A 115,343-nucleotide genomic window follows, 5' to 3' on the forward strand; every position below is an offset into this window, starting at 1 on the left:
TGCGAGCACCGCAGCTTGTTCGTCCGCGGCGCACAGCACTTCGCGGATGGAGGCGATGATGCGCAGTTGCGGGTGTTCGTCGAGCAGGGCAAGGGTGTAAAGGCCGTCTTGTGGGCGTAGGGCGTCGCGCACCGTTGGGCTGTGTAGCGAGACGGCGCAGATGGCCCAGGTGGGGTCATGGGCGAGCAGATCGTCGATGTAGACGGCCTGGTGGGCGCGGTGGAAGGCGCCTGCGCCTAGGTGGACGATGCCGATGGTGGTTGCAGCTGTGCCATAAGCGGGCGTTAAAACTACTGGCGGCAGGGTGGCAAGGGTGTCGAGCGAAAGACGTGGGGCGTGCATCGTGGTGTCTGCGCATTAGGGATGTTTGGGGAATCGCCTGCGCCGTACCCTCACCCCAACCCCTCTCCCGAGGGGAGAGGGGCTTAGGGCAATCGCGGCCGGAGGGTTTCTTTGCCCACGTCCGCAGGGCGAGGCGCTTTGAAAGGCGCTAGTCGTCGGTGACGTTGAGGCGTTGTTTGCTGCGGATGTCAGCGCTTGAGGCGCCGATCTGGACCTCGTAGGCGCCAGGGTCCACTGCGTAGGTTTTGCGTTGGTCGTCGTAGATGCGTAGGGCGTCTTGCGGCTTGATAGTGAAGCGCAGTTGCCGCTGTTCGCCTGGTTGCAGGGTGATGCGTTGGAAGCCGTGGAGTTCCTTGATGGCGCGTTCGCGTTGCGGCTTCAGCGGATGCAGATACAGCTGCACCACTTCATCGCCTGCGCGTTGGCCGGTGTTCTTCAGCATGACCGTGGCGGTAAGCGTGCCATCGGCAGCGACAGTGCTGCGATCCAGGCGCAGGTCCGAATAGGCGAATTGCGTGTACGACAGGCCGTGCCCGAACGGGTACAGCGGCTTGCCCTGGAAATAGCGATAGGTGCGGCCGCGCATGGCGTAGTCGTCGAAGGCGGGCAGGCGCTCGGCTTCCTTGTAGAAGGTGACCGGCAGGCGGCCGCCGGGACTGGCCTGGCCGAACAGCACATCGCCCACTGCGCTGCCGCCGCGTTGGCCGGGGTACCAGGCCAGCAGGATGGCGGGCACATGTTGTTGCGCCCAGTCGATCGCCAGCGCCGAGCCGGTGGTCAGCACCGCAACCACCGGCGTGCCGGTGGCCTGCAGTGCCTGCAGCAGCTCGCGCTGCGGTTTGGGCAGGCGGGTGTCGGTGCGGTCGCCGCCGGCAAAGCCGGGATAGTTGACGTCCATCTCCTCGCCTTCGACATCGCCGGTGAGGCCGCCGACGAACACCACCACCTCGGCATTGCGTGCGGCGTCCACCGCTTCCTGCAGCGGTGGTTTGGCGCCGGGCATGCGCCAGGCCAGCCGCACGCCGGCATCGCGGGTGGCCTCGAAGTATTCCACGCGCAAGTCGTAGGCCTTGCCGCCCTCCAGCGCGACGCTGGCGTTGCCGCCGCGCATGCGCGGAGCCTCGCTCCATTGATCGATGAGCAGCTTGCCGTCCAGAGACAGGCGCACGCCATCGTCGGCGGCGATCTGCAACTCGTAGGTGCCCGAGACCGGCGGCAGCAGCTGGCCATGCCAGCGCACGCTGAAGTCGTCCTTGTCGAGTGCGCGGTCGGCATGCAATTCGCCACGGCCCACCGCATCGTCGGTGGGGGCGTTGCGATCCCAACGGAAGGCGATACGCGGGTCGATGCGGGTCAGTACCGGCGTGCCGGCCAATGCGCGGCCTTTGAAGTATTCACCGGTCAACCCGTTCTGCGTTGCGCCAGCGGCCGGACGCAGATAGCGCGTGTCGATCGGTGCGGCGGCGTTGGGGTCTTCGCGTCCCTCCACCAGATCGCTGCCGCGCGCGTAGATCACTTGCGCCTGCGGTGCGGCGTCGCGGATGCCTTGCAGGATGGTGACCGGCGCGGCCGGCGTGCCGTAGTAGTTGCCCAGCAGCGACATCGGGTCGTCGGCGGTGGGGCCGACCACGGCGATGCGCTTGAGTGTGGGCTTGAGCGGCAACACGCCGTCGTTCTTCAGCAGCACCAGCGATTCGCGCGCAGTGCGGCGCGCCAGTGCATCGTGCTGCGGCGATTGATTGGCCGAGGCGGGAATCTGCGCCCACGGCACCTTGGCGGGCGGGTCGAACATGCCCAGCCGCATGCGTGTGGTCATCAGGCGCTTGAGCGCGGTATCGATGGTGGCTTCGTCGATCAAACCGGCACGCACTGCGGCCGGCAACGCGGCATAGGTGTCGCCGCAATCCAGATCGGTGCCGTGTTTGACGCCGAGTGCGGCAGCAGCTTCGGGCGTGGGCACGATCTTGTGGTTCTGCCAGATATCGCGGATGGCGGCGCAGTCGCTGACGATGTAGCCATCGAAGCCCCACTCGCGGCGCAGGATGCCTTCCAGCCGCGTGCTGGCCGAGGCGGACTCGCCATTGACGCGATTGTAGGCGCCCATGACCGCGGCGACCTTGCCTTCCTGCACCAGGGCTTGAAATGCAGGCAGATAGGTTTCGTGCAGATCGCGCTCGCTGGGATGCACATCGAAGTGATGACGGTCGGCCTCCGGCCCGCTGTGCACGGCGAAGTGTTTGGCGGTTGCATCGAGCTTGCGATACGGGCCCTGCTGCGCCTGCAGACCTTGTACGAAGGTCACGCCCATGCGCGCGGTGAGGAACGGATCTTCGCCATAGGTTTCCTGCCCGCGGCCCCAGCGCGGGTCGCGGAAGATGTTGATGTTGGGCGACCAGAAGGTGAGGCCCTGGTAACGCTTGTGCTCGCCGCGCGCCAGGAACGCGTGGTGCTTGGCGCGCGCTTCGTCGCCGATGGCGGTGGCCACCTCGGCCATCAACGGCGTGTCGAAGGTGGCCGCCAGGCCAATCGCCTGCGGAAATACAGTCGCGCCGCCGGCACGTGCCACGCCGTGCAGCGCTTCGTTCCACCAATCGTATTCGGGCACCTGCAGGCGCGGGATCGCCGGGGCGGCGTTCTGCATCTGCGCGGCTTTTTCTTCCAGCGTCATGCGCGACACCAGATCGGCAGCGCGCGCGTCGAAGGGGCGTTGCGTGTCCAGATACGGCGGTGGTGTTGCGGCCTGCGCAGTGGTTGCGGCAACTGCAATCGCCAGCAGCATGGGGTGTGCGCGTGCACGGGGTGTGCGAGCAACCGATGGAGCGAAGTGCGAATGCATGGTCAGTCCTCCTTGGTGGGGTCCGGTTCCAGCTGGGCAAAAGGCCCGATCATGCTGCCGACGAAGCCGCCGGCCTGTGCGGTGCTGAGCATGCCCGCATCATCGTTGCGGCGCAGCGATTGCCAGCCGCGACCATCGGCATCGAAGGCGAAGCTGTATGCGCCGCCGTCGCCGCTGATCTGCAGGCGCAACTGTGTGATTGCCGGTATGCGGGTGTGTGCGAGCGTAGTAGTTGTCGTGCCATCGCGCTTGTCCAAAAATACTTCCAGCACATCTCCGTTGCGTCGTACGCCCAGCGCATACCACGCGTTGGAATTTTGAAAGGCGGCAAGCCCGGCAATGACGCCGGCCTGCGTAGGCACCGCCAACGCGGTGCTCGCGGTGAAGCGTGTGTGTTGCTGGCGCCGCGCGAGGAAGGCCGGTGTGGCGGTGCTGTCCAGGCCGTGTGCACCGGCATGCAGCGTCAACCAACCGGGGCGTGCGCTTAGATCGGCCACATCATGTTTGGGCACACGTAGATAGAGCCAGTCGCGCTGTAGCGAGGTGGTGGCAAAGTCATCGCGCCACGTGAAGTTGCCCGACAACGGCGCTTGATCGGCGAGTGTCTTCCCGCCGCGCGGGCTCTTTGCGTGATACGGAAGCGGCTCGCCGGCCGGCAGGATCGACGGCCAGCCATCGCGCCATTGCACCGGCAGCAAAAAGGTTTCGCGCCCGGTGTTGTAGCGCTCGCCCGCATACGGCCGGCTGGCCAGGAACACCGCCCACCATTGCCCATCCGGCGTGTCCACAAGATCCACATGCCCGGCGTTGCTGATCGGGTGCGCGCGCTCGGCCGGCAGGTCGCGTTGGGTCAGGATGGGGTTATGTGGCGAGGCGATATACGGACCCCACACGTTGCGGCTGCGCAGCACCACCTGCGAATGCTGCGGCCCGGTGCCGCCTTCGGCACACGAGAGGTAATACCAGCCGTCGCGTTGATACAGATGCGGGCCTTCGATCCAGATCGGCTTGCTGGCCAGATCCACGCCGCCGTTGAGCAGCACCTTGCGCGGGCCGATCGGTTGATTGCTGGCGAGGTCGAAACGCTGCATCCAGATCGCGCGATGGCCTTCGTACAACGGCGCGCCTTCCGGTGGGCCGTTGTTGAGCAGGTACGCGCTGCCATCGCTGCTGAAAAACAGCGATGGGTCGATACCATCGATGCCCGGCAACCACGTCAATGACGACCATGGGCCTGCGGGATTGCTGGCACTGGCGATGAAGTTGCCGCCACTATCGACCGAGGTGCCCACCACATAAAAGCGCCCGTCGTGATGGCGAATGCTGGCGGCGAACATGCCGCGCGACACGCCCAGGCCATCGTAGTTCAACTGCTCGCGGCGCTCGACCACGTTGCCGATCTGCGTCCAGTGCACCAGATCGGTGCTCTCTAAAACCGGGATTGCCGGGAAATACGCAAAGGTGGAATTGACCAGGTAGTAGCGCTCGCCCACGCGCGTCACGCTGGGGTCCGGGTAGAACCCGGCCAGCACCGGGTTGCGGTAATGGCCGGCCGGCAACGGCGTGGCGAACACCGCATCGTCGCCGCGATACTCGAGCCAATCAAAGGCAACATCGGCCTCGGCTTGCGCCTGCACAGTCGCAGGTGCGAAGACTGCGATGACAGCGCCCAACACCACGTGGCGAGCCAGCATCAGAGCAGCGCAGGCGGCGCGCAGAAGCTGCAATGTCGGCCTGGCAGATGCGGGTCTCGCACAACGGCCAAGCCCGCCTGGCGGCTGTACAGCATCTGCATGTGATGCGTTTGCTCGCGTCGCGCAGGCGCCCGTGACGAACCGCATCACCAATCCCACATCGCGCCGTCTTCCAGGCGCGCAACCGGCAACTGCTTGGGCACGTAGGGATACTTCGCCGCCAGGGCCTCGTCGATCTCCACGCCATGCCCGGGTGTCTCGCCGCAGTGCAGGCGTCCATCGCGGAACACATAGTCGTGCGGGAACACCGCGTTCGCTTCGTCGGAATGGAACATGTATTCCTGGATGCCGAAGTTGGGTACCCAGGTGTCGAAGTGCAATGCCGCGCCCATGCATACCGGCGACAGATCGGTGGCGCCGTGGAAGCCGGTACGCACCTGATGCAGCGCGGCGAAGTCGGCCAGCCGGCGCACATGGGTGATGCCACCGGCGTGGACAATGGTGGTGCGGATGTAGTCGATCAGCTGCTGCTCGATCAGATGCTTGCAATCCCAGAGCGAATTGAACACCTCGCCCACCGCCAGCGGTGTGACCGTGTGCTTGCGAATGATCTCGAACGCGCGCTGGTTCTCGGCAGGCGTGGCGTCTTCCAGCCAGAACAGCCGGTACGGCTCCAGGTCGCGGCCCAGGCGGGCAGCTTCGATCGGGGTGAGCCGGTGGTGCGCGTCGTGCAGCAGTTCGATTTCATCGCCATGATCGTTGCGCAATTGCTCGAACAATTTCGGCACCACGCCGAGATAACGTGGCGTGGACCACACCGTTTCGGTCGGCAGTTCGCTTTCGGCCGGCTCATACGGTTTGCCGCCACTGGAAATGCCGTAGGTCTTCTTGATGCCAGGCACGCCGCATTGCGCGCGAATGGCGATGAAGCCGAGCTCGCGGAAGCGGCCGACTTCCTCGCTGGTTTCGGCGATGTCGCGGCCATTGGCATGGCCGTACACCAGCGCACCCTCGCGCGAGCGCCCGCCGAGCAGCTGATACAGCGGCATGCCGGCCATCTTGCCCAGGATGTCCCACAGCGCCACATCCACCGCGGCGATCGCGCTCATCGTCACCGGGCCGCGGCGCCAGTAAGCACCGCGGTAGAAGAACTGCCAGATGTCTTCGATACGGCCCGCATCGCGACCGATCAGGTTCGGTACCAGGTGTTCCTGCAGGTACGCCGCCACCGCCAGTTCGCGGCCATTGAGCGTGGCATCGCCCAGCCCGGTGATGCCCGAGCGGGTGCGGATCTTCAAGGTGACGAAGTTGCGGCCGGGGCAGGTGACGATGACCCGCGCCTCGACGATCTCGCGATCGCGGGCCGAGCCTTGCAGCGGAGCAGGGGAGTCGGGGGTCTGTGACATCGTGGTCTCGCTCAGGGAGAAGTGGCGGCAGTGATGGGGAGTTCGAACGGGCCGGCCGGCAGGCCGCTGCGGTCGTACAGGGTGCAGGCCGGGCTGTCGGCCCAGCAGTAGCGCACGCGTGTGGCATCCAGGCCGGCAGGGATGCGCAGGCCGATGGCGCGCTCACGCAAGGTGGCGGCGGCATAGCGGCAACTACCGGGCGCAGCACCACACACTTCGAAGCCGATCGGTGCATCGGCGCTGTAGCTCAGCAATGCGGTGTCGACGTCATCGAAGTCGATGCGCAGTGCGTCGCCGTCACGCCGCACGTTGCGCGGCACCGGGCCGGAAGGCGTAATCGCCTCGCCATACACCACACGCCGCGCTGCCCGTACCAGACGCCGGCCCAGTTCCTGCTTGTTGGCTGGATGGATGTCGTAGCGGTCGCCGATATCGATCGCCACTGCCAGACCTGCATGCGCATCGTTGGCCACGAACCGGCGCTGCGCCTCACGTAGTTGCGCCCAACCACTTTCGACCGGCTGGGTGGGCGGCGCGCCGTAGTTGGCCAGTTGCACGATCAGCAGCGGCAACTGCGCACCGAAGCGCTGCCGCCAATCGCGTTGCCAGGCCGTGAGAAGCGCCGGGTAATGCACCGCATCGCCAGCATTGGATTCGCCCTGGTACCACAGCACGCCACGCAGGCCGAGCTGACCGAGCGGAGCGATCATGCCGTTGTACAAGGTGGTCAGCCCGGCCGCCGACGACCATGGCGCGCGCGGCGGCGAGCCCAGCTGCGGCGGCACGATGCGGTACTGCCAGGGCGCGGCCAGCAGCAGCGTGCTGCCATCGGCGAATTGCAGCGCACGCGATTGCGCATCGCCCAGCAAGCCACCACGCCGATAGGTGTTGAGCACATTGAGCACGATGCTGTTGCGCCCGGCATGCAGGCGCCCGCGCGGCACGCTGTAGCGACGCGATTGATCGGCGCCGTAACTGCTGCCCACGCCGCGCCCGTTGACCCAGGTCTGGTCCAGCTCGTCCACCGGCCCCAGCAGCAAGGTAGCGTCTTGCGCGGCCTGCGCCTCGGTCAACTCGATGCTGGTGCGATACCAGACCATGCCGTTGAAACCGACCAGCTGCGGCACGTCCCAGTCGTCCCACGCGCCCAATGCCGCCGGTGCGGTTTGCCAGGCGCCGGGCGCATCCGGTTGCCAGGGCTCGCCTTCGCCATGCGCATGCCACCAGGCCTCCCACAGCGCAGCCCAATGCGGCGCAGCATCCACCGGATCGACGGCGTAACGCTCCAGCACATCCAGCGCCGGGCCATCGTCGCCGGCAGCACGCAATGCCTTCTCGCCGATCCAGGCCTGCAGTTGCGAGCCGCCCCACGAGGCATTGATCAAGCCCATCGGTACATCGACGGTCTTCTGTAACTCACGCGCGAAGTAGTAACAGGCGGCAGAGAACTCCTTCACCGTCTCCGGCGTGGTGAGCTGCCACGCCGCATCGCTACCGAAGCCGCGCTGCGGCGTCGGGCTGGACTGCGCCGGCACCTTGAACATGCGGATGCGCGGGTTGTCGGCGTCTGCGATCTCGCTGCGCGAATCCAATGTGCGATGCACCTGCAATTCCATATTGGATTGGCCCGAGCACAGCCACACATCGCCGATCAGCACGTCGTTGACCTGCTGTGCCACGCCCTTATTCGTGCGTGCGCTCAAGGTATAGGGGCCGCCAGCGGCATGCGCAGGCAGGCGCGCCTCCCAATGACCTTGCCGGTCTGCGCGTGCCTGCACCTGTTGCGAATCCAGTTGCACGCTCACGCGCGCGCCAGGGGGTGCGTCTCCCCACACGCGGATCGGCGCATCGCGCTGCAGTACCACATGCTCCTGAAACAGCGCATGCAGCAGCGGTGCATCGGCTGCATGCGCGATGCGTGGGAGCAGCGAGGCCGATAGCGTGGCGATGACCACAGCCAAACCACGCGCGCTCATTTCGGATTCCCCGGCGCATACGGAAATTTCAATGCCTGGTAATACCTCAACGGATGCGCCGGTGGCGCCGTGCCGGCAGGCAACGGTCGCCCGGAGACGCTCTGGAAGTAGGCGATGCTGGCATCGCGCCACCACTGCGCTTCGTCCTGCTGGATCGCCAGAAAATTCGCCACCTGCCGGTAACGCGGCGCATCGATCTTGCCCGCAAGGCTCTGCCAGGTGGTTCGTATTGCACGCACCTCGTCCACGCCATGGTCGTAATGCCACAGCAACTCGTCCCACAACGGCCGCCCGGAGGCCATGCGGTGGTCCCAGGCCACATGGTGGAACCACAGCAGATCGCGTTCCGGCACGCGTTGCACATCGCCGAACACCTGTGCCACCGGCTTGGCGTATTGCACCACCGCATTGCTGCCGCTGACACTGCGGTCGAAGCCAATCCCGTTGCGGTCGGCGCGGTGGTAATACACCGGGTCCCAATCCGGGCGCTCGCTGCCCGCATCCCACGGCGCCGGGCCGTAGTGATGGCCGCGTCCCATCAGATGATGCAGGCCGAGCGGGGTCATGTAGTCCACCACCGCTTCGCGCGAGCGCAGCAGCATGTCGACCACGGGCGTGACCACGGCAGCATCGTTGGAAAACGTCATGCGTACCCATTCCTGCGCGATCGTCTGCGGCGACAGTTCCGGGTTCCAGGCCAGCCGCCCGTACGCATACCAGTTGGCCTGATCGAAGATCGAGCCGCTCCAGTTGCGGTCCGCACCGATGTTGGCCACGCCAGCAATACCGGTCAACCGCGCGCGTTGCGTGTCGTTGAAGAGCGAACCATCCACGGTCTTGGCAACGGTCGAGCCCTTGCCGCGCGCATAGGTATCGGCCTGCAGGGTTTCGGCAAACAGCGTGCCCAGGTAGGCCAGATGCGTCGAAAAGCCCAGGTACTCCTTGGTGATCTGAAACTCCGGCATCAACGGCGTCTTGCGCATCGCCCCGAACAGCGGATGGAACGGCTCGCGCGGCTGGAAGTCGATCGCGCCGTTCTTGACCTGCACGATCACGTTGTCGCGAAATTTCCCATCCAGCGGCACGAACTCGCTATACGCCTGCTTGGCGCGATCGTCCGCTTGCTCATGCGAATAGACGAACGCGCGCCACATCACCACACCGCCATGCGGCGCCAGCGCGTCGGCCAACAGGTTGGCGCCATCGGCATGGCTGCGCCCGTAATCCTGCGGGCCGGGCTGGCCTTCGGAATTGGCCTTGACCAAAAAGCCGCCAAAATCCGGAATGCGTGCATAGATCTCATTGGCCTTGTCGCGCCACCACCGCTGCACCTGCGGATCCAGCGGGTCGGCGGTCTTCAGGCCGCCGATCTCGATCGGCGCACTGAAGCGCGCGCTGAGAAACACACGAATGCCGTAGGGACGAAATACATTTGCGAGTGCTGCTGCCTTGTCCAGATACTGCGGTGTCAGGCTCCATGCCTTGGCATTGACGTTGTTGAGCACAGTGCCATTGATGCCCAGCGATGCATTGGCGCGTGCGTAGTCGGTGTAACGCGGGTCCAGATAGCCGGGCAGGGTCTGCCAGTTCCATAACGAGGCACCGGCATAGCCCCGCTCGACCACGCCATCCAGATTGTCCCAGTGATTGAGCAGGCGCAGCTGCAGCCGTGGCGACTCGCGCACATCCAGTGCGGCGAGCGATTGGCCGGTCTGCAGCAGGCGCAGGATGTGAAACGCCCCGTACAACGCGCCGATGTCGCTACCGCCGACGATGGCGGTGATGCGATGCCCGCCCGCGCTGACGCTGCGAATCAGATACCCCTCGCGGCCCAGGCGCGCGGTGTCCAGCTTCAATGCAGCGATCTGCGGCGCCGTGGCGGTACCCAATACAATCGCACCATCGCGGGTCACGGCATCGGCCAGATGCGGCGCGCTGCCAAGCAGGCCCGACAGCCCACGCTGCAACTCGTCCCGCGCTGCGTGCAGGCTCGGCGAGTCGCCAGCGACAATCAATTCGCTCGCGCTATCACGCAGCTGCGCCGCATTGGCCAACGGCTGGTAGCGCAACCATAGATCATAGCCATCTTCGGCTTGCGCACTGGTGCTTGCCAACAGCAGTGTCATCACCAGCAGCCACTGCAGCAACAACGCACGGCAATCCGCGACACGGCAACCAGTCAAACATCTGCTCATGCGACATGCTCCATCGGCGCGAACGCATCCAGCCGTGTATCGCCGCTGTGCCTGCTTCCCGGTACCATGCCTCGCATCGTCACGCATGCATGCGGCGCTTGCGTTCTCACTGCAGCATGTGTGCATCGTGCAGATTCGTCACCCACTTGAAGAGGCCACGCTTGGAGAAGGTCAGGAAATCGGTCCGCCGCACCAGCCGCGCGATCACCATCAATGAGGTGGCGGCGCTGGCGAAGGTCTCGCCGATGACGGTCTCGCGCGTGGTCAACAACAACGGCAGCGTGCGCGATGCCACCCGTGTGCGCGTGCTGCGCGCCGTGGACAAGCTCGGCTACACGCCCAACCTGGCCGCCAGCGCACTCGCCGCCGCGCAAAGCCTGCGTATCGCATTGATCTATAGCGACCCCAGTGGCGCATATTTGCGCGAGTTGCTGCTGGGCGTGTTGCGGGTGGCCTCGCGCACCTCGATCCAGTTGGTGATCGACTGCTGGGATGACCTGGATGCCGACGCCGAACGCAAGGCCGCACGCAAGCTCGCCAAGGGCGTGGCCGGGGTGATCCTGCCGCCGCCGCTGTGCGAGTCCAAGGCCGCGGTACTGGAGCTGGTACGCGCCAAGGTGCCGGTGGTGGCGATCGCCTCCAACCATTTCAGCCCCGACGTTGCCTGCGTGCGCATCGACGAATTCGCCGCCGCCAAGGAGATCACCGAGCATTTGATCGCGCAGGGGCATACCCGCATCGGCTACATCGCCGGGCATCCCAATCTGTCCGCCAGCGCACGCCGTTTCGAAGGCTTTCAAGCGGCGCTGTCCGAAGCCGGCTTGCGGCTGGATCGGCATCTGGTGCAGCCGGGCGACTACACCTACAAATCCGGCCTGGTCGCCGCCGAAAAGCTGCTGGCGCGCAAGCGTCGCCCCAGCGCCATCTTCGCCAGCAACGACGATATGGCCGCCGCTGCAATCTCGGTCGCGCATCGGCGCGGGCTGGATGTGCCGCGTGATCTGTCGGTGGTCGGCTTCGACGACACCTCCGCCGCCACCGCGGTCTGGCCCGAACTCACCACCGTGCAGCAGCCCATCGCCGCCATGGCCGACGCCGCGCTGGACATCCTGTTGAAGACGATACGCGCCAAGGAGCGCACGGCGAAGATGGTCGATCATGTAGTCGCGCACCTGCTGGTCAAGCGGGATTCGGTGGCTGCACCGGCAGCGCCGGATGCAGCAGAACAACCGTAACGCTGCACGCTTTTAAACGCGCAGGCAGTAGGTGATCGCCTGCGTGTGCAGACGATCACCTGCACAGCATCAACGCGTCAGATACTGATTGATCAGGTTCTCGTAGGCTTCCTGGCGGCCGCTGAGTTGCTTTGGCACATTGCCGGCCGCATGTTGGGCTACGTCCACCAATGTGCTGCTGCCATCGGCAAATGCCGCACCGGCGCCGCTGTCGAAGCTGGCGTAACGCTCGGCGCGCCACTGCTCCAACGGCGAAGACGTCAGCAACGCATTGGCCACTTCCAGACCGCGTGCGAACGCGTCCATGCCGCCGATGTGCGCCATGAACAGATCCTGCGGATCGGACGATTCACGCCGCACCTTGGCATCGAAATTCAGACCGCCCGGTGCCAGCCCGCCCTGCCGCAGCACCACCAGCATCGCGCCAACGGTGTCGTACAGGTCGGTCGGAAACTGGTCGGTATCCCAGCCGTTCTGCGGATTGCCGCGGTTGGCATCGATGCTGCCGAGCAGGCCGGCATCGGCTGCCACCTGCAGGTCGTGCTCGAAGCTGTGGCCCGACAGCGTGGCGTGGTTGGCTTCGATGTTGAGCTTGAAGTCCTGGTCCAGGCCGTGCTGGCGCAGGAAGCCGATCACCGTGGCGCTGTCGAAGTCGTACTGGTGCTTCATCGGCTCCATCGGCTTGGGCTCGATCAGGAAATTGCCCTTGAACCCGATCGCGCGGCCGTAGTCGCGTGCCAGGGTCAAAAAGCGCGCCATGTTGTCCTGCTCGCGCTTCATCTGCGTGTTGTGCAGGCAGGCGTAGCCTTCGCGGCCGCCCCAGAACACATAGTTCTCGCCGCCCAACTCGACGGTGGCATCGATCGCGGCCTTGACCTGCACTGCCGCACGCGCCACCACATTGAAGTCCGGATTGGTCGACGCGCCGTTCATGTAACGCGGGTGCGAGAACAGGTTGGCCGTGCCCCACAACAGCTTGACGCCGGTGTCGGCCTGACGCTGCTTGGCAATGGCCACCATGTGCTTCAGGTTGCTCTCGTACTCGCCGATGTCGTCGGCATCCGGCGACAGGTCCACGTCGTGGAAGCAGTAATACGGCACGCCGAGCTTGGTGAAGAACTCGAACGCGGCATCGGCCTTGGCTTCGGCGCGATTGAGCGCGGTGTTGCCCACATCCCACGGATACGCACGCGTGCCCGGACCGAACGGATCGGCGCCGTTGCCGCAGAAGCTGTGCCAGTAGGCCACGGCAAAGCGCAGATGCTCGGCCATGGTCTTGTCGCCGATCTGCTTGTTGGCGTCGTAGACCTTGAACGCCAGCGGGTTGTCGGAGTCGCGGCCTTCGAAGCCGATCTTGCCGATGCCGGGGAAATATTCTTTGGCGCCGATGTAGACGGTGTTGCTCATACGGTCGAACTCCTGCAAATGTTAGCGCTACCAAAATCGCGACTGAAAAAAGCCGCGCCATGCAGCGAAGCCGAAGATGCCATGCCGATCCCGAGTGAAGCGGTCTGCCGGACTTTACCCAGCCCGGCGCAGAAAGGCTTGCTGCGCTGCGAGATGTCCGCCGTGCAACCGGCCTCGCGGCGCACCGCGCAGCCGTGACGGGCTCGCTCGCCATGCGGCACGGCGAACGACCGCAGCACGCCCCACCCACAAGCGACTGACCGCTCATTCAGCCGCACGCGCCGCGCCCCGGCCCGCCGCGCTCGGGGCAGCTACAATGGTCGGCTTATGACCGCTGTCCTGCCGCTGCCGCAACCCCTGGCCGACCCTGCGCCGCGCGACCCGCGCCAGCGGCTGCAGCGTGAGCAGCTGCGCCTGGGCAAGCGGCTTCAGCGGCAGGTGGGCCAGGCGATCGCCGATTTCGGCATGATCGCCGCCGGCGACAAGGTCATGGTGTGTCTGTCCGGCGGCAAGGACAGCTACACCTTGCTGGACATGCTGCTGCACCTGCAGCGCAAGGCGCCGGTGCCGTTCACCCTGGTGGCGGTCAATCTTGACCAGAAGCAGCCGGACTTCCCTGCCCACGTGTTGCCGAGCTATCTGCGCGACCTCGGCGTGCCGTTCGACATCGTCGAGCAGGACACCTACTCGGTGGTCAGCCGGGTGATTCCGGCCGGCAAGACCATGTGTTCGTTGTGCTCGCGGCTGCGGCGCGGCGCGCTGTATGCCTACGCGCAGGCGCACGGCGTGACCAAGATCGCGCTCGGCCATCATTGCGACGACATCGTGGCCACGTTTTTCATGAACCTGTTTCACCATGCCCGGCTCGCGGCAATGGCGCCCAAGCTGCGCAGCGACGACGGCCAGCACGTGGTGATCCGCCCGCTGGCCTATGTGCGTGAAGCCGATATCGCCGCCTACGCGCAGGCGCGCCAGTTCCCCATCATTCCGTGCAACCTGTGCGGCAGCCAGGAAAATTTGCAGCGCCAGCAGGTCGGCCGCATGTTGCAGCAGTGGGATCGCGAGCAGCCCGGGCGGGTCGAACAGATCGCCCGCGCGCTGGGCAATGTGCGGCCCGAGCAACTGGCCGACCGCACGCTGTTCGATTTCCTGTCGCTGGGCCGCCGCAATGACGCAGCATCGCCCGATCCCGATCCCGATTCCAACGCCTGGCTTGCCGCAAGCGATATCACACACGACAGCGACTGACGCGGCCCGTCCGGCCGCCGTCCGTCTTCCACCCTCCACGTTTCCTCCTCTTCGGTCTTACGCATGTTCTTTCGCAATCTCACCTTGTTTCGCTTTCCGACCACGCTGGATTTTTCCGAAATCGACACGCTGCTGCCGCAAGTGCAGCTCAAGCCGGTCGGCCCGCTGGAAATGAGCTCGCGCGGTTTCATTTCCCCGTTCGGCCGCGACGAGCAGGAAGTGCTCTCGCATCGTCTGGAAGATTTCCTCTGGCTCACCGTCGGTGGCGAGGACAAGATCCTGCCCGGCGCGGTGGTCAACGACCTGCTCGAGCGCAAGGTCGCCGAGATCGAAGAGAAGGAAGGCCGTCGCCCCGGCGGCAAGGCGCGCAAGCGCCTGAAGGACGACCTGATCCATGAGCTGTTGCCGCGCGCCTTCGTCAAGAGCTCGCGTACCGATGCCATCCTGGATCTGCAGCACGGCTACATCGCCGTCAACAGTTCCAGCCGCAAGAGCGGCGAGAACGTGATGAGCGAGATCCGCGGCGCGCTCGGCAGCTTCCCGGCGCTGCCGTTGAATGCCGAAGTCGCACCGCGCGCCATCCTCACCGGCTGGATCGCCGGCGAGTCCTTGCCCGAAGGCCTGAGCCTGGGCGAAGAATGCGAGATGAAGGATCCCATCGAAGGCGGCGCGGTGGTCAAGTGCCAGCACCAGGAACTGCGCGGCGAGGAGATCGACAAGCACCTGGAATCCGGCAAGCAGGTGACCAAGCTGGCGCTGGTGCTGGACGACAATCTGTCGTTCGTGCTCGGCGACGATCTGGTCATCCGCAAGCTCAAGTTCCTCGACGGCGCACTGGACCAGCTCGAACACAGCGAAGACGACGGCGCACGCGCCGAACTCGACGCCCGCTTCGCGCTGATGAGCGCCGAAGTGCGCCGCCTGTTCCTGTTGCTGGAAACCGCATTGAAGCTGAGCAAGGCCGAGTAACCAGGCCTTCGGACAGTGGCGTCGTTGAGGCGCAATCCGGGGCGTAAGTCAAAAGCTCTCGGTGAGTCGAGGGCGCGGTGCCCTCACCACTTGCGGGACACGCCGTGAATCCGTCCGTGGAGGCTCAGTGGCGGCATCCATGCCGCCACATGGTCCCGCAAGCGGTGAGGACACCGCACCAGACAGTCAGTCGGTTGTTTTATTAAGAGCTTGTCCGTTGCTCGGCTTGTTTTGGGAAGCTGAGCGGACGCGCCGTTATCCAAACAACGCAGGTCGTGCTTTGCTTGCACTCTGCACACCGACCATCTCGACTGGTCCTTGCCCGCCCACTGTCGCGGGACCTTACGCGGCATGGATGCCGCGTAAGAGCCTACAAGGACGTACTTGCGGCGTGTCCCGCGATGGTGGGCGGGCAAGGGCCCTGCAGCCAAGCCGCAGATCATCCGCTCCAAAACCGACGCATCCACACCGTTCAATCACCTCTCAAGGTGACGAGAGCTACATGGACGTACTTGCGGCGTGTCCCGCGATGGTTGGCGGGCAAGGGCCCTGCAGCCAAGCCGCAGATCATCCGCTCCAAAACCGACGCATTCACACCGTTCAATCACCTCTCAAGGTGACGAGAGCTACATGGACGTACTTGCGGCGTGTCCCGCGATGGTGGGCGGGCAAGGACCCTCCAGCCAAGCCGCAGATCAGCCGCCCAACAACCGACGCATCCACACCTTTCAATCACCTCTCAAGGTGACCGAGAGCTACAGGACGTACTTGCGACGTGTCCCGCGACGGTGGGTGGGCAAGGGCCCTGCAGCCAAGCCGCCGATCAGCCGCTCCACAACCGACCCATCCGCACCGTTTAACCACCTCTCAAGACAACCGAGAGCTTGAGCGTCAGCGTTGTTTGGATGTTCCCAAGCCGAGCGGTTGAGGGCGCGTTGAGCTGAGTGTTGAGCTGCGCGTTGCGCGTTGCGCGTTGCGCATTGCGCTGCGCGTTGCGCATTGCGCCAGGGATGGCGTGATGGATGCAGTGCCACCGCAGATCACGCGCGCGCCGTCATCGAATGCGTCAATCATTCCATCTCACTACCTGACACATCGCAGCGCTATCCTGTGCCCATGTTCAAGCCCGTCCGCCGTCTCATCGCGCCCACACCGCAGCTTGTCGAACGCGACTGCGTGCGTCTTGAACTGGAAGGGCGCCAGATCGAGGTGCTGCGCGTGCGCGACCCGCGCGCGCGGCGCATCAAGCTCAGCGTGGACGAACGCGGCGCCCGGCTGACGCTGCCGATCCGCGCCAGCCTGGTGTCCGGCGAACGGTTTTTGCTGGCGCACCTGGAGTGGCTGAGCACGCAGCTGTCGCGCTATCAGCAGGTGGATGCCTTTCCCGCGCTGGAGCGTGGCGTGCCGGGGCTGCTGCCGTTACGCGGCGTCTTGTTGCCGCTTAGCTGGCACGACGGGCGCTACGCACGCATCGACATCACTGATGACGGCGCACAGTTCCACGCGCCCACGCGACTAGGCGATGCAGGCCTGCGCCGCACGTTGAAGGAATTTTACGAAGCGCAGGCACGTGCCGATGTCGGCCGTTGGCTGCCGAGCTATCTGCCAGGTTTGCCGCGCGCACCGGCACGGGTGCGGCTGAAGGTGATGTCCTCGCAGTGGGGCTCGCTCGCACCCGATGGCTCGATGGCGCTGGATCTGGCGCTGGTACTCGGCCGCCCGTCCGCGTTCGAATACGTGCTGGTGCACGAGCTCTGCCATCTGGTACAGGCCAATCACTCGCCCGCGTTCTGGGCCGAAGTGGAACAGCGCTTTCCGGCCTGGCGCGACGAGCGCAGCTATTTCCACGAACACGGCCGCCAGCTCAAGGCGCAGTTGCGGCGGTTGCTGCAGGCCGAGTGACGGGCGGTGTGCCGCACCGCCCGTCACAAACCTGATGACACCCATGCTGCGATGGCAATGCGTGTTCGCACGCAGGCACAACACGCATCGACCATCATTCGCGCGGCGGCAACTCGGCCAAAAACCCATTGATCACCGCCGCCACCGCTTCCGGCGTTTCCATATGCACGTGGTGCGTACCCGGCAGAAGATGCAGGCGCGCATCGCGCATCAGCGCCACGCGGTGATCGCGTAACGCATCCGGGAAATATACCTGCGCGGGCGTGGCGAAGATGGCCTGGGTCGGGCAGGCGATGGAGGCCAGCAATACGTCGATCTGCGCTTCGGTCATGCGGATCGCAGTGGGCAAGGTCAGACGCGGGTCGCTGCACCAGCTATAGCCGCCCTCGACCGCGCGCACGCCGCGCTCCACCAGCAGGCGTGCGGCCGGTTCGGTGAGCTGGTTGGCCATCATGCGCGCGCGTACCGGCATCTCCATCGATGGAAACACCCGCAGCGGCCGCTGCGCCAGCGTGCGTGCCGAGGCCACCGCATCGCGCAGGCGGGTGGCGGTACTTTCCACCGGCTCGGCCAGCGCGCCCAATGCTTCGATCGCGATCAAGGCTTCCACGCGTTCCGGCGCCGCGGCCGCGAGCAGGCTGGCAACGCCGCCGCCCAGCGAGTGGCCGAGCACGCTGAAGCGCTCCCAGCCCAGCGCATCGGCCACCTGCAGCAGAATCCCGATCGCGCTGCTGAGCGTGTATTCGGCACCGGTCGGCAACCACGCGCTATGGCCGTGACCGGGTAGATCGAGCAGCACCAGATCCAGATCCTGCGCATGCAAATGCGCGCTCAGCGGCAGGAAGCTGGCCGCGTTGTCGAGCCAGCCATGCAGGGCCAACATCCGGCGCGGGCCGCGCGCGTGATTGCGTAACCCTGTGATCCGACCAATCGCCAGTTCGCACGCAAACGGCTCCAACCTCACGCGCGCCGTGCCAACGCGGCCAGTGCCTGCGCATGCGCCGGGCTGGCGTTGAGGCACGGGATATAGCTCAACGTGGCGTTACGCTCGGCCAGCGTTTCGGCAAAGCCCAAGGCCACTTCTTCCAGCGTTTCCAGGCAGTCGGTGGCAAAGCCCGGGCAGACCAGATCGAAGCTGCGCACGCCACCTTCGGCCAGTTTCCACAGCGTCGGCTCGGCGTAGGGCTGCAGCCAGCGCTCCGCGCCGAAGCGCGACTGGTAGCCCATCTGCCATTCGTCCGCGCCCAGGCCCAGCGCGGCCACGATCGCCTGCGCGCTGCGCTCGCATTGCTGCGGATACGGGTCGCCGGCATTGGCCACGCGTTGCGGCAGGCCGTGGAAGGAGAACATCAGCTTCTCGCTGCGCCCGTGCGCCTGCCAATGCGCGCGGATGGAATCGGCGATCGCCGCGACCCAGCCGGCGTCTTCGCAATAGTCCTGGATCACCTCCACCGCGATCTCCGGCGCGCTCGGGCGCCAGGCATCGATCACGTCCTGGATCGAGGCGGTGGTGGTGGTCGAATACTGCGGATACAGCGGCAGTACCACGATGCGCTTGATGCCACGCGCACGCAGGCCGTCCAGCGTCTTGCGCAGCGCGGGCTGGCCGTAACGCATGGCCCATTCCACATGCCAGTCCGGCATCACCTCTTTCAGACCCTCGGCCAGGCGACGCGTGTACACCGCCAGCGGCGAGCCGTCCGGCAGCCACACCTTGGCGTATTTCTCGGCCGACTTGGGCCCGCGGATCGGCAGGATCACGCCGTACAGCAGCGGCTTCCAGAACAGCGGCGGGATCGCGACCACGCGGCGGTCGCTGAGGAACTCGGCCAGGTAGCGGCGCACGGCCGGGGCGGTGGGCGACTCGGGGGTGCCGAGATTGACGACCAGCAGGGCGGTATCGGAGGTGGTATTCATGCCGGGCATTCTGGCAGAGCGCAGCAGCGCTGCCGAGGACAGCGCACCGATCGACCTGATTGACGGCCTCTTGATCGTCCGGTTGCGCTCACCACCGATTCATTGCGCCACCACTAACGTCGCGCCATTGCTATCTTTGACGGATCGTCCTTTGGAGCTTGTCATGCCCCGTTTGTCGCGCCTGGCCCTGTTGTTGTCGTTGACCTTCGCCGCCGGCCATGCCGTTGCCGGCCCGGAAGAGGACCAGCGCGCGCGTAACGCGGTTCGCGTGCTCAACGAGATCATGAAGATCCCCGAGCAGGCCATCCCCGACAAGCTGCTCGACGAAGCGCGCGCCATCGTGGTCATCCCCGATACGCTCAAGGCCGGGTTGGTGATCGGCGGCCGTCGCGGCCACGGCCTGATGTCGATGAAGAACGCCGACGGCAGCTGGTCGCAGCCGGTGTTCGTCAAGCTCACCGGCGGCAGCATCGGCTTCCAGGCCGGCGTGCAGTCCTCCGATGTGGTGCTGGTGTTCCGCAACGACCGCAGCCTGGACAACATCGTCAACGGCAAGTTCACCCTCGGTGCCGATGCTGGCGTGGCCGCCGGCCCGGTCGGCCGCAATGCCGCCGCTGCCACCGATGGCCAGCTCAAGGCCGAAATCTGGTCGTGGTCGCGTGCCCGTGGCCTGTTCGCCGGCGTGGCGCTGGACGGTGCGGTGCTGCAGATCGACGATGCCGCCGACCTCAACGCCTACGGTGGCGGCGCCACGCCGCGCATGATCTTCGAAGGGCGTACCAACGAGCGTGCCTCCACCGACGTGATCGCCTTCCGCGATCGCCTGGAAGAGGCCACTTACACCGCGCGCGCCAACCGCGGCACCGACGGCGCCGTCGAGGGCACCGCACCTGCACCGCGTCCGCAGACCCCGCCACCGGCACAGGCCGCGAGCACACCGCTGCCGCCGGCCAACGAGGCCAGCACCGTGCCGATGCAGCCCAGCGCCACGCCGCCGCCGCAACAGGGATTCCAGCCGGTCTCGGATGGCGAAATTCGCACCGAATCGCTGGACGGCAACCGCTAAACCGCTGTCATCCCCCTGCGCGGTGCGCTGGGGTATCCTGCGTCTTCCTTCTTTTCAGCAAGCGAGCAGATCATGGGCGGTTTCAGCATTTGGCACTGGCTGATCGTGCTGGTGATCGTGTTGCTGGTGTTCGGTACCAAGCGGCTCACCAGCGGTGCCAAGGATCTCGGCAGCGCGGTCAAGGAATTCAAGAAAGGCATGCACGACGACGACAAGCCGGCCGCAAAGCTCGGAGACGACGCACGCACGGCCGAGCAGGCGCGTGAGGCGCAGGCCGAGCGCGACCGCGACGCACGTTGATCCGGAGCGGCGTGCGTGTTTGACATAGGTGTTGGCGAACTGACGCTGATCGCGATCGTCGCCCTGGTGGTGCTCGGTCCCGAGCGTTTGCCCAAGGCGGCCCGGTTTGCCGGATTGTGGGTGCGCCGCGCGCGCATGCAGTGGGATTCGGTCAAGCAGGAACTGGAGCGCGAGCTGGAGGCCGAAGAGCTCAAGCGCAGCCTGCAGGACGTGCAGACCTCGCTGCGCGAGGCCGAAGACCAGTTGCGCAACAAGCAGCAGCACCTGGAGCAGGGCGCCCGCGCGCTGCATGACGAGGTGGGTCGCGATATCGATATCCGCAGTGGTGCGACACCGGTGGCGACGCCGCTGGAGCTGGCGCATGCGGATCTGTCGGCTGAGGCTAATGCCGAGTCGATCGTAGGTACGTCGGCGGCAGGAACGCCGGCAGTGGCCGCCGTCGCTGCACCAGCGGCTGCGGCACCGGTGATTGCACAGGCACAGCCAATCGCTCCGGCGCCCCATCAAACGTTGGTACCGGCCCCACATGACCCCGTGGTGCCAGCGCCGCATGCCGCACATCTCACCAGCGCGCATGCGCCGGTGACTGCCGCACCCATCGATGCGAGCACGCCGTTCGAGCCGAGCACCGCGACAGAGACAGAGACAGAGCCGACCGAGTCGACCAAGATCCAGGAGAAACAGCCGTGAGCCTGTTCGACGACGCACAGGCCGAAAGCAGTCTGATCGAGCATCTGGTCGAGTTGCGCGCACGCCTGGTGCGCGCGCTGATCGGCCTGGGCGTGGTGCTGTTGGCGCTGCTGCCGTTTTCGCGCGCGATCTATTCCTGGCTGGCCGCGCCGCTGATTTCGCAGCTGCCGTTGGGGCAGACGATGATCGCGATGAATCCGGCCGGCGCGTTCTTCGCCCCGCTCAAGCTGACCTTCTTCGTGGCGGTGTTCTTCAGCGTGCCGTGGTTGCTGTATCAGGCCTGGGCGTTCGTGGCGCCGGGCCTGTATCAGCGCGAAAAGAAGCTGGCGTTTCCGCTGCTGGCCTCAGCGGTGGCGTTGTTCTATATCGGCTGTGCCTTCGCATATTTCCTGGTGCTGCCGGCGGTGTTCCACTTCCTGACCACGTTCAAGCCGGACGTGATCGCCATTACCCCGGATGCCAATTCCTATCTGGATTTCGTGCTGGCGATCTTCTTCGCCTTCGGTGCGAGCTTCGAGTTGCCGGTGGCGCTGGTGATCCTGGTGCTGCTGGGCTGGGTCAGCCCAAAGCAACTGAGCGAAGGCCGCGGCTACGCCATCGTCGGCATCTTCATCCTGGCCGCGGTCCTCACCCCGCCGGACGTGGTCTCGCAGCTGATGCTCGCGATCCCGATGTGCCTGCTCTACGAGCTCGGCATCGTCGCCTCGCGGGCGGTCGGACCTAAGGCCGCCTAGCGCGCCCCGCGTCAGGCACCGACAGTGCCAGGCCTCTTCATTGTAGGAGCGCACTTGTGCGCGATGAAGCTTTCCCGGGAAAGCTCCATCGCGCGCAAGCGTGCTCCTACGATCCCGAGTGATCCGGTCGCACGCACATAGTCGCTTGATAGCCAAAGCGCCGTGCTTTGACGTGCCAGGACGACGGCTGGATATACAAAATGGACGCCTGTTTGCACAAGGAGCCAGGCCAACGCAGGTAGCTCGCACCGAAGGTGGGGCTCATCGTAGGAGCGCACCCGGGCGCGATAGAGGCTTTCCCGGGAAAGCTTCTTCGCGCATGAGTGCGCTCCTACATTTCAGGCGGCAAACACGTCCGGGCGCGAAGGCGGGGCCGGCTGCGCAACGGCGCCTTCGTGCGTGAACATCTGCTTCCAGGCCGCGTAGACCGAGCCGGCGAACACCGGCATCAGCACGGCCATCAGCAGCAGCTGGGCCAGCCACATCGCCACGGTCTGCCCGGCGACCAGGCCGACGATCAGCGCCACGATCATCACTGCGAAATAGATCGCGAAGATGGCGATGAAGGCCAGCACGAAGAACACCAGCATGGCCGGCAGGTTGTGCAGGCTTGCGCGCAGGCTCTCGCGCAGCGCGTGGCCGCCGGTGCTGCGGTCGAACATCACCTGCGGCGGCATCACGAACAGCGCCAGCGTCATCGCCGCGAAGGTGGCGATGGTCAGCAGCAGCCACAGCAGGATGCGGCCGGCCGGCAGGCTGGCGGCGAGCTGCTCGATCTGCACCGGGTCCGGCTGCGCGCCGGACTGGCTGATCTGGTTGATCTTGACCATCACCTCGGACAATTGCTGCAGCCCGTTGGCGCCGATCATCACCAGCAGCAGCACGCCCAGCAGCAGGCCGGCAATCAGCTGCGGCAGCAGCGACACCAGCAGATGCGGCGCGCGGCCGTCCTGCAGGCCGTGCAGCAGGTGCGAGGGTTTAGCGATGCGGCCTTCGTCCACCTCGCGGATCGCCCACAGCATGCCGCCCATGAACAACGGGCCGGCCAGTACCAGCAGGAACTGCAACGCCGGGCCAAGCAGCGGCACCAGCACCGACAGCGACACCACCAGGGTGGCGGTCACGCTCCAAATTACCCCCAGCGAGCCAAGCGCCAGTGGCGCCCGCTTCAGCAGCGAGAAACCGGTCAACAGCCATTCTGCGCCGGCAGATGCCGGCACCTTGCGGATTTCGCTCATTCCCATTCCGGATCGACACGCACCGGACCATCCGGCGTGCAGCGATTATCGCTGCTTTTAGGTGTGCGCGGCGGGATGAGCGATCACTGTTTGCAGGCCGCGTGCGTGATGCACGAAGCGGCGCAGCAGCTTGCGGGCGATCGGCGCGGCGCTGACCTCGCGGGCGACCGTGCGGGCGCAGTGGCCGTGGCGGGCGATGCACTCGGCGCGGGCCTGCACATAGCCGCGCATGTGGTGGGTGGCGAACTCCGGATGGAACTGCACGCCCCAGGTGGCCTGGCCCCAGCGGAACGCATGGCAGCGGTCCTGGCGCGAATGCGCCAGCACGATGGCGCCATCGGGTGCGCGCACCACGGTTTGCATGTGCGTGGCGTGCGCCGGGAAATGCGCCGGCAGGCCGGCAAACAAGGGGTCTTGCTCGGCCGGCGGGTGCAGTTCCAGCGCGATGGTGCCGGACTCGCGCCCGGCCGGGTTGTAATCGACCTCGCCGCCCAGCGCATGCGCCAGCAACTGGTGCCCGTAGCAGATGCCCAGCAGCGGCATGCCCTGGTGGGCAGCCTCGCGCAGCCAGTCGGCGCTGCGTTCGCTCCACTCGGCGCGGTCGGTGACATAGGCGGCCGAGCCGCTGACGATGGTGCCGGCAAAGCCGTCGCGGTTGGGCAGGCGGTCGCCGTTGGCGACGTCGATGACCACGGTCTCGCGCTCGGCCAGCCCGGCCGCCACGCGAATCCAGTGCGGAAAACGGCCGTATCGCTTCATCTCCGGCACGGGGTGCCCGGTTTCGATGATCAGGAACGGCAAGGCGGACATGCGGTCGAAACATCCAGCGGCGACTGATGTGCCCGATTGTATGCAGCTCCAGTCGGTTTTTTTCAACTGGCGAGCCAACGCATGCAGCTAAGGTTATGCCGGATGGCTATGTGTTGATGATTTGCTGGCTGGGCGGGGAGCTGGCCATGCGCACTGTGTGGGTAAGAGCAGTGATGGCAGAGATGGTTTGGGTCACGTTGGTCCCCGGCTTGGTTGCCGCGGCAATCGCCGCGCCACTGATCCGGCCGTCCTCGGCCGTGCCGTGTAGCTGGTCAATGGTGAGGCCGAATTCTCTGCCGATTGCGGCATGTGCGTGCTGACGTACCCTCATCCGCCCTTCGGGCACCTTCTCCCGCAGGGAGAAGGGAGCAGCGGCGAAAGATAGGGAGCAGGCCCCTCTCTCTGCCGGGCGAGAGGGCACGGCTTGCGCGCCACTGGCGCGCGTGCCTTCGAGCGCCTGTGGCGCAAGCGCAGGCCGGGACGCGAGCGAGGCCCCTCTCCCGCCGGGAGAGGGGTTGGGGTGAGGGCTGCCTGCGCCGATAACGGTGCAAACCCCCGCAATCCGCTACTCCCGAGGCGGCAACACCGACAACACTTCTTCCACCGTGGTCAGCCCGGCGGCGACCTTCTCCAGGCCCGTCCGCCGCAACGTGCGCAATCCCTCGCCGCGGGCGGCATGGCTGAAGCTGGCCAGGTCGGTGTCGGCGCGGATCAGGCTGCGCAGGCGCGGGGTCACCGGCAGCAATTCGTACAAGCCCACACGCCCCAGATAGCCGGTGCGGCGGCATTCCAGGCAACCGACCGGCGCGTGCACATTGAGCACCTCCGGCAGCGCTTCGCCCGGTTCGCGGATCGCCGACCAGTCGTCGTCGCTGAGCGTGTGCGGGCGCTTGCAGTGCACGCACAGGGTGCGCACCAGCCGCTGCGCCAGCACGCCGTTTAGCGTGGAAGCGACCAGATAATGCGGCACGCCCAGATCCAGCAAACGGGTGATCGCCGAGGCGGCGTCGTTGGTGTGCAGCGTCGACAGCACCAGATGCCCGGTGAGCGAGGCCTGCACCGCCATTTGCGCGGTTTCCAGGTCGCGGATTTCGCCGATCATGATGATGTCCGGGTCCTGGCGCAGCAGCGTGCGCACACCGCTGGCGAAATCCAGGTCGATGTTCTGCTGGACCTGCATCTGGTTGAATTCCGGTGCGATCATTTCGATCGGGTCTTCCACGCTGCACACGTTCACATCCGGCGTGGCCAGGCGCTTGAGCGTGGAATACAGCGTGGTGGTCTTGCCCGAGCCGGTGGGGCCGGTGACCAGCACGATGCCGTGCGGGCGCTCGACCAGCGCGCTCCAGCCGGCGGCTTCCTCGGGGCTGAAGCCGAGTTGCTCGATGCTCTTGAACGCCGAATCCGGGTCGAAGATGCGCATCACGCATTTTTCGCCGAATGCGGTGGGCATCGTGGACAGGCGCATTTCCACCTCGCGCCCGCCCGGCGAACGGGTCTTGATCCGGCCGTCCTGCGGGCGGCGGCGTTCGGCCAGGTCCATGCGGCCGAGTACCTTGATGCGGCTGACCACCGCGGTCATCACCGACGGCGGTACTTCCAGCACCTTGTGCAGCACGCCATCGATGCGAAAGCGCATGCGCCCGGCCTCGCGGCGCGGCTCCAGGTGGATGTCGCTTGCGCGTTGTTCGTAGGCGTATTGCAGCAGCCAGTCGACGATATGCACGATGTGGTGGTCGTCGGCATTGACGTCGCCGGCGCGGCCCAACTCCACCAATTGCTCGAAGCTGGGCAGGCCCGCGCCCGGCTCGGCGCTGCGCACATCGCCGCGCGCGCCGCGCACCGACTGGGTCACGCCGAAGAACTCCATCGTGTAGCGATGCAGGTCCAGCGGGTTGATCAGCGCCAGCTCGATCCGACGCCGGCTCAGATGCTGCACGTCGGCCAGCCATTCCAGCGCCAGCGGCTCGCTGGTGGCGATCAGCACGCGCTCGGCATCCAGCGCCAGCGGCAGGATGCGGTGGCGGCGTGCGTAGGCATGCGACACCACGCCGGTGACCGCGGCCACATCGATGCGGGTGGGATCGATGCGCAGATAGCGCAGGCCGGTGCGGGTGGCCAGCCATTCGGTCAGCCGTTCCAGGCCGAGTTCGCCGGCCGGCGGCTGCGCGGCATGCAGTTTGAGGTTGGCCAGCAGCACCAGCGGATGCACTTCGCTGGCGTTGCGTACGCCGGCGGCTGAGAACTGCACGCGTTCGTGTTCGTGCGGCACCACCATGCCATCGGCAAGCAACGCGGCAGCGATCGGGTCGAACATCAGCCGGCCGCGCGGTAGCAGTGCCACTGCGCCTTCAGGATCGGCCGTACGCCGCTGTTCCATGCTCGATGTTCCCCTGCCGCAGTGCTCCGCGGCAAAGCGCTGCGGGTCGGCCGGTATACTAGCGCACCCCTTCCGCACGGCCCTTGCTGCATGTCCGATTCCCGGCGCGTTCCAATCACTTTCCAGGGCCTGATCCAGACCCTCAACCAGTACTGGGCCGAGCAAGGCTGCGTGCTGATCCAGCCGCTGGACCTGGAAGTGGGCGCAGGCACGTTCCATCCGGCCACCTTCCTGCGCGCGCTGGGGCCGGAGCCGTGGAATGCGGCTTACGTGCAGCCCTCGCGCCGCCCCACCGACGGCCGCTACGGCGAAAACCCCAACCGCCTGCAGCGCTATTACCAGTACCAGGTGGCGATGAAGCCCAACCCGGACAACATCCAGGATTTGTATCTGGGCTCGTTGCAGGCGCTGGGCATCGACCCGCTGGTGCACGACCTGCGCTTTGTCGAAGACAACTGGGAATCGCCGACCCTCGGCGCCTGGGGCCTGGGCTGGGAAGTGTGGCTCAACGGCATGGAGGTGACCCAGTTCACCTACTTCCAGCAGGCTGGCGGGCTGGAGTGCAAACCGGTGTTGGGCGAGATCACCTATGGGTTGGAACGGCTGTGCATGTACCTGCAGAGCTGCGACAACGTCTACGACCTGGTGTGGACCTACGGCCCGGACGGCACCCCGGTGAGCTACGGCGATGTGTACCACCAGAACGAAGTGGAGCAGAGCGCCTACAACTTCGAGCATGCCAATGTGGCCGAGCTGTTCCATCGGTTCGACGCCTGCGAGGCCGAGGCTAAGCAGTTGATCGAGGTCGGCTTGCCGCTGCCGGCGTATGAGCAGGTGACCAAGGCCAGCCACGCGTTCAATCTGCTGGACGCACGCCGCGCGATCAGCGTGACCGAGCGCCAGCGCTACATCCTGCGCGTGCGCACGTTGTCGCAAGGCGTGGCGCAGGCGTATTACGCACAACGCGAGAAGCTGGGCTTTCCCGGGGTAAAGAAGTAACTCAACGCCCCTCTCCCCCCGGGAGAGGGGTTGGGGTGAGGGTACGGAGGCGCAGCCCTCCTGCACCCAAACTCCAAAGAGCTTCGCCCGTACCCTCATCCGCCCCTTTCGGGGCACCTTCTCCCGACGGGAGAAGGGACCAGCAAGCCCCTCTCCCCTCGGGAGAGGGGTTGGGGTGAGGGTACGAGGCGCAGCCCTCTTGCACCCAAACTCCATAGGCTTTGCCCGTCCCCTCATCCGCCCCTTCGGGGCACCTTCTCCCGACGGGAGAAGGGAACACGTCAAGGTCCACGTCTTATGAGCGAACAACTTCCCCTGCTGATCGAACTAGGCACCGAAGAGCTGCCGGTCAAGGCACTGCCGGGTCTGGCGCAGGCCTTCTTCGATGGCGTGCTGCACGGTCTGGAAAAGCGCGGCGTCGCCGTCACCCGTGGCGAGGCCAAGCCGCTGTCCACGCCGCGCCGTCTGGCGGTGCTGCTGCCGGGCGTGGCCACCGAGCAACCCGAACAGCGTTCCGAAGTGCTGGGCCCGTATCTCAACATCGCGCTGGATGCCGAGGGCAAGCCGACCAAGGCGCTGGCCGGTTTCGCCGCCAAGGCCGGCATCGACTGGACCGCGCTGGAGCGCACCAGCGACGCCAAGGGCGAGCGCTTCGTGCACCGCGCGGTGACGCCGGGCGCGCGCACCGCCGACTTGCTGCCCGACGTCCTGCGCGAAGCCATCGCTGCGATGCCGATCCCCAAGCCGATGCGCTGGGGCGCGCACGAGTACGCCTTCGCGCGGCCGGTGCAGTGGCTGGTGCTGCTGTTCGGCGATGCGGTGATTCCGGCCGAGTTGCTGGGCGTGCGTGGCGATCGCCTCACCCGCGGGCACCGCTTCATGCATCAGGGCGAGATAGCGCTGGCAGCACCGGGCGATTACGTGGATGCGTTGCGCGCCGCGTACGTGCTGGTGGATGCGGACGCACGCCGTGCGCGCATCGTCGAAGAAGTCGAAGCCGCTGCCAAACAGGCCGATGGCAGCGCGCGCATCAGCGACGACAATCTGCAACAGGTGGTCAACCTGGTCGAGTGGCCGTCGGCGGTGCTGTGCAGTTTCGAGCGCGATTTCCTGGCGGTACCGCAGGAAGCGCTGATCGAAACCATGGAAATCAACCAGAAGTTCTTCCCGGTGCTGGATGCCGGCGGCAAGTTGACCGAGCAGTTCATCGGCATCGCCAATATCGCCTCCAAGGACGTGGCCGAAGTGGCCAAGGGCTACGAGCGGGTGATCCGTCCGCGGTTTGCCGATGCCAAGTTCTTCTTCGACGAAGACCTCAAGCAGGGGCTGGAGGCGATGGGCGCGGGCCTGGCCAGCGTGACCTATCAGGCCAAGCTGGGCACGGTGGCCGACAAGGTGGCGCGCGTGGCGGCGCTGGCCGAAATTATTGCTCCGCAGGTTGGTGCCGATCCGGTGCAGGCGCGTCGCGCCGCGGAATTGGCCAAGAACGACCTGCAGTCGCGCATGGTCAACGAATTTCCGGAACTGCAGGGCATTGCCGGCCGGCATTACGCCAAGGCTGCTGGCGAGCCTGGCGAGCTTTCGCTGGCGATCGATGAAGCGTACCAACCCCGTTTTGCCGGCGACGACATCGCATTGTCGCCGTTGGGCAAGGTGCTGGCGATTGCCGAGCGTTTGGATACGTTGGCCGGTGGCTTTGCGGCCGGGCTGAAGCCGACCGGCAACAAGGATCCGTTTGCGCTGCGGCGTAATGCGCTGGGGTTGGCGCGGACGGTGATTGAGAGTGGGTTTGATCTGGATTTGAAGGCGACGCTACTGACTGCGACCAAGTTGATGCCGTGGGATCGCCTTGTGAGAAAAGCTACGCTAAAGAACGAAGAAACGATTTCTGATATCGACTCCACGCAATACGCACAGCTCGCTTCTGAAATCTTTGAATTCATTCTCGACCGCCTGCGCGGTTACTACACAGACAAAGGCGTACCTGCCACGCACTTTAACGCGGTCGCTGCCTTGTTCTCGGTCGCGCCCGAGGGCGCTCCTACACCGGCTAGCGTAGGAGTGCACCTGGGCGCGACCCACGGCTCCCTCTACGACTTCGACCGCCGCATCGATGCGATCGGCATCTTCGCCACGCTTCCCGAGGCCGAAGCGCTGGCTGCGGCCAACAAGCGCATCCGCAATATCCTGCGCAAGGTCGAGGGCGAGATTCCTGGCGATATCGACACCAGCCTGTTGCGCGAGCCGGCCGAAGAAGCACTGGCCGAAGCGGTGGAAGCGGCCATCGGCGACACGGGCGATGCGTTGCACCGCCACGACTACGTCGCGGTGCTCGCGCGCCTGGCGCGCCTGCGCCCGCAGGTCGATGCGTTTTTCGATGGAGTAATGGTCAATGCCGAGGACGCGCAGCTGCGCGCCAATCGGCTCGCGTTGCTGAAGAAGCTCGGCGACCGCCTCGGCAGCGTCGCCGCCATCGAGCATCTGTCCAGCTGATGGCAGCGTCCGCCGGCGCGGTGCACTGGCAGACGGCCCAGGCCGCGTTGGCACGTCGCGACCTGGGTGTGGCGGCGTCTGCATTGCAGGCGCTGCTGGCAGTGGATCCCACCCACGTGTCCGCACGCGTGCTGCTGGCCGGCACCGTGTTGGCCAACGGCAAGATGCGCGAGGCGGTTGCGCAGTTACGGCTTGCCGCCAGAAACCTTGGCGACGACGTGGCAATGCGTTGCCGTGTGGCGCAAGCCTTGTTGCGCGTTGGCGAGCATCGCGCACTCCATGCATTGCTGCGGCACGCATCGGTGATGCAGTGCAATGACGGCGCCACGCTGGCGCTGCTGGCGCATGTGCATCAATCGCTCGGCGAACATGTCGAAGCACTGGCGATGATGCAGCGCGCGCAGGCCTGCGGATTCGATGGTGCTGACTTCCGCTTTTTCCTCGCGGTGCAACTGCAATTCAATAATCGCCTCGATGATGCAGCGCAGGCGTTGGATCGCGCATTGGCGCTGTCGCCAGGCTATGGCCGCGCCGCGCTGACGCGTGCGCGGCTACGCCGTCAGACTGCAAGCAGCAATCATCTCGATCAGTTACGTCAGCAGCTGCAGCTCGCCAAGCCCGACAGTGAAGATCGCGCCGGGCTGGCGTTCGCGCTGTACAAGGAGCTGGAAGATCTCGGCCAGACCGATGCAGCCTGGGCCGCGCTGCAGCACGGCAATGCGGTGATGCACGCGCGCTTGCGCCATGATGCCGACGCAGAAACAGCGCTGTACGCGCAGTTGGGTGCATTGGTCGAACAAGGCGTGTTCGCCGCGCAGGAATCTACCAATGCACAAGGCCCGCAACCGATCTTCGTGCTGGGTTTGCCGCGCTCGGGCACCACGGTGTTGGAGCGGATGCTGGGCAATCATGCGCAGATCGTGTCGGCCGGCGAATTGAACGACTTCGGCCATCAGTTGCGCTGGGGCGCCGACCAGGCTGGCCGCAGCCTGCTGGATGCGCGCCTGCTGCAGGCGCTGCCAACGCTGGATTATGCGCAGATTGGCGCGCGCTATCTGGAGCAGACGCAGTGGCGTGCCGGATCGGCGCGCTGGTACATCGATAAGTTGCCGACCAATGCGGTGGCGATCGGCGCGATCGCGCGTGCCTTGCCAGGTGCGTTGATCGTGCATCTGGTGCGCGAGCCGATGGCGGTGTGTTTTTCCAATTACCGCGCGCTGTTCGGCGATTCCTACGCCTACAGCTACGACCTGCACACGCTGGCGCGTCACTATCAGGCGTATCACGCGTTGATGGCGCAATGGCGCGCGGCGTTGCCGGGCCGGGTGATCGATGTGGACTACGCGCAGATGGTGCGTGAGCCATCCATGGTGCTGGAGCAGTTGATGCTGCGTTGTGGGTTGGAGATCGAACCTGGGCAGATCGATATCACCCGCTATGCGGCCGCGTCGGCAACGCTCAGCAGCGTGCAGGTACGCGAAGGCGTGCATGGGCGCAACGTGGAAGAGTGGCGACGTTATGCCACGCAGCTGGAGCCGCTGCGGCAGGCGTTGTTGCAGGCAGGCCTGATCGACGTGGGCTTGCGTTAGCGGGGCCGGACCGATCTGAGGCGCCACGCCTGAAGACCTGCGCGTGCCTTCAATCTGTTTGCACGTCCGACGCACTCTGCCCAGGTGTGTAGCAGGCAATCCGGCTGCGACGACGCGTGCGTCGCCTTGGCGCTTTGCCTTGGGAGCGGATAGACAACTGACCGATGCGTGTTGCTTGCCCTGAACGTGCCTGGGCCAAAAACGCTAGCGGCAGCCGTGGTGGCTGCCGCTGGACGAATGCAACGCGGTGACTCAATGCGCGCCGAAGCGCCAGTTCAATTCCAGCATGTAGGAACGGCCGTAACCGGTGTAGTTGAAGATGTTGTAGTACGGGTAGCTGGTGTAGGTGCGGTCGCGCGGCGGCCGGGTGTCGGCCAGGTTGTTGACCGTCGCCGTCAGCGAGATGTCGTCGTTGACCGCGTAATCCAGCGTTGCATTGAGCGTGGTCCACGCGCCGACCTTGCGTGCGCCTTCCACCGCATAGCCATCGGTGCTTTGTTGCGCGACGAAGTTGGGCGTGCGGCCATTGCGCTGGCCGAACAGCGTGGTGGTCCATGCATCTTTCTGCCACGTCACCGAGGCATTGACGATGCTGCGGAACTCGGAGGAGAAGAACGGTTCGCTGAGCAGATCGCGTACCGGATCTTGCGGGAACTGCTGGCTTTCGTGCTTGAGCGTCAAGTTGTACTGCGCATCGAAGACAAACAGGCCCCAGGATTCGGTGGCCAGGTTGTACGTCGCCTTGCTGAGCACGCCGGAGATTTCCTCGTTGGAGATATTGACCGGGTTGATGCGGATATTGCTCAAGCGGTTCGGGACCGGGGCATCGGCTGCGGTGCGATCGATGCGCGACAACGCATCCACGCAGGTGGGCGAGCCGATATCCAGGCTTCCCAGACGGCAGGCCGATTCGGTCTGCAACAGATTGTCGGTGCTCAGGTCGCTGACTTTCTGGTCGATCTTGATGTTGTAGTAGTCGGCATTGACGCTGAAGCGCGCGCTGGGCGACCACACCACGCCATAGCCGAAGGACTTGGCGGTGATCGATTGCAGCTCCGGATTGCCGGCACGGCGCCCCTGGATGCTGGTGTCGGCGTAGGTGCAGTCGGCGATCGGCACGCCGGGTTCTTCGAGCGCGCAGCGGTAGTAGTCGTTGACGCCCTGGAAGAAGCCGCTATCGCCGGCAAAGGTGAACGCCATGTCCGGTGCCTTGAACGCGGTGGCGTAGTTGCCGCGGAACAACAGCGCATCGGTCGGGCGGAACTCCAGCGCGGCCTTGTAGGTGAACTTGGAATCGCTACCACCGCCCTGGTTCTTGTAGTCGTCGAAGCGGCCAGACAGGTTGGCGGTGAGCGTGCTCAGGATCGGCACGCGCGTTTCGAACGCTGCTGCCCAATTCTCGCGCTTGCCGCTGCCCTGGGTGCCGGTCAGCTGATAGAAATCGCCAGCGATGACGCGTTGATCGGTCGGGTTTTCCCAGTATTGGTTGCCGGCCTGCAGCACGACGGCCACACCCACCGCACCGGCCGGCAAACTGAACAACTCGGTGTTGGTGAGTTGCAGGTTGACGTTCTGGGTCCAGGTCCTGGACTTGGTGCGGATCTCGTCGTTGAAGCTGCGGTACTGCGCCGGCGTCAACGCGCGATAGAAGTTGGCATCGTTGGGCGAATAGATCGGATAGCCGGAGAAGTCGCCCTGCGGCGCGCCCAGGAACTGTTCGCGGAAGAAATCTTCGATGCGATCGGCCAACGGCCATTGCTGGCGGCTGTCGATGCGGTACTCGGCGCGCGCGTAGTAAGCATCGTAGGTCCAGTTGCTGGCGCCCAGCCCGCCCTTGATGCCAGCGGCGATGTTGTAGGAATCGGCAGTCTGGCGGTCGTTGTTGAAGGTCGGGCTACCGGCTTCTTCGGGCGCGAAGATGCGCTGGTAGCTCTCCAGTTGCTGGCTATCCTGATTGTAGAAAAAGCCGCCGGTGTCGGACGAGGTCTGCCAGAAGCGCGAGCCGCCGTTGACCTCCACCTTGGTGCGATTGAGCAGCAGCGTTGCGTAGCCTTCGGTGTTGTCGTTGAAGGCGTAGGTCAGGTTGGCATAGCCGCTGGCGCTGCGTTCCTTGTTGAGGATGCTGGCGTAGCCGGGCTCGGTGCGGCTGCTGCAGAAGTTGCCGCGATTGGCGCGGTTGTCGTATTGCACCGAGCCGTTAAACAGCGGGCCCAGTGCATCGCAGTTTGCGGCGCCCGGGTCAAAGTAAGTGGTTGGCGTGTTGTGCAGTGCGATGCGCGAGCCATAGCGCAGGGTCGGGTCCGGATTGTCGGAGGTGGAATCCAAATCGCGCCGCTGGTAGCCGTAGATCGGGTCCTGATTGTTGAGCTGCAGGCCCCAGACGATATCGGCCTTGCCCAGGGTGCTGCCGCCGGTGAGCTGGAAGCGCTGGTTGTTGCCGCCACCACCGTCGTAGGTGCCCATGCGGTAATTCATCTGCACGCCGTCGACGTGCTTCTTCAGGATGATGTTCACCACACCGGCAATGGCGCTGGAGCCGTAGATCGAGGACTGGTTGCCGGGCGCCACATCGATGCGTTCGACCATGCCCACCGGCACGCTGGCCAGATCGACGAAGTTGCTCTGGCCGTTGTAGAGCAGCGGGTAGTCGGCCATCGGCCGGCCGTCGATCAGGATCAGGGTGAAGCCGGGGTCCAGCCCGAGCAGGCTCAGCGATTTGGCGCCGGCAGTGAAGCCGTTACTGAACTGGCCGTCCTGCACCGAGCCGGTGGCCATCGGCTGCGAACGCAGCACGTCATAGACATCCTTGAAGCCGCGGCGCTGGATGTCCTGGGCGGTGATGGAGAACACCGGGCTGGCCGTTTCGACCTGCGACCGCGGAATCAACGAGCCTGTCACGGTGACCTTGTTCAATTCGGTCACGTCGTTCTTGTTCTGTGCGATCGCAAGCGACGGCAGGGCAAGCGACGGGAATGCAAGGGCGGCGCAGACGGCATTGACCAATAGATGACGCTTCATGAAAACCTCTCTCTCCAAAGGTGTGGAACTACGGCGCGCGGCAATCCGGGGGAGGGCCGCTTGGCATGCTGTCAACGAAACGTTAACAACACCCCGACTCTAACCAGCGCATGCGCGTCCGTATAGTCGAGATTGCTTAGGTTTTTTGTCCCTTCACGCCCAGGCTCGGTATCCTTTGCCGATGCTTAAAGTCGTGTTTGCTCTCTCCCTGATGTGCACCCTGCTCGTTCCGCTGCAAGCGGCTGCCCGCGGAACCATCGACAAGATCGAAATCAAAGGCTTGGACGGCGACGACGACGCCGAGATGATCGAGAACATCGAGGTATCCCTGTCTCTTTATGAGGCTGTCGGCAAGGAGCAGGGCGAGTCGCGCATCGAGTATTTGCTGGCGCAGGCCGAGCGGCAGACGCGTGAGGCGTTGGAGCCGTTCGGCTACTACTCGCCGACCATCGAACTGGCTGCACCGCGCGAAGGCGACAAGGTCACGGTGGTGATCACGGTAGAGCGTGGCGAGCCGGTGCGGGTGCGGCAGTCGCATATCTCCATCACCGGCTGGGCCGAGCAGGACCGCTACCTGGGCCAGGACCTCAAGCAGTTCGAGCCGCACGAGGGTCAGGTCTTCAGCCACCCGCAGTACGAAGCCAGCAAGGTGCGCATCACCCGTCGTCTGGCCGAGCGTGGCTATTTCGATGCCGACTTCACTCAACGCCGCGTTGCCGTCACCCGTGCCGAGCATGCCGCCGATATCGATTTGAACTGGGACAGCGGCCGCCGCTACGACATGGGCAAGGTGCACTTCGATTACGACTACTTCCGCGAAGGCCTGTTCGACCCGTTGGTGTACTGGGACGAAGGCAGCTACTACCACGAAGGCAAGCTGGATCGCCTGCGCGAGTCGCTGACCAAACTCGATTACTTCAGCACCATCGACATCCAGCCCAAGCCCGAAGACGCCGACGACCAGGGCCGGGTGCCGGTGGAGGTCAAGCTCACTCGCGCCAAGCGCACCGTCTACACCTCCGGCTTGAGCTACGGCAGCGAGAGCGGCGCCGGTGTGCGCGGCGGCGTGGAGCGGCGCTACGTGAATTCGCGCGGCCACAAGATGGACACGCAGCTGGACTACGCGCAGAACCGCAAGAGCCTGACCACCAGCTACCGCGTGCCGGCCTTCCGCTGGCTGGATGGCTGGTACACCGCCTCGGCGCGGCTATACGACGAACAGACCGAATACATCGACCTGCGCAACGTCAAACTCACCGGCAGCCGCAGCGGCCAGATCAACGAGCGCTGGAGCGCGATCGCCTCGATCAACGCCTTGCGCGAGCGCTGGCGTTTCAGCAGTGGCGACGATTTCGAAGGTGCGGTGTACGAGACGTCCACGCTTGTCTATCCGCAGTTGCAGGTGAACTACGTCAACGTCGACGACCGCCTGTTCCCGCGCAGTGGCGTGTCCGGGCAGGCGTTCATCCGCGGCGGTGCCGAAGGCGCCGGCTCGGACACCAACTTCGGCCAGGTCTACGGCCAGCTACGCTGGTTTCTGGGTGCCGGCGACAACGGCCGGGTGATCCTGCGCGGCGAAGGCGGTACCACCTGGACCAGCGATCTGGTGGCGATGCCGCCGAGCCTGCGCTTCTTTGCCGGTGGCGCCAACAGCATCCGCGGCTATGCATTTCGCGAAGTCGGCCCGCGCACGCCCAGGCCGGACGAATTCGCGCTCGGTGCCAAGAACGTGGTTACCGCCAGCGCCGAGTACGAGCATTACCTCAAGGGCGGCCCGTGGGGCGGTGCGGTATTTGTCGATAGCGGCAGCGCCTTCGACGACACGCCGGACTGGCACACCGGTATCGGCTTCGGTCTGCGTTGGCGCTCGCCGGTTGGGCCGGTGCGCGTGGACATCGCGCATGGCCTGAACGACCCCGACTCGCAGTTCCAGCTCTATATCGATATCGGGGCCAACCTGTGAGCACGCCTACGCCTACGCCGACCCCCGCACCGCGCCGCGCGCGTTTCTATCGCCGGCGCCGGTTCTGGGTGGGCTCCGGGCTGACCGTGCTGGGCCTGATACTGCTGGCCTTGATCGCGGTGTACTGGTTGCTGCAGACCGTGGCCGGGCGCGATGTGTTGCTGGCGCAGGTGGTGGCGCGCTTGCCGGTAGGCGCCACGTTTACCTACGGCAAGGTCGAAGGCCCGGTCGCCGGCCCGCTGACCTTGCGCGATGTCGATTTCCGGTATCAGGACATCCACTTCACCGCCGAGCGCGTGTACCTGGAACCGGATCTGCGCCCGCTGCTCGGGCGCAAGCTGCAGCTGGATGCGGTGCAGGTCAGCAATGCCACGTTGAACCTGGGCAAGAGCGACGAACCGTTCACGCTGCCGAGCTGGCCCGAATCGTTGCCGCAGATCAACGTGCCGCTGGCGATCCAGGCCGACAAGATCGCGGTGGACAACCTGCGCATCACCCAGCTGCAGCAGCCGATGATCGTCTTGCACAAAGTGCAGGGCGGGCTGGAAGTGGCGACCGGCGAGTTGCGCACGCGCAATCTGGTGGTCGACACCGATATGGGCGACTTCCGCCTGCACGGCGACTATGTGCCCAACGACGATTACCGCGCCGACCTCACCGCCACCGCCGTGTTGCCGGCCGCACGCGGGCGCACGCCGGCCAGCCTGGGGCTGGTCGCACGCGGCGATCTGGACAAGATGGAAGTGGCCATCGCCGGCCGTGCGCCGGCCCCGCTGCAGGCCAGCCTGGTGTTTACCGGGCGCGACGCGCCGACCTGGGCGTTCAAGGCCGTCACCGACGCGCTGGATACCTCGCTGCTGATGCCGGCCAGCAACGGGCAGTACGCCGCCCCGGCCACGCCGATCGCACTGAACCTGCAAGCCTCCGGCAAGGGCGGCAGCGCCGATCTGCAAGGCAGCGTCAAGCAGGGCGAGCTGAGCGCCACGCTGCAGCCCTCGCATATCAGCCTGCTGGACCAGGTCATCACGGTCGAGCCGCTGGTGATCGACACGTTCGAAGGCCGCACCCAGTTGCGTGGTACTGCGGATTTCCGCGACACCCAGAATCCGAGCTTCCGTTTCGCGGTCAATGCCAGCGGCTTGCGCTTCACCCCGACGCCGGACCCGGCCACCCCCGATGCGCCCGCTGTGCCGGTGGAACTGGTCGATGCGCGTCTGGGCGTGGCCGGCACCTTGAAGGCGTGGGCGGCGATCGGTCGCGCCACGCTGGAACGCGACGGGCAACAGGCCGCGCTGGTGTTCGACAGCCGCGGCAACGATCAACGCGCGCAGCTCAAGCAGGTGCAGGCCAAAACCCCGGGCGGCTCGCTGGATCTCACCGGCGAAGTAGGCTGGACGCCGGAGCTGCAATGGGATGTCACCGCGCAGTTGGCCAAGTTCGATCCGGGCTATTTCGCGCCGGGTTGGAACGGCAATTTGTCCGGCAAAGTCGCCTCCAAGGGTCGCCAGTTGCCGGCACCGGCCGGCGGCGTATCGCCGGGTTTCGAGGCCACTGCGGATATTCCGACCCTGACCGGCCAGCTGCGGCAACGCGCGCTGTCGGCCAACGGCAAGTTCGCCCTGCGTGGCGAACAGGGCGAGGGCGAATTGCAGCTGTCGTTGGGCAATAGCCGCATCAACGCCAAGGGCAAGGTCGGCGACCAGCTCGACATCGCCGCGCAACTGCAGCCGCTGCAGCTGGACGATGTGCTGCCCGGCGCCACTGGTACGGTGCGCGGGCAATTGCAGGTCAGCGGCCGTCGCGATGCGCCCGACATCACTGCCGACATCGTCGGCAATGGCTTGCGTTGGAACGACTACAGCGCGCAGAGCATCAGCTTGCGTGGACGGTTGCCGTGGCGCGGCAGCGATGGACAACTGGCATTGCAGGGCACCGCGATCGAAGCCGGTGTGGTGCTGGACAGCGTGCGCGTGCAGGCACGTGGCGCGGTGGAAGCCTTGCGCCTGGACGCCGACATCGCCAACAGCATGGCCAGCGTCGCCTTGCAGGGCGATGTGCGTCGCAATGGCGAGCGTTGGCAGGGGCAGGTCGGTACCTTGCGGATCGCACCGGCCAAGGGCGCGGCGTGGGCGCTGCGCCAGTCGGCGCAGTTCAGCACCGACGGCGCGGCATTTACCTTGTCCGACACCTGCCTGGGCGCTGCCACCGGTGGCGCGCTGTGCGCCAGTGCCAACTGGCCGCGCGAAGGCATGGTGGTGCACGGCGATGCATTGCCGTTGTCGCTGGTGCAGCCGTGGTTGCCCAAGCAGCAAGGCCGGCAGATCTATCTGCGTGGCGAGCTCGCGCTCGATGGCAGCTTCAAGCCGCGCGGCAACGCGTGGGAAGGTTCGTTCCGGATCGCCTCGCCCGAGGGCGGCATTCGCCTGGGCGAAACCCGCTATGCGGCGGTGGCCGGCAATCCCAATCGTGGCGAGTTGCTGCGCTACGACCAATTCAGCATGCAGGCCGATTTCAACCCGCAGCAGATCCAGGGCAAGCTCGGTATCGGTTTCCAGGGCGCCGGCTTTGTCGATGCCAAATTCAACACCGGCTGGGATGCGTATGCGCCGCTCAACGGCGAGCTGTATCTCAACATGTCGCGCCTGTACTGGCTGGAGCTGGTGGTGGCCGATGTGGTGCAGCCCAAGGGCCTGGTCGAAGGCCATGTGAGCCTGCGCGGCACCCGCGACAAACCGCTGCTGGGCGGCGACGCCACCTTGAGCAACTTCACTGCCGAATATCCCTCGATGGGTTTGACCCTGAGCGAGGGCAAGGGCCGCTTCGACGCTCTGCCGGATGGCTCGGCCAAGATCACCGCATCGGCCAAGTCGGGCGAGGGCACGCTCAACATCGACGGCGGGCTGTCGTGGTTCGGCACCAGCACGCCGCTGCTGCTGAATATCCGCGGCGACAACGTGCTGGCCTACAACACCAGCGAGTTGCGCATCATCGCCAACCCGGACATGCAGTTCGGCATCACCGACAACACCATGCAGCTGCGCGGCAAGGTCACCGTGCCGGAAGCCGATATCGACCTGGAACGCCTGGATCGCGGCACCTCGGTATCCGAGGACGTGGTGGTGCTGGACCCGGTGGATCCGGAAGAAGCGCCGGCTTCGCCGCTGGATATGGACCTGGCCATCGTGCTCGGTGACAAGGTCAACATGAGCGGTTTCGGCCTGAAGGGCGGGCTGAGCGGGCAGATGCAGATCCGCGCGCGCCCGGGCCGCGAAATGACCGCCAACGGTGGGCTGGATGTGCGAGGTCGCTACAAGGCCTATGGGCAGGATCTGACCATCAGCCGCGGCCAGCTGACCTGGAACAACAACATCGTCTCCGACCCGCGCGTGAGCCTGCGCGCCGAACGCAAGATCGGCGATGTCACCGCCGGCATCGACGTCAGCGGCCGCGCCGAATCGCCACGCGCCGATGTGTGGTCCGAGCCGGCGATGTCGCAATCCGAAGCACTCTCGTATCTGGTGCTCGGCCGTGGCCTGTCCACCGCCAGCAGCGACGAAACCCAGCAGGTCAGCGCCGCCTCGGCCGCGTTATCGGCCGGCAGCAGCCTGATTGCCTCGCAGATCGGCGCCAAGCTCGGCCTGGACGAAGCAGGGGTCAGCGAATCCAGCACCGTTGGCTCAGTTGTGGGCTTCGGCAAGTACCTCTCGCCAAAACTTTATGTGGGCTACGGCGTCTCGATGGTCGGCAGCGGCTCGGTGCTGACGTTGAAGTACCTGCTCAGCCGCGGCTTCGATGTGGAAGCCGAATCGAGCACGGTGGAGACCAAGGGCTCGGTGAACTGGCGGCGGGAGAAGTAGCAGCCAATCGCGCACCAGTGCATCACATGGTGTGCGTGGTGCCACTGCATTGCGCCAGGTCCAGACCTGACGCAATGCAGATATCCAGGGATGTTTGGCCATGCGTGTGGCATCGTCAGGTCGAGCACTGCGGTTATCTACAACCTGTTCCGCCGCGTTGCCGGGCGGGGCACACCGGCATCGTGCAGGCATTACGCACTTTTTATGCCGGCGCACCAGGGCGCAAATAGCCCCTTTACGCCGCGCAGGCCTACCTTGGCACTCCCGCACTGTGGTGCGTTGAGTCGAACACGATGTGTATCCTGATTTTGCAAGGTCCTCAGGCTGATCCGGCACCGTTGGTGCCGATGCAGTTGCCTGAGTGTGCTGGCCGTGCGTTGCGTACGTTGGCGTGTGCCGATGTGGATAGCTTGATCGCCGAGTTGCATGCGGCTGGCGGCGATGCGGAGGTGGAGTTGGTATTGCTGGATTCGGGCGATCTGCCGTTGTCTGAGCGCAGTTGTGCGAGGGCCTTGCGCGTTGCCGTGGATGCACTGCCTACGCCGTATATCGAGCTTCATACCGATGCCGACCAGGAACTGGAGCCGTGGCTGCATCCGCAGCATGCGCCGTTGGCGGTGGTGATCACGCCGCACGATGCGCCGCGTGCGTATGCGATGTCGCTGGGGATTGCCGCGCGTTGCTTGCCAACCTTGCACGCGCCGTTGCGCGCTGCTGCCTGAGGACACCGACATGTCGATCATGATCGTGCGTGGGCCCGAGGCATCGTTGCCGCTGGTGCGTGGTCCGCAGCCGTTGCCGCGTGCCGTGATCCGGCAATTGGTGGCGTGCGCGGGGGATGCGGGCAAGACGGTGGCGCTGCGTGCTTGCGGGTCCGAGCAGGAGTTGCTGGATGCATTGCGTGTGGCCGGTCAGGCGCGGATGGAAATCGCGTTGATCGATCCGGGCAGTTGCGTGGACAGCGTGCGCTTGCATCGCGTGCTCAGCGCGTTGCCGTATCCGTTCGTGGAGGCCCATGACGATAGCGTGGACCGGCCGGAACGTTGCCTGCCGGAGGGTTTCGGGCAGCGCATTGCGACGGTGCGCGGTTACTGCGCGCAGAGCTATCTGCTGGGGCTGGAGATCGCGTTGGAACATCTGGGCTGCACGGAGATCCAGGGCGATGTCCACGTCGGTACCTGAGCTGCGCCAGCTGCATTATTTCGCCGACTACGAGGGCTATTGCGACGGTCGGCCGGTGCTGTGGGGGCAACTCGCCCACAGCGTGGAGGTGCCTGCCGATGGCGTGCTGGATGCCGCCGGGCTGGTGTGTGCGTTGCGCCGCCGTGCGGCCGAGGCGCATGGGCTGGAAGCGGGGCAGATCCGCTTATGCCAGGTCACGCGGCTGTAGCGCGTGTTCCCGCCACATACAACGACGCCACCGGAAGGTGGCGCCGTTGTTCTGCCGTGACTAGCCGTCATTCAACGCAATTCACGTGTGTTGACGCTTACTTGGCCGCGCTGCTGTCCGGTACGAACTTGATCAGCTGGTTGCTGGTCGCAGCAGTGCCGAAGTTGAAGCGGCCGTAGCCGGCGCCCCAGTAAAGCGCGCCGTTCGCAATCGCGGGCGAGCTGATCACCGAGCCGGCAGCGTCGTAGTTCCACAGCGTGGCGCCGGTGTCGGTGTCGAGCGCGACCATGTTGCCAGCCATCGACCCGGCATAGAGCAGGTTCGGCGACACGGTCAGCGAGCCCTGGCCGCCGGCCGGCACGGTCGGATTCACGCGGTTGATGCCGGGCACCTTGACCTGCCATTTGATCTTGCCGGTCGCTGCATCCAGCGCAGCCCACGAACCGCCATTGTGACGTTCGGTATTGGCCGGCCCCAGCGTGTAGCTGGCGTTGGAGCTGTTGTTGATGGCCACATAGACCTGCGACTTGTACGGGTCGAACGCGGTGCCCCATTCGACGCCGCCGGTGGTGCCGCCGGGGCCGACCTGGGTGGACCACACCTTGGCGCCGGTCTTGGCGTCGAAGGCCCAATAGATGCCGCTCTTCTGCCCGGCGCCGACCAACTGCTGCGGCTTGCCGTCGCGCCACACGGTGAACAGCTGCACGCCGGCGCCGCCGAAGTCGTAGTCGGGCCCGGTCAGGTTGGTTGCCTGCGTGTTCGGGCACAGGCCATTGGTGGGCGCGACGATGCAGGACAGATTCCATGCGTCGTAGCCTTGTGCACGGTCGGCCCAGACCAGCTTGCCGGTGTCCAGGTTCAGCGAGACCACCGAGTCGACGTAGTTGTCTGGCGCCATGCAATCGAGCTCGTCCTGCACGGTGAGTTCGCTGCCGCGATAGGAGCGCGCGTTGGACACGCAGTTACCCACGCTGGCGGGAATGTTGTAATTGTTGCCGGTGCCGAAATACAGACGGCGGTTGATCGGGTCGATCGCCACCTGGCCCCATACCGATGCGCCGGTATAGCCCTCGGGCACGTTGTAGAACTGCCACAGCTTCTTGCCGGTGTTCAGATCCAGAGCCACCACGCTGCCGCGGAAGCTGAAGGTGTGGTTCGGGGCAAGATTGCCCCAGTCGCCGGACGACACCGGCACGTAAATGCGGTTGCCGTAGATGACCGGCGAAGAGGTGATGCGCGCCTGCGGGTTGGCCTCGACGGTGCTCGACCACAGCAGCTTGCCGGTCTTCTTGTCGATCGCCAGTACGGTGCCGGCAGCCTGGTCGCCGACGATGATGCTCTTGGCGCTGATGGCCGGCGTATTGCGCGTCACCGAGTTGGCGTTGCCGGTGTAGTCGGACAGCTTGGCCTGCCAGTTCGGCTTGCCGGTCTGGGTGTCGACGCTATACAGCGTGCCGCCCCAGTCGGGCACGTAGAGCGTTCCTCCCTCCACGCTCGGCGTGGCCGAGATGTCGCCGCTGGTGGTCAGGGACCACGCCGGGATGAGGCCCTTGACGGTGGTGCGATTGATCTTCCACTCGCCCGGTGCGAAGCGTGCGTTGAAGTAGCCGCCACCAGCGGTGGGCCAGCTGTTGGGGCTTGCGAACGGAAGGTCGTTGCCGAAGCTGCGCCAGACCTGGCCGGAGCGCGCGAACGCCTGGGCATCCAGGGACGACACCGGCTGTTGTGCGGTTGCGGGGCTGGGCTGGGCGAAAGCCACTGCGCTGGCAAGCAGGCAGGGAACGAGCGTCAAACTGCGAAACCGCAAGCGGCGATTAGAGTTGGTCATCACGGCATGTCCATTGATGGAAGGAAGCGCTGGATCCCCCCGGATCTGCCGACTGAAGATGGCCGATTGCGGTGACCGTGCAAGACAGGCGTGCCGCCGCATTCACGCAACGGTCGGGTCTGTTTGCATCTGGTGTCACCAGCTCGAAAAAATTGCGTTCACCATGTTCGGTATTCGCACAAATGGTGATGATTCATCACTATTTGTGCGTGCTGCGATAGGGAAAATGATTCGTCGAAGCGATTGGTATTTCCATAAAGAACAGTGGTCTGCAAAAAGTAACCAGGAAATTTTGCGCCACCTTGTGAGGTGGATCACTGGACGAACTAAAGCCCCTCTCCCCTCGGGGCGAGAACGCACGGTTTGCGCGCCACTGGCGCGCGTGCCTTGGAGCGCCCGCGTCGCAAACGCGGGCCGGGGGCGCGGATCGGGGGTTGGGGTGAGGGTACGGTGGCGAAGGCACACGGGAGTTTGGAGTGCGTGGCTTCGCACGCACCCTCATCCGCCCCTTCGGGGCACCTTCTCCCGGTGGGAGAAGGGAATACGCGTCATGCGCTTTGAGTTGAGTGTGCGGCTGTCTGCACTGCCGTAGGAGCGATCAGCGCCAGCTGCGCGATCGCATCCTGCACCACCTCCGGCACCGTGGCGTCCACATCCACCGACACCACGTCCGCTTCATCCAGCGGCAGTTCCAAGGTCTGCAATTGACTCTCCAGCAGGCTGGGCGGCATGAAGTGGCCGGCGCGTGCGCTCAGGCGCGCAGCGATGACGTGCGGGGCCGCATGCAGGAACACAAAACGCATCGGCACGCCGCTGCGGCGCAGCAATTGACGGTGGGTACCGCGCAAACCCGAGAATGCCAACACCACCGATTCGCCGGCATGCACACAGTCGCGCAAGGTGGCCGACAGCAACTCCACCCACGGCAAACGCATCGCATCGGTGAGCGGTTGGCCGGTGGCCATCTGCGCGCGTGCGGCTACGCTGTGATAGTCGTCGGCATCCAGAAAACGGTAGCCGTAATGCGTTGCCAGGGCCTGCGCAATGGTGGTCTTGCCGCTGCCCGAAACGCCCATGACGACGATGGCCAGTGGCGAAGCGGACGCGGGTGTTGGGGTTGCGGCGGTGTCCATCACGTCAGGTTATATCTCCGGATCGATTCGGCATGTTGCCGGATTTCACGTTGGCGGCAGCCGATGCGTGGTGTAGCGTCGGCGCTCCTCGCCAGGTGAGCGGGCCGCCCAGCGTAACGGCGCGCTCGGCCGGGTTCAACGCACTCCAAGGCCAGCCGATGACGTCATCACCTGCAACGTCTCCTGCATCGGCGCGCCTGCGCTGGCGCGAAAAACTGGGCTACGGCGGCGGCGATCTGGGCCTGAATCTTTACTGGGCCAACATCTCCGCGTTCTTGCTGATTTTCTACACCGATACCATGCATCTGCCGGCGGCGGCAGTGGGCACCATGATTTTGCTGACCAAGATTGCCGATGCGATCGCCGATCCGGCGATGGGCGCATTGGCCGACCGCACGCGCAGCCGCTGGGGCAAATTCCGCCCGTATTTGTTGTGGGGCGCAGTGCCGATGGCGGTGACCGGCGTGCTCGCCTACACCACGCCTGCGCTGGATCAGAATGGGCGCATGTGGTGGGCCACGATCAGCTTTCTGGTGATGATGCTGGCCTATACGGTGGTGAGCATTCCGTACTCGGCGTTGTCGGGCGTGATCACCGCCGACAGCAGCCAGCGCACCAGTTTGATCAGCCTGCGCTTCATTGCGGCGTTTGCCGGCACCACCTTGGTCAACTACTGCACATTGGATCTGGTTGCCTGGTTCGGTGCCGGCAACGATGCGCTGGGATGGCAGCGCACGATGCTGCTGTACGGGGCAGTGGCCGTCGCACTGTTCGTCACCGTGGCCTTGACCACGCGCGAGCGCGTGCAACCGCCGCCGCAACAACGCACGCCGGTGCGCCAGGACATCGCCGATCTGCTGCACAACAAGCCGTGGTGCGTGCTGTTCGTGCTGTCGCTGATCATCATGATCACCATTGTCATGCGCGGTGGCGCCGGCGTGTATTACCTCAAGTACTACGTGCAGCGGCCGGAGTTGACCGGGCTGTTTCTGGGCGGGTATTCGGTGGCGCTGGCAGTGGGCGCGGGCATCACCCCGTTGCTGACCCGGCACTGGGACAAACGCCGGCTGATGACCACGCTGATGGCGGTCGTTGGCGTGTTGAGTTGCCTGATGTTTTTCATTCCCGCCGATGCGGTGTGGGCGATCTTCGCGCTGAACATGTTGATCGGTCTGGCATTGGGACCGAAGTCGCCGCTGGCATTCTCGATGTATGCCGACAGTGCCGATTACACCGAGTGGCGCACCGGCCGCCGCGCCACCGCGATGACATTCGCGGCAGCTACGTTTTCGCAGAAGCTGGGCGGTGCACTGGCCTCGGCCGGCATCGCCTGGGTGCTGGCCGGCATGGGCTATGTGGCCAACAGCGCGCAGTCTGCCGGCTCGCTGACCGGCATCGTGCTGCTGCTGACAGTGATCCCCGGCGCGGTCGCGTTGCTGGCGGCCTGGACCATGCGTTTCTATCCGCTCGATGACGGCTTGCTACGCCGCATCCAACACGAACTGGCCGCGCGCAAGCGCGACGAACAGGAGCATCGCTGACCGTGTCTGCAACGTCCATTGCCGATTCCGAAACAACCTCCAACGCCGATCTTTCCACGTTGATGGCGCCCAGCGCCGACGGCGCGCGTTATGCGCTCTACAGCCCCACCGCGATGCCGAACGCGGGCGGATTTTTGTGGAACCGCCGCATGATGTTGCAGCTGACCTGCCGCGGCTACGCCACCGGGCAGTTCATGCAGCCGGAACCGGCCAAGTACGCGCATGCGCCGCTGCTGGAAGCGCGCAATTTCATGATGCCCGAGCAGCCTTACTACGCGCATCATCCCGGGCGTTTCTTCTACCTCAAGGACGAAGACACCGGTGCGCTGTATTCGGTGCCGCACGAACCGGTGCGTGCGTCGCCGGAGCAGTTCGAATTTTCTGTCGGCAAGCACGATGTGCGTTGGCGGGTGCGCCACGATGGCATCGTGGTGGAGCTATGCGTGGCATTGCCCACCGACGATGCGGTGGAGTTGTGGGAATGCCGCGTGCATAACCTGTCCGGGCGCACGCGCAGGCTGAGCCTGTATCCGTATTTCCCCATCGGTTACATGTCGTGGATGCATCAGGGCGGCGCTTACGAGCCGGCGCTGGGTGGCATCGTCTGCCGTAGCGTGGCGCCGTATCAGAAGGTCGACGACTATTTTCGCCAACGCGATTTCAAGGACTGCACCTTCCTGCTGCACGAGCAGCCGCCGGTGGCCTGGGACGCGCAGCAGATGGCATTCGAAGGCGAGGGTGGCCTGCATGCGCCCTCGGCCATCCAGGCTGAGCAGCTGGGCAACAGCGAGGCGCACTACGAAAATCCGGCAGCCGCGTTGCAGTACCGGCTGACGTTGGATGCCGATGTGGCCAGCGTGTATCGCTTTGCGTTCGGCCCGGCAAAGGACGATGCGGAAATCGCCGCGCTGCGTGCGCGTTATCTGTCCGAAGCCGGCTTTGCTGCAGCCGCGCGCGACTACGCGCGGTATCTGCAGGGCGGGCAGGGCTGCGTGCAGATCGCCACGCCCGATCCGGCGTTGGACAACCTGGTCAATCATTGGCTGCCGCGGCAGGTGTTCTATCACGGCGACGTCAATCGCCTGACCACCGATCCGCAGACGCGCAACTATCTGCAGGATCACATGGGCATGGCCTACCTGCAGCCGGCCACCGCACGCGCGGCGTTGCTGCATGCGCTCTCGCAGCAGGAACCCAGCGGCGCGATGCCGGACGGCATCTTGCTGGTGGAAGGCGCCGAGCTCAAATACATCAACCAGGTGCCGCATACCGATCACTGCGTGTGGTTGCCGATCTTCCTGAGCGCCTATCTGGCCGAAACCGGCGATGCCAGCGTGCTCGATGCGGTGGTCCGCACGCACGACGGGCAGGCGCTGAGCGTGGCCGAGCGCCTGGATGCAGCCATGCAATGGTTGCTGGACGCCCGCGATGCACGTGGCCTGAGCTTCATCGCCCAGGGTGACTGGAACGACCCGATGAACATGGTCGGCTGGCGCGGCAAGGGCGTGTCCGGCTGGCTCACCGTGGCCACCGCGTACGCGCTGCGGCTGTGGTCGGGCATCTGCGCTGCACAAGGCCGCACTGCGCAGGCAGAGACATTTTCGCAGGCAGTGCAGACGGTGAACGCCGACGCCAATCGCGAGTTGTGGGATGGCAACTGGTATGCACGCGGTATCACCGACGATGGTGTGCGCTTCGGTATCGCTGAGGATGTGGAGGGGCGCATCTATCTCAATCCGCAGAGCTTTGCGCTACTGGCCGGCACTGCCGATACCGCGCAGCGCGAGGCGTTGCTGGAGGCTGTGCGCGAACAGCTGCACACGCCGTACGGGCCGGTGATGCTGGCGCCGGCCTACACGCACATGCGCGATGACGTGGGCCGGTTGACGCAGAAGTGGCCGGGCGCGGCGGAGAACGGCGCGGTCTACAACCACGCGGTGGCGTTCTACCTCTACAGCCTGTACCAGATCGGCGAAGCCGACCGCGCCTGGAAGATCCTGCGCGCGATGCTGCCCGGCCCCACCCGCGAGGACGTGCTGCAGCGCGGCCATCTGCCGGTGTCGTTGCCCAATTACTATCGCGGCGCCTGGCATCAATATCCGCGCACGGCCGGGCGTTCCAGCCAGCTGTTCAACACCGGCACGGTGGCCTGGGTGTATCGCTGCGTGCTCGAAGGTCTGTTCGGCCTGGTCGGCGAGGGCGACGCACTGGCGATCCGCCCACAGCTGCCTTCGCACTGGCCGCACGCGCAGGTGACGCGCCAGTTCCGCGGCGCGCAGTTCGAGGTGACGCTGACGCGTGAGCCGGGGCGTCACGACATTGAGGTACTGGTGGACGGCAAAGCCTGCCCGGATCAGCGCGTTTACAACATCGTGGCTGGTCGCACGTATCAGGTGCAGGTGCGCCTGCCCGGTTAGGAGCGGTCAACAAAACGTAGCGAGCGCCCGTTTGGGGGCGAGCGCAGTGGTTTTATTCGCCGCATCTTGTTGGATACAGTCAAATGCCTGGGTGGTCGAGGCGCGGTGTCCTCACCGCTTGCGGGACACGCCGCAAGTACGTCCATGTAGGCTCGGTGGCGGCATTCATGCCGCCCCACGGTCCCGCAAGCGGCGAGGACACCGCACCAGAAAGTTTGCAGGTTGCTTCTTTGAAGCCGCTTGTTGATCGCGCTGCGCTCCAAAGCTGATCGGACGCACCTCAATCCAAACAACGCACGTCACGCACTGCTTGCAACTATGCACACCGACCATCTCGACTGGTCCTTGCCCGCCCACCGTCGCGGGACCTTACGCGGCATGGATGCCGCGTAAGAGCCTACATGGACGTACTTGCGGCGTGTCCCGCGATGGTGGGCGGGCAAGGGCCCTGCAGCCAAGCCCCAGCCGCTCTACAGCCAAGTCTCAGATCATCCACTCTGCAATAGACCGGCCCGAAGTCGTTTTGTCAGTCGCTCCAAGAGCGACACACAAGACGGGCGCGCCCCGAGGCGGGCGCAGTAGTTGTTCGGCGCGTCATCTACCAAACGCTCTACGCCAACGACGCAAAAGCACCCATACGCTCCTCGGTGCACTTTTTTCGATTCGAACTGCACCACGGGTCAAGACGCGTTCCGCTGTCCCGATCCCCGATCCCCGATCCCCGATCCCCGATCCCCGATCCCCGATCCCCAATCCCCAATCCCCAATCCCCAATCCCCAATCCCCAATCCCCACTGCGTAAACTCCCAGGCTCGCACCGCACCGCCTAGGACACCCATTGGTCTCGAGCTGGATCCTGCTGCTGGTCTCCGTCGGCTATGCCGCGCTGCTGTTCGGCGTGGCGTGGTGGGGCGACCGCCGTCCGCTGTACCCGGAGCGGCCGTGGCTGCGGCCAGCGGTCTACAGCCTGGCGCTGGCGGTGTACTGCTCGTCGTGGACCTTCTATGGCGCGGTCGGCTCGGCGGTGCGCAACGGCATCGGCTATCTGCCGATCTACCTGGGCCCGCTGCTGTTGCTGCTGTTCGGCTGGCGCATCATCGAGCGGCTGGCGCTGATCGCACGCGCCGAAAACACCGTTTCCATCGCCGATTTCATTTCATCGCGCTACGGCCGCTCGCGGCGGCTGGCCGCGTTGGTGGCGGTGATCGCGCTGGTCGGCATCGTTCCGTATCTGGCGCTGCAGTACAAAGCGGTGGCGATGAGCCTGGAAGTGCTGACCGGGCATAGCAGCGCCGGGCGCGGCATCTTCGCCGACCCGGCCTTGTACGTGGCGCTGTTGATGGCGCTGTTTGCGACCTTGTTCGGTACCCGCCAGGTCGATGCCACCGAGCACCATCGCGGCATGATGCTGGCGATCGCGCTGGAGTCGGTGATCAAGTTGATCGCCATCGTCGCGGTGGGGTTGTTCGCCTGGGTGTGGCTGAGCGACCACCAGGTGCCCATCGCCGAGTCGGCGCGCACCTTGTTCGAACACACGCCGTCGGTGGGGTTCATTTCGCAGACGCTGCTCAGCTTTCTGGCGGTGATCTGCCTGCCGCGCCAGTTCCATGTGGCGGTGGTCGAATGCAGCGATGTGGGCGACATCCGTCGCGCACGCTGGTTGTTCGGCGCCTATCTGGTGATCATCTCGGCGATGGTTGTGCCGATCGCATCGGCCGGCGTGGCCTTGTTCGGCAAGGGCAGCGCGGTGGCCGACGATGCGATGGTGTTGGCGCTGCCGCTGAGCCAGGGCAACACCGTGCTGGCGCTGGTGGCCTATGTGGGCGGGTTCTCGGCGGCTACCGGCATGGTGATCGTGGCCAGTATCGCGTTGGCCACCATGGTCAGCAACGACCTGGTGATGCCTGTGCTGCTGCGCCGCCGTGGCAGCGCCGATGCGCGCGCGGCAGTGGCCTCGCGGGTGCTGTGGATCCGTCGCGTCGCCATTTTGCTGTTGGCGCTGGTTGCCTATGGCTACCACCGCAGCGTGGCCAACGACACTACGTTGGCGGCGTACGGCCTGATGGCATTCGCGGCGGTGGCGCAGTTCGCGCCGGGCGTGATCGGCGGGCTGTACTGGCGCGGCGCCAGCCGCAAGGGCGTGGAGACCGGCATGGTGCTGGGCTTTGCGACCTGGATCTACACGCTGCTGCTGCCGGCCGCCACGCGTGCGGGCTGGTTGCAGCGGGAGTGGCTGGTGGATGGGCCGTTCGGCATCGCCTGGCTGCAGCCGCAGCAACTGTTCGGCATGCGTGGCTGGGACCCGCTGGCGCATGGCACGTTCTGGTCGCTGCTGATCAACGTCGGCGCGATGATGCTGGTGTCGGCGCGCTGGCGTCCGGGTGTGGACGAACGCCTGCGCGCGGCGCCGTTCCTGGACCCGTACGCGCAGCGCCCGGCGGTGGCCGGCGACTGGCCCGGGCATGTGCGCGTGGCCGATCTGCAGGCCCTGGCCGAGCGCGTGGTGGGCGAGCGGCATGCGCACCGCGCCTTCGTCGACCAGGCGGTGCTGCTGGAGCGCGAGCTGCAACCCACCGTGGTGGCCGATCGCGCCTGGGTGCAGTTCACCGAGCGCCTGCTGGCCGCCTCGATCGGCGCAGCCTCCGCCCGGCTGGTGCTGACCAGCCTGTTGCGCGGCTCGGGCATGGACCTGGGCGAGGTGGTGGCGGTGCTGGACGAGGCCGGCCAGGAGCTGCGCTTCAACCGCGAGATCCTGTCCACCACGCTGGAAAACATCAGCGCCGCGGTCAGCGTGGTCGACCCGGAGATGCGCCTGACCGCGTGGAATCGCCGCTACCAGCAACTGTTCGGCTATCCGGACGGCATGCTGTATGTCGGCCGCCCGGTGGCCGACCTGATCCGCTACAACGCCGAGCGCGGCGAGCTGGGCGAGGGCGATATCGAAGACCAGATCGATCGCCGTATCCGCCACATGCGCGCCGGCTCGCCGCATGTGTTCGAGCGCACCCGCAGCGACGGCAAGGTGATCGAGATGCGTGGCCAGGCGCTGCCCGGCGGTGGCTATGTCACCAGCTACAACGACATCACCGACTACAAACGCGCCGAACGCGCGCTGCTGGACGCCAACGAGAACCTGGAACAGCGCGTGGCCGACCGCTCGCGCGAGGCCGAGCTGGCCCAGCAATCCAAGACGCGCTTTCTGGCCGCCATCAGCCACGACGTGTTGCAGCCGCTCAATGCGGCGCGCCTGTTCGCCTCGGCCTTGCGCGAGAGCCATCAGAACAACGAAGAACAACGCCATCTGGCCGAGCGTGTGGATGCCTCGCTGCGTGCGGCCGAGGAACTGCTCGATGGCCTGCTCGACGTTTCGCGCCTGGATGCCGGCGGATTAAGGCCCACGGTCGAGGACTTCGATGCCAGCGCGCTGATGCACGAACTGGCTGCGCAGTACGCACCGGTGGCGTCCAGCCGTGGCTTGCAGCTGCAGGTGCATAGCCGCGCGTTATGGGTGCGCAGCGACCGCCGCCTGCTGCGCCGGGTGATGCAGAACTTTCTCGCCAATGCGCTGCGTTACACACGCCAGGGCCGCATCGTGCTGGGCATGCGCGGGCGCGGCGAGCAGGTGGAATTGCAGGTGTGGGATACCGGCCCGGGTATTCCCGAGCACCATATGCGGCAGATCTTCGAAGAGTTCCGCCGCTACCAGCAGCCGTTCGACTGGGGCGAGCAGGGCTTGGGGCTGGGTCTGTCGATTTGCCAACGCATCTCGCGTTTGCTCGATCACGATTTGAGTGCGCGCAGCCAGGTCGGCCGCGGCAGCATGTTTTCGATCCTGTTGCCGCGCGTGGCCGCGGTGCCGCTGCCACCCGTGGTGCCGGCGATTGCGGTGCGGCCGTTGCCTAGCGGCGATTCGTTGGCTGGCCTGCGCGTGCTGTGCGTGGACAACGACCGCGAAATTCTCGACGGCATGTGCGCACTGCTCGGCCGCTGGCAAGTGGAAGTGATCACTGCCAGCACCGTGGACCAGGCGCTGGAGCGCGCGCGCGAACAACCGGACCTGATGCTGGTGGATTACCACCTGCACGACCGGCTCGATGGTCTGGACACGCTGGACGCGGTGCAGGCCGCCGCAACTGCGCCGATCGCCGGCGCACTGCTCACTGCCGACGGCCGCGACGAACTCAAGCAACTCGCGCGTGCGCGTGGCTATCGGTTGCTGACCAAGCCGGTGAAGCCGGCATCGTTGCGTGCGTTCCTGAGCGCGCATCACGATGCGAAAAAGCGCTGAGCCAGCGCATCGCGTGCAGCGCCGCGATATGCAGAGATACACGCGGCATTGTAAAAATGCGGCATGCCTCTCGGGCGGATGGCAAGGCCATGCAGCGTAGGAGCGCGCTGGCGCGCGATGGGGCGTTATCGATGATGCCTCATCGCGCGCCAGCGCGCTCCTACGAACAGCTGCCATGCGCTTACGCGGCACCGCTCAGGTGTTCGTACAGGATGACGCTGCCAACGATCACCAGAATCAAACCACCGAGAATCTCGGCGCGTTTGCCGATCAGATTGCCGAGCACGCGGCCCAGCATCACGCCAGCGGTGACCATGCTGAAGGTGCACAAGCCGACCACCACCGCCACCACGCCGATATGCACGTCGAGAAACGCCAGGCTCACGCCGACCGCCATCGCATCGATGCTGGTGGCAAAACCGGTGGTGGCCAAGGCCAGCAATCCATGCCGTTTCGGCGTATCGGAAGACGCCTCGTCCACATCATCGTCCGGTTCCTGGCGCAGCCCGGCCACGATCATGTGCGTGCCCAATGCGCCAAGCAGTACAAAGGCGATCCAGTGATCGTAGGCAGACACATAGCTGGAGGCGGCGCGCCCCAGCAGCCAGCCGATCACCGGGGTGATCGCCTCGATGCAACCGAAGATCAACCCGGCGCGTAGCGCATCGCGCCACTGCGGCTTGCGCATTGCTGCGCCCTTGCCGATCGCTGCGGCAAACGCATCGGTCGACATTGCGAAACCGATCAACACAATGGAAAAAGGGGACATCGACATTCTCGGGTTGGGCACGATCGCAACGACATGCGCCCGCGCCAACCGTTGTTGTGCACGCATGCCGCTGGTCTCGCCAAACCGAAATTGGTTGCCTGCACCACGGCGCGAGGGCCGAGTATGTTGATGCAGGCGCTTCCGACGACGCAGAAGCAGGCTACTCCCCAAGGGGCGCGCAGTGTACCAACGCATGGCCGCGTTCGGTGCGCCTGCACTGCACGCGAAGGTCGGTCTGATCTTTATAGCCGTGGCTATGCGAGAGCTCTGCGGTGTACCTGCGCCTGCGCTCAAGGCGTGCGCAGCAAGCTGCTGATGGCTTCCATTTCGACATCCCTGCCGTGTTGCAGATCTTCCGCGGTGATGGTTACCGGCACGTCGGGCAACACGCCGCTATCGGGTTCTGCGCTGGTTGGAAACTGTCCGACCAGCGGTAGGTCCACTTCGATTTGCGAGTTGGGCAAGTGCAGGAAAAAGAACGCGCTGCCATTGGTGCCGCGCAGATTGCCACCGGTGGGCTGGCCGACCAGCGTGGCCAACCCGCTGCGCTGCACCCGCTGTGCGAACGCGAAGGTGGCCGAGCTGTTTTCCGGGCCGATCAGCACGAACACCTTGCCGTCGAAGGGCGGCGCATGCGGTGTCGTGCGGGCTTGCGCATCTGCATCGGATGCAGGGTTGAGCGTGTAAAAACGCGCGTCGTAGGCAACCGCACGCGTGCCCCAGTCGCGAAAGGATGCGTCCCAGGTGGTGACGTATGCCGCCAGCGCGTCGGGCAAGCGCCGGTAGCGCACCAGCGTGCGTATCTGCGGCGCCGCTCTCTCACGTGCGGACAGATACCCAAGCAAGGCGCTGCCCACATCCAGCCCGCCCTCGTTGCCGCGCAGATCGATTACCAGCGCGGGAATCTCGCGCTCGGCCAGCGTGGTGAAACTGCGCGCCAGAAATGCCTGCCAGTCCCAGTCACTGTCGTACACCGCCCAGGTCGGCATCTGCAGCACCGCCACACCGGGTGTTGCCAGGTCCAGACGCCATGGCGGTGCTGCACTGTCGTCGCTGCGCGTGGGAATCATCGCGCGGCGTTGCGCCGCACTGAGGCCGTGGACGCGCACTTCGCGTTCCTTCGCCACCCCTGGCCCGCGTACGCGCAGCAACGGGTTGGCCGAAAGTTGCGGAAACAGCAGCGGCAGGTAAACATCGAAGGCTTCGATGCGTGCGAATCCCTGTACCTCCATCTGCGCGATGCGCTTGCCATCGTTGCTGCCGTCGGCGCGCGCCACGTTCATCAAGGCGGCCAGGATCTGCGCCGAGGCAACGCCATCGATCGCCAGTACCTCGGTGCCGGGCACCAGGCTGGGTTGGTCGGAGCCGTTCCGACTGATGACCATCCGGCCCTGCAGCCAGCGAAAGTGGAAGGGCAACCGCCGCTCGTTGTCGAACAAGGCGCGCTGCACCGGTTCGGGTTGATTGAGGAAATTGGGAAAGCTGTGGCCGCAGCGCACTCTGGCGGTCAGGCGAGAAATGGCCAGATAGGTCTGGGCGAGCGTTGCGCCATCTCCGAGTTCGGCACGCAAGGCATCGAAGCGCTGCGCGATGTCCTGTTCGGTGGAGTAGCGATACAGACCCGGATGCAGCGCGACATAGGCGCTTTGCAAGACATCGATATCGGCGAGCAGCGCCGGGCCTGCGAGCGGGCTGTCGCTGCGCAGCGTTGGCGGCCGCGCTGCAGCCCCGCCGGTGCAGGGCAGCCAGACCGACAGCAACATCAGCGACGCAGCGAGATGGCGCAGGCGCGGTGACATGGCGATTCCTTGTGCGAGAAGCCGCCAGCATGGTCGGGGGTGCCTCGGCGGACGACCCAAACACGCAATCGCCGAGCGATTTTCAAGCGATGCGACGTTGCGCGCGCCGATAGTCGCTGGGCGTGCAGCCGGCGCAGGCGCGAAACACCCGGTTGAAGCTGGCCTTGGAGCCGAAGCCGACTGCCAGTGCGATGTCGAGGATGTCCTGATCGCCGCGCAGCAGGCGCTGCGCTTCGGCGATGCGCAGCGTGTTGAGGAACGTGCTGAAGGTCTGTCCCAGCCCCTCGTTGAGCGCGCGCGACAGATAATTGCTGTTGGTGCCCATGCGCCGCGCCAGCTCGGGCAGGCTGAGCTCCGGCTCGCGCCACCAGCCGTGCGTGGCGACTTGCGCTGCGACCTGTTGCCCAAGCGCATGCCAGTCCTTGTGCTGGACGGAAGCAGGCGCTGGTTCGCCTGCCCGGTCTGCTGGCGCAGCGCGCGGCAACACCGCGTCGCGCGGCGGATAGTGGACCCTGGCGTGGCGCCAGCCTTCCAGACCCAGGTAGTAGATCAGTGCGGCGGTGGCCAGATAGCGCGGAAATTCATCGACGTAGGACAGCCGATGCCACAGCCGGTCGCTGGCGGTGAAGCCCAGCCGCAACAGCACCAGCAACGCGGCGGCCAGCAGAAAGCCACGCAGCCACGGTAGCCGCAGTTCCTCGCGCGCGCCGCTGTGATGTTCCAGCCAGCGTTGATAGGCCAGGTATTCGCGCCAGGCCGGCAGCAGATAGAACGCCAGCGAGGCCAGCACCAGCGCGTCCTGCAGCGGCGCGATCCAGGGCACGTGGACGGCGGCGTTCCAGGCCCATTTGCGTTGCAGCGGCCAGGTGAACAGCCACGTGTAGTAACCGCCCTGCAGCAGCGCCGGCAGCAGATGCATCGCCCAGCGACGCGGCAGCCGTTGGCGGGCCAGTTGGCGGACGTAGAGCCACAGCAGCGGCCCGATCGCCAGCTCCCAGAACAACGGTGCGTAGGTCAGGCCCGGGTACGCATCGTAGGCGCCGGCATAGCCGAGCGTGTACGGCGTGATCAGGGCGACCACCACCAGCAGCAGTGCGGCCAGGCAGCGGTTGGCGATGCGATTGGCCGGGACCAGCAGCAACAGGCTGGCGCCAAGCACGCCATGCGCGCTGCCGAGCAGCAGGATGGTGCTCCACATCCCGAACTTGATGCTGGACATGCGATCCCGCTTGGTCGATCGCGCCGAGTATAGGGGCGATCGGCGGCGGCCCGGGCGCAGGTGCGTTACGCGCGGCGCTCCGCTTCTGCGCGGTTAGTGCAGCCCGCTGGAAATCTCTGCCGTGGCCGCACACAGCGCCTGCAATGCCGCTTGCGGGCCAACCAGCTCAGGGCGCCGTTCGATGAAGGGCACCGTGAGCGTGTAGGTGGCGCTGCCGCGTTGCAGGATCGGCGCGGTCAGATCGACCACGCCCACCACCGCTTCGCTGGGCTGCATGGCGTAGCCATCGCTGCGCGCCTGCGCGGCGGCAGCCAGGAACTGCGCGCGCTCGAACGGCACCTCGCTGGCATCGAGCATGTCCAGCCAGCGTGCCTGCACCTCCGGCTGCTGGAAGGCGTACAGCACCAGCCCGGAGCTGGAATGCGTCAGCGGACGGCGATGGCCCGGGCGTACCACCAGGCCCAGGTCGCTGGGCACGTCCATCTGCGCGATCACCACGATCTGGTCGCCGGACGGCGCCACCAGGTGGCAGGGCTGATAGATCGCATCGGCCAGCCGGCGCATCACCGGCAATGCCGCTTCGCTGATGCTCTGCACCTGCGGCTGCTGCATGCCGAGCATGAACAACCGGTTGGTCAGCACATAGTCGCCTTCGCCGTCTCGGGTGAGATAGCCGCGCTCCTCCAGCACCTGCAGCATGCGGAAGATCTCCCCGCGCGAGCGGCCGATGCCCTGCGAGATCGCGCCCATGCTCATCGGCTGCGCCTGGCGGGCGAGCAGCTCGAGGATGTCCAGGCCCTTGTCCAGGGCGGGGGCGCGGTACTTGGCGGGTTCGGTGCTCATCCGTTTGCGGCTCCAGGCAAGGCTGCGGCGCGCCAGGGTACAGGCATCGCGGGCAGCGGTGAGGTATGGTGCTTGCGTGCAAATATAAACAAAGATTTTATATTTGCATGGCGCTGGCCTGCGCAGTACGCTCGCCGCACAGCAACGCAAGCGCCACAGCCTTGGGAGGGGATCGGTCGCATGCATCACAGTGACATTGCCGCGTCACCGCGCGGCAACCTGGCGCGTACCGCCATGGTTCCCCTGTTGTTGATCGTCAGCCTGTTCTTTTTGTGGGGCATGGCCAACAACCTCAACGACATCCTGATCAAGCAGTTCAAGAAGGCTTTCGAGCTGTCCGACCTGCAGGCCGGGTTGGTCCAGAGCGCGTTCTATCTGGGCTATTTCGTGTTCGCGATGCCGGCGGCGATGTTCATGCGCCGCTACAGCTACAAGGCGGCGGTGGTGCTGGGCCTGCTGCTGTACGCGTGCGGCGCGTTCCTGTTCTATCCGGCCGCGCAGGTGCATACCTACTGGCTGTTCCTGCTGGCCCTGTTCGTGATCGCCAGCGGCCTGGCGTTTCTGGAAACTACCGCCAACCCGCTGGTGACCGTGCTCGGCCCGGCCGAGGGCGCGGCGCGGCGCCTGAATCTTGCCCAGGCATTCAACCCGCTAGGTTCGATCACCGGCGTGCTGGTCGGCCAGCACTTCATTTTCTCCGGTGTGGAGCACACCCCGGCCGAGCTGGCCGCGATGACGCCAGCCGCGCGAGCAGCGTTCTTCGCCACCGAATCGTCCGCAGTGCAGACGCCGTATCTGGTGATCGGCGTGGTGGTGGTGCTGTGGGCGATCCTGATCGCGCTGGTGCGCTTTCCCACCGGCGATGCGGGTGTGGGCGAGGCTGCGCCCAAACGCGCGCGCTTTGGCGAGTTGTTGCGTAATCGGCTGTTCGTGTTTTCGGTGGTGGCGCAGTTCTTCTACGTGGGCGCGCAGGTCGGCATCTGGAGCTATCTGATCCGCTATCTGCAAGACGCGGTGCCGGGCACGCCGGAAAAAAGCGCCGCGACGTATCTGACCATCTCGCTGGTGCTGTTCATGGCTGGCCGCTTCATCGGCACCGCGCTGTTGCGCTATCTGGCGCCGGCGAAGTTGCTGGCGAGTTTTGCCACGATCAATCTGGTCTTGTGTGCGGTGGCGATTGCGCTGCCCGGTTGGACCGGCTTGTACGCATTGGTCGCAGCCAGCGTGTTCATGTCGGTGATGTTCCCGACCATCTTTGCGCTGGGTCTAGATGGCATGCACGACGACGCACGCAAGCTGGGTTCGTCGTTGCTGGTGATGTCGATCATCGGCGGCGCGCTGCTCACTGCGGTGATGGGCGCGGTGTCGGACATGGCCGGTATCCATTGGGCGATGGTGGTGCCGGGCGGGTGTTTTGCAGTGATTTTGCTGTTCGCGTTGCGCGCGCGTCGCGCTGCGCCGGCGATTGCTGGGGCAGGCCCATGAGTGTGCGGCGTCTGTGCTACGTGCTGGATCTGCACGACGACCCGCAACTGATCGCCGAGTACGAGCGCTGGCATCAACCGACGCAGGTGTGGCCGGAAGTGGTGGCGTCGTTGCGGCAGGCGGGGATCCTGGAGCTGCAGATTTTTCGCAGCGGCGATCGCTTGGTGATGTTGATGGAAGTTGGCGACGATTACGATCCGGCCGCCAAGGCGGCGCGGGATGCGAGCGATCCGCGGATTCAAGCCTGGGAAGAGCTGATGTGGCGGTTTCAAAAGCCGTTGCCAGGGAGCGCGCCTGGGGAGAAGTGGCGCGAGGCCGGGCGGATTTTTGCGTTGAGTGAGGCGGTTGGTGTGGGGCGGGGTTAGGTTTCGCCCAGTCTGTTTCTGCGGATGTGTTGACTCCGCAGTAGGGCGTTGGTCTTGCGTCTCTTTGCCGCTGCCGCTGCTGTGCTGGCGCGGCGCATCGAAACAGGGTGTTTTCTTGCAGGCGCATCGTGCGTTGTGCCTGCTGCGCAGCGAAAGCGTGACAGCAGCCAGCAACGAAGAATGCCCCGCCACTGCCTGTTGCGCATGCGTGGTCCGCGCAGTTGCGCTGCGTGATGCATCGACGCTGGTGCCGCGCGGCTGGCAGGTGCTACGCACGTGTATCGCAAACGCTCCAACTAAGAGCGGCTAACAAAACCTAGCGATCGCTCGGCTGGCGGTGAATGCGGTGGTTTTGTCGGCCGTCTTTTGATAGATGCCGCCAGAAGCCCAGGTCAAAGGCTGAGTGGTCGAGGGCGCGGTGCCCTCACCAGAAAGTTTGCTGGCTGCTTTGTTAAAAACCATACGTACCGACCATCTCGACTGGTCCTTGTCCGCTCACCGTCGCGGGACCTTACGCGGCATGGATGCCGCGTAAGAGCCTACATGGACGTACTTGCGGCGTGTCCTGCGATGGTGGGCGGACAAGGGCCCTGCAGCCAGGCAGCAATCAGCCGTCCGCACGCCCTTGGCGACTGCTCGCTACGTGTTGTCAGCCACTCTAAGAAACGGCTTCAGTCGCGATCAGGCAATCGAGAAAGCCCATCGCGACTGAAGCCGCTCCTACAGTGGATGCAGTTTGTTGTGCGGTGCGTTGGATTACGCCTTTGTCTCGGCCAGATCTTCGACCCAGAAGCGGCCGTCGGGGTAGCTGAACTCTGCGATGGAGGCCGGGTGCATTTCGGCGGAGAAGCCGGCGGCTTGCGGTGCCAGATAGCGGCCGTGCCGGATGCGCACCGGGTCCAGGAAATGCTGATGCAGATGGTCGACGAATTCGATGGCGCGGTCTTCCATCTTGCCGGTGATGGCGACGAAGTCGGCCATGGCCAGGTGTTGCACCAGTTCGCACAGGCCGACGCCGCCGGCGTGCGGGAACACGCGGATATTGAACTTGGCCGCCAGCAGCAGGATGGCGAGGTTTTCGTTGACCCCGCCCACGCGCGCGGCATCGATCTGGATCAGGTCCACCGCGCCGGCCTGCAGCAGCTGCTTGAACACCACGCGGTTCTGGGTGTGCTCGCCGGTGGAGACCGGCACCGGGGTGATGCCCTGGCGGATCGCGGCGTGGCCGAGGACATCGTCCGGGCTGGTGGGTTCCTCGATCCAGGCGATGTCGAATTCGGCCAGCTGGCGCATCCAGTCGATCGCCGGGCCCACATCCCAACGCTGATTGGCGTCCACCGCCATCGCGATGTCCGGGCCGATCGCCTCACGCGCCAGGCGGCAACGGCGGATGTCGTCCTGCACGTTGGCGCCGACCTTGAGCTTGATGGTGCGGAAGCCGTCGGCCACCGCCTCCTTGGCCAGACGCACCAGTTTCTCGTCCGAGTAACCGAGCCAGCCGGGCGAGGTGGTGTAGGCGGGGTAGCCCTGTTCGATCAGCGTGGCGATGCGTTGCGCACGCTGCGGTTGCGCCTCGCGCAGGATCGCCAGCGCTTCGTCGCGGGTGAGCGCGTCGGTGAGATAGCGGAAGTCGATGGTGTCGACCAGCTGCTCCGGGCTGAGTTCGGCGATGTAACGCCACAGCGGCTTTTTCGCCGCGCGTGCGGCCAGATCCCAGGCGGCGTTGATCACCGCGCCGATCGCCATATGCATCACGCCCTTTTCCGGGCCCAGCCAGCGCAGCTGCGAATCGTTGGTAAGCAGGCGCGCAAACGCGCCCAGATCGGCGATGACGTCTTCCACGCGCAGGCCGACCACGTGCTCGGCCAGTGCAGCCACGGCGGCGGTCTGCACATCGTTGCCGCGGCCGATGGTGAACACCAGGCCGTAGCCAGCCAGGTCATCCGGCGCATCGGTGCGCAGCACGACATACGCGGCCGAGTAATCCGGATCCGGATTCATCGCATCCGACCCATCGAGCTCGCGCGAGGTGGGAAAGCGGACGTCGTGGGTGTCGAGGGCGATGATGGTGCTCATGGAAGTCCTGGGCGATGGAAGACGGGAATAAAACGCGCGAAATAAAACTGAAACGGGGAACGGAAACGGATACGGGCGCCAGAGCCCCTCTCCCCCCGGGAGAGGGGTTGGGGTGAGGGTACGGACGCGCAGCGCCGACTATGTTGAAGCGCTGCAGGTACTCATACGCTTGCAACGCAGATCAACGAACAACACAGATCAACGAATCACTGCATGACCAGCTGCGTGTCGATATCAACGCGCGACAGCGCTTGGAAGTTCAACGCCCTCGCACGCCGCTTAAAAAATTTGCGAATGACACATCGACACACGCGCCGACATGTCACGCCTAACGACAAAGGCACATCGCGACGAACTGCTTGGATATGTCGCTACGTACCCTCACCCCAACCCCTCTCCCGAGGGGAGAGGGGCTTTAGGCTGCTTCGTGCGGATACTTAGCCACTTACCTTCACTCAATCTTTCTTCGAGAACCAAGGTCCGGGAAGCCGATGGCCTCAAACAGCATCACGCGGATGCGCCACCACCGGCTGGCGCTGGCGACCCAGGCCTTCGATCTCCAGTTCCATCACGTCGCCCGGCTTCAGATACACCGGCGGCTTCTGGCCCAGGCCCACGCCCGGCGGGGTGCCGGTGCTGATCACATCGCCCGGCATCAGCGTCATGTAGCGGCTGATGTGGCTGACCAGTTCGGCCACGCCGAACACCATCGTGCGGGTGCTGCCGTTCTGGTAGCGGTGGCCGTTGACCTCCAGCCACATCGACAGGTTCTGCGGGTCGGCGATTTCATCGCGGGTGACCAGCCACGGGCCGATCGGGCCGAAGGTATCGGCGCTCTTGCCCTTGACCCACTGGCCGCCGTGTTCGAGCTGGAATTCGCGCTCGGACAGATCGTTGATCACCGCGTAGCCGGCGACGTGGTTCAGCGCTTCGTCCACGGAGACATCGCGCGCCACATCGCCGATCACCACGCCCAGTTCCACTTCCCAGTCGCTCTTGACCGAGCCGCGCGGGATGATCACGGTGTCGTTGGGGCCGGTCACCGCAGTGGTGGCCTTCATGAAAAGGATCGGCATCTTGGGCACGTCCATGCCCGATTCGGCCGCGTGGTCGGCGTAGTTCAACCCCACGCAGATGAACTTGCCGATCTGCCCCACTGCGGCGCCATAGCGTAGCTCGCCTTCGAGCAGCGGCAGCGTGGACACGTCCAGCGCACGCAGTTTATCCAGGCCGGCATTGGTGATGTGCTCGCCGGCCACATCGTCGATCACGCCGCTCAAATCGCGGATGCGGCCTTCGCTATCGATCAAGCCGGGACGTTCCTGGCCGGGGGCGCCAACGCGTACGAGTTTCATGCAGTCTTCCTTTGCAGGTGAGGAATGGGGCGGCTAGCAAACCTAGCGCGCGTGCAGCGGGTGGGTAAGGACGGCGTGCTCACATCAAGGCGGACGAGCGATACAGATCGCATCTGGCACTGGCCGCGCCCACGTTGCGGTGAACAGCACCGCGATGCGTTGTCGCGCTCAGTTGGACCAACCGCCATCGATGATGTGGGTCTGGCCGGTGGTGAACGAGGATTCGTCCGAGGCCAGATACACCACCAGCTGCGCGATCTCGCGCGGATCGCCCAGGCGGCCCATCGGCTGGCGGTCGGTGAAGCTCTTCCACACCGCCTGTTCGTCGCCGCCCAGCGCTTGCACGCGCTGGCCCAGCGACGGCGTCTTGATGGTGCCCGGGCAGATCGCGTTGCAACGCACGCCCTGCGCCACGTAATCGGCGGCGATGGCCTTGCTCAGGCCGATCACTGCGGCCTTGGTCACACCGTAGACGAAGCGGTTCGGCACGCCCTTGATGCTGGAGGCCACCGAGGACATGTTGATGATGCTGCCGCGGCCGCGTTCGAGCATGCCCGGCAGCACCGCCTTGCAGGTGTAGTACATCGCATCGACGTTGATCGAAAACGAGCGGCGCCAGGCCGGCTCGTCGCAATCGAGAATGCTGCCCTGATGCACGAAGCCGGCGCAGTTGAACAGCACATCGAACGGGCCGTGCGTCGCGACCAATGCGGCGATTGCCGAGGCATCGGTGACATCGAGCAGCTGGGTGGTGATGGCAACCGATTCGGCCGCCAGCGCCTGCAGGGCCGCGGCATCGATATCGGTGGCGATCACCTGCGCACCGGCGCGTGCGCAGGCCAGCGCGCTTTCGCGGCCGATGCCGGCGCCGGCGGCGGTGATCAGGCAGCGCTTGCCATGCAGGCGGTCGTTGGGAGTTGCAGAGATCGAGACAGTCATACCGAAGAGATTCCGTGGGTGGGGGCCGCCGGCCGTGGCAGACGATAGAACATGCGTGCGTTGTCGCCGAACACCGCTGCGGTGCGGCCATCGGCGTATTTGGCGACAAGGTGCTGTGCGATCTCGAACCACTGCGTGTAATCGGCGCGTTGGGTCAGCACCGGCCAGTCGCTGCCCCATAGCAGGCGTTGCGCGCCGAAGCGTGCGAACAGATGGCCGACATACGGCTCCAGCGCCTCCACGCCGGCACCGCGCGCTGCTTCGGTGAGCAGCCCGGAGAGCTTGCAGTGCACAGTGGGATGCTGCGCCAGCGCGGCCATGCCGGCCGCCCAGGCAACGAATTCACCCGCGGCGATCTGCGGCTTGCCGCCGTGATCGACGACCACGCGCAGGTCCGGATGGCGCTTCAGGCGCGTTTGCAGCGCCGGCACATGCACGCTGCGGATCAAGGCGTCGAACGCCAGGTCGTGTGCGATCAATGCGTCGAAGGCGGCATCCAGGTCGGGCTGGGCCAGCCATTGCACGTCGGCGATGTCCTGCACCATCGGGCGCAGGCCCTTGAGCACACCGCCGCCGTCGCGCACCAGCGCGTCGATGCGCGCGGCGGCATCGGGCGCGGCGAAATCGACCCAACCGACCACGCCGGCAATGCGCGCATCGGCGCGGGCCAGCTCGAACAGGTAACGGGTTTCGGCCTCGGTCGCGGCGGCCTGCACCACCACCACGCTCTCAATATCGGCAGCGTCCAGCGCCTGGCCGATATCGGCGGGGCCGAAGTCGCGATACAGCGGCGCCAGTTCGGGCGTGAGCCAGTGGTAATCGCCACGGGCCAGCTGCCAGAAATGCAGGTGCGCGTCGATGCGGCTCATGGCGTGGGCATGTCCGCAGCGAGCAGGCCATCTTCGCGCAGGCGTTGCCACAGCGCTGGCGGAATCGATGTCTGCAGGCGCGTGGTGGCCGATTGCACCTCGGCCACGGTGCGCATGCCGGCCACCACGGTGGTGACTGCCGGATGCGCCAGCGGGAACTGCAGCGCCACCGCACCGATATCCACATCGAACGCCGCGCAGGCCGCGTACAGGCGCTGCGCGTGCTGCAAGGTGGCGGTATCGACCGGCGCGTAGTTGTAGGTCGCACCGGGGCCGCGCGCGTCGCTGAGCAGGCCCGAGCTATACGGACCGGCCGACAGGATCGCCACGTTGCGCTGCTGTGCCTGATCGAGCAGCGCGCGGGCGCCGTGCTGTTCCAGCAGCGTGTAGCGGCCGGCCAGCATCACGCAATCGAGCGGGAAGCGCGGCAGCACCTCCAGTGCCACGTCCTGCTCGTTGACGCCCAGCCCGATCGCCCCACAAGCACCGGCCGCCTTTAGCGCCGCCATCGCCGGCAAGGCCTCCTCCAAGGCCTGGCGCAGGATGTGGGCGTGGTTGTCGCCGTGGGTCAGCGCGCCGATGTCGTGCAGCAGCAGCACGTCGATGTAATCGGTGCCCAGGCGCTCCAGGCTGGACGCGAACGCGCGCCGCACGCCATCGCTGCTGTAGTCGAATGCGGCGCGCCGGCCCGCCACCGCAAAACCGTCGCGCCCGGCGGCGGCCTGCGTGTCGTCGTAAAGGCAGCGGCCGACCTTGGTCGACAGCGTGTAGTCTGCGCGCGGCACACCGGCCAGGCCACGGCCCAGACGCGTCTCGCTCAGCCCGTAGCCGTAGTACGGCGCGGTGTCGAAATGGCGGATACCGGCCTCGTACGCGCCCTCCACAGCAGCCAGTGCGTCGCCCTCGTCGACCTCGGTGTACAGATTGCCGATCGGTGCGGCGCCAAAGCCCAGCGCCGAGAGCTGCACGTCGGTGGTGCCCAGACGCTGCCGCGGAACGCTCACGCGCGACGCTCCGCAGGCTTGGCGGTGATCAGGCAGGTGCGTACGGAATCTGGAAAGCAGCAGCTGGGCATCGCAACGTCCACCAGCCGGCCGGTGCCGGACTGTTCGCATATGAATATCGCAATCATAAGTGAACAGATCACGCTGCGGTGCAGCAAAATGGGGTGTGTTGATTCAGCGCAGCGCCTCTTGGGGGGAACACCATAGTTCGGCACGTAGCGGACGAACTATGGCGTTCGCGGGGGTGCCAGACTATGGCGCTTTTTCACCATTGGCCCAGATCTGCGTCTGGCGCGAGGCGCTGCACCGAAAAGCGGCTATGGGCTTGTGCAAGAACGCGATTTTCTCGTTTTTCAACTGATCTTATGGAATGGCTTCGGACCCAACCATCTTGGACGGGTCTTGCGACACTCGCCATCCTGCAAATCATGCTGGGCATCGACAGCCTGATCTTCATCGCCATCCTGGCGGAGAGCTACCCTCCCGCATCAGCGCGATAAGGCGCGACTGCTCGATCTGCGGCTGGCATCTACTGATGCGCCTGGTGTCGCTGGCCGCTGTAGTGGTCGCGTCTCCCTGTGCTTGGGCTTCCGGCCAATGACCAGGTTCAGCCTGATCGCCGAAGGCCTGGTCTTCAAGTTCCTGAAGGGTTACCTGGGGTGCCGACCCTTGAGCGCCGACGCGTCAGCTAGCGCCATGCCCCGTCTTATGGCCACTATCGCTTCGTTGCTGCGCACTAGCCTGTTTATGTTGCTGTTGCTGTTGCTGTGTGCGTTTGTGCGGCCGATGCTGAACCTGATCGGCGATCGTGAGGATCGCAGCACTAAGCGTCTTGGCGCTGGCCGGCCTGATCATCGCGTGGCACGTCTGGCCCAAGCATGATCCAGATGAACTAATACACCGTCACGACAAGCTTCCAAGGATCATCCGCACCTGATCGAGCGTCGTGTCAGCGATGACGGCTATGGCCATCGCTACGCGATTGATCCGTTACACGAGCGCTGGCCGCTTTGGCGCGCCAACGAAACAGATGTAGATCAGCTGCATATCTGCCATGGACTCATCCCAAGTCAGGTTTGACAGGCTCACTTGAGCCCTCTATTGCGATCATGCAAAGCGTTGCTCTGAGGTATTTGCGTACGGTTCTAGCGCAAGCGCGGTGAATCATGCATTGCGCTTCCACGATCTCTGAGAGCTTTGGATGATCAGGACGCTCAAAAATCCGGAAGCACGATTCAAACAAGGCGTTTTGCAACTTCGCTGTGGCTATCAATGGTTGAACCTTGTGCCGCCTAATATACCTACGATAATGAACGCTCTCTATCAGAAACCTCGGCGCATGGCTTAAGCCGTATCTACTTAGCAAAAACTGCATGGACGGCAGAGGATACACCCGATACTCGAGTGCTTCCTTGGCAATGCGCTCCACTTTAAAAAATAAGTTGATATCAGCGTCGTCACAAGTAGATAATGAGAGGGGCTCTTCAGTGTCCGGTACTAGTCTTTTAACAGGTAACTGATCGTGTCGGGTCAAGATGTCGAGCATCGTGACCCCCATATAAGCGCTCAGCCGAAGAAGGCTTCCAAGGCTAGGAGGTCCGGTCAAGAAGTCGTGTTGTTTGCCACGTAGGTCGCCAGTGCTAGAAAGCCTGGTCAAATACATCTCATACCCGCCAGGCGCCACCATCGGCGCGTGCCCACTTATATACTCGACAAGTTCCTCAATGTTTCTATCGATCCATTGCCGTTCCTCTGGAAGTGCGTGTGAATAGCGCGGATTGGTGAGCAAACTGCTATGGCATGCACTGCAGGAGTACCTGTTGGCCAACGACATTGTATAAGGCTGTGTTGCACCGCAGGTTGGGCATGCTTGGGTAATCATCACGCCATGGATGCTGCATGCTGAAAGCTTAGAAAAAACCCAAGCTAGCTTGGCCGTTACTCCGATACTGCGCATCTCCTCCAAGCATACGGAGCACCAGCGTCGCTTCACGGAAAATCCTGGCTGCTGGTGCCTTAGTGCGTTGGCCACGCTATAGAAGGTACCCCCTCTTAGAGCTTGGCCTCCGGTGAGTCGCTCAAGCGTATTCACCCTTTCCGCGAAATGGCGTCCTGGACCCACTAGGCCCGTTCGTGGATAGACAATTCCCCCCATAGGGTGGCCTCCCCACGCGTCGAGCTGGCGGACAAACTCTAAGGGCGTCATGCCTTGTGTAGCCGCTATGCGGATTGCATAGCTATCTAAAATTCGACATGAGAGCTGCTTAGGCCATGCAGCGGTAGCGGAGGTAGAGCGGTCCATTGCCACTGGCGATTGACATTCACGAGCCACTCCCCAAGCCGCCTGCCCACGCAAGATCAAGATGCGACAGATCACGGGCCAGGACATTTGGCTCCTGGAGCCGATCAAACTCCTTGGCGACTTCCCACATGGAAAGTATCTGGTCCCGTGAGTAGGAGGCCGAGATCAAGTCGCAGGTCCCAATGCTCTCGGCCTGCCTGCGACGGCGGGCTTGGTCAGCCCTTGCAAGAAACTGTTTAAGCTCTCCGAAAGATCCAGCTGAGTTAGTTAAAGCTAGCTCTAAGTTGTTCACTAACAGATCCGGTGAGGACAGCGGGTACTGCCGCGCCAGTGCCATCACCAGACCACCAAAAGCTAAGTGGTCCTCAGCCCTGTCCTCCCGATAGCGCTCGACCCAGACAAACAGCGAGCGCCTACGCACATCCGGGAAACTGTCCCACAATGCGGCCGCGCGCGGAGTGCCAAACAGTACGATGGTCAGCGAGCACTCCTCAGCCAGCTGCATCAGCCCCATCATGTAGTTGTGCACGGATCGACCTCGCGGGACGGTACAAATAGAGGTGCCTTCTTCAATGAACAGCCATCGCAAGCGCCTTGCTTGAGCGTGGCGCTCGAATTCGAAGCGCAGGCCATGTTCGGTAGAGTTTCGCCGCCTCTCAGCCCACACTGGCGCCCTCCTGGCGGTCTCAACTTCGACGTGCACCACATCTGGGTCCTCAACCTCTTCTCGGTTCTGCAGCCAGGACACGTCTGGATGTCTTAATGAATAGGCCAAGCGCATCGCGAGGTCCTTTGGGTTGAAGAATCTTCTGTCAGTCAGCGTCGCTCTCACTGCCACGGCCGGCATTTCTCCGTCAGTCCAATTAGACGAAGGTCCTGACAATGTCCTCATCGCTTCGTACCGAAGCTCACTCTTTCCGACACCAGATATGCCAACAACGAAGACGAGTGAGCCAGGGTCGGCGAACTGCAGCGTCGCGAGTATGTTCTTGCGAGATGTAGAAAACTTAGGGTGCATTAGTAGCTTATCGACTTTCATCAGCACTGCCTTCCCACCCAAGCATGTGGTTCTCCAACACTTCCATCGAAAGGGTGAGATCTTGTGAATGCTTGCCTGCTGATGCCAACGTCTCCGGCGATGGTACGCTCTGTACAGGAATATCATTGGGTTTTTCCGTTGCTTGGTGCGCTGCCCCGCCCCCTGAGGCTTTGACGCAGGCATCTACTCTCTTACGCAAGGCCACGTGCGAGGCCATCCTTCGTTCAAGAACAGATGATCCCGACTGAAATAGATAGTAGGAAATAAACTTAACTTCCAATTCCGGAGGGCTGGCAATTTTTTGAGCGAATGGCGCCCATGCTTTGTATCTCCCGGAAGTCATCTGAACACGCAAAATGCTGGCGTTCTCGCAGTCTCGTCTTATCTCAACGACATCTCCGCTTCGAGCCGCCTCAAGCAACTGAGTACTGGCGTAGGTGTGGCGCTCGGTCTTGATGCCCCGGCTGGAGTTAACGCGTGCGGCCCTAATCGGTATCGAGCTGTGAAAGAGAAAATCTTCGTCAATTTTCGTCTGGCGACCCGCCCACCCGGTGGCCTGCAGAAGCGCTTCGTGCCGCTGTAAGGGAGACAGCCCGGCAGCACCCGGTATCGATCGCATCTCGTCGATCACTTCCCGGATGATCAACTCAAGGGTTGCGAACTGAAGCTTTGCGGTCCGGCGGCTCTTAAAGCGCCCGTCTACGGCCCGTCCTCTCTGATCAGGATTTGTGCTTCCGGGAAGACGATGGAGCAGCGAGTTGACGCGTCCAATGCAGTTTTCGACGGCGCTGTTAAAAGGTGAAGCAGCAGTGGGATGGATCAACAGGGTGATCGAGTAGACCGAGCAGAACTCGGCGAGCCACTTGGAACGGTTCTCGGTTCCTCGATCAACCTGGATGATTCCTGGCAGCAAACCGTAAGTGCGGACAAACGTCCGCAACAGAGAAGCCAACGCGTCGGAGCGTGCCGGACCGAAAGCAAGCTCGTAGCAAAGCGGATACTCAGTTGCATTGTCGATTGCAACGTAGATAACCGGTCTGTCAAGAAGAAGAACGTCCTCTATTCCTGGAAATACTCGGTTGTCGATCAGTGTCGAATCCACTTGCAACCGGAGCCCCACTCCGATCGCAGGCAGGGAGCGAGATCGTGGGTCACTCGCTGACCTTTGCTTCTGGTAGCCCCGAACCCCTCCGGTGCTGAGTGCCCGCTTTGCCCTGCTGGCAGCTTTGAAGCGTTTGAGCAAGGTACTCTTGGCAACTGGTCTGCATCCTCTCTGCTCGCAGTCAATTTGATGCTCGATGTAGGCATTTTTCTTGTCGTAGCTGAGCCCGGCTTCCCATCGTTTGACTGCCTCGGCTACAGCCTCGCTCTGCGCTATGAGTAACCTGCTACCCCTGTTACCCGAAGAGCGATAAGACGTTAGGCACGCCTCGAGTTCTGGAAGGCCTTCGGCAACTGCTCTAGCCACACGACGATCAAGCTCTCTGAATCTTCGAGTGAAAGTCGCTTTCCCTTGTCTCATCAGTATTAGCCGTTGCAACCTCCCCCGGCCGGCCTCAAGATCCACGAGCGACGAATTCGACAAGGAATCGGAGGCCTGGCTCAGCCGTTCGTCGCTCAATGCCAGCCAAGACGCCTGAGCAGCGTCGCATTGAAGCCGGTCACGAAAAAGTGGAAAGGCGTCAACTTGGTCCAACGTCCGTATTGCAATCGGGCCGAAGACATCACCACTGCGCAAGAGCTGATGTATCTCTCGTGGAGATAATCTAGGTATGGTGAGCAGAAGCTGCTCAATCGTCTTGGGGCCATACGCAAGTGATTTGAGTATCCTTTCCTGCGCCGCGCTATAAGCAGAAGGGGATTCAACCGAGTACAGAAGCTCGTAGTTGGCAAGAAGGCATCCGAACATGCGCGGCTGGATCCAGACCCTATAGTCCATGCCGTGGTCCGCCGCCCAGCGGTTAAGCGCCGGACGTTCCACAACGCCCTCTACGGTCATGTTCCACTCCAGCGGCTTCTGCTGGACGAGGGACGCAGCCTGCTCAGCTGCCTTGCATTCTACGACCGATACAGAGTCGCGTCGGATGACCAAGAAGTCCGCAGTGGCATTGCCGATGTGTCTTTTTCCATTGGGTAATATTCGCTCGATACCACGGCAAGGGACTTGGCTGTAGTAGGCAAGCACCGATGGGTCGAACTCCAACTCGTACGCATACAGGCGCTCGACAGTATGGCTTTCCATCCAAATGGGGCGTCCATTCTTCTGTGAGGCCATCAACGGGACGACGTTCTGAAGTGCAGCCCCACCGGGTAGGCGTCCTGGGCTGTCAGTGATCATTTGAAGGAGATGGCTGGCTTGAGCTTCGCTCATGCCAGCACGGGCGAAGCAGGCCCGGAGCTCTAATTCATGCACACTCTAATCCTCAGACAAAGCTTCGCCGCCTCGTCTTGACAAGGAGAAAAATCTGAGATCAGAATGCACACGTCAGTCACCAAACGACGCGGCACTAAAAGCCCAGGAGTTCTAGCTCCTGGGCTTTCTTCGTCTCAGCCCTTTGTGTCTTGCGCTGTTTCGCCTATTTGTTCTGTCGATAGCAACTCGTGCACCGGGATACAGGATGAGCGTAGAGCGGAAGATCGAGATCTTATACCCCCTCTTATGTGCAAAGTGAGCACGTAAGTGTCCGAGAAGTTCCATTTTGCTTCCGATGTTCCATTAAGTGGAACATATGATGAGTGGCCCCGACGGCCGGGATATGCCGGCCACGAGCACGTACTGCGTAGCCGCACTAAGGTATGGGCGGTATTTGTTTTTGCGAAGCAACGCCAAGCCAAGAATGAACACTTTGCAAGGCACGGCACCACGAGAGGAGCTCTTCCACGGTCCGTGGAGATTGACGACCCTGGCCAATTGGGCAGTACGCTGAGGTCGCCGCGCCGCCCGCGCATCAAGGCTGTGGAGCAGGATGCCATCGGCAGTGCTGCTGTCTTCGACCACCCATTGTGGGAGATCTTGGACCCGCAGTCTGACCTACGTGCCTGCTACGACCGCCATAAATATCTTGTCAGGACGACTGACGAGGGACTGCGGGGTGGTCCGCTGGTCTCTATGCTCAAGCCCGGGGCTGAACCGAACTTGGATGCGATAGCTATTCTCTGTGCACGACTCCGTCTCGCGAAGCATTTAAGGGATGACATCGCCGCTTTTCAAGCGGGGTGCGATATCACCAGAGCACTCTGCTTTCTAAGTTTGTCGAAAGAGTTCGGAGGATCAATCCAAGATCTGACCGAGGTGGTCGTGAGGACATGCCTAGCCGGCTTGTCCCACGGTTCGGTGCGCTTTAAGTCCAACTTGGAAAGCTATTCCGCATTCTTCGAAGTTCTGGCGCTAATGCGAGTGAAGGTCAATTCTGCTACGGGCCGCTATCCCTTTAGTTCGGCGCCGGAGCACAGCTGGAGCATGTGGGTTGAGCTTTACGCTTGGCTGATAGATCTTTTCAGCACGCCCGAAGGCGGCAGTCAGGAGGAAGTTGAAGTGGCCGTGGAGGCCGCGTTGCGTACCCCTTGGTCGAAAACGCTCGGGCGCGCGCTAAGTCCTTTTGATCGCACGTCTGGTCGCCGATAACACGTATGAGTTTGATTTGGACGCAAAACTTTTCGACGCTTGCTAGTCTTCGGAGTTCCCTGATACGTCGAGGCCGTCAGAGGTCAAAGCGTTAAAACTAAAGCTGCCACAGGCGGCCGCTGTTGGTTCCAGCAGGATCTGGGAACTTTGCACCGTAACTACTAACGAAGGTAAGCCGTAGTCTGCGAACGGCAAAATTCCTCGAGCTACACGCGCCAGCACTTGGCGAGAGTTCGCCGTGCCAGCTCTCGGATCGACCTCGTCCCAGGCTAGCCGAAATGATCTCTGAGCTAGCACGCAGTTGGAGATGAAGGATCTGGTGGGACGGATGCTCAGCCGTGCATTTAGACAGGGCGGAGTGGGGCCAAGCACCAGAAGAGTTCATGCTATTCTAGTCCCATGACTACTCGTCACTACCACTTGGTAAGCTATCGAATATCGGAGTGATCGCAACGATCACGCCCCTGTAGCTCAATTGGTAGAGCAGCGGATTTATATCCCGTCAGCGCCAGATAAGCGGCAAGTGCCGGTTCGAGCCCGGCCAGGGGCACCATTGTGTTGTGGAGTACGACATTGATGGCCATACAGGTTGTTAGTGTCCTAGCACCAGCATTGCTCGCTTCCTGAGCGCGAGACTCAAGTTTGGCAGCAATTTTTCCCGCCTCATCTTCGCAAGATGAGAAATGCATAGGCTACGGACGCTGCTACTAGCTCCGTAAAAGATAGAGAACGAACCACCCCCATTCTTCTGTGAAGACACTCTAAAGTTTGCGAATGATCAGCCGATGCTAAAGCCTTCTGAAAGAGAAGCTGATCAAGATGCGATACGACTATGAGCGAGAGTACGCTGCGGCATATGATCGAACCAGATCTTTTAAGTTGCATGCCCCAGCTCTTTGTCAAAGGTCGCCCCGCCAGTTCTCAGACCGACACTGCCCTAGACTTGGCGGTCTTATATCTGAGCTCGTGAGCGAGCTGCAGCCCAAGGATCTGGTAGGTCAGTGTTTCGCGGTGCATCTAGCCGCCGCTCCTTTGATCGAGAAAGAATTTGGCTTGTCCGCTGTACCTACTCTGGGTTGGATTAGCTTGTCTAACGAAGAGCTTTTTCACACAGACGAGCAAGATCTTGCGCGCTACATGATTGAAGGCATCCCCAGCAGGCGGATGAACCTGCATTGCTGGTTGACGCTGTCGTCTTTTGAGATAGTTGACATCACAATTGCTACATCCTTCGCAATCGTCAACGGTACGGATGAAGGACTGGGCGGTGTGTTGGCAAAGCACTGGAGCGCAATAGCAGGTGGCGTCCAGTATCACCCCCAACTAGTCGGTGAGGAGTATCTTGAGCGCACGGGGATGCTGCTGAATATTCCGATCCATTAGCTCGCTGGCCAACAATGACGTTGAGTTCCGCGAGTACTTCCTATGAGCAAACGGATCGCTAGGACGGGAGCTATTCGTAGTTATTGATTCTGTCGGAAGCTATTGAAGGATGCGGTTCGTCAAGGTTTGTGCCTCGTTTGGCAGTCCTTCTGATACCAGATTTACGAGCTCGACTGATCCGGTAATCCCCCACTTTTAGCGGTCGCCAGAAGTGGAGCTATGCAGCCAACGCCAACTTCTGCATTGGCGTGATGCCGCCGAGCGCCATGCTGGGGCGCTCGTGGTTGTACGTCCATAACCAGCGTGTGGCCTTGTCCTGCACCTGCTCGATGGTGTCGAACAACGTTGTGGCCAGCCAGGCGTAGCGGGCGGTGCGGTTGTAGCGTTCGACGTAGGCATTCTGCTGCGGCTTGCCCGGCTGGATGTGCTCGATCCGGATCCTGCGCTGCTGTGCCCAGGCCAGCAGCGCGCCACTGATGTACTCCGGGCCGTTGTCACAGCGAATCACGCGCGGCTTGCCACGCCACTGGATGATCTGATCCAACGAGCGGATCACCCGGGCCGATGGCAGCGACAAGTCGACCTCGATGCCCAGACCTTCACGGTTGAAGTCGTCGAGCACGTTGAGCAACCGGAAGCTGCGACCATCGGCCAGCTGGTCATGCATGAAGTCCATCGACCAGACCTGGTTGATCGTCTCTGGCACCGTCAATGGCTCTGGCCGCTCGCGCACCAGCCGCTTCTTCGGCTTGATCCGCAGGTTCAACTCCAGCTTCCGATAGATGCGGTACACCCGTTTGTGGTTCCAGCCAAACCCCTTCACGTTGCGCAGGTGCAGGTAGCACAAGCCGAACCCCCAATCGCGGTAGGCCGTGGTCAGTCTCACAAGCCAATCAGCAATCCGGGCGTTCTCCTCGCTGGCCTTGGGCCGATAGCGAAAGCAGGTCTCGCTCAGCGCAAAGGTCCGGCAGGCATGCCCGATGTTCGTGCGGCCATCTTCCACTGCCCAGCGGGCCATCTCCCGGCGTTGAGATGGCCTCACCATTTTTTTGCCATCGCCTCCTTCAACAGGTCGGCGCTCAGCTGGCATCGGCGTACATCTTCTTGAGTCGCCGGTTCTCGTCCTGCAGCTCCTTGAGCTGGGACATCAGCGACGCATCCATGCCGCCGAACTTGCTGCGCCACTTGTAGAACGTGGCCGAGCTGATGCCGTGCTCGCGGCATAGCTCCGGCACGGGTGTGCCGGCTTCGGCCTGCTTGAGCACGGCGATGATCTGACTGTCGGTGAAGCGGGATGTCTTCATGAAACCTCCTCAGGAAAGCGTACGAGAAAATTCCACTTCTGGTGCCAGCTAATCTGCGGGGGGATTACCGGGGCACATCCTCGCGGTATCCAGCGTACTTGGAGTGTTCTCTGCGCCCAGCTTTGGAATCTACAGTGCATCGAAGTTTGCCGTGGAAGGGATGTTCGAGGCACTTAACAATGAGGCCGCACTATTCGGAGCTCATGTGACGCTGGTCGAGCCCGCAGGCTACGCCACCGACTTCAACAAGCCTTCGTCGGCGAAAATCTCCGCATCGAATCCCGCATATCAGCCGGTGCGCGACGCGCTTGCAGCGGCATTTGAGGGCTACGTGATGGGACGCCCTGAAGCGACCGCAGACGCCATCCTGCGCGTTGTAGATAGTCCAGATCCGCCTCTTCGTATCGCACTCGGCGGCGGGGCAGTCGATGAACTCAAGGCCGTCTACACCAGTCGAATTGCGTCATGGGACGAATGGCGGGAAGTCTCTGTGGCTGCTCAGGGAACTTGAGCCCATCACACCAAGCTTCAGATCAACGGCAACACTGACCAAAAACAAGCAAGGACCCAATCATGAACAATGCTGATCGCCTTTCCATTGTCCGAGAATCAAAGGGCTACTGGCGCGTTGTCATCAACAACCCGCCGCTAAACCTTTTCGATCCGAAAATGTTTGCGGAATTCAACGTTCTGATGGACAACATGGAAAAGGACCCTGACCTCAAGGTGGTCGTCTTTGAAAGCGGCGACGAGGACTTCTTCATGAATCATCATGACGTGGAGAACCGCACGACTGTGCCTGACCAGCCCGGCGCCATGCCCTTCTTTGGCAATTGGCCAACGTTCGTGACTCGCCTTGCGAAATCCTCAGTCATCAGCATAGCGAAGGTGCGCGGACGCGCCCGGGCCCAAGGTTTCGAGTTCGCATTGGCCTGCGATACACGTTTTGCATCCAGAGAGCGGGCCAAGTTCGCGCTGATCGAGGTGGGAGGATCATCAATACCAGGCGGTGGCGGCGTGGAATGGCTGTCCGCCCTAGTCGGACGCTTGCGCACGCTTGAGATTGTCTGCAGTTCCGAAGACTTTAGCGCCGATCTTGGCGAGAAGTATGGCTTCATCAACCGCTCAATCCCCGACGCCGAGCTCGACGGCTTCGTCGACGCATTGGCTCGTCGCATGTCACGTTTTGAGAAGCGGGCTCTTGAGACGGGAAAGAAGATGGTCAACGACCGTGCCGGGACACCGTCAGAAGGAACGCTCTGGACCTCCAACCATATCCTTCAGGGCGTAGATCTCTGGCCGGAGGCCCAGAACGCCTTTGGAAAGATGCTGGAATCTGGCCTCGGCAAGGTGGGCGACTTCGAGCTGAACTTCGCGGATCGGCTTGGGGACCTTCCTGTCGCCTGAGCGCATCCGAACACAGCGTCGCAGGCCAAGCCTGCGACCAGTTCCAATAACGGATGAGGCCTACCATGAGTGCTTACATCGTTTATGTCAGGGATCGCATCATTGATGCGAACGAATTCAAGCAGTACCAAGATGCCGCGCCGGCCGCCGCAGTCGGTCACCCTGCGGTACCACTGGCCTTCTACGGAGCTGTCGAGACATTGGAAGGCCCGCCGGTTGACGGTGCGGTCATCGTTCAGTTCGAAAGTCGGGAAGCAGCAAGAGCGGCTTATGACGACCCCCGCTATCAGGCCGCTTTGAAGCATAGGCTCAAGGGAGCGGAGTACCGCGTCTTCATTGTGGATGGTCTGCCTGCGTAGAAGCAGCAATTCGCCGACTTCAACACCAGCTTGTCCGATGGCCCTCTTTCGGTGCAGATGTCCGCTTTCGGCCAAGTGCGGACATCCGTACCCGCTGTCAATCGCCATTGAGCCGTCGTCCGCCGCAAGATTGTCCGCGACGCTCGGCTGCCGGTGGCGATTCAGCGGCTGCATAGCTGGGCACGTATTCAAGTACTCCAATCTAACTGGCCCTATGACGCCCTGGAGGAGACTGCACCACATAGCGAAGTAGTGAGACACCTCCCGTGATTGGAAATCCGATCGAAATCGCCTGTCGATAGCATCAGTAAACTTGTTGGGAACATTGCCACGAACCGGGCTTCAGCTCGCTCATCCCTAGTCGGCCCGGCAGCGTCGCCGATGTGGACCATGGCTCCCCTTGCGGGATCTTTTGTTAAGTAGTGATGGAACGTTCGCACTCTTAGCGCGTGGGACTGATCGGACATGATGTCTGCAACCCGCTTGATGCGGAAGGGATTCAACGAGTACTTGCTGAATCCCTCTTCCAATGGTTTACCAGCGTCCGAAACCAGGATGTAATGGCCATTCGGGCTTTTGGCGGCGCCCCTCCCTGCGTCAAAAAATGGCTCAAGGCCGAGGTTGTCGTAGACTCCGCCGTCATAGAGGTGAATTGCATTCGAGGTTGGGGACACCCTTACGGTTTCGTGCTCAGAACCATCCCAAGTCGCGCGGCGCCGCCACTCGAATCGCTCGGCACGCAGCCGTAGCGGGCCAAACCCCCCTGGGAATGCGGCCGACACAGCCATCGCATTCGCCAAGGGAAAATTTCCGGTGGGCGCGTAACCCGTTAGGTAATCCCCGAGGTCAGCGCGCTTGAATCTGAAGCGCCTACCGTTCTCGGCGTTTGTTCCGTTTATTGACCAGTCTGGGTACTCTGGCAGGTCAGCCAACTTGTGGTGAATCGCCCAGCGTCTGCGAAGCGCTGAGGCCAGCAGGTTGGAGCGGCTGAGCAGAAAACGAAAATTCGTTGGCCTGAGGAGCTCGCGGAATGCATCCCATTGGAGACTGCGCGACGTCAGGTCATCACGGATTGCCGGGTAGACCTCAGTCAGGAAATTCTCCGAACTCGGCCACTGCATCCCGGATCGGTGGAGAACCAGCCCCGTAACTAGGCTTCCTCCTGAGACGCTTGATATGCGCGACACAGACTCCAGGCAGCCGGCCTCGGCGAGCGCCCTCATAACGCCCATATGGAAGGCCATAGCTCGAACGCCGCCGCCGGAGAGCACCAAATCGATCGGACGGGACGTCAAGGCTGTACCTCGGCTTGAACGACACCTATCTCATTGCTGCCTACAATCACCTGGACAACCGGCAGCCCCTCTTCGTTCATACCCACTGCCAACTGAGCAAGCTGGATTAGGTCATCTCGACTTGGAGCTGCAGGATAGCCGTCGGGGTGGCTATGCCACTCTCCTACGTATCCCACGATGCCCGCGGTCCGATTTCGAGCATCCTCGACAAGGTCTAGTAGCCCGTCCGTTCCACGCTCGAAGGATGTCGGCGTACCCCTGCTATCTCGTGGCGCCGGTAGTGCGTCTACGATTACCACAAGATTCTGGGTGAAATCGTGGTATCCGAGGAGGATACCTCCGGTTTCGTTGGGCAGCGCTTGGCGGCGAAGCACACGAAGACGATCGTGGAGACCCTCGTCCATGTAGACGTCCAGACCGCCCTCTGTCTTGTGTACGCGTCGTTCGAATAGCTCCAGGGAGATGGCATCTGTACTCCCGCCGGGTTCTCGCTGCCAGATGACTGCGATGGCAGCGTCTGACCTGATGTGTGTCGGAATGCTCTCTGCAAACTGACATGCATGGATCATAACGCTCGAGTATGGGAGGACCATCGACAGATCACGACAAGATGCTCCGCTCCAAAAAAGGCCGCGGTGGCCATCGAGGTGCGTTCTGCCCCATTCAGAGCGAATGATGGCGCGGTAGTACTGCGCCTCAATCGTTCGCAGACACCTAGTCTTGGCGATGTCTTCCAACATCATGACGCCTGACCTGCCATTCGGGGTCACGAAGACACTCACGTGCCGGGTCCTACCTTCATTGGCAGAGCTCGCCCTGGGGTAGCTGAGGTCCGCGGTGGCGTCTACCACCAAGTCGGACGCTCTCAGAGCACGCGCCACTTCAGGGTTAGCACTGGACATCACATCGGCCTCCACCCCGGTCAACATGGAAGCACCCCGAGTTATGCCCTCTACGAGCCGTGACACAGCCAAGACCTTGGGTTGGCCAATCTGAAAGTTGAGTGCCGAGTGGCGAGCCAGATTGTGTGGACGGATGTGGTCCTTATCGATCACTGTCCACGTCCCCCATCCAGATCTTATCCAAAGCTCCAGCAGGGCACTCCCCAGGGAGCCGGCACCCACCACGGTTCCCTTCGGCCCAGAATCGGGGTGGCCAGACTGTGAGCGCGCTCGATCCGCAGTGTTCTCCCACAGAACCGTTACAGGATCCAAGCCGATGGCCTCCCAATCGTGCGCCTGCTCCTCTTGAAGGATCCCCACCGAGGTATAGAACCGACCCTCCAGCTCAAAGAGCGCACCCAGCTTTGCCCCCACCTTCAGGGTTCCACCATGAAGGAAGAAGGCGCGGTAGCTAACACCCTCGACATGACCCGTTGAAGCCCGTCTCAGCGGGATAGAGAGCAGCACTAGCACACTTGCCGGCTCGTCTTTCTGGGTCAGCCCTTGCTGGGGAAAATCATGCTGCATTGCGGACCGCAGAGGATCGAGGAGGTTGGCCCCTCTGCGGGCCATGAGGTTGTTCAACTCACCCAACGTGTGCGGGTCCCATTCAACCTCGCCGCTTTCAACCGGCTCAAGATCAATCTTGACCAACTTGGCAAGCACACCTTGGCCAGTGTCCACCTGGTTGGCAATGCGCATAGTAGTGCCATTGTCCGCGCGCCGAACTCCGCTGACATGAAGAGGCTTACCTCCAGAAACCAGATCGGCGATATCCCACGGTATAACCAGTTCGTGCTTGGACTCGAAGAAGAGGGTGTCCAGGGGCTGATCTGCCAAATGCAGCTCTCCCTTGGCGTTCTTCTCTAACCACCACAGGATGCGTGCCAAGAAGGAATGAGCCGTCCATGTCCTCGCAACCACGCTCATCGGCTCGTAGTACAGGCACAGCTGCGCGGGGCCAAGTGCTGAGACGCTGTTCTGATGCGCAAGTCTTGGGAAATCCTTCCGCATCGCCCAGGCGGCCGTCGCGATGCTGTCATCCTGCGGAACCACGATGAGCATCCTTTCCCTGAAGCGGAGCCCATACTTGTTGTGCGTCGGGACACCATGGCACTCAACGTCCACCATGATGTATACGCAGCTTAATTCCTCATCCGTCCGAGCTCGCATCACATCAATTAGCCCGATATCCCGGTTCGCATTGATCGCGGAGATCATCGCGTGTGTACGCGATGATGCGTGCGAGCGATCTTCGAGCTTAACGAGGTCGAGTTGGAAATACTCCGGGCTCATGCGCCCGCCCGGGAAGGGCGCGAGGCGACAATGGCTACCGAGCCGAGTGAGGCCGCGGACTTCTCCCAGGTGACCCCGGCAGCAGCAACGTTGAAGACAATTGGTTGAGGCTTGTAGCCGTTCGGCTCTTCCATCGTGACCAGGAATGACCGGCCGTTGACCTTCTTCAAATACTTCTCATAGGTCTTCCTAGCCTGGATATGTGGCGGCTGAACTTGTTCGTACGCCTCCTTGGTATCCGGTACCGGCAAGCTGCAACTGACGACGTATGAGTCAGGCTTGCCCATCATCAGCAGCTCAGCGACCTTCTCACAGGGCGTCGTCTCGTCATCTCCCTTTTCGTCACTGAGCGCCCGGTAGCTGCAGTGATGAGGGATGTTGAACAGATCCCAGGCAAGGCGATCGTCGTTCTTGTGGTACTTGGTAATGTCCACGATCTTCTCCAGATCGCAGTACTCGGCATCACCAACTTCCAAGTAGTCGAAGGTGAGTCCGTCGGCCTGCAGCCTGACGTTGAACACCAATGCTGCAGAGTTGCGAATGATGTCTCCATCGTCGCAATGCTCAATGAAGGGCGAATGGCAGAAGAACTCAACGTTGTCCTGCGCCAAGGTGAAGCCAGGCACCAGAGTGCCTGCGTCAACAAACAGATGGTCCCGTGCAGACAAGGCCTCTCCGCGATCCTTCAGCCTCGGCTCAAGCCAATCGGCGAGGGCCTGCGGCTTGGAAAAGACAAGGATGCCCTTGCCCTCCAGAAGACGGTGCCGCGCCTCTTGCCTCAGAAGAACGAACTCTTCGGATTGCTGATCCTGAGTAGCCTCCTCCAGCAGCATCGCGGCAGGCACCCAGAGTTCGTCGATCTTGATTCGACCTTCTCCGTGGTACCGCTTGGCATGCTCCAGCCAGAAGAAGTCGGTGCTTCCCTGAATGTGGTCGTTGTCAGCGTGAGTGAAGGCAACAACATCAAAGCTGTCCCTGTCGGCTTCCTCAAGGTCCTTCTTAAGAGTCGCCTTCAGGTCGATCTCGGGGGTCGACTCATCTTCGGCGCATTCCTTATGCCGGAAATCGAAGAGAACGCGTTTCCCGTTGTCCAGAATGATCTGGGTCGTGTCCCCGTTGCCTACCGGGTAAAAAATCACTTGATGCTTTGTAGCCATAGCGAAGTCCCCCTGAAAGTTGATCCATCAATCGCAGACTGCTACCACGCGGTCTCGCAGAATGAGACTCCGTAGGGCAGCACACTCTGTTCAGCCAGTGGCTGATCTTGTGATGGGCATCGCACTTTTCAAGGGTGGACCGTCGCTTGATCAGGCGATGGGAGCCAAATAATGGCTTAACCTATTGATGTTAAAGAAATTGTCCTGAAAATCGGTGAGAAATAAAAAATCAGGACAATCACTTTTAAATCAATCGTTTAGGTTGATTTGAGCCGACGGATCCGATGACCTAACTCAGCTGACCTCGGACGGGATTGTACAAACTATGCCGGTCTCATCCGGCAAGACCACTTCCTTCAAATATTGGATTAATAAAGAGAAAGTTGGAATTTGCACAGCCTATGCCGGTTGAGACCGGCATACTTTGTGCAGATCGAAGCGCTCGATGCACCGACTATGCCGATCATTGGTGCACAGGCTATGCCGTTCTCCCCACTCTGCAAGTCGTCGTCGTCGCTGCGAGCGGTAGCGCGGGGTGGTGCCGCGCGTGATCTATGTCGAATCCACAGCTGCCATCACTGCTTCCTATAAAGCCGCCTGCGCGGTTGCCTCGTTCCGATGCCTGAGGCTAGATACCAGCCCGTCCGCACGAATCGCACGCATGCCAACCACCACCCGCCGGGAGTTGTTCAAGGTGCTTGCCGCAGGCGCCGTGGTCGCGCCGCTGTCGCCGAGCGCCCTGGTGGGCGACGCGAACGTGGCCTGCGCACGCACGCCGCAGTGGGCGCGCGGCATCGAAGGCCAGCGCAAGGCGGATCTGGGCAACGGCACCTACCTCAATCCCATCGCGGCCGGCGATCACCCCGACCCCACCATCCTCAAGGATGGCGACGACTACTACATGACGTTTTCGTCGTTCCTTTCCTATCCGGGCATCGTGCTCTGGCATTCCACCGACCTGGTCAACTGGATACCGATCGGCCCGGCGCTGCGCCAACAGCTGGGCACGATCTGGGCGCTGGACCTGTGCAAGCACGCTGGCCGCTACTACATCTATATCCCGGCCAATCCGGACGACAAGGGCTGGTCGATCTTCGTGATCTGGGCCGACGACATCCGCGGGCCCTGGAGCGCGCCGATCGACCTGAAGATCGCCGGCTGCATCGACCCCGGTCATGTGGTGGGCGAAGACGGCAAGCGCTATCTGTTCGTCAACGGCATCCGCAAGATCCGCCTGCGCGACGACGGTCTGGCTACCGACGGGCAGGTGGAACCGGCGTACGCACCATGGCGCTATCCCGACGACTGGATCGTGGAGAACTTCGCCCCCGAAGGCCCCAAGCTGACCTGGCACAACGGCTGGCTGTATCTGGTCACCGCGGTCGGCGGCACCGCCGGGCCGGTGACCGGGCATATGGTCATCGCCGCGCGCTCGCGCTCGGTGCACGGGCCATGGGAACACTGCCCGCGCAATCCGCTGGTGCGCACCCAGTCCGAACAGGAGCCGTGGTGGTCGCGCGGACATGCTTCGCTGGTGCAGGGGCCGCGTGGCGACTGGTGGATGGTCTACCACGCTTACGAAAACGGCTTCCGCACGCTGGGCCGGCAGACGCTGCTGGAGCCGATCGAATGGACCGCCGATGGCTGGTTTCGCGCCATTGGCGGCGATCTGTCCAAGCCATTGCGCACGCCTGCACGCGCAGACTCCACGGGCAACGCTGCGCTCAGCGGCTTTGCCTTGTCGGATGATTTTTCGACCGACAAGTTCGGCACCCAATGGAGCCTGCATGCACCCAAGCCCGGCGAGCAGGCGCGGGTGCAACGGGCGAATCGGTCGCTCATGCTGGCCTGTTCCGGCAGCTCGCCGGCCGACAGCTCGCCACTGACCTGTGGCGTGCCCGATCGCAGCTACGTCGCCGAGGTCACGCTGGAGCTCACCGGCAATGCCGAGGGCGGCCTATTGCTGTTCTACAACCACAAGGCCTTCGTCGGCATCGGCGTTACGCCCGACACCATCAAGACCTACGAGTACTCCGAAGAACTGGTGTGGGCACGCGCGCCCAATACGCACCGACGTATCCGCCTGCGTCTGAGCAACGATGCGCACGTGGTGACCTTCGAATATTCGTTCGACGATGGTCGGCAGTGGATCCGCCACCCCACGCGTATGGAAATGTCCGGCTTTCACCACAACGTGTTCGGTGGATTTTTAAGCCTGCAGCTCGGCATCTACGCCGCGCAGCAAGGCGCGGTGGTGTTGCGTGATTTCAGTTATCGCGCGCTGCACTGAGCGCGTTCTGCATTGCGCAGTAGTGCTGGCAAACGGCGGGGTCCGGGGGGACCCCGCCATCAGACGTGGAGTGGCTAACAAAACATAGCGAGCAGTGGCCAGGTGGGTGCGGACGGCGCGCTCAGAACCGCAGTGTACGAGTAGTGCATGCCGATTCCGAGCACCGGCCGTGACCGCCTGGCCGCTGCTCAGTGGTTTTGATCGCCGCTCTTAGCCGCAGCAATAGCAGACGTTGCCCTGTCCCAAATCGCCGCCGAACTCCGGACACTCCGCCTTGCAGGCCCATGCACTACACGATTCGGTTTTCGGCTGTGCGTTATCGACTGCCATCACCTGGAATGCACCGAAACCGGTACTGGCCAGAAACGTTGCCGCCATCAACGCACTCCGCAAAGTCACCCAACGCTTCTTCATGCATTACTCCTTCACCGTTGCAAAAGCCGCTGGCGCGTCCATGCGGCGCAATGCGGCAACCAGGTCCTGCACCCGCTCCGTGGTATCGAACACGCCAAGACGGGAATGGCGCACGCGCCCCTGCCCATCGATGGCCATCAGCAGCGGCACGTTGCGCGCACGGAACAACATCAGCGTGCGACGATCGGTCAACGTGACCACCGGAAAATCGAAGCCGTGCACATGCGCATAGCGCGCGGCCTGCGCCGCATCGCACTGGCACACACCGAGCAACTGCGGCCGGCCCGGCAGGTTGGCCTGTAACTGCCGCGCGGCACGCAGCACGGTCGGTGCGGAGCGCTGGCAATACGGACACGTGGTCGTGAAAAAGAACAGTACCTGCGCCTGGCCCCGCGGCGCCCCCAGCAGGTGACGCCTGCCATCGGCATCGGTCACCTCGATGCGCGGCACGTACATGCCGTCATACGGCGTGCTGACCCGCGTCTGTAGCCACTGCTGTTGCGCACGCAGTTGCTTGTTCTGCCATGCCAGCGCTGCAATCAATGCACACGCCACCAGCAAGCCGATCCAGAGCCAGGGAACACGTCTCGTCATGCCATCTCCGCAAAGCGTCCTGGGAGTCCGAGACTTGCCCGGGCATCAGCTGATGGTCAATGGTGATATCGACAACTGGGATGGCGCGCGGTACACGGGTGTGGAGGCGATCACGCCAGGACGCTTGGGCTTGCTAGAAATGCGGCTGGGTGTGTGCCGCGTTTGCGCAGCGTGGGTATAGCGTGTCGATCGTCATTGCGCTCTGCGGATGGATGTATGCGTTGTCGATGTGCGAGTCGGCGCGCACGTGCGTCACTCGGGAAGACGCACGAACAGCAGGTTGAGATCGCGCATCGGCACGAAGTTGGTTTGCTTGAACTGGAAGGTGAGCGGATCGATCTTTTTCAGCGCGCCCTCGAAGCACAGGCTGAGCATGTCGCTCGCCGCCTGCTTGCGGATGGTCAGCTGAAAGTCCTTGATCGGGCCGTTCCAGTTCTTGCCGGTGGTCAGCACATAGCGCAGGTTGGCCCAGCCTAGGCCGTGCTCACCTTCGCGGCGTTGCATGCTGGTCCTGGTCGCGGGCTCAATACAGGTGTCTTTCGCATACGACTCCAGCAGGAATGCGCTGCTCTGCGGCACGCCGGTGGACACGCTGGGCGCGTAGGCATGCCGGATCTGCACGCTGCGTCGCGCGGGAAACAGTTGCTGCCAGACGAAATACTCGCTGAGTGTGAAGCGTGGCTGCTGGTCGGAGTCGATCCAGCGCGCGGGCAATGGCTTGCGTCCCTTTGGCGCGGTGCCCGATTCGGTGAACGTCGCAACATCGTGCGCACTCCAGCCGCTCGCTGCGAACGCCTTGGAGATGTCGCTGCCATCGTCCAGCAGCACGACGAGTTTGCGCGTGGGGGCGATCGGTTTGCCGTCCACCCACAGTTTGAAATCGGTCAGCTCGCTGTGGTCGGCCATGCCGAAGTACATCGGCGGCATCGGGAAGGCGATCGGCACAGTCAACGCACGCTCGCTGTTGTTGGTGAACACATAGTCCACCTGCACGCGCTCTTCGCTGAGCAGCAAGGCTTCCTTGTCCATGCTGATATCGGGCTGATGCAACAGGCGGATGGTGCCGTTGTCGTCGCCGAAGCTGCTGTCGTTGGCCTGCGCACTGCCGCAGCCGAGCACAGCCAGCACAAGGGCCAGCACAAGCGGGCTGCGCGAGAAAGAAAACGTGTGCATGGATCCCCTGGAGACCGGCACGCACCGACGCGCCGCAGGCGTACAGCATGCCATGCGCCTGAAAGTGCTGGCAGAGCGAGCGCATGCGCAGCATCGGGGGCTGGCGTCTACCAGGGCGAGGACCTGGCACCGTGCCAGTGGCGGTGTACGGCGCGCATCGCACGCTGCGATGCAGCGCACTGCATGGCAGACGCAATGCACGCATCGGCCGGAACTGGCGCTGTGGTCATAAGGTAGATTGCGCCTCCCCATGCCGAACCCGCACGCGCAATGCCTTCCCATCTTCCCCTGCTGGCTGCGGCCGCATGCCTGTTGCTGTCATGTCAAACCGCGTTTGCTGCCGCGCCGGATCACCCTGAAGGTGGGGGCCTTGTCCCCAGCTGCACGGCCGATGCCTACAGCTGCCCGCCCTGGATGCCGTCGCAGCGTGAGATGCGCACGGTCATCGCCGATTGCTTCTGCGATGCCGCAGACCGCGGCATGATCAGGCCAAAGGTAAGCCGCGTCGTGCGTGCGGAGACCTCGCAGGTGACCTGCGCTGCACTTGGTCAGGAACCGGGGTCCAATTTCGTGTGCGGAGGCGAGATGCAGTTCATCGACCCGGACGGCCGTGTCGATTTCATCACCTTCAGCCCGACCATGCATCGCCAGGACGATGGGCGCTACGCCCTCTACGAAGGCAGCGACGAACACGACAACGAGGTGTGGCACGTGCCAGCGCCGCAAAGCACGTCGAAGGTCTGCACCGGCCGGTCTTTGCGCTGATTGCAGTCGGCGGATGCACCGAAAAAATGTGGTGACTGATGGCCGCAGCAGTGTGTCAGCCGCGCTCAGTCTTCTTCCGGTGGCGGCAGCACGATGCCGTCGGCATCGATGGCAAGCTTGCCGGCCATCAGCACCGCCTGGGTGCGGTTGGTGACGCCGAGCTTGCGCAGGATCGCGGTGACATGCGCCTTGATGGTGGCTTCGGACACGCCGAAGTCGTAGGCGATCTGCTTGTTGAGGCGCCCGGCGCCGAGCATTTGCAGCACGCGGAATTGTTGCGGGGTGAGATCGCGCAGGCGCTGGCCCACTTCGCGTTCTTCGCTGCAGGTGGGCGGCAGGTTCTGCGCTTCGGCCGGGATCCAGCGCTCGCCATCGAGCACCGTGGCCAACGCGCGCCCGATGGTGTCCGAGTCTGCGGATTTGGGAATGAAACCGAACGCGCCGTGATCGATGGCGCGACGCATCACGGTGGGCTCCTCGCGTGCGGACACCACCACCACCGGCAACTGCGGATGCAGCGAACGCATGTGCACCAACGCACTGAATCCCTGCGCGCCCGGCATGTTGAGATCCATCAACAACAGATCGGCATCCGGTTGCGCATCGGCCAGGGTGTACAACGCATCCACCGTGTCGGCCTCGAACAACAGCACCCCCGGCATCACACGTTGCACCGCCCCGCGCAAGGCCTCACGGAACAGGGGATGGTCGTCGGCGATCAGCAGGGTGGTCATTGAGGGGCCGGGAATCGGGAGTGGGGAGTGGGGAATCGCAAAAGCAGAAGCGAAAGGCAGCAAAAGCAAGTAAAGAAGGAGCAACGAGCAATGGATGTCAGTGTGGCGAGCTTTAAAAATCAAAAAAATCCGAAGTGGAGAGAGACGAGCGGGGAGCCGCTTTTACAAAAACCCCACCCCGACTATCGACTCTCCACTCCTTAGGGAACCGCTCTGCCGATTCCCCATTCCCAACTCCCCATTCCCAACGCGCGTCAGCGCGTCAGCCGTTCGCTCACCAACGAATCCACCACCGACGGATCGGCTAGGGTCGAGGTATCGCCGAGTTGGTACGGTGCGTTCTCGGCGATCTTGCGCAGGATGCGGCGCATGATCTTGCCCGAGCGGGTCTTGGGCAGGCCCGGTGCCCATTGCAGGTGATCCGGCGAGGCGATCGGGCCGATCTCCTTGCGCACCCAAGTGATCAACTCCTTGTGCAGTTCTTCGCTCGGGGTCTGCCCGGCGATCAAGGTGACATAGGCATAGATGCCCTGGCCCTTGACGTCGTGCGGGAAGCCGACCACCGCCGCTTCGGCGACCTTCGGATGCGAGACCAGTGCGCTTTCCACTTCGGCGGTGCCGATGCGATGGCCGGACACGTTGATCACATCGTCCACGCGGCCGGTGATCCAGTAATAGCCATCGGCATCGCGGCGGCAGCCGTCGCCGGTGAAGTAGCTGCCCGGATAGGTGCGGAAGTAGGTGTCGATGAAGCGCTGATGGTCGCCATAGACCGAGCGCATCTGGCCCGGCCACGAATCCAGCAGCACCAGATTGCCTTCGGTGGCGCCTTCCAGAATCTTGCCTTCGGCATCCACCAGCGCCGGCTGCACGCCGAAGAACGGCAGGGTGGCCGAGCCCGGCTTGAGATCGACCGCGCCGGCCAGCGGCGAGATCAGGATGCCGCCGGTTTCGGTCTGCCACCAGGTGTCCACGATCGGGCAACGGCTGTCGCCGACCACCTCGTAGTACCAGCGCCAGGCTTCCGGGTTGATCGGCTCGCCGACGCTGCCGAGCAGACGCAGGCTCTTGCGCGAGGTCTTCTTCACCGGCTCCTCGCCATCGCGCATCAGTGCGCGGATCGCGGTGGGCGCGGTATAGAAGATGCTGACCTTGTGCTTGTCGATCACCTCCCAGAAGCGCGAGACGTTCGGGTAGTTGGGTACGCCTTCAAACATCACTGCGGTGGCGCCGTTGGCGAGCGGGCCGTAGACGATGTAGCTGTGGCCGGTGACCCAGCCCACGTCGGCGGTGCACCAGTAGATGTCGTCCTCGCGCAGATCGAACACCACCTCGTGCGTGTAGCTGGCAAACAGCAGGTAGCCGGCGGTGGTATGCAGCACGCCCTTGGGCTTGCCGGTGGAACCGGAGGTGTAGAGGATGAACAACGGGTCTTCTGCGTTCATGCGCTCGGGTTCGCACTCGGCCGGCTGGCCGTCGACCACATCATGGAACCAGCGATCGCGCGGTGCCTGCATCTCGACCGCACCACCGGTGTGTCGCACCACCAGCACCGTTTCCACGGTGTTGGTGCCGGGCAGTTTCAGTGCGGCATCGACATTGGCCTTGAGCGGAATCTTCTTGCCGCCGCGCAGGCCTTCATCGGCGGTGATGATCAGCTTGCTCTGGCAATCGATCACGCGGTCGGCGATCGAGTTGGCGGCAAACCCGCCGAACACCACCGAGTGCACCGCACCGATGCGCGCGCAGGCGAGCATGGCCACGGCCGCATCGGGAATCATCGGCATGTAGATGGTGACGCGGTCGCCCTTGTTGACGCCGAGATTGCGTAGCGCATTGCCGAGCTTGCATACACGCTCGTACAACTGGCGATAGGTGACCGGATAGGATTCGGCGTCGGGGCTGTCGGGTTCGAACAACAGCGCGGTCTTGTCGCCGCGCGTGGCCAGCTGGCGATCCAGGCAGTTGACGCTGGCATTGAGCTCGCCATCGCCGAACCAGCGAATATGGAAGTCGTCCAGCGCGTAGCTGACGTCCTTTACCTGGGTGGGTTGCTTGAACCACTCCAGCCGCTGTGCGGCCTTGCCCCAGAACTGCTCGGGGTGTTCGATCGATTCGCGGTACAGCGTTGCGTACTGCTCGCGCGTAATGCGCGCATCGGCGGCGAACGCGGGATCGACGGGATAAACATCAGCCATGGCACCCTCACTTGCGATGAACTTGTCGGAAGAGAGCGCGACAGCCGCCCTCGGTAGACAATCAGTGTGCCGTATCCATTCTGTCCCGGCGTTCAACCGGGCCTTAGACCTTGGTCTTAACCGCCAGAGCGCGTTATCCCAAATCCGTTCCCGGTTCTAGTGCGACGATCGGTCACCTTGTGGAATGCTGCGTTGCAGCTACGACCAAAGGCGAATAGGCTCGCAAGTGCGGACTGCCTCACGCTCCGCACAGCATCGCCATCAAGTGCGAGGCCTTCATTGGGGAGAGGGGTCTATGAAACACCGTACTGCACCATTGGTGCGCCATCCGTTGGCGGCTGCGTTGTTTGTGGCGAGCATTCTGCCGGGCGTTGCGTTTGCGCAAACCGCCAAGGAAAAGGCACTGGAAACGCGCATTGCCGAGCTCGAGCGTCAGGTACAACTGCTGGTCTCTGCGCAGCAGCAACAGCAGGGCCAGATTACCCAGACCCAGACGCAGGTGACCGAGGTGCGCACCTTGCAGGCGCAGACGCCGGCCGCACCTGTCGTGCCTGCCGGCAAGAAGCCGATCCAGCTGAGCAGCATCACGCCGAACGCGTTGCCGGGGACAACGTTTCGTTTTGGCGGTTTCATCAAGGCCGACTTCATGACCACCCGCACCAGCGACGGCGCGTTGCCCGAAGGCGCGGTGGGGCGGTACCTGTATATCCCGACGCAGACCCCGGTCGGCGGCCAGGCCTCCAGCACCGACACCGACTTCCATGCCAAGTTCTCGCGCTTCAATCTGGGCGTGGACACCGTCACCGATAACGGCGACAAGCTCACCGGCTTCATCGAACTGGATTTCTTCGGCAACGCGCTGGCCAACCAGGTCAACAATCTGTACGGCGGCACCTTGCGGCACGCCTACATGAGCTGGAACAACTGGCTGGCCGGCCAGACCTGGTCCAACTTCATCGATTCCACGATCCTGCCCGAGGCCGCCGACATCGTCGGGCCGACCGACGGTGCGCTGTTCAGCCGTCAGACCCAGATTCGCTACACCCGCGGTGCCTTCAGCGTGTCGGCAGAAAATCCCGAGACGCTGACCACGCCCTACCAGGGTGGCAACACCATCCTGGCCTCGGACCATGGCGCGATGCCGGACCTGACCGCGCGCTACAACTGGAAGGGCACCTGGGGCACGTTCGGGCTGTCGGCGATCGCGCGCCAGTACCGCACGCGCAGCGCGCTGACCAACGACACCGACTTCGGCGGCGCCATCGCCGGCGGCGGGCGCTGGATCATCAACTCCAACAACGACCTGCGCTATCAGCTCAGCTACGGCGAAGGCCTTGGCCGCTATCTGGGTCTGGGCAACGGCTCGGACGTGGAAATCGACATGGACGGCAACATCCAGACCGTCAGCACCGTGGCTGGTTGGGTGGCGTGGCGCCACGACTACAACGCCAAGCTGCGCAGCACCATCATGTATTCGCGCGTGGATTACGACCACGACATCGCCAATACCGGCGGGCTGGCGAGCAAGTCGCAGCAGAGCATCCGCGCCAACGTCTTCTATTCGCCGCTGCCCAAGGTCGATGTGGGTGCAGAGCTGATGTACGGCCGCCGCGAAGCTGAAAACGGCGATTCCGGCGACATCTCGCGCCTGCAGTTCACCACCAAGTACAGCTTCTAAGATTCACCCCGCCGGTGGCCCGCCACGCAAGTGGGCGGGCCGTGCCGCCCGCACTCCAGGAGACAGACCATGACCGTCTCGAATGAAGCACTGATCGCCAAGATCGATGCCAATCCGAAGTACCACGCGCTCAAACGCCAACGCAACACGCTGGGCTGGACGCTGACCGTGCTGATGTTGCTCGCCTATTACGGCTACATCGGCCTGATCGCCTTCGACAAGGAATTCCTCGCCAAGCCGATCGGCGCCGGGGTGACCTCGATCGGCATTCCGATCGCGATCGGGGTGATGGTGTTCACCATCATCATCACCGCCATCTACGTGCGTCGTGCCAACAACACCTACGACCAGCTGACCGCGCAGATCCTCGAGGAAGCCCGCAAATGAGCAAGACTTCGCGCCTTCTCCTGATTCTGGCCGGTCTGCTGCCGGCAGGCCTCGCGCTGGCCGCCGGTGGCGACATGGGCCAGGTCGACAAGCAGCCCACCAACTGGGTGGCGATCGGCATGTTCGGCTTCTTCGTGCTGGGCACCTTGTGGATCACCAAGTGGGCGGCGGCCAAGACCAAATCGGCTTCTGACTTCTACACCGCCGGCGGTGGCATCACCGGCTTCCAGAACGGGCTGGCGATCGCCGGCGACTTCATGTCGGCGGCCTCGTTCCTGGGCATCACCGCGGCGGTAATGGCCAATGGCTACGACGGCCTGATCTATGCGATCGGCTTTCTGGTCGGTTGGCCGATCCTGACCTTCCTGATGGCCGAACGGCTACGCAACCTCGGCAAGTACACCTTTGCCGACGTGGCCGGCTACCGCTTCGCGCCGACCGCCATCCGCAGCTTTGCCGCTTCCGGCACATTGGTGGTGGTGCTGTTCTATCTGATCGCACAGATGGTGGGCGCCGGTGCATTGATCAAGCTGCTGTTCGGCCTGGACTACTGGGTCGCGGTGACCCTGGTCGGCGTGCTGATGATGATCTATGTGCTGTTCGGCGGCATGACCGCCACGACGTGGGTGCAGATCATCAAGGCGGTGCTGCTGCTGACCGGCGTGACCTTCATGGCCGTGGCGATCATGTGGCACTTCAACTTCAGCTTCGAGGCGCTGTTTGCCGAGGGCGTGCGGGTGAAGACCGCGATCGCGGCCAACGGCGGTGCATCGCCCGAGGACGCGGCCAAGGCCGGCCTGTCGATCATGGGGCCGGGTGGCTTTGTGAAGGACCCGATCTCGGCGATCTCGTTCGGCATGGCGCTGATGTTCGGCACCGCCGGCCTGCCGCACATCCTGATGCGCTTCTTCACCGTTCCCGATGCCAAGCAGGCACGCAAGTCGGTGCTGTGGGCCACTACCTGGATCGGCTACTTCTACATCCTGATCTTCATCATCGGCTTCGGTGCGATCGCGCTGGTGCTGACCAACCCGCAGTTCGCCGATGTCGCCACCGGCACCATCCACGGCGGCAAGGGTGCGGCCAACATGGCGGCGGTGCTGGTCGGCAACGCGGTGGGGGGCAACGTGTTCATGGGCTTCATCTCGGCGGTGGCCTTCGCCACCATCCTGGCGGTGGTCGCAGGCCTGACCCTGTCCGGTGCCTCGGCGGTGTCGCATGACCTGTATGCCACGGTGATCAAGAAGGGCAACCCGGCGCCGGGTTCGGAGCTGAAGGTCTCGCGCGCCACCACCCTGGTGCTGGGCGTGATCGCGGTGCTGCTGGGCATCGTGTTCGAGAAGCAGAACGTGGCCTTCATGGTGTCGCTGGCATTCGCCATCGCCGCCTCGGCCAACTTCCCGGTGCTGATCCTGTCCTTGTTGTGGAAGAACTGCACCACCCGCGGTGCGGTGGTCGGTGGCTTCCTGGGCCTGATCTCCTCGCTGGTGCTGACGGTGCTGTCGCCGTCGGTGTGGGTGGACACGCTGGGCAATGCAGCCGGCTCGGCGCCGTTCCCGTACACCTCGCCGGCGCTGTTCTCGATGACGATCGGTTTTGTCGGCATCTGGCTGTTCTCGATCCTGGATCACAGCCCGCAGGCCGCCAACGAACGTGCCGCGTTCAAGGCGCAGCAGATCCGTGCCGAAACCGGCCTGGGTGCCAGCGGCGCGTCGGGTCACTGACGCACCGACCCAGCGCTGGACGTATCGCAGAACGCCGGCCTTGTGCCGGCGTTCTGCGTTCTGGGATCGCTTGCGGTCAGCTACTACACCACCGGCCGCGTGGGCAGGTGGCGTCACCACGGCCAGTGCAAGCGACAGCGGCGATCGCGCCTTCGCCGCGCATGCAGGGCAAACCATGCATCGCTTCGTATCCCCGGGGTCCGCTGCGCATGCGCGATAGATCGCCATCCTGCCGAAATAATTAAATTCATGGAGGGTGACTAAAATGGCGCACAAGCCGAACGCTGATCACGCACGGCTTGGCCTCACTCCCGGTATCGACCAGCTGGCGAGTGCGCTGCAAGCGAGTTCGCCGATTGCGTCGACCCGTCGGCTCTCGTCCATCCCTTGCCCTTCCTGCATCTACGAACCGGACACAGAGACCATGCCGACCACCCTCGTTCCACATCCCCTGGCCCGTGCCTGCCGCCTGCTCGGCGCGCTGGCCTTGCTGGCGGCCATGCCGCAACTTGCTGCGGCATCCTGTGGCAATACCGCCAACAAGATGGCAGAGATCCTCAACGACAAGTTCACCGCCGATACCCTGGTGCTGGCCCACCGCGGCCTGTGGGGCAAATACTCGGGCGATCCGGCGATTCCGGAAAACTCCAGCCGCGCCGTGCTCAATGCCGACGTGCAGTGCATGGACGGTGTCGAGCTGGACGTCAAGGTGACCCAGGACGGCATGCCGGTGCTGAGCCACGACTTCAATCTTGGGCGCACCACCGACGTGTACACCGTAGTAGGGGGTGCCAAGTACAACCCGAGCACCAACCAGGGCGCCAACCCGCTGGTCAGCAGCCTGTCGTTGGCCAACATCAAGCGACTGCACCTGCTCACGCCGGACCGTGGCACCGTCACCGGGTGGGAGATGTACAGCCTGGACGAGCTGTTTGCGTACTGGAAGCGCAACAACATGCAGCTGCCGCTGATCTTCGACGTCAAGTCCGCCGATGGCGTGCGCGCGGTACACACCGCCGCCCTGAAGGCATTTCCCGATCATCCCGAGCAGGTCGTGGCGATGAAGGTCAACGCCACGCTGTTCCCGCACCCGGCCGCCTTTGTCGGCAACTCCAAGTACGTGCATGCCATTCCGGTCTACACCACCAACATGCTGGCCAAGATCGATGTGCCGGCCAGTCGTGTCGAATGGCAACGCTATGCCCACACGCTGGAAATCAACGTCAAGCAGGACGATGGCCTGTTGCAGGGCCAGAAGAACGCAGCGCGTGCCGAGGGCAAGCGCATTGCCATTTTCCAGGCCATTCCCGATGGTCCGGGTGCCGGCGAATTCATCAGCAACAACGGTTCGTGCTGCTACCGATTGTCGCAACTGTATTCCTCGTATCAAGGCAAATCCGATACCGCAGACCATCGCGGCGATATCGGTTTTCTGATGTCGCAGCGGTTCGGGCTGATTACCACCGACGATCCGAAGTCGACCATGCGCACGCTGAAGATCAACGGGCGGCGCATTTCGCATTACGCCCCGTAACGTCTTGACGGCATCCGGTGCGGCCGAGGTTGCCGCACCGGATGACTGGGAAGAGTCAATCGCCGCTGTTTCTGAGGGAGATGTCATGTCCAAGTTATTCAATGTCTGTGTGGGTCCTGCACGCGCGAGGCGCTGCGTGTTGCTGCTGCTCGGTGCCTGCATGACCACGCAGGCTGCCATTGCGTCGCCGACAGACGCAGATGCGAGGGAGGACGCTGCGCCAGCGGAACAGGCACGCCGCGAACAGGCAGACAGCGCCGCTGCGTCCATCGAGCGCGCGGTCCTGGCCGAACGCGCAAGGCGCCAAGGCCTTGCCGATGATCCGCAAACGGCGGCCCTGCTGCGCGAGGCTGCCGACACCGTGCTCGCGCAGGCCGAGCGCGATCACCTGCTGCAGAGCGTGACGGTGTCGCAGGCCGATATCGCAAAGCGCTTTGCCGAGCGGCCGGGCGACTTCGACGAATTTCGACTCAGCCATGTCTTCATCGCCGAACGGCCCGAGTCGGCGCCGCGGCGCAGTCATCCGTTGAGCCAGGCGCAGGCACTGGAGCGTGCGCAGATGTTGCGCCGTCGCATCGCGCGTGGAGGCGATTTCGCCCGACTGGCCGCCGAGGCGTCCGACGATGGGGCCACTGCCGCCGACGGGGGACAGCTGTCGTCGATGTTCGGCCTTTACCTGGATACGCCTTTCGAGGTGCCGGTGCGTGCGCTGGCGGTGGGCGAAGTGTCCGGCCCCGTGCGCGGCCCCGGCGGGTATCACCTGATCCGTCTGGAGGAAAAGCACACCGCCACGCTCGACACCGTGGGCGGGATGATCGAAGCGCAGCTGCGCGAAGAACTGCGCGATCGCGCCGTCGCCCAGCTGGTGCAGGAACGCGCTGCGCAAGCGGCGGGTCTGGCGTCCTCGAACCAGAGCCAGCGCACCGCCGAGGCGGATGCGCAGCGGATCCGGCAATGAGAGGGAACGGCGCGTTGTTCCGATGGCTGATCCTCGTACCGCACGCGCTTGCCTTGTCAGGCTGTGGCACCGGATCGCCGCAGGCCTTCCAGGCCGAAGCGAAGATGCAAGCCGGTGCTGCAGGGACGATGCGCAGCACCGCCGCTGCCGCGTCGGGCGAGCGTGCCGCGGTGTCGTATGCGCGCGCGCAGACCTATCGCCGCTGCGCCATGCTTGCCGAGGCGGCACCGTCGGCGACGTCCATTGGCGATGCGGAGCTGGCGGAGCCTGGTGCGCGCGCCGTGGTGTCGCAACGCGCACGCGACCATGCTGCCCAGCTGAAGGCCTGCCAGCACGTCGGCGAAGGCGAGTACGCGCAGGTGGACCAACTGCTGCGTCAGGCCGCCGCCAGCGGCAATACCGGCGCGCAGCTCGAATTGCTGGGTCGACGCGCACGCCTGCTGTTGGAGCGCCAACCCGCCGTCGCCGCAGACGCCAGGCCGCAACCGCTCTCCCCTTCCGATCGTGCCGACGCCGAGCAGGTGCTGGCCGACCTGGAGGCCATGGCGATGCAGGGCAACCGGGCGGCGATGCCGGTGCTCGATCAGTTCGTGTCTTCGCCGCTGCTGGCGACCGCCGAGCCGCTGTACGGCGACGCCTGGCGATTGGTGTCCCAGCAGCCGTTCGGACATCCGTTGCCGGCTGCAGCGCCGTTGCGCGGTGAGGAGATGTTCGAGGAGATGGATGCCGCCACGGAACAGCAGGTGGTGATGCTTGCACGGGAGCTGCATGCAAGCTGCTGCGCTCACTGACGCGCCGGGCAGGCTGCCGTCATGCCAGCGGTAAGGCGACTGACGCACGGTGTGCACGGCAGGCGACGTCGCTGCCGGCGGGCACTAACGGAAATAACGCGCCTTCAACGGCAGCGTCGCTGCGCCGATCGCACAGGCATCGGCCGGTGCTTCGGCCGGCAGCAGCAGCGGCATCGGGCGGCCCTGGCCGCGGCGGGGCTGGTTGTCGATCTGCACGGCGGCGATCAGCCGCTGGGCCAGATCCGCGGGTAGGCGGCCGCCAAACACGATGGCTTCCGGGTCGCACACCGCGGTGATCGCCGAGACGATCAGCGACACGCCTGGCGCGCTGCGCGCGATCCAGCGCTCGATCGCCGGCCAGCTCGGGTCGTAGGCGGCCAGTAACGCGCGTACGTCCGGCAGCGCGATGCCGTCTTCGGCGACGAGTTCGCGTAGCAACTCCAGCGTGGCGCGTTCGAGCTGTTGCGCGGGCAGCATGCCGGCGAATTCACCGGCATTGCCGCGCGCGCCGCGCATGACCTGGCCGTCGATGACCAGCCCGCCGCCGAAGCCGTAGCTGAGATAGAGATAGGCGAAGTCGCGATGCCGCTGGCCCACGCCCAGCATCGCTTCGCCGGCCGCTGCCACACTGCCGTCGTTGTCCATCCACACCGGCTGCGAAAAGGCATCGGCCAGCCACGGACACAGCGCGATCTGGCCCAACGCGCGCAGCGGCTCGGGCGGATTGATGAAGCTGTCCACGCCGGTGAAGAACCCGCTCATCGCCACGCCGATGCCCAGCCGTGGGCCTGCATGGTCCACGCTCGCCAGCACTGCGGCATCGGCGGCCTGCAGCTGGGTCAGCACGCCGTACAAGGTGGTGTCGGTCAGCGCGAGCTCGGTGACGGCCAGCACCGTCCCGGAAAAATCCATCAGTGCCAGGGTCAGCGCATCGGTGGCGATGGAGATGCCCAGCGTGTGGCCGTGCGCCGGGTTCAGCGACACCGCCACGCCCGGCTTGCCGCGTCCGGCGCGGGCCACGCCGCTGCCCATGTGGACCATGCCGCGCGCCTGCAGGCCTTCGATCAGGCGCACGGCAGTCTGCACGGTGAGCCCGGTGCCACGGCTGAGGTCGGCGCGGGTGAGCACGCCGGCCAGGCGCAGGCGCTCCAGCATGTCGCGCTCGTTGAGGCTCAGGCCCGGGAAGGGTGGCGAGTGCAGCGGCAAGGCAGAAGGGGCAATGGACGACATGGCGAGCGGTGTCACGGGGGGGAAGCTAGCTTAACCGCTCCGGCTGAAATAATTAATTCACAGTAAGTTATTAAATTGGCGAGCTCTGCCATCGTTGGTCATCCCATGTCACGTTTCCGCACCCGTCCGTGTCCCCGTCTTTGTCTGCTGGCGCTGTGCGTCAGTGCCAGCCTGAGCGCGCACCCCGCCGAGCCCGTTCCTGCCGCGCCTGCCAGCGACACTGCCCCGGTGCAGCTGGATGCGGTGCAGGTCTCCGGCCAGCACCTGTCGATCCGCCAGGCCATCGGCGCCAAGCGCGAGGCGGCAGTGGTGTCCGATGGCGTGGCCGCCGACGACATCGGTTCAATTCCGGACTTCGGCCTGGGCGAGGCGCTGCAGCGTGTGCCGGGCGTGTCGATGGTGGTCAACAACGGCCGCGGCGAAGCGCAATTCATGAGCCTGCGCGGCTTCAACCCCGACTACAACAATGTGTTGATCGATGGTGTGGCGCTGCCCTCCACCGAAACCAGCCGGCGCGTGCAATCGCTGGATGTGATTCCCGCCTCGCTGGCGCAGCAGGTGGACATCTACAAGACCTTCAACGCGGACATGGACAGCAATGCCATCGGCGGCATCGCCTCGCTGCGCACGCGCAGTGCCTTCGATCACGACGGCCGCTTCGCCACCGTGCGCGCGAACCTGGCCGATTGGGAAAACCGGCGGCATCTGCAGGGCAGCACGCCGTCCGGCCAGGTGCAGGGCAGCTTCAGCGACACCTTCGGGCCGGACAACCGCTTCGGCGTAGTGCTGTCGGCCGATTACTTTCGCCGCGATTCGTCCTCGTTGAATACCGCCATCGACAGCTACAGCTATTACGCCAACGGTGTGCGGCAGAACCTCACCCCCGGCCTGGACCCGGACGGGCTGGCGATCGCGCCGGATCGTTTCCGTCCGCTCAGTTACGACAACGTGCGCCAGCACCGCAGCGTGTTCGGCAAGCTCGAATACGACGACGGCGAAGACGTGAAACTGGCTTTCAGCGCCGGCGCGTTCGAGCACAGCAACGACGAGCAACGGCGTTCGCAATGGATCAATCGTGTCGGCAACGCAACCATCAGCGACACCAACACTGGCCGCTACGCGCAAGGCAGCGCGCAGGTGGATGCCAACCGTTTCGACCAGACCCGCACACTGCGTTACGCGCAATTGGGCGGCAGCTTCCGGCTCAACCCGGAAGGCCATGTGGATGTACTGCTCAACCGCGCCACCGGCAACTACCAGCAAGACACCCGCGAGGATGTATTCAGCGCGGCTGCTTCCTCGCGCCTGGGTTTTGGATATGCGCTCAGCGACGGTGCGCGCCCGAGCATCGCCTTGAACGACCCGGGTTATTACGGTAACGCGGCCAACTACACGCAGCAGTATTTCCTGACCCGGGTGGAAAAAAGCAGCACCGACACGGCAACGTTCAAAGTGGACTACAGCCAGAACGTCGATGCCGACGCGCGCGGTTGGGGCGTTCGCACCGGACTGCACTACCGCGATCTGCAGCAGCGCTACAGCCTGGATGAAGTACGCCGCAATCCAGCCGGCCGCGTGACTCTGGCAACGACTGGCACCGACGATGCTCGCATCTGCCCATACGCCGATTTCAGCTGCCTGTTGCTGATCGATCCGGCCAAGGTCGCCGCCTTCGCCGCCGCATCGCCAGGCGCCTACGTGCTGGCCAACACCAATGCGCGCAACAGCGCGATCAGCGACTTTGGCATCGACGAGCGCAACGGCGCCGCCTATCTCATGGGTACCTGGCATGGAGAGCGCACCTTGGCCACGTTCGGCCTGCGCAACGAATACCTGCAGCGCGAGGTGCTCAGCGCGGTGCCGCAACCGCTGAGCAGCAGCACAAACTACGTGCAGCAATCGGCCGACAGCGATCGTCGCTTCCTGCTGCCCTCGGCGAACCTCGCCTGGGACATCACCCCGGCGTTGAAACTGCGCATGGCCGGCAGCCGCACCATTGGTTTGCCCACCTACGCAGACATCGGCCAGAACAGCAGCCCGGTGGTGGATGCCACCGGCTTGACCATCAATCGCAGCATCGCCAACCCGCTGCTGCGTCCACGCCGTGCGGACAATCTGGATCTGTCGCTGGAGTGGTATCCGGACCGCGATGCGCAGCTGTCGGTGGCGCTGTTCCACAAGCGTATCGGCGACGAAATCGTGCGCCTGACCAGCACCGACACCCAGCGCGACCCCGGTGGTCTGGTCGGCACCTATCAGGTCACCACCACCCAGGCGATCAATACCGGCGATGCGCAGGTGCAGGGCATCGAATTCACTGCCATCGATACGCGCTTCGACTTCCTGCCCGGTGCGTGGTCGAACCTGGGCGCGATGTTCAACGCAACCCTGCTCGACCCGCGCACCGCCGATGTGCAGATGGCCGACGGCACGCGTCGCGCGTTGCCCGGCCTGATGGAATCGCCCAAGCGCAGCGCCAATGTCTCGCTGCTGTACGACATCGGCCCGTTCAGTGCGCGCGTCAGCGCCAACTACACTGGCCAGCAGCTGCTGTCTGCCGCCACCGACAACCGCGTCAACGACCGCTATTACGACGCGATCACCAGCTACGACGCCCAACTGGCCTGGAACTTCAGCAAGCAACTGCGCCTGACCGTGCAAGGCCGCAATCTCGCCAATGCGCGGCTGACGCGGGTGATTGGCGCCGACCAACAACTGATGCGCGAGCAGCTCGACAACGGCCGTGCGTATTACCTGGGAATGGACTATGCGTCCTGAGCGAAGCGCCGCATCGGCGCTGTTGATTGCACTACTGGCAACCTTGGCCGGCAGCGCCAGTGCCGACGATGCCGCAATGCTGCCGGCAGACGCGCAGTTTGTGCCGATGGAAACCATCGTCAGCGGCGACTGCTGGGGCCAATGGCCCAACGATGTGCTGGCAGCGGTAAGCCGCTGCAAACCGGCCGAGCGCAATCGCATCGCCCTGCAGGTGCCCGACGATGCCGATGGCCCGGCACGTGTCGGCATCGATGGCAAGGCATGCAGCGGCGCGCGCTGCGCCGGTCTGGTGCAGGTGTTGCAAGTCGCACCCGGCCAGCGCCTGCTGCTGCGCACGCCGCCGGCACGTATCGACGCGGTGCTGGCTGCGTTGGACCAGGCCCACGCCCGCGATCGCATCAGTATCGAACCGCTGGTGCAGCCGGTGCCCGCATCCGGCATGCCGATCACGCTGGCGCCGGGTGTGCGCTACTGGCGGCAAGCAGTGAGCACACCGCAACCGGTGATGCTGCATATCGCCGAAATCGACCTTGCCACCCCCGGGCTGCAACTGGTCGGCACGCACGGCGAGCGCAGCGGCGGTGGCGAATTTCTCGCCAATCCCACTACCGCGTTCGTGCGCGATGGCGATCTGGCGTTGGCGATCAACGCCGATTATTTCCTGCCGTTCGATGGCGGGCATCTGTTCGACAAGGCATTCGTGCCGGCCACGGGGCAGGGCGTCACTGCCGAAGGTCTGTCGATCAATGAAGGCCATCTCGATTCGGCCGCCACCACCACCGATACACGCGTCAACGCAGCGTTGTGCGTGAGCCCGCGCAATGCGGCGCGCATCGTGCGCGGCAGTTGCCCCTCCGGCACGCGGATGGGTGTGGGTGCCGGCCCGCTGCTGCTGCTCGACGGCAAGCGCCAGCCACGCGAAGCCAGCCGCGCCGAGTATTACGACGGCCCCGAACCACGCAGCGCACTGGGCCTGGACCGCGCGCGCAAGACGCTGTGGATGGTGGTCGCCGACGGCCGCCAGCCCGGCTACAGCGCCGGCATGACCCAGGACGCATTGACCGCGGTATTGCAGCGGCTCGGCGCCAGCTCCGCCATCAATCTGGATGGCGGCGGCTCCAGCACCCTGGCCGCGCGTGTGGACGGGCGCGTGCGCGCGCTCAACCGGCCTATCCACACCGGCATCCCGGGGCGCGAACGCCCGGTTGCCAACCAGCTCGGGGTGCGCATCGCCGCGCGGCCTTAAGCGACAAGCGAGCGGCGCGGTACCATTGGTGGTTTGAACCACGGTCCGCGCCATGAAGATTGCCTCCTGGAACGTCAACTCGCTCAACGTGCGCCTGCCGCATCTGCAACAGTGGTTGGGCACGTTTGCGCCCGACGTGGTCGGCATCCAGGAAACCAAGCTGGAAGACCATAAATTTCCGGATGCGGCGTTGGCAGCGGCTGGCTATCGCAGCGTGTTCTGCGGGCAGAAGACCTACAACGGCGTGGCGATCCTGTCGCGCTCGCTGGCGCTGGATGTGCAGATGGGCATTCCCGGCTTCGACGACGTGCAGCAGCGCGTCATCGCCGCCACCGTCGATGGCGTGCGCATCGTCAACCTGTATGTGGTCAACGGCCAGGACGTGGACACCGACAAGTACGCCTACAAGCTGCGCTGGCTCGCCGCGGTGCATGACTGGCTGGCGCAGGAACTGCAAAAGTACCCGCAGCTGGTGGTGCTGGGCGATTTCAACATCGCCCCGGATGCGCGCGACGTGCACGACCCGTCGGTGTGGAACGAGCACCATATCCTCACCTCCACCGCCGAGCGTGCGGCGCTGGAAAAACTGCTCGCGCTGGGCCTGCACGATGCGTTCCGTCTGCATCACGACGATGCCGAGCAGTTCAGCTGGTGGGATTACCGCCAGGCCGGCTTCCGTCGCAATCTCGGTTTGCGCATCGATCTGACCCTGGTGTCGGATGCGCTACGCGCACGCGCGGTGGAATCGGGCATCGACCGCGAACCGCGCACCTGGGAGCGCCCCAGCGATCACGCACCGGCGTGGGTGCGGCTGGTAGAGGCCAGCGCATGAGCGAACGCACGCTGCGGCGCAGTACCTACAAGGTGGGCGAGGTCACGCTCGGGCCGGTGCATCGATTGAGTTGCCATTGCGGCGCGGTGCAGATCGATCTGGATCTACCGCATGGCCTGCTCGATCCGCGCCGCTGCGATTGCTCGATGTGCCGGCGGCGCGGCGCGATTGTCGCCTCGGTCACGCTCGATGGTTTGCATGTGCTGCAAGGCGAAGACGTGCTGCGGCTGTATCAGTTCAACACGCACGCGGCTGCGCATTATTTCTGCAGTGTGTGCGGCATCTATACGCACCATCGGCGGCGTTCCAATCCCAACGAATACGGCTACAACGTCGGTTGCCTGGAAGGCGTCAATCCCTATGCGTTGAACATCGCCGTGCCGGTGGAAGATGGGGTTCACCATCGATCCGATCGCGCGCCGGCAAGCGGTTGATGTCACCGGCGGCTGAAACGACAACGCCCGGGCAAGCCCGGGCGTTGTTTCAATCACACTGCGTTTCAATCAACGCACGCGGCCACGCGTGAACAGGTTGACGATCGCCAGCAGAATGACCGCACCCAGCAGCGACCAGACGAAGGTCCACAACGTGATGGCTTGATTGATGCCGCCACCGAACAGGAAACCTGCGATCAACGCACCGACGATGCCGACCACAATGTTGAGGATGATGCCCTGCTGTGCGTCGCGACGCATGATGATGCTGGCCAGCCAACCCACGATGCCGCCGACGATCAACCAGATGATGATGCCCATGTTGCCGATCTCCTTGTACGCGTGCACCGGAAGTGGTGCATGGTTGCCATTCAACGCAGCCGGGCGTGAAGTACCTGTCGAGCGCGATACCTCGCGCTGCCGAGTGTTCGGTTTGGTGGACGCAGCGTGACAGCGCACGCGAGCTGGCGGCATGGCCCGGTGCAGCTGTGGCTGCGCCCGCATCGGCACGGCGAACGCGGCGAGCCGCAGGCGCGGCAGTTGCTGGGTCAGGCACTGGGCATAGACCCTGAACACGTGCCTTTGCAGCGCGATGCACGCGGGCGTCCATCGCTGCAGCCGGCCTTGCCCAACCGGGATACCGGCTGGAGCCATAGCGGCGAGTACCTGCTGGTTGGGCTGGGCGAAGGCGTACGGCTGGGCGTGGATCTGGAGCGCATTCGCGCACGCCCACGCCTGCTGGACATCGCGCAACGCTTCTTCCATCCCGACGAAATCGCACTGCTGACTGCGCAGGAGCCGGACGCGCAACACGCACTGTTTTTCCGCCTGTGGTGCGCCAAGGAAGCGCTACTCAAGGCCTACGGGCATGGCCTGTCGTTCGGTCTGCATCGGCTTGCGTACGCACTGGCGCCGGATGGCGCGCTGCAATTGCAGTGGTGCGACCCCGAACTCGGTCAGGCCGCGCACTGGCAACTGCACGAATGGTGGGCCGCCCCGGACTGCCGCGCGGCGCTGGCGTTCTATCCGTTGGCCACCGACTGAAAGCGGCGATCGACCTGGCGGCTGTGTTGCCAGCAGCAGGCATCGGCACAACCTGAGAGATGATGCAGCGTTTCTGCGACCTCGCATGCCGCACCAGCGCGCCCCGCTGGCAAGCGCGGGCAATGCGTTTGCCTACGTCGCACGATGCCCATGCGGCAAGATCGGTTGGCGGAGAACTGCGCCACGCCGTCCAGATCGCGCAGCGTCACCGTCAGCACGCCGGTGTGTGCGTCGATCTCCACTTCGCCAAAGAACTGAAATCCGGCCAGCGGCGACAGGTTCGGCGCAGGTGGTGCTTTTTGAAAGATCACCGTCGGGCCGAAGGTGGCATCGAGCGCATTCGGGCCGAAACTGCCGGCATTGAGCGGGCCGGCGACGAATTCCCAGAACGGCTCGAACTGCTGAAACGCCGCGTTATCGGGATGGTAGTAATGCGCCGCGCAGTAGTGCACATCGGCGGTCAGCCACACCGTGTTGCGGATGCGCGCTGTGCTGATGAAACGCAGCAGCGCGGCGATCTCCTGCTCGCGGCCACGCGGTACGCCCGGGTCGCCATTGGCGATCGCTTCCCAACGTGCGCGCCCTGCGGCGTCCTGCCCATCGGGCACCTGCAGGCCGATCGGCATGTCGGCGGCAATCACCTTCCATTGCGCGCGTGAGCCGGCCAGTTCGCGCTGCAGCCACGCCAGTTGTTGCGTGCCGAGAAATGCAGCGTCCGCGCCGGGTTGCGGCTGCAGGTTGTCGTTGTTGGCGCCGCGGTAGCTGCGCATGTCCAGCACGAACACATCCAGCAGCGGGCCATAACCGATCTTGCGATAGATGCGCCCGTCGCCATCGGCACGCACGCCGCGCATCGGAGCGTATTCCAGAAATGCCTGACGTGCACGGCCGGCCAGTACATCGATATCGCGCACCTGATAGCGTTCATCCAATTGCTTGCCGGGCGACCAGTTGTTGGTGGTTTCGTGATCGTCCCACTGCCAGATCTGCGCGACCTCGGCATTGAAGCGACGGACGTTTTCATCGAGCAGGTTGTAACGGTAATTGCCGCGAAATTCGTCCAGCGTTTCGGCCACCTTGCTCTTGGCAGCGGTAGTGAGATTGCGCCAGCGCTTGCCCTCTTCGACGATCAGCTCGGCCGGGATCGGGCCGTCGGCATAGATGGTGTCGCCGCTATGCAGGAAGAAGTCCGGATTGCGTGCGCGCATCGCGCTGTAGATGCGCATGCCGCCGATGTCCGGATTGATGCCGAAACCCTGGCCCACGGTGTCGCCGCTCCACACAAAGCGCACATCGCCCCGTGCGTGCGGCGCACTGCGCAGATGACCGTGTACCGGCGCGCTCAACACACCGCTGTCGGCATCTTCGAAGCGCACCCGATAGAAAATGTCCTGATCGCGCGGCAATGCACCCAGGTCCACACGCGTAGTGAAATCGTGTGCCGGCAACGCCACCGGTCCATCCACGCGACGCGCCTGTCGCAGGCTCGGGCGCGTATCCCATTCCACCCGTAACCGCGCCGGCCGGTCCGCGCGGCTCCACAGCATCGCGCGGCCGTCCAGCACATCGCCGCTCTGCACCCCGTCGGTGATCAGCGGCCGCCCTGAGGGCGCAGCCAGAGTGCGCGTGGACCAAGCGGCAGTGGCCGGCAACAACAGGCCGGCACCTAAACCTTGCAACACGCGGCGGCGGGCGGGATCGGAGGCGGTCATGGGATGTCCTTGACGAGTTGGGTCCGGCATCCAGATCTAGCGCATGAGTCTTACCGGCGCGTGTCTGGCGCGATGATAGCTAGGCGAATCTTTCAGGCATAGCAACGTGATTGGAGCATTTCGAATTCACCCCTCAGCGCTGCGTTGCTGGCAATGAAGTGGTGAGCGCTTTAGGTGCCGCTACATGGGCGTCTTTCGCTTTTTAAACGTGGATTGGGTTTTGAATTTTTCTTGACGGTGTTCCCGTTGCGGAACAGACTCGTCTGAGGCACCAAGGACAGGTCATCGCGCGAAGCGCCAGTTGGTTCACTGGCTGGGATGGCGGTCATGCGTGGATCTTCACTACAGCGCAGAGGTCAGGGATGAGCAGGAAGCCAGGCGTGTCTGATGATAAGTGCGGCCAATTTTGGAGAATTCTTCGGACTTGCGGTGCTGCACGCCTGTTTGCGGGGAATTTCGCAAGAGCCGGGGTGACGATTTTCTCGCTCGCGTGCTGTTCTTCGACATTGCATGCAGAGATTCCGAGTTGGCATGAGGAATATGGCAACCGGCTGAAGTATGCGGAACTGGTCGAGCCGCTCAAGGGCGATATCTTTGGCGAATCGGTCAATCTTTATGACGGGTCGGTGTCCTTCTCTGCCACCGAGCTGTCGTTGACGGGAAATCACGGCTTACCGGTGTCCATCGGACGCAGGCTCGACCCGAGCAATCCCAAAAACAATCTTGCGTTTGGCGACTGGGAGCTGGATATCCCTTCGCTTTCAGGCGTTTTTGGAGACGATGCGGCCACGGCAGGTGCCGGCAGTTGGGCGCCTGCGCAGCGCTGTGACAGTGTGAGCGGACCACCGATTGTCACGGTCCGGAATGTTCGCGGAACCCTCGATATTGATTTTGCCGATTTCGAGTATTGGGACGGCAACCGGCTGTCGTTGCCCGGAGGTGGAGGCGGCGAACTGCTTGGTGCATCAGGAGATGCGCGCGAGGTCAGGCCGACGTTTACCGAGGCTGTGCGCTGGAATACCAAGGACGGCTGGTTCTTCTCGTGCCTGGGTGCCTTGAAGAGCGGACAGGCAGGGCAGGGCTTCGTGGGGCATGCGCCCGACGGTAGCAAGTATTACTTCGACTGGATGGTGGTACGCGACCATAACGACCAGGCACATAAGCAAACCCTTGGGGCAGATACGCATGCGGTGCTTCGCCGCAACAAGGTCTTTCTGTATCCGAGCCAGATCGTCGACCGCTTCGGCAACTGGGTTCGCTACGAATGGAGTGGCGCGCAGCTGCAGCGTATCCATGCCAACGATGGACGTAGCATTGTGCTCGGCTACGACAACGCGGGGCGTGTCGCCAGTATGACCAGCGGTACGCGCCAGTGGAGCTACCAGTACGACAGCACTACTTCCCGGCTGATCTCGGTCATTTTGCCGGATGGAACAGCGTGGGGCTATGCGATCGCGCCACCGGCATTGCTATACAAGCAGCGGCAAACCCAGGACGAGCCGGAGTCCAATTATCGGGTACGCATGGATCTGTGCGCCAAAATGGGGATCCTCCTCGACAACGAAGCGATCTATACCGTCAACCACCCTTCTGGAGCAGTCGCAACGTTTAGCCTGCGCCCGATCCGACACGGTCGGATGGGTGTGCGTTTCGATTGTCAGGAAAACGGGGAAAGCGCCACGCTGGAGGATGGATGGAACCAGACGCCGTTGTATCGCGATGCCTACACTCTCAAATCCAAGACCATCAGCGGCCCTGCGCTGCCGACTGCTCAATGGCAGTACGACTATCTCAATTTAGGTGGGCGCTACGATCGCGACGTCACGGTAGATAGCTGGCCGCTGTATCCGGCAGGCAGCGCAGAACACAAATTCACAGTGGAAACCGGACCCGACGGCACAGTCAAGCGTTACGAGTTCGGCAAGGAAGTCCGCTACAACGATGGGCGGTTGCTGGGCGTAGTGACCACGCGCAACGATGTCAATGTCAAGGTGGAGACCACCAGTTACGTTGCAGAGTCGCAGCTTGCAGACGCTCCGTTTCCGGCATTGGCCGGTACCAGCTATGTTTACGGCAGTGACGAGATCATGTCGCATGGCAACCGGCCGGTGCAGAGCACCATCACAACCCAGGATGGCGTGCAGTTTGTCCGCCAGATCACCGCTTTCGATGCGTTTGCCCGCGAGAGATCTGCAGTGGAGTCGAACTCCGCCGGCCAGAGCAGAACTACCTCCAAGGCCTACTACGACGACGCTGGGTTGTGGTTGTTGGGACAGGACCAGCAAGAGACCGTCGGCGATATCCAGCGCAGCCGCGCCGAGTTCGACGCGGCGAGTGGATTGCCAGTGCGTTTCTATGCGTTTGGGCGACTTGCCCAGAGTGTGGGCTACGCCGCTGATGGAACGGTCGCCAGCGTCAGCGATGGGCGTGGCAATGCAACCCTGCTCAGTGGTTGGAAGTTCGGTGTACCGCAGCAAATCAAGTTTCCCGGCACCGCAGAAGCGCCCAATGGCGCGACACGATCGGTGGTGATCGACGACAACGGATGGATTGCCGCACTTACCGACGAGAGCGGGTTCACTACCAACTACACCTATGACGGCATGGGGAGATTGGCTTCTATCCAGTATCCGCAAGGCGACAGCACGGCATGGAATGCAGTGAGCTTTGCGCTGCAACGCATGGAGGCAGCCAATCTCGGCCTGCCTGCCGGGCATTGGCTGCATAGCCGCACGCAGGGCGGGCACACAACCCAGACCTATCTGGATGCGTTGTTCCGCCCTGTAATGATTGCGGAGGTGGCACAAGGGCAGACCGATAGCGCCGTGGTCACTCGCTATGACGTCACTGGCCAGAAGGCGTTTACCTCGTATCCGTTGCGTGCAGTGAACGACGTCAACCAGGCACTCTCAGGCACTTCCTATACATACGATGCGCTTGGGCGTCCGATCAGCATGACGCAGGCATCGGAACTTTGGCCGCTGGTTACCACGACCGAGTACATCGGCGATCTCAGCGTCCGCGTGACCAATCCGCGAGGTCTTTCCACCACGACCCGGCATCTGGCCTATACCGGGCCGGAGTACGAAATGCCGTTGACGATTTCCCAACCCGAAGACGTGATCACCGAGATCCAGCGCGATGCGCTCGGAACTCCACTCTCGATCAACCGGCGTAACGGGGATGGCAGCCAGCAGCTGGCCCGTCGCTATGTCTACGATGGGTATCGCCAGCTGTGCAAGACCATCGAGCCGGAATCCGGCGCCACCGTGCAGGACTACGATGCGGCCGGCAATCTTGCCTGGTCTGCATCGGGCACCGCCCTGACAAGCGCGACCCAGTGCGATACCGAAGCGGCGCAAGCGAGTGGGCGTGTCGTGGTGCGCAACTACGATGCGCGCAATCGCTTGTTTCAACTGCGCTTCCCTGATGGTCGGGGCGATCAGGATTGGTCCTATACCCCAGACGGCCTGCCTGCCTCCATCAGCACGTCCAATACCAGCGACGCGTTGCCGGTGATCAACAGCTACCAGTACAACCGCCGACGCCTGTTGGTTCAGGAGTCTCAGCAGCACGCCGAACTTGGGCTCAGGAGCATGAGCTATGCCTACGATGGCAATGGCGCGCTGACGGGCCATACCTACCCGAGCGGGCGTGTCGTGGACTATGCGCCGGATGCATTGGGCCGCCCGACCCGTGCCGGCAACTTTGCCAGCGAGGTGACCTACTACGCCAACGGCGGCATGTCGCGGTTCGTCTACGGCAATGGCGTGGTGCGTACATTGGGACAGAACGTGCGTGGTCTCCCCGATCGCAGTACCGATCTGGCCGGTGGCACTGCGGTGCTCGACGATGGCTATGACTATGATGCGGTGGGTAATGTGATGGCCATCAGCGATGGCGTAACGGGCGTCAACACCAGCCGCGACATGACCTACGACGGCCTGGATCGGTTGAAAACCGTAACCTCGGCTGCTTTTGGTGACGCCAGCTACAACTACGACGCCTTGGACAACCTGCAGGCGGCCAAAGTGGGAACGCGTGATCGCATGCATGTTTACGATGGCAACAATCGCCTGACCAACGTGGTCGATGCCGTCGGCGGAGCGACGCTGGTCGGATTGAGCTACGACGTGCAGGGCAATTTGAACAATCGCAACGGCGTGACCTACGATTTCGACTACGGTAACCGCCTGCGTCAGGTCGGTGCAGTGGAGGCCTATCAATACGATGCGCAGGGAAGGCGTATCCGCGCGCAGGCCTCCGCCAGCGGCGCGATCTACTCGTTCTACGACAATGCCGGTGTCCTGCGGCAGCAGCGCAATGAGCGCACCGGCAAGGACGTGGACTACATCCAGCTCAACGGCAGCCTGGTGGCGCAGGTGTCGGGCAGCGTGACCCCGAATGTTCCGGCATTGAGCGGCCCGGGTTACGTCAATCAGGGCGACTACGCGTTGATCTGGAACGCAGTGGGCGCGGCAACCCGTTACGAACTGGAGGAAGCGGCCAGCGGCGGAAGCTGGACAGGCATCTACAACGCAAGCGCGCTGACTTTTACCGTCACCGGGAAATCGACTGGCAGCTTCCAGTATCGCGTCCGTGCATGCCGCGACAGCTGTGGAGGCTGGAGCAACATCGCCACAGTGGCAATCGAGCTGCCGCCGTCGACCGTGCCCAGCCTGTCGGTACCGCAGTTTGGCGACAACGGCAACTACAGCATCGCCTGGTCCGCCGCTTCGGGTGCAACCGGGTATGAATTGGAAGAAAGCGTTGCCGATGGTGCCTGGAGCCAAAGCTACACCGGTGCAGAGTTGTCCAAGGCTTTTGCAGCACGCGCGGCGGGGATTTACGGCTATCGGGTACGCGCCTGCAATCCCATCGGCTGTACGTCCTATTCCGCCAGCGCCAGTGTCAATGTGGTGTACCCGCCCGACAGTGCGCCCGCGACGAGTGCTCCTGCCCGTGCTACCCAGAGCGGCTTTGCCGTCAGCTGGTCGGCTGTAGGCGCGGCCTCTCACTATGTGCTGCAGGAAAGTGCCAATGGTGGAGCGTGGTCCACGCTGCAGGAGGGCCCCCAACAGGCCTTCGAGACCGGTGCCCGCACTGCAGGCGATTACGGCTACCGGGTGGCGGCCTGCAATCGTGCCGGGTGCGGTAACTGGTCCGGCGCTGTCGCGGTGCAGGTTGTCGCCCCGCCCACCCTGGAGCCCGCACTGTCGGCCCCCTCGCTGGTGCCGGGTAACGCGTACACGGTGAGTTGGAGCACTCCATCCGGCAGCGAGAGCTTCCAGCTGGAAGAAGACAGCAATGGCGCAGGATGGGTGCAGGTGTATGCGGGCGCTGCCACCAGCTTTGACACCAGCAAAGGCAAGGGCAACTACGGCTACCGCGCCAGGGCCTGCAACATGGCCGGCTGCGGACCGACCTCGGGCATTGTCACGGTGACGGTCTCTCCGCCACCGGCGACGCCGGCCATGCAGACAGCGAACTGGCTGAGTACGCGCACCGCGCCGGTGCAGGTTTGGTGCGAAGCCGGTTGGTCTGCGGTCGCCGATGCGGTGGAGTACCAATTGCAGAGCAGTGGCGGCAATGCGCTTTACACCGGCCCCAGCACCTATGTCAGTGCCAACGGCAATGCCTACTGCGCCTACGAGTACACGGTGCGCGCCTGCAACGCCGGTGGTTGTTCGGCATGGTCGAGCCCACCATTCCCGGTGACCCAGGGCGAGATGGAATGAGGATGCCAGGATGCTGAAGAGAATCATGCGTAGTGCGGCGCTGCTGTTGGCATTGGCCTGGCCGGCTGCAGGTCTTGCCGAAACGGTGGAGTACATCCATACCGACGCCTTGGGCTCACCGGTGGCGATCACCGATGCCGCAGGCAACGTGATCGAGCGGACGGTGTATGAGGCGTATGGCGGCATGGTCAATAAGGCGGCAGTGGACGGACCTGGGTTTACCGGGCATGTAGCGGACTCGGCGACCGGGCTGAGTTACATGCAGCAGCGGTACTACGATCCCAGCATCGGACGGCTCCTCAGCGTGGATCCGGTTGGCGTCAGCCCGATAAATGGTTTGAACTTCAACCGCTACTGGTATGCCTCGAACAACCCTTACAAAAATAAAGATCCTGACGGTCGATGTGACGGTCCAGCGACTTGTGCGATCGATCGCGACATCGCTGAGATGAACAGCGGCGATATGTCACGCGGGGAGTTCATGGATAGGTCGGCCGCACGCGCGGTTGGTGCAGTTGCAGGTTTAGCAGTAGTTGCAACTCGAAACCCAGCAGGTGTTTTAAAATTACTAAGCTCGGCGTTTAGGCGAGATGCCAGTCACACGATCCAAAAGGACAGAGCCCCGCATATCTTTAGAGATAAAGAGGGGCATATGAAGGACACTCCGCAAAATCGGGAAACCCTCCAGAGGGTTGCAGATGATCCAAAAACGACGCTAGGTAACGATCGGTTTGGCAACACGTGGTCATCTCAGACACAAAACAATGGGAGCCAGGTTTGGACACAGACGAGAAATGGAGAAATAGTCAATGGCGGCGTTAATCAAACACCGCGTACATACAACCCTCAAACAGGATTGTCTCGCCCTGAGCCTCCGCCCCCACCGCCTAAGAAGCCTGATTAGATATGTTTGAAAAAAAAGCCTACATCGCGATGCTCATCTTTCTTGAGGACTATTGGGAAAGGAATGGACAGCCAGATGCGCTCGGAGTTTTATTGGGCTCCATGAATCCGCTGGAAGACGGAGTGCCTGCGGACAGTGCCATCTGGAATGATTGGTTAGAAGCGGTTGCGAAATCTGAGAGCGAGTGGCCGCGTCAGTTCACTTCTTGATGTTCCATGGCCAACCCCCTAGGAACAGGCGCATCGTAAAGTAGTCGCCCCTGACGAGATGGTGGGTTCCAGGGCTACTTCCGGGTGGGGGGCGGATCGACTCAAAACAGCTATCTGAAGAGTTGGACAAGAAAAGATAAGTATGAACACATATCAGGTCATGATCGAAGGGGTCTTTGTGAGATCCCCGGAACTGGGTCGGCTCACAGGTGGGTTCCACACGACTTTTTTTGTTATGGCGATCAATGCAGCTAATGCCTCGCATAAAGCGAACAAGCTGCTTGCAAAGAGGATGGCTGCGCACTCCGTAGTTAGCGATAATGCAGGATGGTTTATGGCTTATTACTGGGTTCACGACATATGGGAAGTCACTGTAGAAAAGTATTCGGAGAACGAGGGGCACGACTCTGGCTTCACATTTTTCATCATCGGTCGCATGGAAAAGCTTTTTTTGGCTGTTCGTCGGCTGTTCTTCACTAAGTATCGTCAGTGGCTTATGGTCCAACCGGAACTAGCGGGGTCGGAACCTGAGTAGGTGTCGGGGTAAGCGCCTTGCGGCATAACAATAGGTCCGCATTTGCGGGCCTATTGTTGGCGGGTTCGTGATCGTTGCTACTGATGCGCGGCGAGCACCGATTAGGGTACTTACACAATGGCGCGCTGCCAGGTCTTGGCCAAGTGCTGGATGCGCTCAAGCTGCAGCAGCAGCTTCGGTGCCGGTCCCCAATTGCCGATGCAGCGCCTGGCCGGCGCGCCTATCAGGTCCTCTACGGTGACGCCCAGGGTGTTGGCCAGCGTCGGCAGCATTGAGATCGGCACGCGGCGCTGGCCGCTCTCGTAGGCGGTAACGGCCTACTACGACACGTTGGGCCGTTCGGCCAACCGCACTCGGATTAGTCTCCTGCGGCTTGCGCAGCGCGGCCAAGCGTTCGCCGAAGTCGATGAAAAAGGCGCCTTTTTCCTGAGGGATAGCCGCAGTGCGGATCGGAATATTGTGCAGGTGTTGCATACCGTCAGCCAGTCGGTTGGTCTGCGGTCGCCGATGCGGTGGAGTACCAATTGCAGAGCAGTGGCGGCAATGCGCTCTACACCGTCCCTAATACCTATGTCAGTGCCAACGGCAATGCCTACTGCGCTTACGAGTACACGGTGCGCGCCTGCAACGCCGGTGGATGCTCGGCATGGTCGAGCCCACCATTCCCGGTGACCCAGGGCGAGATGCAATGAGGATGCCAGGATGCTGAAGATGTCGACTCCCCGTAATTCAGTGCCAGCTAGAACTAGAGGTATGCGGTTGATGTTGATCACGAAACTCGGCGGGCGTTAGCCCGCCCAGGCTGTCGTGCGAGATCTGCTGGTTGTAGTCGGCCGGGCTGAGTTAACGGACACCACCGTGCAGCAGCCGCAATCAAAGCCGGTGTAAAGGAGGTTCCTGTGCAAACTGTACCGACCACATCGCAGCAAGGGGCACAGCTTCTACAAGAGGCCGCAGAGGCAATGCAGCAGAGGGGCCGCTAAGTAACATTGATTACAAGAGAGTTGCTCTCCCAATTTTCTGCGCTTCAATTCGCGCTGATTTCAGAATTCTTTGAAATTCTTCCAAGTGCGGGCCAAGATTTCATGCGTGATGTCCCGAAAAATGGTGAAATAAGTGTCAAAGGTGAAATGTGGAAATTCCGAAAGCATGGCCAGGGGGTAAGGTTCTACCACCCTGAATCAGGGCGAATCGTGGATTCGCATCGTTTTTATGGAGATATTTTCGACGTAATTGACGCATGGCGAATTATGCAGTTTGCGGAGAGTGTTGGCATGTCTGCACTCACTGAACAAGCAATTGAAGACTCGTTGATGTTGTCAGTGCGATCTGGAATTCTGCGCCAAATTGATCATGCTCGTGTGTACCGCTTAATTTCGCCGATCAAGCCACTTGGGGCGCAATGAAAAATTTGAGAGAGAATGCCAGAATGCTTGTAAGATCTCGCGTAGTGAGACATTTTCGCTGGAGGATGACATCACGCTGAAAGTGCGGCTTGGAGGATTGGTTGAATGCAGCTGAAAGATCTAGGGCAAGGCTCCGTGAGGTTGCCGCCGTCATCTCGTTTAATTTAAATTCAAGTCATTTAAGTATGGGGTTTAACATGCGGCCTCTTCATGCGTTTGAGCGCTCTTTGATTCAAAAAGTTGCGGATCTTATACCTGGTCCCGCTGGCGTAGTGCTGCGTTATGATGTTGACAACGCTTCTGCTGTGGATTGCTCTTCTGACTATTCGAAGGTGCTTTTTAT

Annotated in this window: 86 protein-coding genes, 1 tRNA gene, 1 other RNA gene, 3 pseudogenes and 1 riboswitch (2 of these 92 only partly in view); of the genes and pseudogenes, 49 read left to right on the forward strand and 42 right to left on the reverse strand. The window is 63.5% G+C overall.

The genetic code is table 11. The annotated features are described in order from the left end of the window. From NYR97_RS09250 to NYR97_RS09280, 7 genes are all read right to left on the reverse strand, one after another. A protein-coding gene (locus tag NYR97_RS09250; protein WP_316697649.1) for a mannitol dehydrogenase family protein crosses the window boundary here: on the reverse strand, nt 1–342 show its 5' portion. It extends 1,113 nt beyond the left edge of the window; the window shows 342 of its 1,455 coding nt (coding positions 1–342); it begins with the start codon at nt 340–342; the stop codon falls past the left edge of the window. Between the two features lie 148 nt (nt 343–490). Beyond that, nucleotides 491–3,121, reverse strand: a complete 2,631-nt coding sequence (locus NYR97_RS09255; protein WP_316697650.1) for a glycoside hydrolase family 3 protein — start codon at nt 3,119–3,121, stop codon at nt 491–493. Nucleotides 3,122–3,180: 59 nt separating this feature from the next. Further along, nucleotides 3,181–4,872: a glycoside hydrolase family 43 protein gene (locus tag NYR97_RS09260; protein ID WP_425613052.1), complete on the reverse strand. Its 1,692-nt coding sequence runs from the start codon at nt 4,870–4,872 to the stop codon at nt 3,181–3,183. 146 nt (nt 4,873–5,018) lie between these two features. Next, entirely contained in the window at nt 5,019–6,278 is a 1,260-nt protein-coding gene (manD, locus tag NYR97_RS09265) for a D-mannonate dehydratase ManD (RefSeq protein WP_316697651.1), read from the reverse strand. 11 nt (nt 6,279–6,289) lie between these two features. After that, nucleotides 6,290–8,254, reverse strand: coding sequence for a sialate O-acetylesterase (locus NYR97_RS09270; RefSeq protein WP_316697652.1), 1,965 nt, complete (start codon nt 8,252–8,254; stop codon nt 6,290–6,292). After that, a complete protein-coding gene (locus NYR97_RS09275; protein ID WP_425613068.1) occupies nt 8,251–10,380 on the reverse strand; it encodes an alpha-glucuronidase family glycosyl hydrolase in 2,130 nt (709 codons plus the stop codon). Before NYR97_RS09275 ends, NYR97_RS09270 begins: the two co-directional genes overlap by 4 nt. A 175-nt stretch (nt 10,381–10,555) precedes the next feature. Beyond that, entirely contained in the window at nt 10,556–10,717 is a 162-nt protein-coding gene (locus NYR97_RS09280) for a hypothetical protein (protein WP_316697655.1), read from the reverse strand. On the opposite strand from NYR97_RS09280, the gene NYR97_RS09285 reads away from it, so the two are divergent. Next, entirely contained in the window at nt 10,668–11,684 is a 1,017-nt protein-coding gene (locus NYR97_RS09285) for a LacI family DNA-binding transcriptional regulator (RefSeq protein ID WP_316697656.1), read from the forward strand. The two genes, NYR97_RS09280 and NYR97_RS09285, sit on opposite strands and share 50 nt — an antisense overlap. 69 nt (nt 11,685–11,753) lie before the next feature. On the opposite strand, the gene xylA is transcribed toward NYR97_RS09285, so the two are convergent. Beyond that, a complete protein-coding gene (gene xylA / locus NYR97_RS09290) occupies nt 11,754–13,091 on the reverse strand; it encodes a xylose isomerase (protein WP_316697658.1) in 1,338 nt (445 codons plus the stop codon). 327 nt (nt 13,092–13,418) lie between these two features. Here xylA and ttcA point away from each other — a divergent pair, with 327 nt between their 5' ends. The 3 genes from ttcA (at nt 13,419) to NYR97_RS09305 (ending at nt 17,210) form a co-directional block, all read left to right on the forward strand. Further along, nucleotides 13,419–14,339, forward strand: coding sequence for a tRNA 2-thiocytidine(32) synthetase TtcA (ttcA, locus tag NYR97_RS09295; RefSeq protein WP_316697659.1), 921 nt, complete (start codon nt 13,419–13,421; stop codon nt 14,337–14,339). Between the two features lie 63 nt (nt 14,340–14,402). Further along, entirely contained in the window at nt 14,403–15,308 is a 906-nt protein-coding gene (locus NYR97_RS09300; protein ID WP_316697660.1) for a recombination-associated protein RdgC, read from the forward strand. 1,116 nt (nt 15,309–16,424) lie between these two features. Continuing rightward, entirely contained in the window at nt 16,425–17,210 is a 786-nt protein-coding gene (locus tag NYR97_RS09305) for a YgjP family zinc-dependent metalloprotease (protein ID WP_205392967.1), read from the forward strand. A 94-nt stretch (nt 17,211–17,304) separates the two neighbouring features. Here the strand turns inward: NYR97_RS09305 and NYR97_RS09310 are convergent, their stop codons facing one another. Both NYR97_RS09310 and hemH read right to left on the reverse strand, forming a co-directional pair. Then, a complete protein-coding gene (locus tag NYR97_RS09310; RefSeq protein ID WP_316697661.1) occupies nt 17,305–18,168 on the reverse strand; it encodes an alpha/beta fold hydrolase in 864 nt (287 codons plus the stop codon). Between the two features lie 2 nt (nt 18,169–18,170). Continuing rightward, complete coding sequence (gene hemH / locus NYR97_RS09315) at nt 18,171–19,136, reverse strand: ferrochelatase (RefSeq protein ID WP_316697663.1); 966 nt, start codon at nt 19,134–19,136, stop codon at nt 18,171–18,173. Between the two features lie 154 nt (nt 19,137–19,290). Between hemH and NYR97_RS09320 the strand changes: the two genes are divergently transcribed. From NYR97_RS09320 to tatC, 4 genes are all read left to right on the forward strand, one after another. Further along, entirely contained in the window at nt 19,291–20,193 is a 903-nt protein-coding gene (locus NYR97_RS09320) for a lipid-binding SYLF domain-containing protein (RefSeq protein WP_316697664.1), read from the forward strand. 72 nt (nt 20,194–20,265) lie between these two features. Beyond that, a complete protein-coding gene (gene tatA, locus NYR97_RS09325; protein ID WP_006449086.1) occupies nt 20,266–20,493 on the forward strand; it encodes a Sec-independent protein translocase subunit TatA in 228 nt (75 codons plus the stop codon). 15 nt (nt 20,494–20,508) lie between these two features. Further along, nucleotides 20,509–21,183 (forward strand): Sec-independent protein translocase protein TatB, encoded by a 675-nt coding sequence (gene tatB / locus NYR97_RS09330; RefSeq protein WP_316697665.1) that lies wholly within the window; start codon nt 20,509–20,511, stop codon nt 21,181–21,183. Beyond that, complete coding sequence (gene tatC, locus NYR97_RS09335) at nt 21,180–21,917, forward strand: twin-arginine translocase subunit TatC (protein ID WP_205392962.1); 738 nt, start codon at nt 21,180–21,182, stop codon at nt 21,915–21,917. Before tatB ends, tatC begins: the two co-directional genes overlap by 4 nt. Nucleotides 21,918–22,255: 338 nt before the next feature. Here tatC and NYR97_RS09340 read toward each other — a convergent pair whose 3' ends face one another. The 3 genes from NYR97_RS09340 to NYR97_RS09350 all read right to left on the reverse strand — a co-directional run bounded on the left by NYR97_RS09340 (nt 22,256) and on the right by NYR97_RS09350 (nt 26,345). Then, nucleotides 22,256–23,155, reverse strand: coding sequence for a BPSS1780 family membrane protein (locus tag NYR97_RS09340; protein WP_115039108.1), 900 nt, complete (start codon nt 23,153–23,155; stop codon nt 22,256–22,258). A gap of 57 nt (nt 23,156–23,212) precedes the next feature. Next, entirely contained in the window at nt 23,213–23,965 is a 753-nt protein-coding gene (locus tag NYR97_RS09345; RefSeq protein WP_316697666.1) for a glutamine amidotransferase, read from the reverse strand. Between the two features lie 565 nt (nt 23,966–24,530). Beyond that, complete coding sequence (locus tag NYR97_RS09350) at nt 24,531–26,345, reverse strand: GspE/PulE family protein (protein ID WP_316697667.1); 1,815 nt, start codon at nt 26,343–26,345, stop codon at nt 24,531–24,533. 90 nt (nt 26,346–26,435) lie between these two features. Between NYR97_RS09350 and glyQ the strand changes: the two genes are divergently transcribed. The 3 genes from glyQ to NYR97_RS09365 all read left to right on the forward strand — a co-directional run bounded on the left by glyQ (nt 26,436) and on the right by NYR97_RS09365 (nt 31,426). Then, the gene (glyQ, locus tag NYR97_RS09355) at nt 26,436–27,344 is read left to right on the forward strand and encodes a glycine--tRNA ligase subunit alpha (RefSeq protein ID WP_006449095.1); all 909 of its coding nucleotides are present in this window, start codon (nt 26,436–26,438) and stop codon (nt 27,342–27,344) included. A gap of 297 nt (nt 27,345–27,641) precedes the next feature. Next, nucleotides 27,642–29,837, forward strand: a complete 2,196-nt coding sequence (gene glyS / locus NYR97_RS09360; protein ID WP_316697668.1) for a glycine--tRNA ligase subunit beta — start codon at nt 27,642–27,644, stop codon at nt 29,835–29,837. Further along, entirely contained in the window at nt 29,837–31,426 is a 1,590-nt protein-coding gene (locus NYR97_RS09365) for a tetratricopeptide repeat-containing sulfotransferase family protein (RefSeq protein ID WP_316697669.1), read from the forward strand. The genes glyS and NYR97_RS09365 overlap by 1 nt, the downstream gene beginning before the upstream one ends. 252 nt (nt 31,427–31,678) lie before the next feature. Here the strand turns inward: NYR97_RS09365 and NYR97_RS09370 are convergent, their stop codons facing one another. After that, nucleotides 31,679–34,369, reverse strand: a complete 2,691-nt coding sequence (locus NYR97_RS09370; RefSeq protein ID WP_316698132.1) for a TonB-dependent receptor domain-containing protein — start codon at nt 34,367–34,369, stop codon at nt 31,679–31,681. 256 nt (nt 34,370–34,625) lie between these two features. Here NYR97_RS09370 and NYR97_RS09375 point away from each other — a divergent pair, with 256 nt between their 5' ends. The 5 genes from NYR97_RS09375 (at nt 34,626) to NYR97_RS09395 (ending at nt 41,654) form a co-directional block, all read left to right on the forward strand. Continuing rightward, on the forward strand, nt 34,626–36,407 hold the full coding sequence (locus NYR97_RS09375) for an autotransporter assembly complex protein TamA (protein WP_316697670.1): 1,782 nt from the start codon (nt 34,626–34,628) through the stop codon (nt 36,405–36,407). Further along, nucleotides 36,404–40,264, forward strand: a complete 3,861-nt coding sequence (locus NYR97_RS09380) for a translocation/assembly module TamB domain-containing protein (protein ID WP_316697671.1) — start codon at nt 36,404–36,406, stop codon at nt 40,262–40,264. Before NYR97_RS09375 ends, NYR97_RS09380 begins: the two co-directional genes overlap by 4 nt. A gap of 293 nt (nt 40,265–40,557) precedes the next feature. Beyond that, nucleotides 40,558–40,986, forward strand: a complete 429-nt coding sequence (locus NYR97_RS09385) for a hypothetical protein (protein ID WP_316697672.1) — start codon at nt 40,558–40,560, stop codon at nt 40,984–40,986. 10 nt (nt 40,987–40,996) lie between these two features. After that, nucleotides 40,997–41,446 carry a 3-dehydroquinate dehydratase gene (locus NYR97_RS09390; RefSeq protein WP_162498285.1) on the forward strand — a complete coding sequence of 150 codons (450 nt, stop codon included), beginning with the start codon at nt 40,997–40,999 and terminating at the stop codon, nt 41,444–41,446. Further along, the gene (locus tag NYR97_RS09395) at nt 41,427–41,654 is read left to right on the forward strand and encodes a hypothetical protein (RefSeq protein WP_006449106.1); all 228 of its coding nucleotides are present in this window, start codon (nt 41,427–41,429) and stop codon (nt 41,652–41,654) included. The genes NYR97_RS09390 and NYR97_RS09395 overlap by 20 nt, the downstream gene beginning before the upstream one ends. Before the next feature lie 97 nt (nt 41,655–41,751). On the opposite strand, the gene NYR97_RS09400 is transcribed toward NYR97_RS09395, so the two are convergent. Both NYR97_RS09400 and NYR97_RS09405 read right to left on the reverse strand, forming a co-directional pair. Next, nucleotides 41,752–43,482, reverse strand: a complete 1,731-nt coding sequence (locus tag NYR97_RS09400) for an outer membrane protein assembly factor BamB family protein (protein WP_316697673.1) — start codon at nt 43,480–43,482, stop codon at nt 41,752–41,754. Nucleotides 43,483–44,030: 548 nt separating this feature from the next. Beyond that, a complete protein-coding gene (locus tag NYR97_RS09405) occupies nt 44,031–44,615 on the reverse strand; it encodes a gluconokinase (protein ID WP_316697674.1) in 585 nt (194 codons plus the stop codon). A 158-nt stretch (nt 44,616–44,773) separates the two neighbouring features. On the opposite strand from NYR97_RS09405, the gene NYR97_RS09410 reads away from it, so the two are divergent. The 3 genes from NYR97_RS09410 to NYR97_RS09420 all read left to right on the forward strand — a co-directional run bounded on the left by NYR97_RS09410 (nt 44,774) and on the right by NYR97_RS09420 (nt 52,861). Next, the gene (locus NYR97_RS09410; protein WP_316698134.1) at nt 44,774–46,156 is read left to right on the forward strand and encodes an MFS transporter; all 1,383 of its coding nucleotides are present in this window, start codon (nt 44,774–44,776) and stop codon (nt 46,154–46,156) included. 2 nt (nt 46,157–46,158) lie between these two features. Continuing rightward, nucleotides 46,159–48,573 (forward strand): GH36-type glycosyl hydrolase domain-containing protein, encoded by a 2,415-nt coding sequence (locus NYR97_RS09415; RefSeq protein ID WP_425613053.1) that lies wholly within the window; start codon nt 46,159–46,161, stop codon nt 48,571–48,573. Nucleotides 48,574–49,411: 838 nt separating this feature from the next. Beyond that, entirely contained in the window at nt 49,412–52,861 is a 3,450-nt protein-coding gene (locus NYR97_RS09420) for a NahK/ErcS family hybrid sensor histidine kinase/response regulator (protein ID WP_316697676.1), read from the forward strand. A gap of 181 nt (nt 52,862–53,042) precedes the next feature. On the opposite strand, the gene NYR97_RS09425 is transcribed toward NYR97_RS09420, so the two are convergent. The 4 genes from NYR97_RS09425 to NYR97_RS09440 form a co-directional block, all read right to left on the reverse strand. Continuing rightward, entirely contained in the window at nt 53,043–53,630 is a 588-nt protein-coding gene (locus tag NYR97_RS09425) for a manganese efflux pump MntP (RefSeq protein WP_176341130.1), read from the reverse strand. A 12-nt stretch (nt 53,631–53,642) separates the two neighbouring features. Beyond that, nucleotides 53,643–53,805, reverse strand: a riboswitch (yybP-ykoY riboswitch). A 115-nt stretch (nt 53,806–53,920) separates the two neighbouring features. Next, nucleotides 53,921–55,429: a S41 family peptidase gene (locus NYR97_RS09430; RefSeq protein WP_316697678.1), complete on the reverse strand. Its 1,509-nt coding sequence runs from the start codon at nt 55,427–55,429 to the stop codon at nt 53,921–53,923. 82 nt (nt 55,430–55,511) lie between these two features. Beyond that, nucleotides 55,512–56,627: a helix-turn-helix domain-containing protein gene (locus NYR97_RS09435; RefSeq protein WP_316698139.1), complete on the reverse strand. Its 1,116-nt coding sequence runs from the start codon at nt 56,625–56,627 to the stop codon at nt 55,512–55,514. A 114-nt stretch (nt 56,628–56,741) separates the two neighbouring features. Next, a complete protein-coding gene (locus tag NYR97_RS09440) occupies nt 56,742–57,491 on the reverse strand; it encodes an IclR family transcriptional regulator (protein ID WP_168957530.1) in 750 nt (249 codons plus the stop codon). 180 nt (nt 57,492–57,671) lie between these two features. Here NYR97_RS09440 and fucP point away from each other — a divergent pair, with 180 nt between their 5' ends. Next, entirely contained in the window at nt 57,672–58,976 is a 1,305-nt protein-coding gene (gene fucP, locus NYR97_RS09445; protein WP_316697679.1) for an L-fucose:H+ symporter permease, read from the forward strand. Beyond that, nucleotides 58,973–59,341, forward strand: a complete 369-nt coding sequence (locus NYR97_RS09450; protein WP_006451877.1) for an L-fucose mutarotase — start codon at nt 58,973–58,975, stop codon at nt 59,339–59,341. The genes fucP and NYR97_RS09450 overlap by 4 nt, the downstream gene beginning before the upstream one ends. A gap of 756 nt (nt 59,342–60,097) precedes the next feature. Here NYR97_RS09450 and NYR97_RS09455 read toward each other — a convergent pair. The 5 genes from NYR97_RS09455 to NYR97_RS09475 form a co-directional block, all read right to left on the reverse strand. Beyond that, nucleotides 60,098–61,417 carry an L-fuconate dehydratase gene (locus tag NYR97_RS09455; RefSeq protein ID WP_316697680.1) on the reverse strand — a complete coding sequence of 440 codons (1,320 nt, stop codon included), beginning with the start codon at nt 61,415–61,417 and terminating at the stop codon, nt 60,098–60,100. Nucleotides 61,418–61,914: 497 nt separating this feature from the next. Further along, a complete protein-coding gene (locus NYR97_RS09460; protein WP_316697681.1) occupies nt 61,915–62,772 on the reverse strand; it encodes a fumarylacetoacetate hydrolase family protein in 858 nt (285 codons plus the stop codon). A 168-nt stretch (nt 62,773–62,940) separates the two neighbouring features. Then, entirely contained in the window at nt 62,941–63,711 is a 771-nt protein-coding gene (locus NYR97_RS09465) for an SDR family oxidoreductase (protein ID WP_205392942.1), read from the reverse strand. Next, on the reverse strand, nt 63,708–64,580 hold the full coding sequence (locus NYR97_RS09470) for an amidohydrolase family protein (protein ID WP_316697682.1): 873 nt from the start codon (nt 64,578–64,580) through the stop codon (nt 63,708–63,710). Before NYR97_RS09470 ends, NYR97_RS09465 begins: the two co-directional genes overlap by 4 nt. Next, nucleotides 64,577–65,584 carry an aldo/keto reductase gene (locus NYR97_RS09475; protein WP_316697683.1) on the reverse strand — a complete coding sequence of 336 codons (1,008 nt, stop codon included), beginning with the start codon at nt 65,582–65,584 and terminating at the stop codon, nt 64,577–64,579. The genes NYR97_RS09470 and NYR97_RS09475 overlap by 4 nt, the downstream gene beginning before the upstream one ends. A 365-nt stretch (nt 65,585–65,949) precedes the next feature. Here NYR97_RS09475 and NYR97_RS22345 point away from each other — a divergent pair. After that, nucleotides 65,950–66,146, forward strand: a pseudogene (locus NYR97_RS22345) (TerC family protein); the annotation flags it as partial. Between the two features lie 35 nt (nt 66,147–66,181). Continuing rightward, complete coding sequence (locus NYR97_RS09480) at nt 66,182–66,466, forward strand: hypothetical protein (protein ID WP_316697684.1); 285 nt, start codon at nt 66,182–66,184, stop codon at nt 66,464–66,466. Between the two features lie 178 nt (nt 66,467–66,644). Here the strand turns inward: NYR97_RS09480 and NYR97_RS22430 are convergent, their stop codons facing one another. The 3 genes from NYR97_RS22430 to NYR97_RS09490 are packed head-to-tail and all read right to left on the reverse strand — an operon-like array spanning nt 66,645 to nt 71,296. Next, nucleotides 66,645–67,973 (reverse strand): TniQ family protein, encoded by a 1,329-nt coding sequence (locus NYR97_RS22430; protein ID WP_425613054.1) that lies wholly within the window; start codon nt 67,971–67,973, stop codon nt 66,645–66,647. Then, nucleotides 67,906–68,925: a hypothetical protein gene (locus tag NYR97_RS09485; protein ID WP_316697685.1), complete on the reverse strand. Its 1,020-nt coding sequence runs from the start codon at nt 68,923–68,925 to the stop codon at nt 67,906–67,908. The genes NYR97_RS22430 and NYR97_RS09485 overlap by 68 nt, the downstream gene beginning before the upstream one ends. Next, nucleotides 68,912–71,296, reverse strand: coding sequence for an integrase catalytic domain-containing protein (locus NYR97_RS09490; RefSeq protein WP_316697686.1), 2,385 nt, complete (start codon nt 71,294–71,296; stop codon nt 68,912–68,914). The genes NYR97_RS09485 and NYR97_RS09490 overlap by 14 nt, the downstream gene beginning before the upstream one ends. A gap of 309 nt (nt 71,297–71,605) precedes the next feature. Between NYR97_RS09490 and NYR97_RS09495 the strand changes: the two genes are divergently transcribed. The 3 genes from NYR97_RS09495 to NYR97_RS09505 all read left to right on the forward strand — a co-directional run bounded on the left by NYR97_RS09495 (nt 71,606) and on the right by NYR97_RS09505 (nt 73,933). Then, nucleotides 71,606–72,550 carry a hypothetical protein gene (locus NYR97_RS09495; protein WP_316697688.1) on the forward strand — a complete coding sequence of 315 codons (945 nt, stop codon included), beginning with the start codon at nt 71,606–71,608 and terminating at the stop codon, nt 72,548–72,550. A 460-nt stretch (nt 72,551–73,010) separates the two neighbouring features. Next, nucleotides 73,011–73,103: transfer RNA gene (locus NYR97_RS09500), tRNA-Ile, on the forward strand. A 413-nt stretch (nt 73,104–73,516) separates the two neighbouring features. Beyond that, the gene (locus NYR97_RS09505; RefSeq protein ID WP_316697689.1) at nt 73,517–73,933 is read left to right on the forward strand and encodes a hypothetical protein; all 417 of its coding nucleotides are present in this window, start codon (nt 73,517–73,519) and stop codon (nt 73,931–73,933) included. 217 nt (nt 73,934–74,150) lie between these two features. Here NYR97_RS09505 and NYR97_RS09510 read toward each other — a convergent pair. Continuing rightward, nucleotides 74,151–75,237 (reverse strand): annotated as a pseudogene (locus NYR97_RS09510) (IS3 family transposase). A 76-nt stretch (nt 75,238–75,313) separates the two neighbouring features. Here NYR97_RS09510 and NYR97_RS09515 point away from each other — a divergent pair. From NYR97_RS09515 to NYR97_RS09525, 3 genes are all read left to right on the forward strand, one after another. Continuing rightward, on the forward strand, nt 75,314–75,748 hold the full coding sequence (locus NYR97_RS09515; RefSeq protein WP_425613069.1) for an SDR family NAD(P)-dependent oxidoreductase: 435 nt from the start codon (nt 75,314–75,316) through the stop codon (nt 75,746–75,748). Nucleotides 75,749–75,810: 62 nt separating this feature from the next. Then, complete coding sequence (locus tag NYR97_RS09520) at nt 75,811–76,644, forward strand: enoyl-CoA hydratase/isomerase family protein (protein WP_316697691.1); 834 nt, start codon at nt 75,811–75,813, stop codon at nt 76,642–76,644. A gap of 65 nt (nt 76,645–76,709) precedes the next feature. After that, nucleotides 76,710–77,003 carry a DUF1330 domain-containing protein gene (locus NYR97_RS09525; protein ID WP_316697692.1) on the forward strand — a complete coding sequence of 98 codons (294 nt, stop codon included), beginning with the start codon at nt 76,710–76,712 and terminating at the stop codon, nt 77,001–77,003. A gap of 212 nt (nt 77,004–77,215) precedes the next feature. Here the strand turns inward: NYR97_RS09525 and NYR97_RS22435 are convergent, their stop codons facing one another. Genes NYR97_RS22435 through mblB form a run of 3 tightly spaced genes read right to left on the reverse strand, consistent with a single transcriptional unit; the run spans nt 77,216 to nt 81,692 of the window. Next, nucleotides 77,216–78,274, reverse strand: a complete 1,059-nt coding sequence (locus NYR97_RS22435) for a patatin-like phospholipase family protein (RefSeq protein ID WP_425613070.1) — start codon at nt 78,272–78,274, stop codon at nt 77,216–77,218. A gap of 20 nt (nt 78,275–78,294) precedes the next feature. Continuing rightward, a complete protein-coding gene (gene cap2-3, locus NYR97_RS09530) occupies nt 78,295–80,535 on the reverse strand; it encodes an anti-phage 6A-MBL system cap2_3 protein (RefSeq protein ID WP_316697693.1) in 2,241 nt (746 codons plus the stop codon). Beyond that, nucleotides 80,532–81,692, reverse strand: coding sequence for an anti-phage 6A-MBL system MBL-fold protein (mblB, locus tag NYR97_RS09535; protein ID WP_316697694.1), 1,161 nt, complete (start codon nt 81,690–81,692; stop codon nt 80,532–80,534). Before mblB ends, cap2-3 begins: the two co-directional genes overlap by 4 nt. A gap of 661 nt (nt 81,693–82,353) precedes the next feature. On the opposite strand from mblB, the gene NYR97_RS09540 reads away from it, so the two are divergent. Continuing rightward, nucleotides 82,354–83,982 carry a family 43 glycosylhydrolase gene (locus NYR97_RS09540; RefSeq protein WP_316697695.1) on the forward strand — a complete coding sequence of 543 codons (1,629 nt, stop codon included), beginning with the start codon at nt 82,354–82,356 and terminating at the stop codon, nt 83,980–83,982. A gap of 72 nt (nt 83,983–84,054) precedes the next feature. Here NYR97_RS09540 and NYR97_RS09545 read toward each other — a convergent pair. The 4 genes from NYR97_RS09545 to NYR97_RS09560 all read right to left on the reverse strand — a co-directional run bounded on the left by NYR97_RS09545 (nt 84,055) and on the right by NYR97_RS09560 (nt 86,163). Beyond that, a non-coding RNA gene (locus NYR97_RS09545) (sX9 sRNA) lies at nt 84,055–84,131 on the reverse strand. Between the two features lie 61 nt (nt 84,132–84,192). Continuing rightward, entirely contained in the window at nt 84,193–84,396 is a 204-nt protein-coding gene (locus NYR97_RS09550; protein WP_023905662.1) for a hypothetical protein, read from the reverse strand. Nucleotides 84,397–84,399: 3 nt separating this feature from the next. Further along, on the reverse strand, nt 84,400–84,963 hold the full coding sequence (locus NYR97_RS09555; RefSeq protein ID WP_316698141.1) for a peroxiredoxin family protein: 564 nt from the start codon (nt 84,961–84,963) through the stop codon (nt 84,400–84,402). A gap of 279 nt (nt 84,964–85,242) precedes the next feature. Beyond that, the gene (locus NYR97_RS09560; protein ID WP_316697697.1) at nt 85,243–86,163 is read right to left on the reverse strand and encodes a DUF4424 domain-containing protein; all 921 of its coding nucleotides are present in this window, start codon (nt 86,161–86,163) and stop codon (nt 85,243–85,245) included. 585 nt (nt 86,164–86,748) lie between these two features. On the opposite strand from NYR97_RS09560, the gene NYR97_RS09565 reads away from it, so the two are divergent. Beyond that, nucleotides 86,749–86,928: a hypothetical protein gene (locus NYR97_RS09565; protein WP_316697698.1), complete on the forward strand. Its 180-nt coding sequence runs from the start codon at nt 86,749–86,751 to the stop codon at nt 86,926–86,928. A gap of 65 nt (nt 86,929–86,993) precedes the next feature. On the opposite strand, the gene NYR97_RS09570 is transcribed toward NYR97_RS09565, so the two are convergent. Continuing rightward, nucleotides 86,994–87,662, reverse strand: a complete 669-nt coding sequence (locus tag NYR97_RS09570) for a response regulator transcription factor (protein ID WP_006451671.1) — start codon at nt 87,660–87,662, stop codon at nt 86,994–86,996. A gap of 254 nt (nt 87,663–87,916) precedes the next feature. Further along, on the reverse strand, nt 87,917–89,860 hold the full coding sequence (acs, locus tag NYR97_RS09575) for an acetate--CoA ligase (protein ID WP_316697700.1): 1,944 nt from the start codon (nt 89,858–89,860) through the stop codon (nt 87,917–87,919). Between the two features lie 295 nt (nt 89,861–90,155). On the opposite strand from acs, the gene NYR97_RS09580 reads away from it, so the two are divergent. The 6 genes from NYR97_RS09580 (at nt 90,156) to NYR97_RS09605 (ending at nt 96,932) form a co-directional block, all read left to right on the forward strand. After that, nucleotides 90,156–91,538, forward strand: coding sequence for a DcaP family trimeric outer membrane transporter (locus tag NYR97_RS09580; protein ID WP_316697701.1), 1,383 nt, complete (start codon nt 90,156–90,158; stop codon nt 91,536–91,538). A gap of 69 nt (nt 91,539–91,607) precedes the next feature. Then, nucleotides 91,608–91,925, forward strand: a complete 318-nt coding sequence (locus NYR97_RS09585; protein ID WP_006451668.1) for a DUF485 domain-containing protein — start codon at nt 91,608–91,610, stop codon at nt 91,923–91,925. After that, entirely contained in the window at nt 91,922–93,649 is a 1,728-nt protein-coding gene (locus tag NYR97_RS09590) for a cation acetate symporter (RefSeq protein WP_316697703.1), read from the forward strand. Before NYR97_RS09585 ends, NYR97_RS09590 begins: the two co-directional genes overlap by 4 nt. Before the next feature lie 499 nt (nt 93,650–94,148). Next, a complete protein-coding gene (locus NYR97_RS09595; protein ID WP_316698143.1) occupies nt 94,149–95,183 on the forward strand; it encodes a glycerophosphodiester phosphodiesterase family protein in 1,035 nt (344 codons plus the stop codon). Nucleotides 95,184–95,268: 85 nt separating this feature from the next. Then, entirely contained in the window at nt 95,269–96,141 is an 873-nt protein-coding gene (locus NYR97_RS09600; RefSeq protein WP_316697704.1) for a peptidylprolyl isomerase, read from the forward strand. A gap of 128 nt (nt 96,142–96,269) precedes the next feature. Beyond that, on the forward strand, nt 96,270–96,932 hold the full coding sequence (locus NYR97_RS09605) for a hypothetical protein (RefSeq protein WP_316697705.1): 663 nt from the start codon (nt 96,270–96,272) through the stop codon (nt 96,930–96,932). Nucleotides 96,933–97,016: 84 nt separating this feature from the next. On the opposite strand, the gene NYR97_RS09610 is transcribed toward NYR97_RS09605, so the two are convergent. After that, nucleotides 97,017–98,162, reverse strand: a complete 1,146-nt coding sequence (locus NYR97_RS09610) for an ROK family transcriptional regulator (protein ID WP_316697706.1) — start codon at nt 98,160–98,162, stop codon at nt 97,017–97,019. 105 nt (nt 98,163–98,267) lie between these two features. Between NYR97_RS09610 and NYR97_RS09615 the strand changes: the two genes are divergently transcribed. The 4 genes from NYR97_RS09615 to NYR97_RS09630 are packed head-to-tail and all read left to right on the forward strand — an operon-like array spanning nt 98,268 to nt 103,452. Further along, complete coding sequence (locus NYR97_RS09615) at nt 98,268–100,940, forward strand: TonB-dependent receptor (protein WP_316697707.1); 2,673 nt, start codon at nt 98,268–98,270, stop codon at nt 100,938–100,940. Next, a complete protein-coding gene (locus NYR97_RS09620) occupies nt 100,930–102,186 on the forward strand; it encodes a phosphodiester glycosidase family protein (RefSeq protein WP_316697708.1) in 1,257 nt (418 codons plus the stop codon). The genes NYR97_RS09615 and NYR97_RS09620 overlap by 11 nt, the downstream gene beginning before the upstream one ends. Nucleotides 102,187–102,238: 52 nt before the next feature. Further along, a complete protein-coding gene (gene xth, locus NYR97_RS09625; protein ID WP_316697709.1) occupies nt 102,239–103,018 on the forward strand; it encodes an exodeoxyribonuclease III in 780 nt (259 codons plus the stop codon). After that, nucleotides 103,015–103,452: a GFA family protein gene (locus tag NYR97_RS09630; protein WP_316697710.1), complete on the forward strand. Its 438-nt coding sequence runs from the start codon at nt 103,015–103,017 to the stop codon at nt 103,450–103,452. The genes xth and NYR97_RS09630 overlap by 4 nt, the downstream gene beginning before the upstream one ends. Nucleotides 103,453–103,521: 69 nt before the next feature. Here the strand turns inward: NYR97_RS09630 and NYR97_RS09635 are convergent, their stop codons facing one another. Further along, nucleotides 103,522–103,773: a GlsB/YeaQ/YmgE family stress response membrane protein gene (locus NYR97_RS09635; RefSeq protein ID WP_043889923.1), complete on the reverse strand. Its 252-nt coding sequence runs from the start codon at nt 103,771–103,773 to the stop codon at nt 103,522–103,524. A gap of 126 nt (nt 103,774–103,899) precedes the next feature. On the opposite strand from NYR97_RS09635, the gene NYR97_RS09640 reads away from it, so the two are divergent. Next, nucleotides 103,900–104,496, forward strand: a complete 597-nt coding sequence (locus NYR97_RS09640; RefSeq protein ID WP_316697711.1) for a 4'-phosphopantetheinyl transferase family protein — start codon at nt 103,900–103,902, stop codon at nt 104,494–104,496. A gap of 132 nt (nt 104,497–104,628) precedes the next feature. Here NYR97_RS09640 and NYR97_RS09645 read toward each other — a convergent pair. Then, a pseudogene (locus NYR97_RS09645) lies at nt 104,629–106,208 on the reverse strand (alkaline phosphatase D family protein). Nucleotides 106,209–106,678: 470 nt separating this feature from the next. Between NYR97_RS09645 and NYR97_RS09650 the strand changes: the two are divergent. The 4 genes from NYR97_RS09650 to NYR97_RS09665 all read left to right on the forward strand — a co-directional run bounded on the left by NYR97_RS09650 (nt 106,679) and on the right by NYR97_RS09665 (nt 113,594). Next, nucleotides 106,679–111,946: a wall-associated protein gene (locus tag NYR97_RS09650; protein ID WP_316697712.1), complete on the forward strand. Its 5,268-nt coding sequence runs from the start codon at nt 106,679–106,681 to the stop codon at nt 111,944–111,946. A gap of 10 nt (nt 111,947–111,956) precedes the next feature. Beyond that, complete coding sequence (locus NYR97_RS09655) at nt 111,957–112,850, forward strand: RHS repeat-associated core domain-containing protein (RefSeq protein WP_316697713.1); 894 nt, start codon at nt 111,957–111,959, stop codon at nt 112,848–112,850. Between the two features lie 2 nt (nt 112,851–112,852). Continuing rightward, complete coding sequence (locus tag NYR97_RS09660; protein ID WP_316697714.1) at nt 112,853–113,059, forward strand: hypothetical protein; 207 nt, start codon at nt 112,853–112,855, stop codon at nt 113,057–113,059. Nucleotides 113,060–113,201: 142 nt separating this feature from the next. Then, on the forward strand, nt 113,202–113,594 hold the full coding sequence (locus NYR97_RS09665) for a hypothetical protein (RefSeq protein ID WP_316697715.1): 393 nt from the start codon (nt 113,202–113,204) through the stop codon (nt 113,592–113,594). Between the two features lie 110 nt (nt 113,595–113,704). Here NYR97_RS09665 and NYR97_RS09670 read toward each other — a convergent pair whose 3' ends face one another. Continuing rightward, nucleotides 113,705–113,866, reverse strand: a complete 162-nt coding sequence (locus NYR97_RS09670) for a hypothetical protein (RefSeq protein WP_316697717.1) — start codon at nt 113,864–113,866, stop codon at nt 113,705–113,707. Between the two features lie 252 nt (nt 113,867–114,118). Here NYR97_RS09670 and NYR97_RS09675 point away from each other — a divergent pair, with 252 nt between their 5' ends. The 3 genes from NYR97_RS09675 to NYR97_RS09685 all read left to right on the forward strand — a co-directional run. Continuing rightward, the gene (locus tag NYR97_RS09675; protein ID WP_316697718.1) at nt 114,119–114,286 is read left to right on the forward strand and encodes a hypothetical protein; all 168 of its coding nucleotides are present in this window, start codon (nt 114,119–114,121) and stop codon (nt 114,284–114,286) included. Between the two features lie 312 nt (nt 114,287–114,598). Next, complete coding sequence (locus NYR97_RS09680; protein ID WP_316697719.1) at nt 114,599–115,000, forward strand: DUF6896 domain-containing protein; 402 nt, start codon at nt 114,599–114,601, stop codon at nt 114,998–115,000. A gap of 101 nt (nt 115,001–115,101) precedes the next feature. Further along, nucleotides 115,102–115,343, forward strand: the 5' portion of a protein-coding gene (locus NYR97_RS09685; RefSeq protein WP_316697720.1) for a DUF6984 family protein. Its footprint extends 199 nt past the window's final position; the window shows 242 of its 441 coding nt (coding positions 1–242); it begins with the start codon at nt 115,102–115,104; its stop codon lies off the right edge, out of view.

Origin of the sequence: Xanthomonas hydrangeae (assembly GCF_032697525.1) — a bacterium.
Taxonomy (GTDB): domain Bacteria; phylum Pseudomonadota; class Gammaproteobacteria; order Xanthomonadales; family Xanthomonadaceae; genus Xanthomonas; species Xanthomonas hydrangeae.

Coding starts and splice junctions, on each gene's coding strand:
- acs (WP_316697700.1), bottom strand. CDS start 89,860: ATGGCTGATGTTTATCCCGTCGATCCCGCGTTCGCCGCCGATGCGCGC.
- NYR97_RS09455 (WP_316697680.1), bottom strand. CDS start 61,417: ATGAGCACCATCATCGCCCTCGACACCCACGACGTCCGCTTTCCCACC.
- NYR97_RS09260 (WP_425613052.1), bottom strand. CDS start 4,872: ATGCTGGCTCGCCACGTGGTGTTGGGCGCTGTCATCGCAGTCTTCGCA.
- NYR97_RS09560 (WP_316697697.1), bottom strand. CDS start 86,163: ATGCACACGTTTTCTTTCTCGCGCAGCCCGCTTGTGCTGGCCCTTGTG.
- NYR97_RS09620 (WP_316697708.1), top strand. CDS start 100,930: ATGCGTCCTGAGCGAAGCGCCGCATCGGCGCTGTTGATTGCACTACTG.
- NYR97_RS09365 (WP_316697669.1), top strand. CDS start 29,837: ATGGCAGCGTCCGCCGGCGCGGTGCACTGGCAGACGGCCCAGGCCGCG.
- NYR97_RS09565 (WP_316697698.1), top strand. CDS start 86,749: ATGCAGTTCATCGACCCGGACGGCCGTGTCGATTTCATCACCTTCAGC.
- fucP (WP_316697679.1), top strand. CDS start 57,672: ATGCATCACAGTGACATTGCCGCGTCACCGCGCGGCAACCTGGCGCGT.
- cap2-3 (WP_316697693.1), bottom strand. CDS start 80,535: ATGAGCCCGGAGTATTTCCAACTCGACCTCGTTAAGCTCGAAGATCGC.
- tatA (WP_006449086.1), top strand. CDS start 20,266: ATGGGCGGTTTCAGCATTTGGCACTGGCTGATCGTGCTGGTGATCGTG.
- NYR97_RS09390 (WP_162498285.1), top strand. CDS start 40,997: ATGTCGATCATGATCGTGCGTGGGCCCGAGGCATCGTTGCCGCTGGTG.
- NYR97_RS09595 (WP_316698143.1), top strand. CDS start 94,149: ATGCCGCAACTTGCTGCGGCATCCTGTGGCAATACCGCCAACAAGATG.
- xylA (WP_316697658.1), bottom strand. CDS start 13,091: ATGAGCAACACCGTCTACATCGGCGCCAAAGAATATTTCCCCGGCATC.
- NYR97_RS09465 (WP_205392942.1), bottom strand. CDS start 63,711: ATGACTGTCTCGATCTCTGCAACTCCCAACGACCGCCTGCATGGCAAG.
- NYR97_RS09430 (WP_316697678.1), bottom strand. CDS start 55,429: ATGTCACCGCGCCTGCGCCATCTCGCTGCGTCGCTGATGTTGCTGTCG.
- NYR97_RS09395 (WP_006449106.1), top strand. CDS start 41,427: ATGTCCACGTCGGTACCTGAGCTGCGCCAGCTGCATTATTTCGCCGAC.
- NYR97_RS09605 (WP_316697705.1), top strand. CDS start 96,270: ATGCGCAGCACCGCCGCTGCCGCGTCGGGCGAGCGTGCCGCGGTGTCG.
- NYR97_RS09590 (WP_316697703.1), top strand. CDS start 91,922: ATGAGCAAGACTTCGCGCCTTCTCCTGATTCTGGCCGGTCTGCTGCCG.
- NYR97_RS09655 (WP_316697713.1), top strand. CDS start 111,957: ATGCTGAAGAGAATCATGCGTAGTGCGGCGCTGCTGTTGGCATTGGCC.
- NYR97_RS09345 (WP_316697666.1), bottom strand. CDS start 23,965: ATGTCCGCCTTGCCGTTCCTGATCATCGAAACCGGGCACCCCGTGCCG.
- mblB (WP_316697694.1), bottom strand. CDS start 81,692: ATGGCTACAAAGCATCAAGTGATTTTTTACCCGGTAGGCAACGGGGAC.
- NYR97_RS09470 (WP_316697682.1), bottom strand. CDS start 64,580: ATGAGCCGCATCGACGCGCACCTGCATTTCTGGCAGCTGGCCCGTGGC.
- glyQ (WP_006449095.1), top strand. CDS start 26,436: ATGTCCGATTCCCGGCGCGTTCCAATCACTTTCCAGGGCCTGATCCAG.
- NYR97_RS09425 (WP_176341130.1), bottom strand. CDS start 53,630: ATGTCCCCTTTTTCCATTGTGTTGATCGGTTTCGCAATGTCGACCGAT.
- hemH (WP_316697663.1), bottom strand. CDS start 19,136: ATGCCCGGCATGAATACCACCTCCGATACCGCCCTGCTGGTCGTCAAT.
- NYR97_RS09665 (WP_316697715.1), top strand. CDS start 113,202: ATGAACACATATCAGGTCATGATCGAAGGGGTCTTTGTGAGATCCCCG.
- NYR97_RS09440 (WP_168957530.1), bottom strand. CDS start 57,491: ATGAGCACCGAACCCGCCAAGTACCGCGCCCCCGCCCTGGACAAGGGC.
- manD (WP_316697651.1), bottom strand. CDS start 6,278: ATGTCACAGACCCCCGACTCCCCTGCTCCGCTGCAAGGCTCGGCCCGC.
- NYR97_RS22430 (WP_425613054.1), bottom strand. CDS start 67,973: ATGTCCTGGCCCGTGATCTGTCGCATCTTGATCTTGCGTGGGCAGGCG.
- NYR97_RS09600 (WP_316697704.1), top strand. CDS start 95,269: ATGTCCAAGTTATTCAATGTCTGTGTGGGTCCTGCACGCGCGAGGCGC.
- NYR97_RS09375 (WP_316697670.1), top strand. CDS start 34,626: ATGCTTAAAGTCGTGTTTGCTCTCTCCCTGATGTGCACCCTGCTCGTT.
- NYR97_RS09570 (WP_006451671.1), bottom strand. CDS start 87,662: ATGACCACCCTGCTGATCGCCGACGACCATCCCCTGTTCCGTGAGGCC.
- NYR97_RS09320 (WP_316697664.1), top strand. CDS start 19,291: ATGCCCCGTTTGTCGCGCCTGGCCCTGTTGTTGTCGTTGACCTTCGCC.
- NYR97_RS09610 (WP_316697706.1), bottom strand. CDS start 98,162: ATGTCGTCCATTGCCCCTTCTGCCTTGCCGCTGCACTCGCCACCCTTC.
- NYR97_RS09540 (WP_316697695.1), top strand. CDS start 82,354: ATGCCAACCACCACCCGCCGGGAGTTGTTCAAGGTGCTTGCCGCAGGC.
- glyS (WP_316697668.1), top strand. CDS start 27,642: ATGAGCGAACAACTTCCCCTGCTGATCGAACTAGGCACCGAAGAGCTG.
- xth (WP_316697709.1), top strand. CDS start 102,239: ATGAAGATTGCCTCCTGGAACGTCAACTCGCTCAACGTGCGCCTGCCG.
- NYR97_RS09520 (WP_316697691.1), top strand. CDS start 75,811: ATGAACAATGCTGATCGCCTTTCCATTGTCCGAGAATCAAAGGGCTAC.
- NYR97_RS09385 (WP_316697672.1), top strand. CDS start 40,558: ATGTGTATCCTGATTTTGCAAGGTCCTCAGGCTGATCCGGCACCGTTG.
- NYR97_RS09585 (WP_006451668.1), top strand. CDS start 91,608: ATGACCGTCTCGAATGAAGCACTGATCGCCAAGATCGATGCCAATCCG.
- NYR97_RS09275 (WP_425613068.1), bottom strand. CDS start 10,380: ATGACACTGCTGTTGGCAAGCACCAGTGCGCAAGCCGAAGATGGCTAT.
- NYR97_RS09670 (WP_316697717.1), bottom strand. CDS start 113,866: ATGCTGCCGACGCTGGCCAACACCCTGGGCGTCACCGTAGAGGACCTG.
- NYR97_RS09305 (WP_205392967.1), top strand. CDS start 16,425: ATGTTCAAGCCCGTCCGCCGTCTCATCGCGCCCACACCGCAGCTTGTC.
- NYR97_RS09460 (WP_316697681.1), bottom strand. CDS start 62,772: ATGAAACTCGTACGCGTTGGCGCCCCCGGCCAGGAACGTCCCGGCTTG.
- NYR97_RS09485 (WP_316697685.1), bottom strand. CDS start 68,925: ATGAAAGTCGATAAGCTACTAATGCACCCTAAGTTTTCTACATCTCGC.
- NYR97_RS09410 (WP_316698134.1), top strand. CDS start 44,774: ATGACGTCATCACCTGCAACGTCTCCTGCATCGGCGCGCCTGCGCTGG.
- NYR97_RS09350 (WP_316697667.1), bottom strand. CDS start 26,345: ATGGAACAGCGGCGTACGGCCGATCCTGAAGGCGCAGTGGCACTGCTA.
- NYR97_RS09490 (WP_316697686.1), bottom strand. CDS start 71,296: ATGAGCGAAGCTCAAGCCAGCCATCTCCTTCAAATGATCACTGACAGC.
- NYR97_RS09525 (WP_316697692.1), top strand. CDS start 76,710: ATGAGTGCTTACATCGTTTATGTCAGGGATCGCATCATTGATGCGAAC.
- ttcA (WP_316697659.1), top strand. CDS start 13,419: ATGACCGCTGTCCTGCCGCTGCCGCAACCCCTGGCCGACCCTGCGCCG.
- NYR97_RS09480 (WP_316697684.1), top strand. CDS start 66,182: ATGACCAGGTTCAGCCTGATCGCCGAAGGCCTGGTCTTCAAGTTCCTG.
- NYR97_RS09255 (WP_316697650.1), bottom strand. CDS start 3,121: ATGCTGCTGGCGATTGCAGTTGCCGCAACCACTGCGCAGGCCGCAACA.
- NYR97_RS09340 (WP_115039108.1), bottom strand. CDS start 23,155: ATGAGCGAAATCCGCAAGGTGCCGGCATCTGCCGGCGCAGAATGGCTG.
- NYR97_RS09550 (WP_023905662.1), bottom strand. CDS start 84,396: ATGAAGAAGCGTTGGGTGACTTTGCGGAGTGCGTTGATGGCGGCAACG.
- NYR97_RS09300 (WP_316697660.1), top strand. CDS start 14,403: ATGTTCTTTCGCAATCTCACCTTGTTTCGCTTTCCGACCACGCTGGAT.
- NYR97_RS09400 (WP_316697673.1), bottom strand. CDS start 43,482: ATGACCAACTCTAATCGCCGCTTGCGGTTTCGCAGTTTGACGCTCGTT.
- NYR97_RS09450 (WP_006451877.1), top strand. CDS start 58,973: ATGAGTGTGCGGCGTCTGTGCTACGTGCTGGATCTGCACGACGACCCG.
- NYR97_RS09660 (WP_316697714.1), top strand. CDS start 112,853: ATGTTTGAAAAAAAAGCCTACATCGCGATGCTCATCTTTCTTGAGGAC.
- NYR97_RS09270 (WP_316697652.1), bottom strand. CDS start 8,254: ATGAGCGCGCGTGGTTTGGCTGTGGTCATCGCCACGCTATCGGCCTCG.
- NYR97_RS09405 (WP_316697674.1), bottom strand. CDS start 44,615: ATGGACACCGCCGCAACCCCAACACCCGCGTCCGCTTCGCCACTGGCC.
- NYR97_RS09435 (WP_316698139.1), bottom strand. CDS start 56,627: ATGTGGAGCACCATCCTGCTGCTCGGCAGCGCGCATGGCGTGCTTGGC.
- NYR97_RS09615 (WP_316697707.1), top strand. CDS start 98,268: ATGTCACGTTTCCGCACCCGTCCGTGTCCCCGTCTTTGTCTGCTGGCG.
- NYR97_RS09580 (WP_316697701.1), top strand. CDS start 90,156: ATGAAACACCGTACTGCACCATTGGTGCGCCATCCGTTGGCGGCTGCG.
- NYR97_RS09635 (WP_043889923.1), bottom strand. CDS start 103,773: ATGGGCATCATCATCTGGTTGATCGTCGGCGGCATCGTGGGTTGGCTG.
- NYR97_RS09630 (WP_316697710.1), top strand. CDS start 103,015: ATGAGCGAACGCACGCTGCGGCGCAGTACCTACAAGGTGGGCGAGGTC.